Source organism: Gillisella taibaishanensis, assembly GCF_001938985.1.
In the GTDB taxonomy this organism is placed as follows: Bacteria; Pseudomonadota; Alphaproteobacteria; order Rhizobiales; family Rhizobiaceae; genus Allorhizobium; species Allorhizobium taibaishanense.
The window spans coordinates 229,657-344,999 of record NZ_MKIN01000021.1; the positions used below are offsets into that span (position 1 = coordinate 229,657).

At 60.6% G+C, this 115,343-nt stretch carries 94 protein-coding genes (1 of these 94 running past the window's edge); 45 read left to right on the plus strand and 49 right to left on the minus strand.

The features are described from left to right. Positions 1 to 10: 10 nt before the first annotated feature. Complete coding sequence (locus BJF91_RS08325; RefSeq protein WP_075614031.1) at positions 11 to 1,288, plus strand: L-fuconate dehydratase; 1,278 nt, start codon at positions 11 to 13, stop codon at positions 1,286 to 1,288. Between the two features lie 62 nt (positions 1,289 to 1,350). On the opposite strand, the gene BJF91_RS08330 is transcribed toward BJF91_RS08325, so the two are convergent. From BJF91_RS08330 to scpA, 5 genes are all read right to left on the minus strand, one after another. Beyond that, a complete protein-coding gene (locus tag BJF91_RS08330) occupies positions 1,351 to 2,232 on the minus strand; it encodes an efflux RND transporter periplasmic adaptor subunit (RefSeq protein ID WP_075614032.1) in 882 nt (293 codons plus the stop codon). Next, on the minus strand, positions 2,229 to 2,438 hold the full coding sequence (locus tag BJF91_RS08335) for a DUF1656 domain-containing protein (RefSeq protein WP_075614033.1): 210 nt from the start codon (positions 2,436 to 2,438) through the stop codon (positions 2,229 to 2,231). Before BJF91_RS08335 ends, BJF91_RS08330 begins: the two co-directional genes overlap by 4 nt. 5 nt (positions 2,439 to 2,443) lie before the next feature. Next, on the minus strand, positions 2,444 to 4,501 hold the full coding sequence (locus BJF91_RS08340) for an FUSC family protein (RefSeq protein WP_075614034.1): 2,058 nt from the start codon (positions 4,499 to 4,501) through the stop codon (positions 2,444 to 2,446). 5 nt (positions 4,502 to 4,506) lie between these two features. After that, complete coding sequence (locus BJF91_RS08345; protein WP_075614035.1) at positions 4,507 to 4,986, minus strand: MarR family winged helix-turn-helix transcriptional regulator; 480 nt, start codon at positions 4,984 to 4,986, stop codon at positions 4,507 to 4,509. A gap of 102 nt (positions 4,987 to 5,088) precedes the next feature. Then, a complete protein-coding gene (gene scpA, locus BJF91_RS08350; protein ID WP_075614036.1) occupies positions 5,089 to 7,227 on the minus strand; it encodes a methylmalonyl-CoA mutase in 2,139 nt (712 codons plus the stop codon). A gap of 91 nt (positions 7,228 to 7,318) precedes the next feature. Here scpA and BJF91_RS08355 point away from each other — a divergent pair, with 91 nt between their 5' ends. Both BJF91_RS08355 and BJF91_RS08360 read left to right on the plus strand, forming a co-directional pair. Further along, entirely contained in the window at positions 7,319 to 7,588 is a 270-nt protein-coding gene (locus BJF91_RS08355; RefSeq protein ID WP_075614037.1) for a type II toxin-antitoxin system ParD family antitoxin, read from the plus strand. Further along, positions 7,578 to 7,940: a type II toxin-antitoxin system RelE/ParE family toxin gene (locus tag BJF91_RS08360; protein ID WP_075614038.1), complete on the plus strand. Its 363-nt coding sequence runs from the start codon at positions 7,578 to 7,580 to the stop codon at positions 7,938 to 7,940. Before BJF91_RS08355 ends, BJF91_RS08360 begins: the two co-directional genes overlap by 11 nt. A 26-nt stretch (positions 7,941 to 7,966) precedes the next feature. Here the strand turns inward: BJF91_RS08360 and BJF91_RS08365 are convergent, their stop codons facing one another. From BJF91_RS08365 to BJF91_RS08390, 6 genes are all read right to left on the minus strand, one after another. Continuing rightward, positions 7,967 to 9,964: an acetyl-CoA carboxylase biotin carboxylase subunit gene (locus BJF91_RS08365; protein ID WP_075614039.1), complete on the minus strand. Its 1,998-nt coding sequence runs from the start codon at positions 9,962 to 9,964 to the stop codon at positions 7,967 to 7,969. A 2-nt stretch (positions 9,965 to 9,966) separates the two neighbouring features. Then, positions 9,967 to 10,341, minus strand: a complete 375-nt coding sequence (locus BJF91_RS08370; RefSeq protein WP_075614040.1) for a hypothetical protein — start codon at positions 10,339 to 10,341, stop codon at positions 9,967 to 9,969. Positions 10,342 to 10,450: 109 nt separating this feature from the next. Next, complete coding sequence (locus tag BJF91_RS08375; RefSeq protein ID WP_075614041.1) at positions 10,451 to 11,014, minus strand: RNA 2'-phosphotransferase; 564 nt, start codon at positions 11,012 to 11,014, stop codon at positions 10,451 to 10,453. 2 nt (positions 11,015 to 11,016) lie between these two features. Continuing rightward, positions 11,017 to 11,394 (minus strand): hypothetical protein, encoded by a 378-nt coding sequence (locus BJF91_RS08380; protein WP_075614042.1) that lies wholly within the window; start codon positions 11,392 to 11,394, stop codon positions 11,017 to 11,019. A 99-nt stretch (positions 11,395 to 11,493) separates the two neighbouring features. After that, positions 11,494 to 12,387, minus strand: coding sequence for a glutathione-dependent disulfide-bond oxidoreductase (gene yghU, locus BJF91_RS08385; RefSeq protein WP_075614043.1), 894 nt, complete (start codon positions 12,385 to 12,387; stop codon positions 11,494 to 11,496). A gap of 120 nt (positions 12,388 to 12,507) precedes the next feature. Then, entirely contained in the window at positions 12,508 to 14,040 is a 1,533-nt protein-coding gene (locus tag BJF91_RS08390; RefSeq protein WP_075614044.1) for an acyl-CoA carboxylase subunit beta, read from the minus strand. Positions 14,041 to 14,156: 116 nt separating this feature from the next. On the opposite strand from BJF91_RS08390, the gene BJF91_RS08395 reads away from it, so the two are divergent. The 4 genes from BJF91_RS08395 (at position 14,157) to BJF91_RS08410 (ending at position 18,746) form a co-directional block, all read left to right on the plus strand. Next, positions 14,157 to 15,566, plus strand: a complete 1,410-nt coding sequence (locus tag BJF91_RS08395; RefSeq protein WP_075614045.1) for a helix-turn-helix domain-containing protein — start codon at positions 14,157 to 14,159, stop codon at positions 15,564 to 15,566. Between the two features lie 185 nt (positions 15,567 to 15,751). After that, positions 15,752 to 16,873: an acetylornithine deacetylase gene (gene argE, locus BJF91_RS08400; protein WP_075614046.1), complete on the plus strand. Its 1,122-nt coding sequence runs from the start codon at positions 15,752 to 15,754 to the stop codon at positions 16,871 to 16,873. A 24-nt stretch (positions 16,874 to 16,897) separates the two neighbouring features. Further along, positions 16,898 to 17,254, plus strand: a complete 357-nt coding sequence (locus BJF91_RS08405) for a cupin domain-containing protein (RefSeq protein ID WP_075614047.1) — start codon at positions 16,898 to 16,900, stop codon at positions 17,252 to 17,254. A 28-nt stretch (positions 17,255 to 17,282) separates the two neighbouring features. After that, entirely contained in the window at positions 17,283 to 18,746 is a 1,464-nt protein-coding gene (locus BJF91_RS08410) for an aldehyde dehydrogenase family protein (RefSeq protein WP_075614048.1), read from the plus strand. Positions 18,747 to 19,015: 269 nt separating this feature from the next. On the opposite strand, the gene BJF91_RS08415 is transcribed toward BJF91_RS08410, so the two are convergent. The 3 genes from BJF91_RS08415 to BJF91_RS08425 all read right to left on the minus strand — a co-directional run bounded on the left by BJF91_RS08415 (position 19,016) and on the right by BJF91_RS08425 (position 21,299). After that, the gene (locus BJF91_RS08415; RefSeq protein ID WP_075614049.1) at positions 19,016 to 19,198 is read right to left on the minus strand and encodes a hypothetical protein; all 183 of its coding nucleotides are present in this window, start codon (positions 19,196 to 19,198) and stop codon (positions 19,016 to 19,018) included. Positions 19,199 to 19,351: 153 nt separating this feature from the next. Beyond that, positions 19,352 to 20,626 carry an NAD(P)/FAD-dependent oxidoreductase gene (locus BJF91_RS08420; RefSeq protein ID WP_075614531.1) on the minus strand — a complete coding sequence of 425 codons (1,275 nt, stop codon included), beginning with the start codon at positions 20,624 to 20,626 and terminating at the stop codon, positions 19,352 to 19,354. 4 nt (positions 20,627 to 20,630) lie between these two features. Then, on the minus strand, positions 20,631 to 21,299 hold the full coding sequence (locus tag BJF91_RS08425; protein ID WP_075614050.1) for a haloacid dehalogenase type II: 669 nt from the start codon (positions 21,297 to 21,299) through the stop codon (positions 20,631 to 20,633). Between the two features lie 313 nt (positions 21,300 to 21,612). On the opposite strand from BJF91_RS08425, the gene BJF91_RS08430 reads away from it, so the two are divergent. From BJF91_RS08430 to BJF91_RS08460, 7 genes are all read left to right on the plus strand, one after another. Then, entirely contained in the window at positions 21,613 to 22,458 is an 846-nt protein-coding gene (locus tag BJF91_RS08430) for a GNAT family N-acetyltransferase (RefSeq protein WP_075614051.1), read from the plus strand. An 18-nt stretch (positions 22,459 to 22,476) separates the two neighbouring features. Further along, on the plus strand, positions 22,477 to 23,850 hold the full coding sequence (locus tag BJF91_RS08435; protein ID WP_075614052.1) for an aspartate aminotransferase family protein: 1,374 nt from the start codon (positions 22,477 to 22,479) through the stop codon (positions 23,848 to 23,850). 254 nt (positions 23,851 to 24,104) lie between these two features. Beyond that, positions 24,105 to 24,821, plus strand: a complete 717-nt coding sequence (locus BJF91_RS08440) for an HAD-IA family hydrolase (protein ID WP_075614053.1) — start codon at positions 24,105 to 24,107, stop codon at positions 24,819 to 24,821. A gap of 66 nt (positions 24,822 to 24,887) precedes the next feature. Next, positions 24,888 to 26,501, plus strand: a complete 1,614-nt coding sequence (locus tag BJF91_RS08445; RefSeq protein ID WP_075614054.1) for an ABC transporter substrate-binding protein — start codon at positions 24,888 to 24,890, stop codon at positions 26,499 to 26,501. 281 nt (positions 26,502 to 26,782) lie between these two features. After that, on the plus strand, positions 26,783 to 27,733 hold the full coding sequence (locus tag BJF91_RS08450) for an ABC transporter permease (RefSeq protein ID WP_075614532.1): 951 nt from the start codon (positions 26,783 to 26,785) through the stop codon (positions 27,731 to 27,733). Beyond that, positions 27,730 to 28,620: an ABC transporter permease gene (locus tag BJF91_RS08455; protein ID WP_075614055.1), complete on the plus strand. Its 891-nt coding sequence runs from the start codon at positions 27,730 to 27,732 to the stop codon at positions 28,618 to 28,620. Before BJF91_RS08450 ends, BJF91_RS08455 begins: the two co-directional genes overlap by 4 nt. After that, positions 28,620 to 30,278: an ABC transporter ATP-binding protein gene (locus BJF91_RS08460; protein ID WP_075614056.1), complete on the plus strand. Its 1,659-nt coding sequence runs from the start codon at positions 28,620 to 28,622 to the stop codon at positions 30,276 to 30,278. The genes BJF91_RS08455 and BJF91_RS08460 overlap by 1 nt, the downstream gene beginning before the upstream one ends. Here BJF91_RS08460 and BJF91_RS08465 read toward each other — a convergent pair. Next, positions 30,253 to 30,963 (minus strand): GntR family transcriptional regulator, encoded by a 711-nt coding sequence (locus BJF91_RS08465; RefSeq protein WP_139310633.1) that lies wholly within the window; start codon positions 30,961 to 30,963, stop codon positions 30,253 to 30,255. The two genes, BJF91_RS08460 and BJF91_RS08465, sit on opposite strands and share 26 nt — an antisense overlap. A gap of 347 nt (positions 30,964 to 31,310) precedes the next feature. Between BJF91_RS08465 and BJF91_RS08470 the strand changes: the two genes are divergently transcribed. From BJF91_RS08470 to atzF, 10 genes are read left to right on the plus strand one after another with little or no spacing between them, the layout of a single operon-like run. Then, on the plus strand, positions 31,311 to 32,435 hold the full coding sequence (locus BJF91_RS08470; RefSeq protein WP_075614058.1) for a BMP family ABC transporter substrate-binding protein: 1,125 nt from the start codon (positions 31,311 to 31,313) through the stop codon (positions 32,433 to 32,435). 19 nt (positions 32,436 to 32,454) lie between these two features. Further along, a complete protein-coding gene (locus BJF91_RS08475; protein ID WP_075614059.1) occupies positions 32,455 to 33,630 on the plus strand; it encodes an ABC transporter permease in 1,176 nt (391 codons plus the stop codon). Next, entirely contained in the window at positions 33,630 to 34,556 is a 927-nt protein-coding gene (locus BJF91_RS08480; protein WP_075614060.1) for an ABC transporter permease, read from the plus strand. Before BJF91_RS08475 ends, BJF91_RS08480 begins: the two co-directional genes overlap by 1 nt. Positions 34,557 to 34,571: 15 nt before the next feature. Beyond that, entirely contained in the window at positions 34,572 to 35,588 is a 1,017-nt protein-coding gene (locus BJF91_RS08485) for a formamidase (RefSeq protein ID WP_075614061.1), read from the plus strand. Positions 35,589 to 35,597: 9 nt separating this feature from the next. Beyond that, positions 35,598 to 36,299, plus strand: coding sequence for a biuret amidohydrolase (gene biuH, locus BJF91_RS08490; RefSeq protein WP_075614062.1), 702 nt, complete (start codon positions 35,598 to 35,600; stop codon positions 36,297 to 36,299). After that, a complete protein-coding gene (gene atzD, locus BJF91_RS08495) occupies positions 36,296 to 37,372 on the plus strand; it encodes a cyanuric acid amidohydrolase (RefSeq protein WP_075614063.1) in 1,077 nt (358 codons plus the stop codon). Before biuH ends, atzD begins: the two co-directional genes overlap by 4 nt. Then, entirely contained in the window at positions 37,369 to 38,889 is a 1,521-nt protein-coding gene (locus tag BJF91_RS08500; protein WP_234801575.1) for an ABC transporter ATP-binding protein, read from the plus strand. Before atzD ends, BJF91_RS08500 begins: the two co-directional genes overlap by 4 nt. Beyond that, complete coding sequence (locus BJF91_RS08505; RefSeq protein ID WP_075614533.1) at positions 38,889 to 39,557, plus strand: cysteine hydrolase family protein; 669 nt, start codon at positions 38,889 to 38,891, stop codon at positions 39,555 to 39,557. The genes BJF91_RS08500 and BJF91_RS08505 overlap by 1 nt, the downstream gene beginning before the upstream one ends. Beyond that, entirely contained in the window at positions 39,550 to 39,897 is a 348-nt protein-coding gene (locus BJF91_RS08510; protein WP_075614065.1) for a cupin domain-containing protein, read from the plus strand. The genes BJF91_RS08505 and BJF91_RS08510 overlap by 8 nt, the downstream gene beginning before the upstream one ends. 24 nt (positions 39,898 to 39,921) lie before the next feature. Beyond that, the gene (atzF, locus tag BJF91_RS08515; RefSeq protein WP_075614066.1) at positions 39,922 to 41,715 is read left to right on the plus strand and encodes an allophanate hydrolase; all 1,794 of its coding nucleotides are present in this window, start codon (positions 39,922 to 39,924) and stop codon (positions 41,713 to 41,715) included. A gap of 46 nt (positions 41,716 to 41,761) precedes the next feature. Here atzF and BJF91_RS08520 read toward each other — a convergent pair whose 3' ends face one another. The 7 genes from BJF91_RS08520 to BJF91_RS08550 form a co-directional block, all read right to left on the minus strand. Continuing rightward, positions 41,762 to 43,156 carry an amidase gene (locus tag BJF91_RS08520; protein WP_075614067.1) on the minus strand — a complete coding sequence of 465 codons (1,395 nt, stop codon included), beginning with the start codon at positions 43,154 to 43,156 and terminating at the stop codon, positions 41,762 to 41,764. A gap of 40 nt (positions 43,157 to 43,196) precedes the next feature. Beyond that, positions 43,197 to 44,183 carry an ABC transporter ATP-binding protein gene (locus tag BJF91_RS08525; RefSeq protein ID WP_075614068.1) on the minus strand — a complete coding sequence of 329 codons (987 nt, stop codon included), beginning with the start codon at positions 44,181 to 44,183 and terminating at the stop codon, positions 43,197 to 43,199. Continuing rightward, entirely contained in the window at positions 44,180 to 45,166 is a 987-nt protein-coding gene (locus BJF91_RS08530; protein WP_075614069.1) for an ABC transporter ATP-binding protein, read from the minus strand. Before BJF91_RS08530 ends, BJF91_RS08525 begins: the two co-directional genes overlap by 4 nt. Next, entirely contained in the window at positions 45,163 to 46,035 is an 873-nt protein-coding gene (locus BJF91_RS08535) for an ABC transporter permease (RefSeq protein WP_075614070.1), read from the minus strand. Before BJF91_RS08535 ends, BJF91_RS08530 begins: the two co-directional genes overlap by 4 nt. Then, entirely contained in the window at positions 46,032 to 46,982 is a 951-nt protein-coding gene (locus BJF91_RS08540) for an ABC transporter permease (RefSeq protein ID WP_075614071.1), read from the minus strand. The genes BJF91_RS08535 and BJF91_RS08540 overlap by 4 nt, the downstream gene beginning before the upstream one ends. A 54-nt stretch (positions 46,983 to 47,036) precedes the next feature. Further along, on the minus strand, positions 47,037 to 48,575 hold the full coding sequence (locus BJF91_RS08545; RefSeq protein WP_075614534.1) for an ABC transporter substrate-binding protein: 1,539 nt from the start codon (positions 48,573 to 48,575) through the stop codon (positions 47,037 to 47,039). Positions 48,576 to 48,700: 125 nt separating this feature from the next. Then, on the minus strand, positions 48,701 to 49,609 hold the full coding sequence (locus BJF91_RS08550; RefSeq protein WP_075614072.1) for a LysR family transcriptional regulator: 909 nt from the start codon (positions 49,607 to 49,609) through the stop codon (positions 48,701 to 48,703). A gap of 389 nt (positions 49,610 to 49,998) precedes the next feature. Between BJF91_RS08550 and BJF91_RS08555 the strand changes: the two genes are divergently transcribed. The 9 genes from BJF91_RS08555 (at position 49,999) to BJF91_RS08595 (ending at position 59,813) form a co-directional block, all read left to right on the plus strand. Continuing rightward, entirely contained in the window at positions 49,999 to 51,207 is a 1,209-nt protein-coding gene (locus BJF91_RS08555) for a transporter substrate-binding protein (RefSeq protein WP_075614073.1), read from the plus strand. Further along, positions 51,204 to 51,809, plus strand: a complete 606-nt coding sequence (locus BJF91_RS08560) for an ANTAR domain-containing response regulator (RefSeq protein ID WP_075614074.1) — start codon at positions 51,204 to 51,206, stop codon at positions 51,807 to 51,809. Before BJF91_RS08555 ends, BJF91_RS08560 begins: the two co-directional genes overlap by 4 nt. Before the next feature lie 6 nt (positions 51,810 to 51,815). Then, entirely contained in the window at positions 51,816 to 52,733 is a 918-nt protein-coding gene (locus tag BJF91_RS08565) for a proline iminopeptidase-family hydrolase (protein WP_075614075.1), read from the plus strand. A gap of 76 nt (positions 52,734 to 52,809) precedes the next feature. Next, positions 52,810 to 54,507 (plus strand): ABC transporter substrate-binding protein, encoded by a 1,698-nt coding sequence (locus BJF91_RS08570; RefSeq protein WP_075614535.1) that lies wholly within the window; start codon positions 52,810 to 52,812, stop codon positions 54,505 to 54,507. A 265-nt stretch (positions 54,508 to 54,772) separates the two neighbouring features. Next, positions 54,773 to 55,825 carry an ABC transporter permease gene (locus BJF91_RS08575; RefSeq protein WP_139310635.1) on the plus strand — a complete coding sequence of 351 codons (1,053 nt, stop codon included), beginning with the start codon at positions 54,773 to 54,775 and terminating at the stop codon, positions 55,823 to 55,825. Between the two features lie 11 nt (positions 55,826 to 55,836). Then, entirely contained in the window at positions 55,837 to 56,808 is a 972-nt protein-coding gene (locus tag BJF91_RS08580) for an ABC transporter permease (protein ID WP_075614076.1), read from the plus strand. Between the two features lie 2 nt (positions 56,809 to 56,810). Continuing rightward, positions 56,811 to 57,836: an ABC transporter ATP-binding protein gene (locus BJF91_RS08585; protein ID WP_075614077.1), complete on the plus strand. Its 1,026-nt coding sequence runs from the start codon at positions 56,811 to 56,813 to the stop codon at positions 57,834 to 57,836. Next, positions 57,833 to 58,819, plus strand: coding sequence for an ABC transporter ATP-binding protein (locus tag BJF91_RS08590; protein WP_075614078.1), 987 nt, complete (start codon positions 57,833 to 57,835; stop codon positions 58,817 to 58,819). The genes BJF91_RS08585 and BJF91_RS08590 overlap by 4 nt, the downstream gene beginning before the upstream one ends. 49 nt (positions 58,820 to 58,868) lie before the next feature. Then, the gene (locus BJF91_RS08595; protein ID WP_075614079.1) at positions 58,869 to 59,813 is read left to right on the plus strand and encodes an acetamidase/formamidase family protein; all 945 of its coding nucleotides are present in this window, start codon (positions 58,869 to 58,871) and stop codon (positions 59,811 to 59,813) included. A 47-nt stretch (positions 59,814 to 59,860) separates the two neighbouring features. On the opposite strand, the gene BJF91_RS08600 is transcribed toward BJF91_RS08595, so the two are convergent. From BJF91_RS08600 to BJF91_RS08650, 11 genes are all read right to left on the minus strand, one after another. Then, entirely contained in the window at positions 59,861 to 60,628 is a 768-nt protein-coding gene (locus tag BJF91_RS08600) for a hypothetical protein (protein ID WP_139310636.1), read from the minus strand. Between the two features lie 12 nt (positions 60,629 to 60,640). Further along, a complete protein-coding gene (locus BJF91_RS08605; RefSeq protein WP_075614081.1) occupies positions 60,641 to 61,672 on the minus strand; it encodes an acyl-CoA dehydrogenase family protein in 1,032 nt (343 codons plus the stop codon). A 165-nt stretch (positions 61,673 to 61,837) separates the two neighbouring features. Further along, positions 61,838 to 63,526: an acyl-CoA dehydrogenase family protein gene (locus tag BJF91_RS08610; RefSeq protein ID WP_075614082.1), complete on the minus strand. Its 1,689-nt coding sequence runs from the start codon at positions 63,524 to 63,526 to the stop codon at positions 61,838 to 61,840. After that, on the minus strand, positions 63,523 to 65,103 hold the full coding sequence (locus tag BJF91_RS08615; RefSeq protein ID WP_075614083.1) for a PfaD family polyunsaturated fatty acid/polyketide biosynthesis protein: 1,581 nt from the start codon (positions 65,101 to 65,103) through the stop codon (positions 63,523 to 63,525). The genes BJF91_RS08610 and BJF91_RS08615 overlap by 4 nt, the downstream gene beginning before the upstream one ends. Before the next feature lie 11 nt (positions 65,104 to 65,114). Further along, positions 65,115 to 72,332: a beta-ketoacyl synthase N-terminal-like domain-containing protein gene (locus tag BJF91_RS08620; protein ID WP_075614084.1), complete on the minus strand. Its 7,218-nt coding sequence runs from the start codon at positions 72,330 to 72,332 to the stop codon at positions 65,115 to 65,117. After that, on the minus strand, positions 72,329 to 79,969 hold the full coding sequence (locus BJF91_RS08625) for a type I polyketide synthase (RefSeq protein ID WP_075614085.1): 7,641 nt from the start codon (positions 79,967 to 79,969) through the stop codon (positions 72,329 to 72,331). The genes BJF91_RS08620 and BJF91_RS08625 overlap by 4 nt, the downstream gene beginning before the upstream one ends. Positions 79,970 to 80,005: 36 nt before the next feature. After that, entirely contained in the window at positions 80,006 to 80,893 is an 888-nt protein-coding gene (locus BJF91_RS08630; RefSeq protein ID WP_075614086.1) for a thioesterase domain-containing protein, read from the minus strand. Between the two features lie 160 nt (positions 80,894 to 81,053). Beyond that, on the minus strand, positions 81,054 to 81,335 hold the full coding sequence (locus BJF91_RS08635; RefSeq protein WP_075614087.1) for an acyl carrier protein: 282 nt from the start codon (positions 81,333 to 81,335) through the stop codon (positions 81,054 to 81,056). A 62-nt stretch (positions 81,336 to 81,397) separates the two neighbouring features. Continuing rightward, positions 81,398 to 81,856, minus strand: coding sequence for a DUF2269 family protein (locus tag BJF91_RS08640; protein WP_075614088.1), 459 nt, complete (start codon positions 81,854 to 81,856; stop codon positions 81,398 to 81,400). Positions 81,857 to 82,359: 503 nt separating this feature from the next. Then, positions 82,360 to 83,658, minus strand: a complete 1,299-nt coding sequence (locus BJF91_RS08645; protein WP_162843845.1) for an NAD(P)/FAD-dependent oxidoreductase — start codon at positions 83,656 to 83,658, stop codon at positions 82,360 to 82,362. A gap of 729 nt (positions 83,659 to 84,387) precedes the next feature. Then, a complete protein-coding gene (locus tag BJF91_RS08650; protein ID WP_075614089.1) occupies positions 84,388 to 85,425 on the minus strand; it encodes an NAD(P)-dependent alcohol dehydrogenase in 1,038 nt (345 codons plus the stop codon). A 327-nt stretch (positions 85,426 to 85,752) separates the two neighbouring features. Between BJF91_RS08650 and BJF91_RS08655 the strand changes: the two genes are divergently transcribed. Next, positions 85,753 to 86,730 (plus strand): mannonate dehydratase, encoded by a 978-nt coding sequence (locus BJF91_RS08655; RefSeq protein WP_075614090.1) that lies wholly within the window; start codon positions 85,753 to 85,755, stop codon positions 86,728 to 86,730. Between the two features lie 2 nt (positions 86,731 to 86,732). On the opposite strand, the gene BJF91_RS08660 is transcribed toward BJF91_RS08655, so the two are convergent. Further along, positions 86,733 to 87,353 carry a nucleotidyltransferase family protein gene (locus BJF91_RS08660; RefSeq protein WP_075614091.1) on the minus strand — a complete coding sequence of 207 codons (621 nt, stop codon included), beginning with the start codon at positions 87,351 to 87,353 and terminating at the stop codon, positions 86,733 to 86,735. 183 nt (positions 87,354 to 87,536) lie between these two features. Between BJF91_RS08660 and BJF91_RS08665 the strand changes: the two genes are divergently transcribed. The 6 genes from BJF91_RS08665 to BJF91_RS08690 all read left to right on the plus strand — a co-directional run bounded on the left by BJF91_RS08665 (position 87,537) and on the right by BJF91_RS08690 (position 93,494). Continuing rightward, positions 87,537 to 88,568, plus strand: a complete 1,032-nt coding sequence (locus tag BJF91_RS08665; RefSeq protein WP_234801576.1) for an XdhC family protein — start codon at positions 87,537 to 87,539, stop codon at positions 88,566 to 88,568. Positions 88,569 to 88,673: 105 nt separating this feature from the next. Then, on the plus strand, positions 88,674 to 89,819 hold the full coding sequence (locus BJF91_RS08670; RefSeq protein WP_075614093.1) for an extracellular solute-binding protein: 1,146 nt from the start codon (positions 88,674 to 88,676) through the stop codon (positions 89,817 to 89,819). Continuing rightward, a complete protein-coding gene (locus BJF91_RS08675; RefSeq protein ID WP_075614094.1) occupies positions 89,819 to 90,712 on the plus strand; it encodes an ABC transporter permease in 894 nt (297 codons plus the stop codon). The genes BJF91_RS08670 and BJF91_RS08675 overlap by 1 nt, the downstream gene beginning before the upstream one ends. Further along, positions 90,709 to 91,533 (plus strand): ABC transporter permease, encoded by an 825-nt coding sequence (locus BJF91_RS08680; protein WP_075614095.1) that lies wholly within the window; start codon positions 90,709 to 90,711, stop codon positions 91,531 to 91,533. Before BJF91_RS08675 ends, BJF91_RS08680 begins: the two co-directional genes overlap by 4 nt. Positions 91,534 to 91,570: 37 nt before the next feature. After that, complete coding sequence (locus BJF91_RS08685; RefSeq protein ID WP_075614096.1) at positions 91,571 to 92,653, plus strand: ABC transporter ATP-binding protein; 1,083 nt, start codon at positions 91,571 to 91,573, stop codon at positions 92,651 to 92,653. After that, positions 92,646 to 93,494, plus strand: coding sequence for a glycerophosphodiester phosphodiesterase (locus tag BJF91_RS08690; protein ID WP_075614097.1), 849 nt, complete (start codon positions 92,646 to 92,648; stop codon positions 93,492 to 93,494). The genes BJF91_RS08685 and BJF91_RS08690 overlap by 8 nt, the downstream gene beginning before the upstream one ends. 30 nt (positions 93,495 to 93,524) lie before the next feature. Here BJF91_RS08690 and BJF91_RS08695 read toward each other — a convergent pair whose 3' ends face one another. The 8 genes from BJF91_RS08695 to BJF91_RS08730 form a co-directional block, all read right to left on the minus strand. Beyond that, positions 93,525 to 94,352, minus strand: coding sequence for an inositol monophosphatase family protein (locus tag BJF91_RS08695; protein WP_075614098.1), 828 nt, complete (start codon positions 94,350 to 94,352; stop codon positions 93,525 to 93,527). Between the two features lie 123 nt (positions 94,353 to 94,475). After that, complete coding sequence (locus BJF91_RS08700) at positions 94,476 to 94,940, minus strand: cyclic nucleotide-binding domain-containing protein (protein WP_075614099.1); 465 nt, start codon at positions 94,938 to 94,940, stop codon at positions 94,476 to 94,478. Positions 94,941 to 94,975: 35 nt separating this feature from the next. Continuing rightward, positions 94,976 to 97,690, minus strand: coding sequence for an ABC transporter transmembrane domain-containing protein (locus BJF91_RS08705; protein ID WP_075614100.1), 2,715 nt, complete (start codon positions 97,688 to 97,690; stop codon positions 94,976 to 94,978). Positions 97,691 to 97,764: 74 nt separating this feature from the next. Next, complete coding sequence (locus tag BJF91_RS08710) at positions 97,765 to 99,117, minus strand: adenylate/guanylate cyclase domain-containing protein (protein ID WP_075614101.1); 1,353 nt, start codon at positions 99,115 to 99,117, stop codon at positions 97,765 to 97,767. A 216-nt stretch (positions 99,118 to 99,333) separates the two neighbouring features. Beyond that, a complete protein-coding gene (locus BJF91_RS08715) occupies positions 99,334 to 101,058 on the minus strand; it encodes an adenylate/guanylate cyclase domain-containing protein (protein ID WP_075614102.1) in 1,725 nt (574 codons plus the stop codon). Positions 101,059 to 101,295: 237 nt separating this feature from the next. Beyond that, positions 101,296 to 102,126: an MBL fold metallo-hydrolase gene (locus BJF91_RS08720; RefSeq protein WP_139310656.1), complete on the minus strand. Its 831-nt coding sequence runs from the start codon at positions 102,124 to 102,126 to the stop codon at positions 101,296 to 101,298. 135 nt (positions 102,127 to 102,261) lie between these two features. Beyond that, a complete protein-coding gene (locus BJF91_RS08725) occupies positions 102,262 to 104,229 on the minus strand; it encodes a putative bifunctional diguanylate cyclase/phosphodiesterase (RefSeq protein ID WP_075614104.1) in 1,968 nt (655 codons plus the stop codon). A 9-nt stretch (positions 104,230 to 104,238) separates the two neighbouring features. After that, complete coding sequence (locus BJF91_RS08730; protein ID WP_075614105.1) at positions 104,239 to 104,745, minus strand: molybdopterin-dependent oxidoreductase; 507 nt, start codon at positions 104,743 to 104,745, stop codon at positions 104,239 to 104,241. A 561-nt stretch (positions 104,746 to 105,306) separates the two neighbouring features. Between BJF91_RS08730 and BJF91_RS08735 the strand changes: the two genes are divergently transcribed. The 5 genes from BJF91_RS08735 (at position 105,307) to BJF91_RS08755 (ending at position 109,278) form a co-directional block, all read left to right on the plus strand. Further along, on the plus strand, positions 105,307 to 106,032 hold the full coding sequence (locus BJF91_RS08735) for an AraC family transcriptional regulator (protein WP_162843846.1): 726 nt from the start codon (positions 105,307 to 105,309) through the stop codon (positions 106,030 to 106,032). A 140-nt stretch (positions 106,033 to 106,172) separates the two neighbouring features. Further along, positions 106,173 to 107,030 carry an AraC family transcriptional regulator gene (locus BJF91_RS08740; RefSeq protein WP_075614107.1) on the plus strand — a complete coding sequence of 286 codons (858 nt, stop codon included), beginning with the start codon at positions 106,173 to 106,175 and terminating at the stop codon, positions 107,028 to 107,030. 122 nt (positions 107,031 to 107,152) lie between these two features. Next, positions 107,153 to 108,061 (plus strand): helix-turn-helix domain-containing protein, encoded by a 909-nt coding sequence (locus BJF91_RS25550; protein WP_075614108.1) that lies wholly within the window; start codon positions 107,153 to 107,155, stop codon positions 108,059 to 108,061. A gap of 186 nt (positions 108,062 to 108,247) precedes the next feature. After that, a complete protein-coding gene (locus BJF91_RS08750) occupies positions 108,248 to 108,451 on the plus strand; it encodes a hypothetical protein (RefSeq protein WP_075614109.1) in 204 nt (67 codons plus the stop codon). Between the two features lie 314 nt (positions 108,452 to 108,765). After that, a complete protein-coding gene (locus BJF91_RS08755) occupies positions 108,766 to 109,278 on the plus strand; it encodes a sigma-70 family RNA polymerase sigma factor (RefSeq protein ID WP_075614110.1) in 513 nt (170 codons plus the stop codon). 157 nt (positions 109,279 to 109,435) lie between these two features. Here BJF91_RS08755 and BJF91_RS08760 read toward each other — a convergent pair whose 3' ends face one another. The 7 genes from BJF91_RS08760 to BJF91_RS08790 form a co-directional block, all read right to left on the minus strand. Further along, entirely contained in the window at positions 109,436 to 109,966 is a 531-nt protein-coding gene (locus tag BJF91_RS08760; protein WP_075614111.1) for a sigma-70 family RNA polymerase sigma factor, read from the minus strand. 166 nt (positions 109,967 to 110,132) lie between these two features. Beyond that, a complete protein-coding gene (locus tag BJF91_RS08765; protein ID WP_075614112.1) occupies positions 110,133 to 110,633 on the minus strand; it encodes a YciE/YciF ferroxidase family protein in 501 nt (166 codons plus the stop codon). 162 nt (positions 110,634 to 110,795) lie between these two features. Continuing rightward, positions 110,796 to 111,533 (minus strand): TIGR04290 family methyltransferase, encoded by a 738-nt coding sequence (locus BJF91_RS08770; RefSeq protein ID WP_162843847.1) that lies wholly within the window; start codon positions 111,531 to 111,533, stop codon positions 110,796 to 110,798. 56 nt (positions 111,534 to 111,589) lie between these two features. Then, positions 111,590 to 112,675: a CgeB family protein gene (locus tag BJF91_RS08775; protein WP_075614114.1), complete on the minus strand. Its 1,086-nt coding sequence runs from the start codon at positions 112,673 to 112,675 to the stop codon at positions 111,590 to 111,592. Further along, on the minus strand, positions 112,672 to 113,799 hold the full coding sequence (locus BJF91_RS08780; RefSeq protein ID WP_075614115.1) for a CgeB family protein: 1,128 nt from the start codon (positions 113,797 to 113,799) through the stop codon (positions 112,672 to 112,674). The genes BJF91_RS08775 and BJF91_RS08780 overlap by 4 nt, the downstream gene beginning before the upstream one ends. Next, complete coding sequence (locus BJF91_RS08785) at positions 113,796 to 114,926, minus strand: CgeB family protein (protein WP_075614116.1); 1,131 nt, start codon at positions 114,924 to 114,926, stop codon at positions 113,796 to 113,798. Before BJF91_RS08785 ends, BJF91_RS08780 begins: the two co-directional genes overlap by 4 nt. Positions 114,927 to 114,928: 2 nt before the next feature. Continuing rightward, positions 114,929 to 115,343, minus strand: the end of a protein-coding gene (locus BJF91_RS08790) for a glycosyltransferase family 4 protein (RefSeq protein ID WP_075614117.1). Its footprint extends 713 nt past the window's final position; only the last 415 of its 1,128 coding nucleotides appear in the window; the start codon falls outside the window, past its right edge; the stop codon is at positions 114,929 to 114,931.

Below are 115,343 nucleotides of genomic sequence, written 5' to 3' on the forward strand. Positions count from 1 at the left end.
AGGCCAATCCATGACCAAGATCACCAGCCTGCGCTCCATCGACCTGCGCTTTCCCACATCAGCCAGCCTCGATGGCTCGGACGCAATGAATCCAGACCCGGATTACTCAGCGGCCTATGTGATCCTGGGCACGGATGACACTCACCTGGAAGGTCATGGCCTCACCTTTACCATCGGTCGCGGCAATGAAATCTGCTGTGCCGCGATCGATGCCCTCACCCATCTCGTCACCGGTCTAGACCTCGACTGGGTGGAAGAAAATCCCGGCCGCTTCTGGCGCCATATCACCAGCGACAGCCAGCTGCGCTGGATCGGCCCCGACAAGGGCGCCATGCATCTGGCAACCGGCGCCGTCGTCAATGCCGTCTGGGACCTGCTGGCCAAGCGCGCCGGCAAGCCCGTCTGGCGGCTGGTGGCCGAGATGGACCCGGAAGAGATCGTCTCCATCGTCGATTTCCGCTACCTGACCGACGCCCTGACACCGCAGGAAGCGCTGGATATCCTGAAAAAGGCCCAGCCCGGCAAGGCAGAGCGCATCGCTCAGCTCGAGCGCGAGGGCTATCCCTGCTACACGACCTCGGCCGGCTGGCTGGGTTATGATGACGAAAAGCTGCGTCGTCTCTGCCATGAGGCCATCGACCAGGGCTTTACCCATATCAAGATGAAGGTTGGCCGCGACCTCGAAGACGACAAGCGCCGGCTGCGGATCGTCCGCGAAGTGATCGGCGACGAGCGGTACATGATGATCGACGCCAATCAGGTCTGGGAAGTCAACCAGGCCATCGACTGGGTCAAGGAATTGCAGCCCTATAAGCCGTTCTTTATCGAGGAGCCGACCAGCCCCGATGATATTTTCGGTCACAAGGCGATCCGGCAGGCGATTGCCCCGGTTAAGGTGGCAACCGGCGAAATGTGCCAGAATCGCATCGTCTTCAAGCAGATGATCGCCGGCGGCGCCATCGATATCGTGCAGATCGACAGCTGCCGCATGGGCGGGCTAAACGAGGTTTTAGCCGTGCTGCTGATGGCAGCGAAATACGGTCTGCCGGTGTGGCCGCATGCCGGCGGCGTCGGACTTTGCGAATATGTGCAGCATCTGTCGATGATCGATTTCGTTGCCGTGTCCGGCACCAAGGAAGGCCGCGTGATCGAATTTGTCGATCACCTGCACGAGCATTTCATCGATCCCTGCATCATCAAGGACGCCGCCTATATGCCGCCCTTCCAGCCCGGCTTCTCCATCGAGATGAAGCCGCAGTCGATAGCGGAATATACGTTCAAGGGATGAGCTTAAATAATGCCCCGTGCGTTGCCTGAACACACGGGGCATTACGATTCTGTTTCAATGCGTCAGTTTCCCGTACCTAACGCCGGTGGATTGATTTCCACGGTTGCTGTGAGACCGGAAATCAGCCGGGCGCCTTCCGGCACATTCTCGAGGTGAATGCGCACGGGTACACGCTGCGCCAACCGCACCCAATTGAAGGTCGGGGTAATGTTGACCAGCAGGCTTGAGCTGGTTTCACGCTCGCGGTCCTGGATGCCAGCCGCCATGCTTTCAACCCGACCGGTCAAAACACCATTTTGACCCATGATCCGTACCGTCGCGCGATCACCTTCGCGGATCCGCTGCAGCTTGCTTTCCTCGAAATAGGCTTCGACCCGCAGCGTATCGGTATTGACCACCGCCACCGTTGCCGTGCCACGGTTGACGTAATCGCCGACCTGCAGCGCGAAATTGCTGACTGTGCCGTTGACCGTCGACTTTACCTCGGTCCTTGCGAGATCGAGCTTGGCGATATCGCGACTGGCTAGCGCCTTGTTGTACGCAGCCTGATCCCGCTCTTCCGTCGAGATAGCCGATTCACGGGCCTGTTCGGACGCCGATTGACCGAGCCGCTCCTGGCGTTGACGTTCGCGGGTTGCTTCATCAAGTGAAGCCTTGGCCTGGGCAAGATCGGCCTCGGCCTGCGCCAGCGCCAGTTCGAAGCGCTTGGCATCGACCTTGAACAGCACGTCGCCTTTATGAACCGCCTGGTTGTCTCTCGCCATGATATCGCTGACCGGGCCTGAGACGTCAGGCGCAATCAACGCGACATCGGCGCGCACGCGACCGTCACGAGTCCAGGGCTCCTCCATGTAGTAGATCCAGAGGTGATAGGCCGCGAAGGCGGCAGCGATGACGACGACCAGGGTGACCAGCACCCGGCCCAATGATTTCAGGATATTCATGCGACATACCAGCGTGTTAGAAAGGAGAGACCTGCGATCAGCAGGATGAAAAGGGCGATGTCGAACATGCCGCGATGCCAGATGAAGGCATAGGCCCCAAGGGCCGCCAGGACTTTGCGGATCGCCATGCTGATCAACAGCGCGACCAGCATGATCACGAACAGGCGCGGCACATAGACACCGTAGATATCAAATTCAGTGGGCATGGGTATTACTCTGCGGCAAAGGAAACGGGTTGGGACTCGGCCAAGCCGAGACGTGGCGGCGTGGAACCGGTGAACAGCACGCGCCTGATGCCGACAAGTGCATCAGTCACGGCGCGTCCGGCTTCACCTTCATTGCGCATCACCGAGTCCAGCGCTTTATCTATGCTGGCGCGCAGATCCGCGTCTTCGGGCAGTTTGCCGAAACGCTTCAGCAGGCGTCGATAATGCCCAGCGATGCGGCCAAGGATATCAGAGACCAGAGCCGCACTCTCATGGCCAAGTGCTGGCCGCTGCTGCTGCAGTGTCACGACATTAAAACCAAGGCGAACATCGGCGAACCCATCGACATCGGCGAGTTCGCGCACGTTGAGCGCTGCAAGGCGTGGCACAAGCTGACCAAGCCGATCGAGGCTGCGGCTCGACAGCTGGTCGACATCGCTTGAACGCTCGCCGGACGCCGTATCGGCAAGATCGCGCCAGCCGGCCTTCATCAACCGCCGGGCCGCCAGTTCGGCGCCGAACGGTTGCGCCGCCGTTACCCAGAGCTGGGCAAAACCAATGCCAAGGATGGTGGCGAGGCCGCCATTGGCAAAACTGGTGAGATCTGCAGAATATTGATCCTGGATGGCAATCAAAGTTGCACTGTTGACCGCGAGCAGCATGAAGAACATGCCCATCTGCGGGTTGGTCATCGCAAGCCCGATGAACAGGAACAACGGCGCCAGCGTCAGGGCAAGCATTTCGAAGGAATTGACAACCGGCAGGATGGCGAACAGATAAATGAAAGCCACCGCAATCGACAATACTGTCCAGATCAGCATCCTGCGGATCATCAGAGCCGGCTGATCCTGTGCCGCGAAAAACGAGCAGGAAACGGCAACCATCGAGACAAAACCCGCTCCTTGCGCCCAGCCGCTGAAGATCCAGAAGGCGCATGATACGAGAATGCCCGCAATGACAACACCGACCTTCATCGCCATCAAGGCGTGATCGAAATGCCGCGAACCGCTCAGCACCTTGCGAGTGTGCAGAAGACGCAGCGTGTCCGAGGTGCGACCGCCGCTGGCGATATGATCACGCAAAGTCAGGCAGTCCTGCCAGAGCTCGACGACATCCTTCAGCCGGGTCAGCATGCTGGCAAAAACCAGGTCTTCCCAGCAGTTCAGCCGATCGCGGCTCTGTATGGCATCAATCCGCCTTAGGAGATCATTGCCAGCCAGTTCGGTCTCGACGCCGCCGCCGGCCTTGAACCAGTCGGCAGTGTCGTTGAGCAGGGTCACGACCTCGTCGTCCAGTCGCGACTGCTGCTTGACGGCGTGCAGACGATCGGCCAGCGAAGAGAATACCGGCAACAGCATCAGCAAACGGCCGCGCAATTCCTTTGCCTGACCGACCACGTCCTTGGTGCCGGGGTCATAGCTCAACTGGCTGATCATCAAGTCTAGACTGGCGACGTCTGAGGCCAATTGCTGGCGCTTCAGTGGCGTCGAGGGCGTGGCCCCCTCGCCGCGCAGAATGTCTTCGGCCCAGGTCCCGGCATCACGCAGCCAGACATTGATCCGGTCGCTAAACAGACTGCCGATGCTGGCGGGAAAGACGATCTGATTGACGAAGCTCGCGCAAAGAATGCCAAGCGTGATTTCTTCCGACCGCGCCAGGGCCACGTCGAAAATCGCTCCGGGATCGCTGACGCTCGGCAGCGCGATCAGCGGCAGCGTATAGCCGGCCAGCATGAACACATAGGACCGAGCAGAACGATCGAGCATCGAGATGAACAGCAGCGTGCCGGTCCAGAGCGCCACGACGAGCGACAGAAGCTCGGGCGCGTTGACGAACAGCGGCACGAAAATCACGGCTGCGGCAGCGCCAAGTAGCGTGCCGAGCACACGGTACAGCGCCTTGGATTTGGTGGCGCCGGCAAAGGGATTGGACACGATGTAGACCGCAGATACCGCCCAATAGGGCCGCGACAGGTCGAACATCAGCGCAATGTAAAGGGCCAGCATGGCGGCAGCGAAGGCCTTGCCGGAAAATACCCAATCTCTCCAAGTCGGTGCCAACATAGCCGTCAATCCTTCCTATCGAGGCTGGCACGAAGATCCGTGCAGCGGCTCTGGAATACCAGGAGAACGCGCAGCGCCGCTTCAAGATCCTTGCGAGACACACCCTCGAGCACGCCGGCCCTTCCCTCATCCAGCACGGCCTCGATCTTCGCGGCCATGCGCTCGCCTTCTGGTGTCAGCCATAGACCCTTGGCACGCCGATCGGTCGGATCATCCTTGCGGACCACCATGCCCGATGTTTCCAACTGATCGAGAAGTCGCACCAGCGATGGCCCTTCGATGCCGACCTGTTCGGCAAGGGCGATCTGCCTGATGCCGCCGCCCAGCCGCCCTATCCACACCAGCGGTGAGGCGCAGGCTTCGGAAATGCCATGTTTGGACAAAACCGCGTCGATCGACCGGCGCCAGACGCGGGCAGCGGTAAACAGTTGGCTGGTGAACTGCCGGTGCAGATCGTGATTTTGGCTGTCTTGCTCTTTTGTCATGAGCACTACATAGCACTTAAATAATTAGCTTTCAAACTATATTGATAAAAATAATGCCGAACCTACCCAGTTCGGCATATGGCATGGGATCGGCAACCAGAGCTATTGGTTGCGCAATCGGCCTTGCATGAGATCAATCACGGCGCGTGCGGCCTCCAAAACATTGGTGCCAGGCCCGAAGATGGCCGACACGCCATGATCGAGCAGGAACTGGTAATCCTGGCGCGGGATGACACCGCCGACCACGACGATGATATGAGCCGCGCCTGCCGCCCGCAACGCGTCGACAAGCTGCGGCGCCAAAGTCTTATGGCCGGCAGCTAGTGACGACAGGCCCACGACATGCACATTTTCGGAAATGGCGAGCTTGGCCGCCTCTTCCGGCGTCTGGAACAGCGGACCAGCGACCACCTCGAAACCAATATCGCCGAAAGCGGCGGAAATCACCTTCGCGCCGCGGTCATGACCGTCCTGGCCAAGCTTGGCGACCAGGATTTTCGGCTTGGTGCCAAGGCTTGCCGCAAAATCCGAAAGCCGCGTCACAACAGTTCGATATTCCGGATCTTCGGCGTAGCTGTCGCCATAGACCTGCTGCACCACCTTGGGCACAGCCGCGTGATCGCCAAACACTTGCCGCATCGCATCCGAGATTTCGCCGACCGTGGCACGCGCGCGGGCAGCCTCAACGGCAGCGGCCAGAAGGTTGCCTTCACCGGTTTCGGCAATCCGGGTCACTGCTGCCAGAGCCGACGCAACCGCCTTAGGATCGCGCCGACGCTTGGTCTCGTCCAGGCGCTTGATCTGGCCAAGGCGCACGGCGGCATTGTCGATGTCGAGAATGTCGATCTCGTCTTCACTCTCCAGCCGGTATTTGTTGACCCCGACGATAACCTCCTCACCGCGGTCCACGGCGGCTTGGCGGCGGGTGGCGGCCTCTTCGATCAGGCGCTTCGGCAGGCCATCGGCCACGGCCTTGGTCATGCCGCCTAAAGCCTCGACCTCCTCGATCAGCGCCCAGGCCTTATCGGCGAGGTCCTGCGTCAGGCTCTCGACATAGTATGAGCCGGCCAGCGGATCGACCACTTTGGTCACGCCCGTCTCATGCTGCAGGATCAGCTGGGTATTTCGAGCGATGCGGGCGGAAAATTCGGTCGGCAGCGCAATGGCTTCATCGAAGGAATTGGTGTGCAATGACTGCGTTCCACCCAGCACCGCCGACATCGCCTCGAAGGCGGTGCGGACGATGTTGTTATATGGGTCCTGCTCGGCCAGGGACACGCCTGAGGTCTGGCAATGGGTGCGCAGCATCAGCGAGGCCGGCTTTTTCGGCTGGAATTCCTGCATGATCCGCGTCCAAAGCAGACGGGCGGCGCGCAGCTTGGCCGCCTCCATGAAGAAATTCATACCGATGGCGAAGAAGAAAGACAGCCGACCGGCGAATTCGTCGACATCGAGCCCCTTGGCCAGCGCGGCGCGCACATATTCGCGGCCATCCGCCAGCGTGAAGGCCAGTTCCTGCACCAGCGTCGCGCCGGCTTCCTGCATATGATAGCCGGAAATCGAGATGGAATTGAACTTCGGCATCTCGCGGGCGGTATATTCGATAATATCGGCGACGATCCGCATGGAGGGTTCAGGCGGATAGATATAGGTGTTGCGAACCATGAACTCCTTCAGAATGTCATTCTGAATGGTTCCAGACAGCTTGTCGCGCGACACGCCCTGCTCCTCGCCGGCAACAATGAAATTGGCGAGGATCGGAATGACCGCGCCATTCATGGTCATCGACACCGACATGTCACCAAGCGGGATGCCATCGAAGAGGATCTTCATGTCTTCGACACTGTCGATCGCCACGCCCGCCTTGCCGACATCGCCCTCGACACGCGGATGATCGCTGTCGTAGCCGCGATGGGTGGCCAAGTCGAAGGCGACAGACAGCCCCTTCTGACCCGCAGCCAAATTGCGCTTGTAAAAGGCGTTCGAGGCTTCTGCGGTGGAAAAGCCGGCATATTGCCGGATCGTCCATGGCCGCCCGGCATACATGGTAGCGCGCGGACCGCGCGTGAATGGTGCAAAGCCCGGCAGCGAACCCAGGTGCTCCATGCCTTCAAGGTCTTCGGCCGTATAGAGCGGCTTGACGGCGATGCCTTCAGGCGTCTGCCATGTCAGGCTCTCGGGCGAAGCCTTCAGTTCCTTTTCGGCAAGAACCCGCCAATCTTCAATGGTCTTCTGCGTCATGGCCTATTCCCCCTCGCTTAACGTAATGACATCGGATTGACGGTAATGCTACTCAGTAGTATTTCTTACAGGATCATCAAGGAGCTTATCGATGACCGTAAAAGCGTCCGTCTCCCTCTCAGACCAGCAGGATGCATTCGCTCGCCGCTTGGTGGAACAGGGCCGGTTCTCAAGCGTAAGCGCCGTCGTGCAGCAAGGGCTGGAATTGCTTCGGGAGCAGACCGAGATGAAAGAGGCGGAAACGGCGGCGTTGCGGGCTCTGATCGAGGAGCGGCGCAAGGGGCCGTTTCTGGATGAGGACGAAAGCAGTCGAAAGATCGAGGCGATAATCGCTGCGAAGAAAGCTCAGTATGGGCTTTGATGTCGTCCGCTCCACTGCCTGCGACCAGGATCTCGATCTGATTTTCGACCATCTGGTGGAATCCTATTTGTCGCTGGGCGACGATCTGCGAGCCGCTTTCGAGCGCGCCGCCGCCCGCGTCAGAATGATCGACGCGGATATGAAGGCTCTTGGCCAGGCGCCGCATCAGGGCAGCTTGCGTCCGCTCATCGCGCCAGGCCTGCGCCAAGTCACCAAAAACCGCGCGATTTTCTATTTCGACGTCGATGAGACGCGCCGGGAGATTCGGATTCTCGCCGTGTTCTTCGGCGGGCAGGATCATCAGCGGCACATGCTGGCGCGGCTCGGCCAGAGCAAGCGGGACAGTGACTGATCCCTTGGCCAAGCTGCGCCACTGCATCACTCGAACTCCAGGATCAACTCATCCACGGCAAGGCTCTGGCCCGGCTTGGCGGCAAGCCGCTTGACGGTGCCGCGCCGTTCGGCCTTCAGGATATTTTCCATCTTCATCGCCTCGACCGTTGCCAGCGGCTGACCCGCCTCGACCACATCTCCTTCCGCAACGGCAATACCTGTGATCACGCCCGGCATCGGGCAGAGCAGCATTTTCGAGGTGTCCGGCGGCAGTTTCTTCGGCATCAGCCGAGCCAGTTCGGCCACACGCGGGTTGCGAACATGGGCGATAACATCGATGCCCCGCCAGCGCAGGCGAAGGCCCATGCCCTTGATATCGACTTTGATCGCGGCATTAGCACCATCAATGGTGATCTCGGCCAGCGTTTCGCCCGGCTTCCAGCCGGTCTCGAGCGACAAGCTCTCGCCCGTCTTGAATTGCACCCTGCCCTCATCCAGCGTCAGGGCATAGGTATCGTCGCCCAGCGTTACCACCCAATCGCGGCCAAGACGGCGGGGATGGTTGCCGAGAATGCCTGATATTTGAACGGCGCGGCTTTCCCTGATGTGGTGAGCGACGGCGGCAAAGCCGGCAAGAATGCGGGCGCTGGCTGCATCCGGCGTGACGCCGGCAAAGCCATCAGGAAATTCCTCGGCGATATAGGCCGTCGTGAGACGGCCAGCACGAAACCGCTCTTGCCCCATCACCGCAGAGAGGAAGGGTAGGTTGTGACCGATGCCTTCGACTTCGAAAGCGTCGAGGGCCTTGGCCATGGCATCGACCGCCTCACCGCGGGTCTTGGCCCAAGTGCAGAGCTTGGCGATCATCGGGTCGTAATACATCGAGATCTCGCCGCCCTCAAAGACGCCGGTATCGTTGCGCAGCACCGTACCATCGGCCTTTTCGCCCTCCTGCGGCGGGCGGTAGCGGGTCAGCCGGCCGATCGACGGCAGGAAATTACGGTAGGGATCTTCGGCATAAAGCCGGCTCTCGATCGCCCAGCCATTGAGCTTTACGTCCTCCTGGCGCAGCGCCAGCTTTTCGCCATTGGCAACACGGATCATCTGCTCGACCAGATCGAGCCCGGTCACAAGCTCGGTAACAGGATGCTCGACCTGCAACCGGGTGTTCATTTCGAGGAAGTAAAATGTGTTGGCCTTGCCATCGACGATGAATTCAACCGTGCCGGCAGAGTGATAGCCGACGGCCTTGGCCAGCGCCACGGCCTGCTCGCCCATCGCCTCGCGCGTCGCCTCATCCAGAAACGGCGACGGCGCTTCCTCGATGACTTTCTGATTGCGCCGCTGGATCGAGCACTCGCGCTCACCGAGATAAAGGCAATTGCCGTGCTTGTCGCCGAGCACCTGAATTTCGATATGGCGCGGTTCGGTCACGAATTTTTCGATGAAGATGCGGTCGTCGCCGAAAGCGTTCTTCGCCTCGTTTTTCGAGGACTGAAAGCCTTCACGAGCCTCCTCGGCATTCCAGGCGACCCGCATACCCTTGCCGCCGCCTCCGGCAGACGCCTTGATCATCACGGGATAGCCGATGCTGTAGGAAATCCGCACCGCTTCATCGGCATCGGCAATCAGCCCCATATGGCCGGGCACGGTCGACACACCGGCTTCGGCCGCAAGCTTCTTCGAGGTGATCTTGTCGCCCATCGCTTCGATGGCTTTCACGGGCGGACCGATGAAGATGATGCCGGCCTTGTCCAGAGCCTCGGCAAATCCAGGGTTTTCGGAGAGAAAGCCATAGCCGGGATGCACGGCATCCGCACCCGTTTTGCGGATAGCATCGAGAATCTTGTCGATAACGATGTAGGACTGGTTGGAGGGCGCCGGTCCAATATGCACGGCCTCATCGGCCAGTCTGACATGCAGTGCTTCGCGGTCAGCATCGGAATAGACAGCGACGGTCTTGATGCCGAGCTTGCGCGCCGTCCCGATGACGCGGCAGGCGATTTCGCCTCTGTTGGCAATGAGGATTTTCTGAATGGCCATGGTCAGATCTCAACCCCGTCATCAAAAGCCTGCGGAAAATTCTTCCGGGCGAGCTTCTCGTTGATCTTCAGCTTGGCTGTGTAGGACGCCGGGTCGAAACCACGCTCGGCAGCCAGCAATTCCCGGCCGAACAACCGGCAAAGCCGCTCGCCATCCAGATTGCCGCGCTCGAAGGGCTCAGCACCGAAATACTCCCAAAGCGCCTTCACAAAGCCGATATCCGCCAAGGCCACCGTCTGGTCCATGGTGCGGTGGCGCGGAATGGAGACCAGCTTGGTGACATCGGAATTGGCGCGGCGCAGGGTGAATTGCCATTGCGTGCCAAGAAGACCGGCCGGGAAGCCGCGATGCTTCGGCATTTCAGAGGTTTTTGCCATTATGCAGCTTTCATCGCATTACACCTCGAACACGTCGTCGAAGGATTCCGGGAAGCACTGGTGCTCCATCGTCTTGATCGGGATCGGCATGACAGCAAAGGAAAGGTATTCACTTGCTTCCTCCGAGATCCGACTTTTCATTGATCACAGAAAGATAAGCTGGCGGAACGCTATCCGTCAGCCATACGCCGTTCTCTGCCTGATAGAACTTGTACCCGTCAGTATCCATTTGCCCTGCCATCACAGACAGGACAATGGGCTTGCCATGGCGCTGCCCAACGCGATGTGCCGTCGCTTCATCGGCAGAGAGATGTACTTGCTGTCGGCTGAGGGCTTTCAATCCCTCGGCCAGAATAGCGTCAAGGAAGCGTGTTGCCGTACCATGAAACAGAAGGACTGGCGGCCTGATGGGCGCGTGACCGAGATCAACCTTGACGGAATGGCCTTGAGCAGCCCGGATTTTCTGACCATCCTCAGAAATCGTGAACCGCTTCTTGTCGCTCTCACTCACAACGGCTCTAAGGAGCGCTTCATCGAGTACATGACCGGCGCGATTGGCCTTTTCGATCAATTCATCAATGAGGGCCCAGCCCTGCTCGTCGAGATGCAGACCAATATCCTGAGGCGCATGGCGCAAGACATAACTGAGGAGTTTGCTGGTTTTCTCCGTCATTCTTACACCTCGAACACGTCGTCGAAGGATTCCGGGAAGCTCTGCCGCGCCACCTTCTCGTTGATAACAAGCATGGCTTCATAGGACAGAGGATCGAAATCCTTGTCGGCAGCGACGACCTCGCGGCCGAACAGCAGGTTGAGGCGGGCGGCGTCCAGATTGCCGCGCTCAAAGGGTTCCGAGCCGAAATAGTGCCAGAGCGCATGCAGGAAAGCGGCGTCGATCCGGTGTTCCTTGGTGCCGGGCCGGGCACGGCGCGGCAAGGCCTTGATCGGCGTCACGCCTCTCGGATTGGCGCGACGAATGATGAATTGCACTCCGGTGCCCGGCATTCCCGTGGGAAAGCCCCGGTGTTTGGTCATGTCGGGAAGGTTGGCCAAGGGTGTCTCCAGTCTCTGCTGTCGCTATGTTTGTTATTGGAGGGGAAGCCCCTCGACCGCCTGCCTCTTCTCGTTCGAAAAGAGGCAGGCGGCGTAGGATCAGATGGTCAGGCCATTGAAGTCTGAAGCGTCATGGCGTTCTGGCAGGAAAGTGCCAGGATCGCCCGAGGCCTTGTTGACGACAACGCCGCGCTTGACGCCAGGACGTGCTGCGACCTGCTTTGCCCAGCGCACCACATGCTCGTATTCATGGGTGGCCAGGAACGTGCCGGCGTCGGGATAGGATTGGTCGAGCGCGAGGCGTCCATACCAGGGCCAGATCGCCATATCGGCAATCGAATATTCAGCTCCGGCTACAAAGGCGTTATCCGCCAACTGGCGGTTCAGTACGTCGAGCTGCCGCTTGGCTTCCATCGCATAACGATCGATCGCATACTGAATCTTGACCGGCGCATAGGCATAGAAATGGCCGAAACCGCCGCCGACGAAGGGCGCGGAACCCATCTGCCAGAACAACCAGTTCATCACTTCTGCCCGGGCGCGGGCGTCGGTCGGAAGGAAGGCGCCAAACTTTTCGGCGAGATAGACGAGAATGGAACCGGATTCGAACAGACGCACAGGCGCGCCGCCGTCTTTCGGCTTGTGGTCCATGAGCGCCGGGATCTTCGAATTCGGATTGACGCCGACAAAGCCGGAGCCAAACTGATCGCCTTTGCCGATCATGATCAGCCAGGCATCGTAATCGGCGTCCTTATGGCCAGCCTCGAGCAGCTCCTCCAGAAGAATCGTTACCTTCTGGCCGTTGGGCGTTGCCAGCGAATAGAGCTGCAGCGGATGCTTGCCAACCGGCAGTTCCTTGTCATGGGTCGGACCGGCAACCGGGCGGTTGATGCTGGCGAACTGGCCGCCATTGCCGGTGTCTGCAGCCCAGACCTTCGGCGGTTGATAGCCGGCAGGCAAATTGTTTTCCGGCGGAAATTTCGTGTCACTCATGGCGTCCTCGCGTGAAGCGTTATGAAAGTTTGCCCGGGAAAAGTGGGGAGCGTTTCCCGAAATGACAAACGACAACAAGAAAATCTAGGACCTGCGAGGTTCAACTGAACCAGCCAGACCCTAAAGAGGGATCGTATCGTGCTTTTTCCAATGCGTCGTCAGCGACTTCCTGCTGAGCGACGCAAAGGCACGAGCGATACGTTTACGCGAAGAATGCGGCATGATCACCTCATCAATGAAGCCACGTTCGGCCGCAACGAAGGGATTGGCGAAGCGTTCCTCATATTCCCGGGTTCGCTCCGCGATCTTGTCCGGGTCGGAAAGCTCTGATCTGTAAAGGATTTCAGTCGCGCCCTTTGCCCCCATGACCGCGATTTCCGCTGTCGGCCAGGCATAGTTCACGTCTGCGCCAATATGTTTCGAGGCCATCACGTCATAGGCGCCGCCATAGGCCTTGCGGGTGATCAGCGTCACCATCGGCACGGTGGCCTCCGAATAGGCAAACAGCAGTTTGGCGCCGTGCTTGATCACGCCGCCATATTCCTGCGCCGTGCCGGGCAGGAACCCGGGAACATCGACCAGCGTCAGGATCGGAATGGAAAAGGCATCGCAGAAGCGCACGAAGCGGGCGGCCTTGCGCGACGAATCGATATCCAGGCAGCCGGCGAGAACCATCGGCTGATTGGCGACGACACCAACCGTCTGGCCCTCCATCCTGATAAAGCCGATGATGATATTGCGGGCGAAATCGGCCTGAAGCTCAAAGAAGTCTCCTTCATCGGCCAGCGCATGCACAAGCTCCTTCATGTCGTAGGGCTTGTTGGAGCTGTCGGGGATCAGCGTGTCCAGCCGCATTTCGATGCGGGCCGGATCGTCGAAAAAGGGACGGACTGGCGGCTTTTCGCGATTGTTGAGCGGCAGGAAATCGAACAGCAGCCGCACCTGCTCCAGCGCCTCAATGTCGTTTTCGAAGGCGCCATCGGCCACGGAGGATTTTTTCGTATGGGTACCGGCACCTCCCAACTCTTCAGCCGTGACGATTTCGTTGGTAACCGTCTTCACCACATCGGGGCCGGTGACGAACATGTAGGAGCTATCGCGCACCATGAAGATGAAATCGGTCATGGCAGGCGAGTAGACCGCGCCGCCGGCGCAAGGCCCCATGATGACAGAGATCTGCGGAATGACGCCGGAGACTTCGGCATTGCGGCGGAAAACTTCGGCGTAGCCCGCCAGCGATGCCACGCCTTCCTGAATACGCGCGCCGCCGGAATCGTTGAGACCGATGACAGGCGCTCCGACCCGGGCCGCCATATCCATGATCTTGCAGATCTTCTGGGCATGGGTTTCCGACAGAGAGCCGCCGAGCACGGTGAAATCCTGGGAGAAGACATAGACCTGGCGGCCGTTGATCGTGCCCCAGCCGGTCACCACGCCGTCGCCGGCAATCTTCTGGGCATCCATGCCGAAATCCACCGCCCGGTGGGTGACATACATATCGTATTCTTCGAAGGAGCCTTCATCCAGCAGCACGTCCAGCCGCTCGCGCGCTGTCAGCTTGCCCTTGGCGTGCTGGGCGGCAATGCGCTTTTCCCCGCCGCCAAGACGGGCCTCGGCACGGCGGCTTTCAAGCTGATCCAAAATCGTCGGCATGTGATCCTCATCCTCTGTCGCGGCGACCTTAATTGCATCCGGCTTGAGAGAAAACCATTGATAAGGTGTGCTAGTGAATTTATAAAATTGTTAAATAGAAAATGTGAATTTGTGAAATGGCCACAGGCAAACTGTTCATCGGCAAGAAAGTCCGGGAATTGCGGCAGGCCCGCAACGCCACGCAGGTGCAATTTGCCGAGCGAATCGGCATTTCCACCAGCTATCTCAACCAGATCGAAAGCAACCAGCGCCCAGTCTCGGCGACGGTGCTGCTGGCATTGGCAGAAAAATTCCAACTCGATATTGCGGAATTGTCGACCGGCGAGACCGACCGGCTGCTATCGGCCCTGTCGGAAGCCCTGTCCGATCCGCTGTTTGAAAACTACCGACCGACGCCGCAGGAATTGAAACTGATCACCCAGAATGCGCCGGGTATTGCCCATGCGCTGATCACCTGTCACCAGGCCTATCGCCGCAAGAGCGAGCAACTGGCCGGAATGGACATCAACCCGGATCGATCAGGACTGACGGAAACCACGCCCTATGAAGAGGTGCGCGACTTCTTCCATTTCGTCGACAATTATATCCACGACCTCGACATTGCCGCCGAGCGGCTGGCAGCCCGCCTCAACATTCCCGACATCAATAGCCAGACGGCACTGGCTGACCATCTCCTGCGCGATTTTGGCGTGCAGACCATTCACAACGACGGCGGGGACGAGGCGCTGCGCAGCTACGATCCCGAGCGCCGCGTCCTGAAACTCAATCCCTATGCGCCAGTGCAGACCCGGATCTTCCAGATGGCGGTGCTGCTTGCGCAGCTTGGCGCCGCCGACAATATCGATGCTGTCGTGCGCAAGGCCGGCTTTCGTAGCCAGGAAGCCGCCGAAGTCTGTCGGGTCGGGCTGCAGAATTATTTCGCCGGCGCCTTGCTGATGCCCTATGGCCGGTTTCTCGAAACCGCCCATGACCTGCGCCACGATATCGAACTGCTGGCAGCGCGCTTCGACACGTCTCTCGAACAGGTCTGCCATCGCCTGTCGACCCTGCAGCGGCCGGGGCACAAGGGCGTGCCAATCTTCTTTGCCCGCATCGACCGGGCCGGCAACATCACCAAGCGCCACAGCGCCACCAAGCTGCAATTTGCCCGTTTCGGCGCCGCCTGCCCGCTCTGGAATGCCCATCAAGCCTTCGAGGCGCCGGGACGGATCATCAGGCAATTGGCCGAAACGCCCGACGGCATGCGCTATCTCTGCCTCGCCACCGAAGTCACCAAGCGGCTCGGCGGCTTTCGCGCCGTCCAGACCCGCTATGCGCTCAGTCTCGGCTGCGAGATCTCTTACGCCGATGTCTTCGTTTACGCCGACGACCTCGACCTGCGCGAAAAGACCAGTTTCGAGCCGATCGGCATCTCCTGCCGGATCTGCGAGCGCAAGCGCTGCCCAAGCCGGGCGACGCCATCGCTGACCAGCCGTATTGCCATCGACCACGACAAGCGGTTGACCCTGCCCTACGAACTACTTTGAGCCGTACCTCGGCGATAGCTCCAGTACATTCCGCTTCCGGTCGGCGCGCGAACCGTAGATTCCACCAAAAATCACTAGCCTTCGGCAGAAAGATCAGCGGCAAAATCTCTAGTTTCACCTCATGAACCAGCCCGCGCAGACATTGCGCGGCGTCTGGCAGAATGCGGTGCGATGAGGGAAAGCCGATGCAGTCCTTGGACATCCTGGAACAGCTTATTGCCTTCCCCTCGGTGGTCGGCCAGGACAATGGCGCGATTGTCGATTTTATCAGCGATTACCTGCAAAGCCATGGCGCCAAGGTCAGCATCCTGCCGGGGCCGGAGGGCGACCGCGCCAATCTGTTTGCCACGCTCGGCCCGGCCGACGTGCCCGGCTATATTCTCTCGGGCCATATGGATGTCGTGCCGGCCGGCGAAAGCGACTGGACCAGCTCACCGTTTCAGCTACGGCGCGATGGCGAACTGCTGTATGGGCGCGGCACCAGCGACATGAAGGGCTTTCTGGCTGCTGTCCTCGCAGCCGTGCCCACCATTGCCGCCATGCGGCTGACACGCCCGATCCACATTGCCTTTTCCTATGACGAAGAAGCCGGATGCCGCGGCGTGCCGCATATGATCGCCCGGCTGCCGGAGCTTTGCGCCGCACCGCTCGGCGCCATTATCGGCGAGCCTAGCGAAATGCGCGCCATCCGCGCCCACAAGGGCAAGGCCGCAGCCCGCCTGACCATCACGGGCAGAACCGGCCATTCCTCGCGCCCCGATCTCGGCCTCAACGCCATCCATGCCATGGCCGGCATGCTGAGTGCTGCCGTCGATGCAGCAGCAGGTCTGCAAGCCGGGCCGCTGGAAGAGGTGTTCGAGCCGCCCTATTCCTCGCTGCAAGCCGGAACGCTGCGCGGCGGCCAAGCGGTCAACATCGTCCCTGATTTTTGCGAGGCCGAATTCGAGGCCCGGGCCATTTCGGGCGTCGATCCGGCAAGCCTGCTGGAGCCGGTGAGACTTGCAGCCGAGGCGCTTGCTGCAAAGGGCTTTGGCGTCGACTGGGCACCGATGAGTGCTTACCCGGCGCTCTCACTGCCCGAGCAGGCTCCTCTCAGTGCATTGCTCGCCGATCTCACCGGTATCGAGCCGCTCGCCGCCGTCAGCTACGGCACGGAAGCAGGTCTTTATCAGCGCGCCGGCATCGACGCCATAATCTGCGGTCCCGGCCATATCGGCTGCGCCCACAAGGCCAACGAATATATTCTGACCAGCGAACTCGCCGCCTGCCAGGGCATGATCGAAGCCCTCGCCCATCATTGCCTCTGAACGCCTTCAAACAGGAAAACCATCATGTCGCTTTTAAAGACCATCGACTCCGACCCGAGCTTCACCCCACGCGAATCCAAGGCCCTGCCTGAGCGACTGATTGCGGGCGATCCGGCCTTCAAAACCTGGCCGCAGGATGTCTGCCGTGGCGAGATGATCCATACCGGCGTCTGGGAAGCGACCCCAGGCGAGACGAAATCGATCAAGGGCGAGAGCTTCGAATATTGCCATATCCTGTCGGGCGTCGTGGAAATCACCCCCGATGGCGGCGAGCCTGTGATCTATAGGGCAGGCGATCATTTCATCATGAAGCCCGGCTTTGTCGGCGTTTGGAAGACCATCGAGACGGTGAAGAAGATCTACGTCACCGTGATGGCATAATTCGACCAATAAGCGCGGAGATCCTGTCATGACCCTCAGCTTCGACCCTGATGCAATCGCCCTGCCGAATGGCCATTTCGTCGGCAACGGCCTGGTTGCAGCCGAGGGCGTGATCGACATGCATCGCCCCTCCGATGGCAAGGCCTATGCAGGCTGCCCGCTCGCCGATGCCGACATGGTGGACCGCGCTGTCGAGACGGCAAAACAAGCGCTGAAGACCAGCAAATGGGGACAAGTGCGTCCCCGTGAGCGCACGGTGGCGCTGCAGCGCTGGGCGGATCTGATCGAGGCCAAAGCGGAAACGCTGGCCAAACTGGAGGCGCTGTCCTCGACACGACCTGTTGGCCAGCTGATAGCCGGCGACATTGCTGTCACGGCAGAACAAATCCGTTTCTTTGCTGAACTGGCTGACAAGGAAGGCGATGCGCTGGTGCCAACAGACGGCGACAGCATGGGCATGATCATGAGCGAACCATACGGCGTGGTGGGCGCGATCACGCCATGGAATTTCCCGGTCTCCATGGCCGGCTGGAAGCTCGGCCCGGCGCTTGCCGCCGGCAATGCCGTCGTGCTGAAGCCTTCGGAAATGACGCCGTTTTCCTCGGTTTATCTAGCGCAGCTCGCCATCGAAGCCGGCATCCCGGCGGGGCTGATCAATGTGGTGCTGGGGGATGGACCGACCACCGGCAATGCCATCACGGGCCACCCCGATATCGCCAAGGTCAGCTTCACCGGCTCGACCGGCGCCGGCCAGGCGATCATGGGCAATATCGCCCGCACCGGCGTCAAACCGATGACGCTGGAGCTGGGCGGCAAGAGCCCGCAGCTCGTCTTTGCCGATGCCGATCTCGACAAGGCGGCGGCCGCAATCGCCCAGAGCATTGTTTCCAATGCCGGCCAAGCCTGCGTTGCCGGCTCGCGGCTGATCGTCGAGCGCAGTGTGATGGAGCCATTGGCCGAGGCAATCATTGCCCGAATGAAGTCCGTCAAACCCGGCCCGACCTGGGATGCGGCCAGCAGCTATTCGCCCATCATTTCCGCGCGCCAGCGCGACCGGATCGACAGCATCGTCAAGGCAAGCATCGCAGCAGGCGCGGCCTGCCTGACCGGCGGCGATGTGATGGAGGGCGATGGCTATTTCTACACCCCGACCCTGCTTGCCAATGTCGATCAGATGTCGCCTGCCGTCAGCCATGAGATCTTCGGCCCCGTCCTAACCATGCAGGCATTCGACACCGAAGAAGAGGCCCTGGCGCTGGCGGACCATCCGACCTACGGGCTCTGCGCCGGCCTGTTCACCCGCGATCTGTCGCGGGCATTGCGGCTGACCAAGGCGCTGCAGGCCGGCACCGTCTGGGTCAATCGCTACGGCCGTTCCCGCGATCACATCCTGCCAACTGGTGGCTACAAACAATCGGGCATTGGCAAGGATTTGGGCCGCGAGGCCTATCATGCCAATCGCAAGAGCAAGAGTGTGCTGATCAGCCTTTAGGCGGATCGACCACGTAACGCGACACGACCGTTTTTCGATGTGGCGTTACCCTCTGGCCTACCGGCCATCTCCCCCTTAAGGGGTGAGATCGACAAGGATCAGGTCTTTCGCTTCCCATTTTCTCTCACAGGTCTCGACAATCGCTAACCTTTGGAGAGAAATGGGCGGCTCGCCCCACCCAATCTCCCTCCTTGAGGGGGAGATGCCTGGCAAGGCAGAGGGGGTGAACAGCACGGAAAAACCTTTGCGTCGTCTACTGTGCAGGTCGATTAATTTGCGGCGTCAACGGCGTCTTCGGCTGATGTTTCTGCTTCGCTGTCTTCGGCCTTCTGCTTTGCGGCCTTGTCTTGGTCGTGATGCCATTTGATGGCGAAAAACATGGCCGTTCCCAAAACGATGATTTTTGCCGGAAAGAAGACGATGGGGAATAAGTCCACCCAGTCGCTCGTCATTGGCCAGTCCTTTCAGAAGTTCAATCGGTGTGGCCTGACATAGAGGAATATTATCACTCGCAACATGTGCGTTTTGTCGCAAGGGAAATGCCTGAAGATCGCGTATCTGACCGAGCTAGGCTGGCACGCAAAAGCGACCGCCTGCTGTCACTCTTACTGAAATTTGTCCAGCATCTTGTAATACATGCCGACCAGCGGCAAAAACCATGGCTTGCCGAAATGGCCGGGCACGGCGGGCCAGTCCAGACCCTTCAGCGGATTGGCATCCGGCTTGCCCATGATCGTATCGGCCATGATCATGCCGAGATGAGTGGAGAGTTGGGCACCGTGACCGGAATAGCCCATCGCGTACCACATGCCGTCCTGATAGCCGGCGCGCGGATAGCGGTCCTTGGTCATGTCGACCAAGCCGCCCCAGCAATAATCGATCTCGACCTTGGCCAGTTGCGGAAAGATCGCCGCCAGAGATTGACGCAGGATCTCGCCGCTCTTGGCGTCGGATTGCTGGTTGGAAGTCGCGGAAAAACGGGCGCGACCGCCAAAGATCAGCCGATTGTCCGGCGACAGGCGCCAATAATTGCCGATATTCATCGTGTTGACGCAGGTGCGGTTGCCCGGCATCACGCTTGCCACTTCGGCCTCGGACAGAGGCCGTGTTGCAATCAGGAAACTACCAACGGCGATAATCCGCCGACGGAAATAGCTGAAATTGCCTGTCGTGTAGGCGCCGGTCGCCACCAGCACGTCCTTGGCGGTGACGCGGCCGCGCGCCGTGGTCAGCCGATGCCGCTCGCCCTGTTTGTCTATTGCCGTCACCATGGTCTGCTCGGCAATGACGGCGCCCTGACGATGGGCGGCTTCAGCAAGACCAGCGACATAGCGGCCCATATGCATCATCGCGCTCTTCTTAGACAGCATGGCGCCATGGAAGGGCGAGCCGATCTCGCTTTTAAGATCGGCGGGCGACAGCAGCGCCGTGTCGGGATCGACGTCGGCATGCAAGGCTTCGAAATTGCGGGCAAGCCCTTCGAAATGCTGCGGCTTGGAGGCCAGTTTCAGCTTGCCGGCCCGACGGAAATTGCAGTCGATCCCCTCTTGCGCAATCAGCGCCTCGATAGTGTCGATCGAACTGTCGAGCGCCCGATAAAGCGCTATCGCCCGTTCCTTGCCCAGTTCCGCCTTGGCCGAGAGATAGCTATGGGCGAGACCGTTGTTGAGGTGGCCGCCGTTGCGCCCGGAGGCACCCCAGCCGATGCGCTGTCCTTCAAGCACGATTACCTTTGCACCAGATTTCGCCAATTGGCGCGCGGCAGCAAGGCCGGTAAAGCCGCCGCCGATCACGGCGACATCGTAGTCACCTTCGATAGCGCCCGTAATGGCGCCTGAAAACTGCGGTGCGGTGTCGTGCCAGTAGGACAGATATTTCATGGCTTTACAGACCAAAGACGCCGGGCAGATCGAAAATGCCGGCGATTTCCTGGTAGCCGTAATAGGGATTGGCGGGTTCGTGGCCTCGATTGACCCAAACCTTGTTCTTGATGCCGAGATCATGGGCGGTCATCAAGTCGTAGCGGAATGAGGAGGAGACATGCGTGATGTCTTCAGGGCCGCAGCCGAGCATGTCGAACATATATTCGAAGCCCTTCATGCGCGGCTTGTAGGATTGCGCCTGCTCAGCGGTGTAGACGGCATGGAAGGGCGCGCCGAGCTTTTCGACATTCGACATGATCTGTGAGTTCATGGCGTTGGAGAGGATGACCAGGGGGATTTCCTTGGCGACCTTGGCAAGCCCCTCAGGCACATCGGCATGCGGACCCCATGTCGGCACCCGCTCATACACCGTCTTTGCATCTTCATCGCGGAAGGTGACGCCGTTTCTTTTGCAGGTGCGCTCGATGGCATTGTGTACGACGTCTGCATAAGGCTTCCAGTCGCCCAGCACTTCATCCAGCCGGTAGGCGGAGAAATCCTTGATGAATTCAGCCATTTTGGGCGCGGCGAGCTGGCTGCCATAGATATCGCGGGCTGCTTCCGCCATCTGGAAATTGATCAGTGTGCCGTAGCAATCGAAGGTGATGTATTTCGGGCGGAAAGGGGCCATGGCACTGCATCCTCAAAAATGTGTCGATCGGTTGACATCATCATAGGCAGAGCCGCCGCAGCCTGCGCACCGCAATGACCGGTTTTGAAAGCAGATTGTTGCGTATCGGCAGCGCGGTTTGGCAGAGAGTTTCGCGAACCGAGCACGCTAACCCGCCTGATTTCCGTCAAAGCCAGGGGGTCACGGCATAAGATGCGGCGCGGGCCGGGCGGAACGGCGCAAGATATCAACGAGACGCCATCGTCGGGACGATCTACTTCGCTGCGCGCGCTATCACCGAGATCAAGGTAAAACCAGATTGTGGGATAGTGGCATGCAGGCAAGCCAGATAGACCTTCTACCCTTCTGTGCCGATCATCTCGACGGCGCTCTTGCCCTTTCGCAGCAGGCCGGCTGGCCGCACCGCCGCGAGGACTGGGCTTTCGTGCTGTCGGTCAGCAAAGGCTTCGTTGCCGTGGAAAACGGCAAGGTCGTTGCGACCGCCATGGCAACGCTCTATGGCGAGACCTGCGCAACGATCAACATGGTGATCGTCGACGCCGCGATACGCGGACGCGGACTTGGCCGCAAGATCATGGATCTGGCACTCGACGCCGCCAAGGGCCGCGAATGCCGGCTGGTCGCAACCCAGGACGGCTTGCCGCTCTATGAAAAGCTCGGCTTCGTCGCCAAGGGCGAGATCGTTCAGCATCAGGGTGTCGTTGCATCGAGCGTCACAGCCCCTGCATCGGTCGCCTGGGCCGGGCCTGACGTCACAGACGCCGTCATTGCGCTCGACAGCCAACCCTTCGGCGCTGATCGTTCGGCCCTGTTTGCTCAGTTGTTTGCGCGCGGCCGGTTCGCGGTTCTGCGCGACGGCGGCCAGGTCAGCGGCTTTATCTGCCTGCGCGGCTTCGGCCGAGGCGAAGTAGCCGGTCCGCTCGTTGCAGGCTCACTTGCCGACGCAAAAGCGCTTCTTTCCTTCGTCTTCGCCGAATGTTCCGGCCGATTCCTGAGAGTAGACACCCTGGCAGCAACTGGTCTGGCGCCATGGCTGACCGAGCACGGTCTCGCCCATGTCGGCGGCGGCCTTCCCATGCGCAGGGCGCTCCCAGGCATGGCCGAGGCACAACCTGCACCCGTTTCGACTTTTGCACTCACGAGCCAGGCGCTCGGCTGATTTCTGGAGGTACTGATAATGTTGAGCAATTCCCTGATCGAACTCGACCGCGCCCATCTGGTGCATCCGGTCGCCTCCTATCGTGGCCATGAAAAGGCCGGCGTGCGCGTTCTGAAATCGGCCAAGGGCGCCACCGTCACCGATGCCAGCGGCAAACAGTTGCTGGACGGCTTTGCCGGTCTCTGGTGCGTCAATGCCGGCTATGGCCAGGAAAGCATCGTCGAGGCGGCAACGCAGCAGATGCGCGAGCTGCCGTATGCAACCGGCTATTTCAGCCTCGGCTCCGAACCGGCCATCCGCCTTGCGGCCGAACTGGCCGACCGTACGCCCGGCGATCTCAACCATGTTTATTTCACCCTCGGCGGGTCCGACGCGGTCGATAGTACGATCCGCTTCATCCGCTATTACTATCATTGCAAGGGCACGCCACAGAAGGATCAGTTCATCTCGGTGGAACAGGGCTATCACGGCTCCTCCACCGTCGGTGCCGGCTTGACCGCGCTGCCGCTGTTCCATGCCGGCTTTGGCCTGCCTTTCGACTGGCAGCATAAAATTCCGTCGCATTACGCTTATCGCAATCCCGTCGGCAATGATCCAGCCACCATCATCGCCGCCTCGGTTGCCGCGCTGCGCGCCAAGGTCGAAGAGCTGGGTGCAGATCGTGTGGCTGCCTTTTATGTCGAGCCGATCCAGGGCTCGGGCGGCGTCATCGTGCCGCCGGATGGCTGGTTGAAGGCGATGCGCGATACCTGCGCCGAGCTCGACATCCTTTTCATTGCCGATGAAGTCATTACCGGCTTTGGCCGCACCGGGCCGCTTTTTGCCTGCGCGGACGATGGTGTCGTGCCAGACATGATGACGACGGCCAAGGGCCTGACCTCGGGTTATGTCCCGATGGGCGCAGTGTTCATGTCCGACAAGATCTATAACACCATTGCCGATGGCGCTGGCGCTGCGGCGATCGGCCATGGCTATACCTATTCGGCGCATCCGGTCAGTGCTGCCGTCGGCCTCGCCGTACTGAAGCTCTATGAAGGCGGCCTCCTGGAAAACGGCCGCAAGATGGGGGCGCGGCTGATGGCGGGCCTCGAAAGCCTGCGGGATCATCCGCTGGTCGGCGACGTGCGCGGCCGTGGCATGCTGGCTGCGATCGAAATGGTAGTCGACAAAGACAAGAAGACCCCGCTTCCAGCCGCTGCCGAGCCGGCCAAGCGCGTCTTCGACCGCGCCTGGGACAACGGCCTCGTCATCCGCGCCTTCGCTAACGGCATTCTCGGCTATGCGCCGCCGCTCTGCTGCACCGAAAGCGAGATCGACGCCATCGTCGAGCGCACCGCCAAGACGCTGGACCAGACGATGGCCGATCCGGACGTGCGGGCCGCAATGGCCTGATTACCGCCCCGAAGCCCAGGGCTTCGCAAAATACCGCCGGCGGCAGAGATTCGGAATTTTCTGCCGTCTGGTGATCCGCATTCGGGAAAAACAACCCGCAGCTCCTGCAATACTTGGGATGTTGTCTGGCAGAAAATTCCAGACCCCGCCAAAGCAAAAACAAAAGTGAAGTGAGGACGCCACAGGCAGCATGAAGGATTGGGACGGAGCTTGCCGGACCAATGTTAGAACAAGCGCAAGCAGGGGAAGCAGAAATGGCAAAAGCCTTCGCGGATTTCAAATATCTCACCTTCGACGTGGTCGGCACGCTCATCGATTTCGAAGGCGGTCTTGTCGATTGTCTCACGGCAATTGGTGCTGATGCCGGCGTAACTGTGGATGGAGAAGCGGCCCTCTCGCTCTACCGCACCGCCCGTTACGATGCTGCTGCTCTGCGCTTTCCAGACGATCTTGCCCGCGTTTACATGAAGATCGCGCCTCAGCTTGGCCTGTCAGCGGATGCCGCACTCGGCGAGCGTCTGCGCCAGTCGGTTTCCAGCTGGAAGCCTTTTGCCGATAGCGTCGAAGCGCTGGCCCGGCTGAAGCGCCGCTACCGGCTGATTGCCATGACCAATGCGCAGCGCTGGGCGTTTGCCCATTTCGATGCCGCGCTTGAGAAGCCTTTCCATGCAGCCTTCACCACCGACGATACCGGCACGGAAAAGCCGGACCCGGAATTCTTTGCCAAGGTCTTCGCCTTCGTGGAGCAGGAAGGCAATAGCGCTTCAGACATCCTGCATGTGGCGCAGAGCCAGTATCACGACATCGGCATTTCGCGGCAGCTTGGCATGACCAATTGCTGGATCGAGCGGCGTCATGCCCAGAAGGGCTATGGCGGCACGATTGAGCCAGCGACCTTCGTGAAGCCGGACTTTCATTTTACGTCCATGGCGGCCCTTGCCGATGCGGTCGAGCTCGACCGCGCCGCCTGAGACCAGAAAAACAACCAAGCCAAAAACAATGGCTGGCGACAACCAAACAACAATAAGGGGAACGTCATGACAGATAAACAGATGACAAACTGGACCGGCGCCGATGACGCCATGGTCGAAAACGCCATTCGCCGTGGCGCGACCCGCCGCGAACTGCTGCAGATGATGCTGGCAGGCGGCGTAGCAATTGGCGCGGCCGGAACCGTGCTGACCCGTGCCAACAAGGCAATGGCCGCCACCCCAACCAAGGGCGGCGCGCTGAAGGCCGCCGGCTATTCGGCTTCCAATGCCGATACGATCGACCCGGCCAAGGCCTCGCTCTCGACCGACTATGTGCGCTGCTGCGCGCTGTACAACCGCCTGACCATTCTTGACAAAACCGGCGCCCCGCAGATGGAACTGGCGGAATCGCTTGATAGTAAGGACGCCCAGGTCTGGACGATCAAGCTGAAGAGCGGCGTCACCTTCCATGACGGCAAGACGCTTACCGCCGACGACGTCGTCTATTCGCTGAAGCGCCATCTCGATCCGGCGATCGGCTCCAAGGTCGCCAAAATCGCTGCCCAGATGACCGGCATCAAGGCCGTGGACAAGCAGACGGTGGAAATCACCCTGTCGCACGCCAATGCCGACCTGCCCTCGATCCTCGCCATCCACCAGTTCATGATCGTCGCCGACGGCACCACTGACTTTTCCAAGGGCAACGGCACGGGCGCCTTCGTTCTGGAAAAATTCGAGCCGGGCGTCCGCTCGATCATGAAGCGCAACGGCAATTACTGGAAGGCCGGCGGCGCCAATGTCGACAGCTTCGAATTCTTCGCCATCAGCGAGGACAATGCCCGCGTCAACGCGCTACTCTCCGGCGACATCCATCTCGCCGCTTCGATCAATCCGCGCTCGATGCGGTTGGTCGAGACTCAGGATGGTTTCGTGCTGTCGAAGACCACGTCCGGCAACTATACCAATCTCAACATGCGCATGGACATGGCGCCTGGTAACAAGAAGGACTTCATTGACGGTATGAAATATATCGTCAACCGCGAACAGATCGTCAAATCGGCGCTGCGCGGCCTTGGTGAAATCGGCAATGACCAGCCACTGTCTTCGGCCAGCTTCTATCACAACAACGATCTGAAGCCGAAGGCCTTCGACCCCGACAAGGCGAAGTTCCACTTCCAGAAGTCGGGCCTTCTCGGCCAGTCCATCCCGGTCATCGCGTCGGAAGCCGCCAGCTCGTCGATCGACATGGCGATGATCATCCAGGCTTCGGCTGCCGAAATCGGCATGAAGCTCGACGTGCAGCGCGTGCCCTCCGATGGCTACTGGGACAATTACTGGCTGAAGGCACCGGTCCATTTCGGCAATATCAACCCGCGTCCGACGCCAGATATCCTGTTCTCGCTGCTCTACACCTCGGATGCACCGTGGAACGAGAGCCAGTACAAGTCGCCGAAATTCGACAAGATGATGCTCGAAGCCCGTGGCTCGCTGGACCAGGCAAAGCGCAAGGAAATCTATGGCGAAATGCAGGTGATGATCTCCGAGGAAGCCGGCACGGTCATCCCGGCTTATCTGTCCAACGTCGACGCGATCACCGCCAAGCTGAAGGGACTTGATCCAAATCCGCTTGGTGGCATGATGGGCTACGCGTTTGCAGAATATGTTTGGCTGGATGCCTGATGAAATCCCGGCGGATGGCCTGACCAAGGCGGGGCTTTGGCCCCTCCAACACATGACCGTTCGCCGGCAGCATTGACGGGCGACTAGAGTTTGTCAGGGAAAAGTGGAATCCGGTTTTCCCGAAAAGACAAACGAAAACAAAGAACTTTAGAGTCTGTCAGATTCAATCTGAAAGACTCTAAAGCTGGGCAGGCATGATGCGACTGTCGATGGCATCAGCATCGCCCCTTATCAGCGTCCGCCCGATCTGTCCGGAAACCGAACCAATCTGGAGCATGCGTTTGAACGCCCGAGCCTTTTCCCTTGTCGTTAACCGGCTGCTGATCGCCCTGGTCACGCTGACCATCGTGTTGGTGGCCGTGTTCCTGGCAACGACGCTGCTGCCCGGCGATACCGCGACCATGCTGCTCGGCCAGGCTGCGACGCCGGAAGCAGTGGCCGGCCTGCGCCAGGCCATGCATCTCGATGATCCAGCAGCGCTGCGGTTCCTGCGCTGGGTTTTCGGCCTGCTGCATGGCGATCTCGGCACGTCCTACGCCAACAATCTGCCGATCGCCCAGCTGATTTCAGGCCGCTTCGTCAACTCGATGAAGCTAGCGGGCCTGACCTCGCTGTTGGCCGTTCCGATCGCGCTGACGCTCGGCATCACTTCGGCCATGCTGCGCGGCTCCGTCTATGATCGCTGCGTCACCGTCATCACCATCGGCGTCATCTCGGTGCCCGAATTTATGATCGCTACGTCGGCGGTGCTGCTGTTTGCCGTCTATCTCAAATGGCTGCCGGCCCTGTCCTTTGCCAATGAAGTGCACAGCTTTTCCGGCATGCTCAGGGTCTATGCCATGCCGGTGATTACCCTGACCTTCGGGGTCTCGGCCCAGATGATACGCATGACGCGGGCCGCCGTGATCGAAACTCTCGATACGCCCTATGTGGAAATGGCGCTGCTGAAAGGCGCCTCGCGTCGGCGCATCGTGCTGCGCCATGCGCTGCCCAATGCGCTTGGTCCGATCGTCAATGCCATGGCGCTGTCGCTCTCCTATTTGCTCGGCGGGGTGATCATCGTCGAGACGATCTTCAACTATCCCGGTATCGCCAAACTGATGGTCGATGCCGTTGCCACCCGCGACCTGCCGCTGATCCAGAGCTGCGCGATGATCTTCTGCGTCGGCTATCTCGTGCTGATCACCATGGCTGACATCGTTTCCATTCTTTCCAATCCGAGGCTGAGATGACCATGACGCCATCGCCGGCACCGATTGCCACCGAAACCAACCCCGCCAAAGCCCTTGCGACCAGCCGCAAGCCCTTCGGCTATCGCATCAATGCGGTCGGCATTATCGGCCTCGCCGTCATCCTCGCCTGGGCATTGGTGGCGCTGTTTGCGCCACTCCTCATTCCCCACCCGGTCGGCGAGATCGTCGATTTCGACTATTTCGGCCCGATGAGCGACAAGCTCTGGCTTGGGTCTGACTATCTTGGCCGGGACATGCTGTCGCGTATCCTGATGGGCGCGCGCTACACGGTCGGCATTTCGCTCGCCGCCGTCACCATCGCCTGCTTTTCCGGCGTCGTGCTCGGCATGATCGCCGCCGTCGCAGGTGGCTGGATCGACACGGTGCTGAGCCGCTTTCTCGACGCGATGAACTCGATCCCGAGCAAGCTGTTCGGCCTCGTCGTCGTTGCCGCCGTCGGCTCCTCTATCCCTGTCCTTGTCATCACGCTGTCGGTAATCTACACCCCCGGCGCCTATCGCTTCGCCCGGGCGCTTGCCGTCAATATCAATGCGATGGACTTCATCACGGTCGCGCGCATCCGTGGCGAAAACATCTTCTACATCATCCGCGCCGAGATCCTGCCGAATATAACCGGCCCGGTTCTTGCCGATCTTGGCCTTCGCTTCGTGTTCATTGTGCTGCTGTTGTCAGGCCTTTCCTTCCTCGGGCTTGGCGTACAGCCGCCGAATGCCGATTGGGGAGCACTGGTGCGCGAAAATATCGGCGGCCTTCCCTTTGCCGCACCGGCGGTGATCTTTCCGTCGCTGGCGATTGCGAGCCTGACGATCAGCGTCAACATGCTGATCGACAACCTCCCCAAAAAGATCCGTGACAGGAGCGCATGATGGCAAACCTCGTCGAAATCCGTGATCTGAAAGTGCAGGCGACAACCGATTCCGGTCGCAAGATCGAGATCATCAAGGACGTCAGCCTCGATATCGCCGATGGCGAGATCGTCGCGCTGATCGGCGAAAGCGGCTCGGGCAAGACCACCATTGCCTTGACCCTGATGGGCCATACCCGCCCCGGCTGTCGCATCACCGGCGGCACGGTCCGTGTTGGTGGCAAGGACATGGCGGCATTGAGCGAAAAAGAGCGCGCCCGCATTCGCGGCACGGAAGTCGCCTATGTGCCGCAATCGGCTGCCGCTGCTTTCAACCCGGCCATCAAGATCATGGACCAAGTGGTCGAGATCACCCAGATCCATGGGCTGATGTCCAAGGACGCGGCGCAGGTCCGCGCGGTGGAATTGTTCAAGGCGCTGTCACTGCCTAATCCTGAAACTATCGGCTCGCGCTATCCGCATCAGGTTTCCGGCGGCCAATTGCAGCGGCTTTCTGCGGCCATGGCGCTGATCGGTGGACCCAAACTGGTGATTTTCGACGAGCCTACGACGGCGCTCGACGTCACCACCCAGATCGAAGTGCTTCGCGCCTTCAAATCCGTGATGCGCAAGGACGGGATATCCGGCGTCTATGTCTCGCATGACCTCGCCGTCGTTGCCCAGATCGCCGACCGGATCGTCGTGCTGAAGGGCGGCGAAGTGCAGGAGACCGGCACGACCGAAGCCCTGCTTGCCGATGCCCAGCATCCCTATACCCGCGAGCTTCTCTCCGCGTTCGAGCCCAAGCAGCGCGCCGCCCGCACGCAGGATCGCGAGGGGGTGAAGCCCCTGCTCGAAATCGAGGACCTGGTCGCCGGCTATGGCGAGCGCCAGGCCGATGGGTTGCCGCTGGTCAAGGCGGTGCAATCCGTCAGCCTGATGGTGCATAACGGGCGCAATCTCGGCATTATCGGGGAATCCGGCTGCGGCAAGTCGACCCTTGCCCGCAGCATCGCCGGCATCCTGCCATCGGCGGCTGGCCATATCATCTTCAACGGTCGCGAACTCGGCCGTCATGCCAGGGAGCGCAGCCGAGATCAGCTGCGCGAAATGCAGATCGTCTTCCAGTCCGCCGATACAGCGCTTAATCCGGCCAAGTCGATCGAGGACATTCTGGGCCGGCCGCTGACCTTCTATCACGGCATGAAGGGCAAGGCCCGCGATGCCCGCATCGACCAACTGCTTGATATGGTGCATTTGCCGAAGGGCCTACGCCACCGCCGCCCCTCGGAGCTCTCAGGCGGACAAAAGCAGCGGATCAACTTTGCCCGCGCCTTGGCGGCAGAGCCCAAGCTGATCCTTTGCGACGAGATCACCTCGGCGCTCGATACCGTGGTTGCCGCTGCGATCATCGATCTTCTCAAGGAATTGCAGCGCGAGCTTGGACTGTCCTATATCTTCATCAGCCACGATCTCTCGGTGGTGGAAGCGATCTGCGATGAAGTGGTCGTGATGTATCGCGGCGAGAAGGTAGAGCAGATCGCGCCGCAGTCGCTCAGCAGGCCGCAGCATCCCTATTCAAAACTGCTGTTTTCCTCGGTTCCGAAACTCGACCCAACCTGGCTCGACGGGCTGGTGCAGGACCCTGAACTCGTCAAAGCCTATCAGGTCGCTCCCTGATAGGAATTGCCGCAGACTCCTCATGGGTAAAAGCGCTGCTGGCATCACCGACGATCGCCACATGGCGATAGGCGGCATCGGCTGCAGCTGCCCTGTCGCCGCGCAGGATCGCGGTGACGATCGCATCATGCTCCCCAAAGGATAGCGACAAGCGGCCGGTCAGCCTGAACTGCGCCCGCCGAAACGGCGCTAGCCGCGAGCGGGTCTGGGTGACCAGTTCGAGAACATGCTGATTGTGGGCGCCCTCATAGATGCGGTTGTGAAACTCGACATTATACGCAGAGTAATCTTCCGCGTGCCCCGACTGCACGATGCGGATCGATGCGCGGTGCATGCGCTCCAGCGAGCGGCGCTCCTCCAGGGTCATCCGCTCCGCCGCCAGTTTGGCGCAAACCGATTCCAGCTCCGCCATCGCTTCGAACATCGAGGTCAGGAAGCCGCCGGTCACATTGGTCACCACGGCGCTCTTGTTTGGCTGGCGCTCGACCAGGCCCATGGCGCAAAGCTGGCGAAGCGCCTCGCGCACCGGCGTGCGCGACACCTCAAACCGTGCGGCAAGCGTCCCCTCGTCCAGCTTTTCATCGGGTTTCAATTCGCCGACAACAATAAGGTCGGCAATGGCCCGCACCATTTGTTCGACGGTATTGCCAGCGCGAACCAGTCCGCGGGCTTTCAGCTGGGTCATTGCAACGTCCCCGACATCCAAGTGCATGCAATTTAACGCATCACGTATCCGTCCGTTATATCTCACTTACCCACTGATTTCAAAGCGGCATTTTTGTCTCAATCACAACTTTTAGGATGCAATACCGAATTTCTCCTCAAGGTGTGGGCGATATTTACATCATCGCCTATTTTTTATTCAACATGCTTCGCAAAGTGCATACACATTTTATTGCCAACTCCAGCTCTACCAGACCCGCTGATTTTATAGGGTGATTCCGATTTGGCACGGCCATTGCATACACTTTGTCAATCAGTCGACACCGGACCTGATCACCACAGCCAGGCCGGACACAAAGGGGAACCGCCATGACCAAATTGCCGTCCTTCACCCGCCGTCATTTTCTTCAGACCTCGGCGCTTGGCGCCGCAGCCACCATTGCCGCTCCCGGTGCATTGCGGTCCGCTCAGGCCGCAGATCTCACCGTCGGCTTCATCTATGTCGGCCCGAAGGACGACTATGGCTATAACCAGGCCCATGCCGAGGGCGCCGCCGTGGTCAAGGCGCTGTCGGGCGTGACCGTCGTTGAAGAGGAAAACGTGCCCGAGACCGTCGATGTCCAGAAGACGATGGAATCGATGATCAACCTTGATGGGGCCAGCCTGCTGTTTCCGACCTCCTTCGGCTATTTCGACCCCCATATGCTGGCCGTCGCCGCGAAATATCCCAAGGTGCAGTTCCGTCATTGCGGCGGCCTCTGGCAGAAGGACAAGAACCCCGACAACACCGGCAGCTATTTCGGCTACATCTTCCAGGGCCAGTATCTGAACGGCATCACCGCCGCCTATGCCACCAAGACCAATAAGATCGGCTTTGTCGCCGCAAAGCCGATCCCGCAGGTGGTACAGAACATCAATGCCTTCCTGCTTGGCGCCCGCTCGGTTGATCCGGCCATCACCTGCCAGGTGATCTTCACCGGCGAGTGGTCACTGGCCGTCAAGGAAGCAGAAGCCACCAATGCGCTGGTCGACCAGGGCGTCGACGTCATCACCTGCCATGTCGATAGCCCGAAGGTCGTGGTGCAGACCGCCGCGGGCCGCGGCGCCTTCGTCTGCGGCTATCACGCCAACCAGAGCCCGCTGGCGCCCGAGAAATACCTGACCGGCGCCGAATGGGCCTGGGGCAATGTCTACACGGACTTCGTCAAGAAGGCGCAGGCCGGCGAAAAGCTTGGCAATTTCGTCCGCGGCGGCCTGAAGGACGGCTTCGTCAAGATGAGCCCACTCGGCCCCGGTGTCTCCGCTGAGGCCCGCACCCACTTCGAAAGCACGCTTGCGACGATGAAGGCCGGCGGCTTCACCGTGTTCAAGGGCGGCCAGAAGGACAACAAGGGCAATGTCGTCATCCCCGCCGGCAAGGACTATGCGGAAGACGCCATCGAGCTCGAAAGCATGAACTATCTTGTCGATGGTGTCGCAGGCTCGATGGGCTGATAGGGTGGAGCAGCAGGCCATGACGCAGTCCGAGGCCACATCCCAGAAAGGCCAGAGCGCGCCTCTTCTCGGCGCCGAGAGCGCCGCCGGCGAGCGTCGGGGGCTTCGGCCCCTGGCGGAATGGCTGGCGCGGCGCGCCGAGCCGCTGGCGATCACGCTTCTGGCGATCCTGATTGGGCTTGGCCTGTTCAGCCTGTTCATACTTGCCATCGGCAAATCGCCGCTGCAATTGTTCCAGCTGATGTATGCCGGGGGCTTTGGCTCCTGGTTTTCCCTGCAAAACGCCTTGAGCCGGGCAGCACCCCTGCTGCTGACCGCGCTCTGCGTGGCGCTGCCGGCACGGCTTGGGCTGACCATCATCGGCGCCGAAGGGGCGCTGGTGCTGGGTGGACTTGCCGCCGCAGCCCTTGCTGTGCCGCTCGCCCCTGGCCTCAGCCCCCCTGTCCTCTGGTTGGTCATGGGGCTCATCTCCATGCTGGCCGGCGGGATCTGGATCGGCTTTGCCGGTGCGCTCAAGCATTATCGCGGTGTCAACGAAACGATCTCCTCGCTGCTGCTTGCCTATATCGCCATCGCGCTGATGAACCATTTGATCGAAGGGCCGCTGCGCGATCCCGCCAGCCTCAACAAGCCCTCGACCACGCCGCTCCCGGCCATCGACATGATCGGTAAAATACCGGGCATGGACGTGCATTGGGGTCTCGCTGTCGGCGTTATCGCCTGCGTCATCTCCTATGTCGTCATCGAATGGACGAGCATCGGCTTTGCCGCCCGCATTGCCGGCGGAAATATGCGCGCTGCCCAGATCCAGGGACTGCCCGTTGGCCGGCTGATCGTCGGCTTCACGGTGCTGGCTGGCGGCTTCGCCGGTCTGGCCGGCATGATCGAGGTTGCTGCCGTGCAGGGCAGCGCCAATGGCGCACTCGTCGCCGGCTATGGCTATACCGGCATCCTCGTTGCCTTTCTCGCCCGGCAAAACCCGCTGGCGATCATTCCTGTCGCGATCTTCCTTGGCGGCATCACCGCCTCGGGCGGCCTGATCCAACGGCGCATGGGCCTGCCGGATGCCACGGTGCTGGTGCTGCAAGGCACACTGTTCGTGGTCATCCTGTTTTGTGAAACGCTCTATGGCCGGTTCCGCGCATTTAATCCCGAACTGTGGAAACAGCCTGACCTGTCGAAGGGAGACCGCTGATGGACGATAGCGCGCTTGGCCTCTGGGGCGTGCCGCTGGCAATCTTGGCCGGCGCCATCCGGGTCTCCACCCCCTTCATTTTCGTCAGCCTCGGCGAGACCCTGACGGAACGCTCGGGCCGCATCAATCTCGGCCTCGAAGGCACCCTCGTCTTCGGTGCCATGGCGGCTTACGCCGTGGCCGTCATGACAGGATCGCCCTGGGCAGGCGTTGGCGCCGCCATGGTCGCCGGCAGCCTGTTCGGCTTCGTGCATGGGTTCATCTGCAAGTTTCCGAAGGTCAACGATATCGCCATCGGCATTGCGATGATGCAGTTCGGCCTCGGCCTCGCCTTCTTCTTCGGCAAGCCCTTCATCCAGCCGGTTGCGCCGAAACTGCCGGTTATCCCGCTCGGGTTCTGGTCGCATATCGCCCAGGTTCAGGCGGCGCTGACCATCAATATCCTCTTCGTGATCGGCCTCATACTGGCCGTCGTGCTCTGGTGGGGGCTGAAGAACACCCGCATCGGTCTCATCCTGCGCGTTGTCGGCGACAGTTCGGACGCCGCGCGGGCCATGGGCATCAACCCGGATCGGGTGCGGCTTATCGCTACCATGGCCGGCGGCGCGCTGGCGGCCGTTGGCGGCGCCTATCTCTCGTTGTTCTACCCCGGCGCATGGAACGAGCGGATTTCCTCGGGCCAGGGCCTGATGGCTGTGGCGCTAGTGATTTTTGCTCGCTGGAACCCGCTTGGCTGCGTCGCCGCATCGCTGCTGTTCGGCGGCGCAGGCGCGCTTGGTCCGGCGCTGCAATCAGTCGGTGTCAGCGAGGGCTACTATCTCTTCTACGCCGCACCCTATGTGCTGACGCTGATCATCCTGATCATCACATCCTCGCCGACCCGGGCACTATCAGGCGCGCCGGCGGCACTCTCTTTGACGAAATAGCCACAGGAGGTTCCCATGAACGGATTGGGCGGATTGAACAAATCGGAACACGGCGTCGGCATCGGCCTCGTGCAGCTGCAATTGCCGGTGACAGTGACGCCTGAAGACCTGGCGCGCCAGACGCAGGTGATCGTCGATCTCGTCGGCAAGGCGCGGCGCAACCAGCCGGGCATGGATCTGGTTGTCTTCCCGGAATATGCCCTGCATGGCCTGTCGATGGACATCAACCCCGACATCATGTGCCGGCTGGACGGACCGGAGGTCGCAGCCTTCAAACAGGCCTGCAAAACCAACCGGATCTGGGGCTGCTTTTCCATCATGGAATACAATCCCGGCGGCATGCCGTACAATTCCGGCATCGTCATCGACGACCAGGGCGAGCTGAAACTCTATTATCGCAAGATGCATCCCTGGGTGCCCGTCGAGCCGTGGGAGCCCGGCGATCTCGGAATTCCCGTCATCGACGGCCCGAAGGGCGCCAAGCTGGCGCTGATCATCTGCCACGATGGCATGTTCCCGGAAATGGCCCGTGAATGCGCCTATAAGGGTGCCGAAATCATGATCCGCACGGCAGGCTATACCGCGCCGATTCGCGAATCCTGGCGCTTCACCAACCAATCGAATGCCTTCTGCAATCTGATGGTCACGGCCAATGTCTGCATGTGCGGCTCCGATGGCACTTTCGACAGCATGGGCGAAGGGATGATCTGCAATTTCGACGGCACGATCATCGCCCACGGCACATCCAGCCGGGTCAACGAAATCATCACCGCCGAAGTGCGCCCCGATCTGGTGCGCGAGGCCCGGCTGGGCTGGGGCGTCGAAAACAACATCTACCAGTTCGGCCATCGCGGCTATGTCGCGGTTGCCGGCGGCGCGCAGGATGCGCCTTACACCTATATGCACGACCTGATCGCGGGCCGGTATCGGCTGCCCTGGGAGGATAAGGTCAAGATCACCGACGGCACGGTCTGCGGCTTCGACAAGCCCACCCGCCGTTACGGCGACACGGCCAAATCCGCAGCCGAATAGGAGATGTTCATGGACACGCTGACCGACACCAAGCTCCGCACCCTCGACGCCGATCCTTATCCATGGCCCTATAACGGACAATGGCGGCCGGACAATACCGCCCTCATCATCATCGACATGCAGACCGATTTCTGCGGACCGGGCGGCTATGTCGACCACATGGGCTATGACCTGTCGCTGGTGCGCGCACCGATCGAGCCGATCAAGGCGGTGCTGGCGGCTATGCGCGCCAAGGGCTATCACATCATCCACACCCGCGAGGGTCACCGTCCCGATCTCGCCGACCTTCCCGCCAATAAGCGCTGGCGCTCGCAGCGGATCAATGCCGGTATCGGCGATGCAGGCCCTTGTGGACGCATATTGGTGCGTGGCGAGCCGGGCTGGGATATCATCGAGGAGCTGGCGCCGATGGAAGGCGAGACGATCATCGACAAGCCTGGCAAGGGCTCGTTCTGCGCCACGGATCTGGAGCTGATCCTCAATCAGAAGCGCATCCAGAATATCATCCTGACCGGTATCACCACAGATGTCTGCGTCCACACCACCATGCGCGAGGCCAATGACCGCGGTTTCGAATGCCTGCTGCTGGAGGATTGCTGCGGCGCGACCGACTATGGCAATCACCTCGCCGCCATCAAGATGGTGAAGATGCAGGGCGGCGTGTTCGGAGCCGTCTCCAATTCCAAGGCACTGATTGAGGCCCTGCCGTGACAACACGTTTTCGCGCCTCGGTCTATCGCGTCGCCGCCTCGGCTCCGGATGATATATCCGGCGTCGAAGCGCTGATTGCCGACGGCCTCGATCCGCATAGCATCGTCGCGGTGCTGGGCAAGACCGAAGGCAATGGCTGCGTAAACGATTTCACCCGGGGCTTTGCCACCGCCACTTTCGAGGGGCTGTTTGCGCGTCTGGGTGTGGAAGGCGTCTCCATCGTCATGTCCGGCGGCACCGAAGGGGCGCTTTCGCCTCATTGGACGATATTCGCTCGGGAACAGGTCGACGCGCCAGCCATTTTTGCACCGTCTCGTCGGTCGCTCGCGATCGGGGTCAGCAGAACCGCCGACCTTCTGCCTGAACATCTCGGCCGGAAAGAACAGGTGGACCTGGTCGCTCAGGGCGTGCGCGCCGCCATGGCCAGTGCTGGTATCGATGATCCCGCCGACGTACACTTCGTTCAAATCAAATGCCCGCTTCTAACCTCGGCCAAGGTGGCGCAGGCACAGGCGCGGGGCAAACGCACCGTCATTGCCGATACGCTGAAATCCATGGGTTATTCGCGCGGCGCCTCGGCGCTGGGTGTCGCGGTCGCACTTGGCGAGCTCGGCATGGATGATGTCGAGGACACGGACATCTGCCGCACGCTCGACCTCTATTCCGCCCGCGCTTCCACGTCTGCTGGTGTTGAACTCGCAGACCATGAAATCATCGTGCTCGGCATGAGCGAGCAGTGGACCGGGCCGTTTGCCATGACCCACACTGTGATGTGGGATGCCATGGACGCGCCGAGCGTGCGTGCCGCATGGTCGGCCCTGCCGCTCGGTAGGCTGGCAGCCGTGCTGGCCAAGGCCGAGCCCGACCCGCGCGGCACGGTGCGCGGCCGGCGCCATATCATGCTTGATGACAGCGACATTTCCGGCACCCGCCACGCCCGCGCTTTCGTAGGCGGCGTGCTGGCCGGCGTGTTTGGCGAGACCGAGCTTTACGTATCCGGCGGTGCTGAACATCAGGGTCCTCCTGGCGGCGGCCCGGTCGCCATCATCGTCGAACGGGAGGAATGGGCATGAAAGCCAAGGCCATCGGCATCGAAACCGCCGGCATGACCATGCGGTTCGGCAGCTTCACCGCACTCGATACTGTCTCGATCAAGGTCCAAGCGGGTTCTTTCCATGCGCTGCTCGGAGAAAACGGCGCCGGCAAATCGACGCTGGTCAAATGCATCATGGGCTTTTACCGACAGACCTCAGGCCAATTGCTGGTCGAGGACCGGGAAGTGGAGATCGCCTCGCCGCGCGATGCGGCGGCGCTCGGGCTCGGCATGGTCTACCAGCATTTCACCCTGGTGCCCTCGCTGACCGGCGCCGAAAACCTCGTCATCAGCCGCAACAGCGTGCCTGCGATGATCGATTGGCGGCAGGAGCGCCGGGCGCTCGAGGCCTTCATGGCAACGATGCCGTTCCAAATTCCGCTGGAGCGGCCAGTGCGCGATCTCTCGGCCGGCGAAAAGCAGAAGCTTGAGATCATCAAGCAGCTTTATCTTGGCCGCCGGTTCCTGATCCTCGACGAGCCGACCTCGGTACTGACGCCGGCGGAAGCCGATGACATGCTGGGCCTGGTGCGGGGCCTGACCGAGAGCGGCGCGCTAACCGTGCTGATGATCTCCCACAAGTTTCACGAGGTGCGCAAATTTGCCGATGCCGTCTCGGTTCTCAGGCGCGGCAAGCTTGTCGGCTCCGGCAAAACCGCTGAGCTTACCACTGAAGAGATGGCCGCGATGATGATCGGCGACGTCAAGCTCGCCGCCCTCGACAGCCGCCTGCCGGTTGCCGAAGCGAGCCCATCGATCCTGACGATCAAGGGCCTGAAAACTCGCGACCGCAGTGGCCTGAAGACCATCGAAATAGAGAACCTGAAAGTGCAGGCCGGCGAGATCCTCGGCATCGCCGGCATATCGGGCAATGGCCAGAAGGAACTGGCCGAGGTTCTGGCCGGGCAACGTCCTGCCGAGGCCGGTGAGATCGCAGTTAAGGACAAGCCCTACACCGCCACCCGCCAGGAGACCCGGGCGGCCAATGTCCGCTTTATCCCGGAAGAGCCACTGCTCAATGCCTGCGCACCGAAAATGTCTGTTGCAGAGAACCTCAGTTTTCGCGATTTCGACCTGACGGAGCAAGGAAAGACGAGGGTGTGGCTGAATGCCGGCGCCATGCGCCGCAACGCCAACCGGCTGATTGCGGATTTCAAGGTCAAGACCGCCTCCTCCGCCTCCCCGATCGCCTCGCTGTCGGGCGGTAATGTCCAGCGCGCCGTGCTTGCTCGCGAGCTGACCGGTGCGGTCGATTTGCTCATCGTCTCCAATCCCTGCTTCGGCCTCGATTTCTCTGCCGTCGCCGAAATCCGCGCCCGGATCATGAAGGCCCGCAACAGCGGCAGCGCCGTTCTGCTATTTTCGGAGGATCTGGACGAGTTGATGGAAATGTCCGACCGTATCGCCGTGATGTCGGATGGCAGGCTGGTTTATGAAACACCGGCGCGCGGCGCCGACAGCGCCGTGATCGGCGCCCATATGGCGGGGCACGCATGATGGTTGATATCAAGGCCCAACCCTTCGCCTTCCCTTTGAATGTGGAAAAGGCAGCGCTCATCGTCATCGACATGCAGCGCGACTTTACCGAACCTGGCGGCTTTGGCGAAACGCTCGGCAACGATGTCAGCCTGGTCAGCGCCATTGTGCCGGATGTGAAGCGGCTGCTGGAGGCCGCCCGCGCCACGGGGCTTACTGTGATCCACACCATGGAATGCCACCGGCCCGATCTCTCCGACCTGCCGGAGGCCAAGCGCAATCGCGGCAATCCGAGCCTCCGCATCGGCGACCAGGGACCGATGGGGCGTATTCTGATCTCTGGCGAGTATGGCACGGACATCCTGCCGGCCCTGGCACCGACCCCCGGCGAACTGGTAATCGAAAAGCCCGGCAAAGGCGCCTTTTATGCCACGCCTCTTGGCGACGAGCTGAAATCCCGTGGTATTACTCAGCTGATTTTTGCCGGCGTCACCACCGAGGTCTGCGTGCAGACGACGATGCGGGAGGCCAATGATCGCGGCTATGACTGCTTGCTGGTCGAAGAAGCCACCGCCAGCTACTTCCCGGCTTTCAAACAGGCGGCACTCGACATGATCCGCGCCCAGGGCGGCATTGTCGGCTGGACCGCCCATATCGACGATGTCCTGGAGGCACTGGACCATGGCTGAAACCACCCGAACCAACATGCTATCAGGCGGCTGGAAGGATCTCCCCTACGAGGCTTTCCGTGATGGCGTGACCATTCACTGGATCAACCGCTTTGCTAGCGACCAGCCGGGCGTTGCGCTCCTAAAGTATCAGCCGGGAGCTTCCGTTCCCCGCCACCGCCACGAGGGGCTGGAAACCATTCTCGTGCTCGAAGGCAGCCAGTCAGACGAGACCGGCACCTATGGCACCGGCTCCTTCATCGTCAATGCTGTTGGCACCGAACATTCGGTCTGGAGCATCGATGGCTGCACCGTTCTGATCCAGTGGGATCGCCCCGTAACATTGTTAGAAACCCAATAACATTCCTGAAAGACCGAGAGAGCCATGACCTTTTCAAAAGCATTTGATATCGCATCCCTTCACGCTGCCTACGCCTCGGGCTGGACGGCGCAGGAGATGATCGAAGAGGTATTTTCCCGCATTGCCGCCATTGACGATCCCGGCATTTTCCTGAGCCTTGCCGCCAAGGAAGACCTCCTGGCCGAAGCCAAGGCGCTCGGCACCTTCACGCCTGATAGCAAACCGCTCTGGGGCATTCCCTTTGCCGCCAAGGACAACATCGATGTCGCGGGCTTGCCAACCACAGCCGCCTGCCCTGATTACGCCTATGTCCCGACCGCTGACGCGACCGTGGTGCGGCTGCTGAAGGAAGCTGGCGCGCTTGTCATCGGCAAGACCAATCTCGACCAGTTCGCCACCGGCCTCGTCGGCGTGCGCACGCCGCATTCGATCCCGCGCAATGCCGTGGATCCGACACTGGTGCCCGGTGGCTCCAGCTCCGGTTCGGCGGTTGCCACGGCGCAAGGGATCGTCAGTTTCGCGCTCGGCACCGATACGGCTGGCTCCGGTCGCGTTCCTGCGGGGCTCAACAATATCGTCGGCCTGAAACCGTCGGTTGGCGCGCTCTCGGCTACCGGCGTCGTGCCCGCCTGCCGCACACTCGATTGCGTTTCGATCTTTGCTTTGACCGTCGAGGATGCGCACCGTGTCTTCACCGTTGCTGCTCAGCCTGACGCCAGCGATGCGTATTCCCGCAGCATGCCGGCAGGCCATGCCATGGCGGCAGCCCCGGTACTGCGCATTGGCGTTCCCGCCCGCGCGGATCGCGAATTCTTCGGCGACAAGGCCATGGAAGCCGCCTTCGACACGGCGCTGGTAACGCTCGCCGCCATGGGCCATAAGCTGGTCGAGCTCCCATTTGCCCGATTTTACGAGACCGCAAACCTTCTCTATGAGGGCGCCTGGGTTGCGGAACGCTATGCGGCGGTGAAGGAGTTCTTCGATACGAAGCCCGAAAGCTTCCACCCGGTCACTCACAAGATTTATACTGGCGCCAAGGCGCTGACCGCCGCCGATGCCTTTGCCGGCATGTACCGCCTGCAAGCATTGAAGAAGGAACTTGCGCCGCTGATCGCTTCCGTCGACGTGATCTGCGTACCGACGGCACCAACCCATTATACGCTGGCCGATCTGGAGGCAGAACCGATCAAGGCCAATTCGCGGCTCGGCACCTATACCAATTTCGTCAACCTGTTGGATATGTGCGGCATTGCCGTTCCGACCGGTGCGCGCAGCGATGGCCTGCCGTCGAGCGTCACCATGCTTGCCCCCTTCGGCAAGGATGGGCTGACGGCAGCGCTCGGCGCCGACCTGCACCAGCGCCTTGCCAAGGATCTCGGCGCCACCGGCTGGCCACTGCCGCAGGCAGCTGAAAAGCCTGCCGAAAAGGCCGAGGGACTTATCCCTGTCATCGTCGTCGGCGCGCATCTCTCGGGCATGCCGCTGAACCGGCAGCTCACCGATCTCGATGCCAAGTTCCTGCGCGCCGGCACGACCGCGGCGAGCTATAAGCTGTTTGCCCTGCCGAACCAGACCCCGCCGAAGCCCGGCCTTGTGAGGGTCGACAACGGCGCGGCGATTGCCGTGGAAATCTGGCAGCTGACGCCTGATGGTTTCGGCAAATTCGTCAACATGATCCCGTCACCGATGTGCATCGGCACGGTTTTTCTGGACGACGGATCGAGCGCGAAGGGCTTCCTGGTCGAGCCTTCCGCCCTCGAAGGCGCCGAAGACATTACGCATCTCGGCGGCTGGAGAGCCTATATCGCCAGCCTGTAAAAAATCGCCGCTGGCCAGCAGCAATTGTTTTAAAGACGATAGCCTATCAAAGCCGTGGCGGCGTCGGCCAATTGCCGATCCGCCCGGTCCAGCTTTCAAACAACCGGGACAGTTTCAGGACCGTCAGGTCGGCAAAGCGCGGGCCGACGATCTGCAAGCCGATTGGCATGCCGCTCTCAGAAAATCCGCAATTGATCGAGGCCGCCGGCTGTTCCGACATGTTCCACGGCACGGTAAAGGCGATGTGCTCGAAGGGCTTGTGCGGATCATTCGTCGGCGAAGCCCAATCGGCCGGATAGGACACGGTGGGATTGACCGGCGAGAGCACAGCATCCACCCGGGTGAACAACGCGCCGCAGGTCTTGCGCATCTCGATGGTCTGGCCAAAGCCCTTGACCGCATCGACGCCGCTGACATGGGCGCCACCCTCTGCCCACTCATAAATGTAAGGCAAAATCCGGCGGCGCTTTTCCTCGCTGAGCGGCGCGATATCGCCCCAGAATTTCGAGCGCCAGAAGACGTCGAGTCCGTCAAGCATGGCACGGGTCATGACCGGTCCGACCTCGATGATCTCAGCACCCGCAGCCTCAAATCGCTTGGCGGCGGCGATGACAGCATCGCGCACTTCGGGCTCAGGAGCAAAACCGCAGCCCGCATCCAGCATCAGGCCGATCCGCATACCCTTGAGGTCGATGGCCTCGTCCAGCCAGTCGATCTCCTGCGGCGGCAGGCTGGTGCCATCGCGCCAGTCGGGCCGCGACAGCGTCTGCATGGCATAGGCGGCATCGTCGACGCAGCGGGTCATCGGCCCGGCGCAACGCCCGACATAATACGGATCAACGGGGATGCGGCCATGGCTGGGCTTGAAACCGAACAGCCCGCACCAGCCGGCCGGCAGGCGGACGGAACCACCGATATCAGTGCCGATATGCAGCGGCCCGAAGCCGGCCGCTCCAGCCGCTGCCGCGCCGGCGCTCGACCCACCCGGATTCTGGCTCAGATCCCAGGGATTGCGGCTCAAGGGGTGGAAGCTCGACAGACCCGACGACAGCATGCCGTAATCCGGGCAGGTGGTCTTGGCAAAGATCACCGCGCCGTCCTCGCGCATGCGCGCCGCAATCGGTGCATCGGCAGCGGCTGGCACGAGATCGACGGCGGCGGTCCCGAGCGGCACCGGCTGGCCTTCGGTCGCGATCAACTCTTTCAGCGTCACGGGAATGCCATCGAGGGGGCCGAGTGGCGCGCCGCGCTGCCAGCGTTCTGTGGAAGCAAGCGCCTGGGCACGCGCGCTCTCGGGATCGTAGAGATAGAGCGCCTGGACGGCGGGTTCAAAAGCCTCGACCCGCGCTTCAACGGCCTGCCAATATTCCTCCGGTGAAAGGGTCTTGGCGCTATAGGCAGCGACGAGTTCACGGATGGTGAGGGTGAGAAGGTCGGTCATGGCAGGCTTTCTGTCTGTCTCAAATAGATTGGATCAATTTTCAGTCGGCAGCGCCGGCTATGACGTCTGCCCGGTGGCAAGCCACTTGCCGGCCCGGCGCCAGCGTGCGCAGCAATGGCGCCTCCTGCCCGCAACGGGCCTCGGCCAGCGGGCAGCGGCTACGGAAGGCGCAGCCGGTCCCAGGGTCGCCATTTGCGGCGGGCGGTGGTACGGCCGATTTGGGCGGGCGGCCGAAGCGTTCGATGCTCGGTTCGGCATCTCCAAGGATTTTCGTATAGGGGTGCAGGGGCTGGCGCAGCACGGCCTCGGCCGGTCCCTCTTCCACCAGTCGACCGCGATACATCACCCCGACCCTATCGGCGATACAATCGACGACGGCAAGATTATGGGTGATGAACAGGAAGCTGACGCCCCGGCTGCGGCGCAGGTCCATCAGCAGATTGAGCACCTGGCCCTGAACCGAGAGATCGAGCGCCGAGACTGCTTCATCGGCCACGACAAGTTTCGGCTCGGTGATTAGCGCACGGGCAATGGCGATGCGCTGGCGCTGGCCGCCGGAAAACTCATGCGGATAGCGCTCGGCATGAACGGCCTGCAGGCCGACGCTTTCAAGCATGGCTGCGACCTTGTCGCGGATGGTACCTTTGGCCGGCTTGGGTTGCAGGACATGCAGCGGCTCGGCAATGATCCGGCCGATGGTATGGCGCGGGTCGAGCGAGCCGAACGGGTCCTGGAACACCATCTGGAAGGCCTGCCGCTTTGCCTTCAAAGCTTTGGCCGACAGGGAAAACAGATCGTCGCCGTCAAACAGCACATGGCCTGATGTCGGCCGGTCCAGCGCCATCACCAGCCGCGCCAAGGTCGACTTGCCACAGCCGCTTTCGCCAACGATGCCGTAGATTTCACCGGAGCCGACCGTCAGCGATACGCCGTCCAGCGCCCGGCTAGCATGGGAAGCACCGAATAGCGGCCGGGTAACGTAGTCGCGGGTAAGCCCCTGGATATCGAGCAATCTATCGCCGCTCATCGGCCGATCTCCCTGCGTTCGACCCGCAGACAGCGCAAGGCGCGATCTTCGCTTGCCAGAAACCAGCCGGGCGCCACGGCACGACAGTCGTCGGTGGCCTCGGTGCAGCGGTCGGAAAAACAGCAGCCGGGCGGCAGCCGTGCAAAGCCCGGTACCGTGCCGGCAATGCTGGCGAGCCTGCCATCGCCGGATACCCGTCTCGGCACGGCCGCTACCAGCCCGCGCGTGTAAGGATTGAGCGGCGTGGCGAGAACGGCGCGTGTTGGCCCCTCCTCCATCCGCCGCCCGGCATAGAGCACCAGCGTGCGGTCGCACATCCGGGCGATCACGCCGAGGTCATGGCTGACGAGGATCAGCGCCATCCGGTATTCGCGCACGAGATCGTCGAGAATGTCCAGAATTTCCGCCTGCACCGTCACATCGAGCGCGGTGGTCGGTTCATCGGCAATCATCAGTGCCGGCTTCAGCGCCAGCGCAATGGCAATGCCGACCCGCTGGCGCTGGCCGCCGGACATTTCGTGCGGATAGGTTCCCGCCCGGCGCTTGGCGTCTGCAATGCGCACCTGGTCGAGCAGTTCGACCGCCTCGCGCCGCGCTGCCCGCCAGGACAGGCCTCGATGCCAGACAAGGCCTTCGGCGATTTGGTCGCCAACCGTCATCGCCGGATTGAGCGCGGTCAGCGGCTCCTGAAAGATCATGCCGATCCGGTTGCCTCTGATCTGACAGAGCCGGTCTTCACTCGCTTGAAGCAGGTTTTCGCCGTCGAGCAGGATCTGCCCGGTTGGCCGCGCAACGTCAGGAAGCAGGCCGATGACCGCGAGCGAGGCCAGCGACTTGCCGGAACCGCTTTCACCGACAATGCCGAGCGTTTCGCCGGCCATGAGGTCGACGCTCAGATCCTCGACGATAGGCATGGTTCGCCCATCCGGCAGATCAACGGAAATCGCGAGATCGCGGATCGACAGCAGCGGTTGCTCAGTCATGACCGGCCCCTTTCGCGTGGATCGAACAGGTCGCGCAATCCGTCGCCCAGCATGTTGAAGCCAAGCACGGTCAGCGCAATCGCAAGGCCCGGCATGATCGCAAGCCAAGGAGCAGCGGCCAGATAAGTCTGGGCATCGGCCAGCATTCGCCCCCAGGTGGGTGCCGGCGGCGGCATGCCGAGGCCGAGAAAGCTCAGGCCCGCCTCGGTCAGGATCGCCAGACCGAGCTGGATGGTAACCTGCACGATGATCTGTCCGGCAATATTCGGAAGGATATGATCGAGTGTGATCAGCACCTGCCCCTTGCCGGCGGCACGGGCGGCCAGAACATAGTCGCGCGACCAGATCTGTAGCGCGGCACTGACCGTCACCCGCGCAAAGACCGGCACCATGAAGGTGGCGATCGCGACAATGGCGGTAAACCGGCCGGTGCCGAGCAGCGCACCCAGCAACATCGCCGACAGGATCGGCGGAATGGCAAAGATCACGTCGTTGATGCGCATGGTCAGCGCCTCGACCCAGCCGCGCCGGGCCGCCACCGTCACCCCGAGCAAGGTGCCCACGAAGGCCCCAAGCGCCACAGCCGCCACAGCCGTCGACAGCGAATTCCAGGCACCGACCATCAACATCGAGGTCAGGTCGCGGCCAAGTTGGTCTGTGCCAAGCAGGCCATGCACCAGCGGCGGCTTCAGCTTGTAGATGATCTGCATCTTGGTTGGCGGCAGCGGCGTCCAGATGAGCGATAGCAGCGCGACGGCGACGAGCAGGACGATGATCGTGCCGCCGATCAGCAGCGTCGGGCGCGGCAACAGACGGTTGGGGCGAGCGGGCTTCGCGGCCAAGACGGGTTTTACTGTCGTATCAGTCATTTGCCCCTCCCCCGCAACCGTGGATCGAGTACGAGATAGGAGAGATCGACCAGGAAATTCATCAGGATCACCAGGCCGGCGAAAAACAGCACGACATCCTGCATGACGATAATGTCGCGCTGGTTGAGCGCCTGATAGGCGAGCCTGCCGAGACCCGGCAGGTTGAAGACATTTTCGATGAGGATGGCACCGGCAATCAAGAAGGTGAACTGCAGGCCGAGAATAGTCATGACTGGCACCAGCGCATTGGGAACAGCATGGCGCCAAAGGGCGGCGCGCCGTGTCAGTCCCTTGGCGCGGGCCGTGCGCACGAAATCCTCGTTCATCACCTCAAGCACGGCAGAGCGGGTGACGCGGGTGAGCACGCCTGCCTGCGGCAGCGCGAGGGCAATGGCCGGCAGCAGCAGAGCCTTCAGCGCCGGACCAATCCCGGCCTGCCAGCCGGGAAAGCCGCCCGCCGGCATCCAGCCGAGACCGATGGAAAAGGCGAGCACCAGCAGAAGCCCGACCCAGAAGCCGGGCACGGCGATGAACAGTTGCGACAGCACGCCCGCAGCATAATCGAAGCCTCGATTGCGCCTTGCGGCGGAGGCAACGCCAAGCGGAATGGCGATCAACATCGACAGGATGATCGCCAGGATCGCCAGCGGTATGGTCACCAGTAGACGCTCGCCAATCAGGCCGGCCACCGGCACGCCGTAGGTATAGGAGCGGCCGAGATCGCCCGTCAGCGCGCCGGCCAGCCATTGCAGGTAGCGCAGCACCAGCGGCTGATCGAGGCCCAATTCATGGCGCAAGGCCGCCAGAGTATCGGGGCTCGCCGAGGTGCCAAGCATGATTGCGGCGGGATCACCGGGCAGCACGTCCATCAGCAAAAAGATCAGGATCGAGACGCAAGCAAGCGTCAGGATCAGGCCGCCGAGCCGCCTGAGAATGAGGGCAGACATAAGTATTTCCTTCCTGCGCGGCGCCAGCGGCAAGCTAATGCTGCCGGCCGCCGGTCAGTCCTCCCAATGCACCTCGGTCAGGACATTGGCGGGGATCGGCTCGTTTTCCCACAAGCCCTTGATCTTCTTGTTCCAGACCCCGAGCTTCGGCATGACGAACAGGTAAAGCGCCGGCACGTCTTCCGCCAGAATCTGCTGTGCCTGACCATAAAGCTTTGCCTGGGCCGCCGGATCTGACGTGACCTGAATCTTCTTGATCGTCTCGTTGAAGACAGGGTTCTTGTAGTTGAAGTAATAGGGGTCGCGGCTGTAGATATCGATATCCATTGGCTCGGCATGGGCAACGATGGTCATGTCGTAATCCGTACCCTTGAAGACGTCGGAAACCCATTTGCCCGGAAATTCCGTCGGCTGGATCGTCATGGTCACGCCGATTTCCGCCAACATGGCCTGCATCACCTCAGCGCTGCGCGGCGCGTAAGACATCTGCGGCGTCTTGATGGTGAAGCTGAAACCGTTGGGATAACCGGCCTCTGCCAGCAGTGCCTTGGCCTTCTCAGGATTGTAAGGCAGGACCTTGGTCGTATCGATATATCCGGGGTCGTTCGGCGTGTAATGGCTGCCAATCACGGTGCCATAGCCGGACCAGGCACCTTCAACGAGCGTCGCCCGGTCGACGGCCATCATCAGTGCCTGGCGCACGCGCTTGTCGTTGAAAGGCTTGCGGGCATTGTTCATGCCAGCCACCACTTTAAGCTCGGTATTGCCGATCACCGTCGCCAGCTTCGCCTCGTCCTTGAAACTGTCCATCAGTTCAGGCGCGGTAAATTCCGGGAAGGCATCGATATCGCCCGATTTCAGCGCTGCGGCCTGGGCCTGCGGATCAGGGATGAAGCGGAAGGTGACCTTGTCGAGGCCAAGCTTGACTTGCTTGTCCCAATAATCAGGATTGGCGGCGAGTTCGACCCGGTCGCCTTTCGCCCAACTGACGAATTTGAACGGGCCAGTACCGATTGGATTGGTTTTGTCATCGGCAGCGCTCTTCGGCGCCACCATGACCGAAGCCGGCCAGCCGAGCCAGTAGAGCAGCGATCCAGTCGGCTCCTTCAGTTTCAGCACGAGGGTCGCCTTGTCGGGCGTCTCAATGCTCTCAATCTTGCTGTAAAAGCGCTTCTGGGGATTGGTGCTGTCGGTGCCGCGCGCGCGGTCAAGGGCGAACTTCGCGACGGACGAATCGAATTCCTCGCCATCGTGGAATTTGACGCCTTCCTGCAGCTTGAACGTATAGGTCAGTCCGTCGGGCGAAATCTCCCAGGATTTTGCCAGTTGCGGCACGACCTTGCCGTCCTTGTCGATGGCAACCAGTCCCTCGAACACATTCTGCCAGGTGACCTGGCCAATGGCCACGGGTGCAGCAACCGTTGGATCAAGGCCCGTCGGCTCGATATTCATGCCGAGTTTGAGCGTAGTCTGCGCCGACCAGGCGAGATCAGGCGATATGAGCGACAGCGCCGTTGCACCAACCATCGCCGCAACCGTAGCAGCCATCGAACGGCGCAAAGCCATCGGCGTGAAAACCCGTGATTGAACCATCGTCATTCCCCTTGGTAAACGCTCGTTAGCCCGTGTGACCACGGATGGCGCATTGGTAAAAATACTGTCATCTCGCAGGCGCCCACACAATGCGGTTTTTTGTGTGAGCCGTGCAGCGAAAAACGTTACACTGCATGGATCATCTGCTCCCGCATGAAACGATCTATGGCATCCACCAGTTTCGAAGCCGCGAAAGACAGCTGCCGGTCTCCCGCCACGCAAAGATCAATTGGCGTGCGGATACCGGCGCCGCCGGCGACCGGAATCACGACCAGATCGCCAGCGCGGCGCTCACGCGCCACCGTCTGGGCCGGCAGCAGCGTCAGCGCCGCACCGCGCAGCACCAGTTCGCGCTGCATTTCCAGCGATCCCGTGACAAAGACCGGATCGAGAACCTGCCCGGCCTTGCGAAACCAGGCATCGAAAGCGCGGCGCGCGCCATAGGAGGCATCCGGCACCGCCAGAGGATAGGTGGCAAGCTGCGCAATAGTGATCTCTTTCAGCTGTGCTGCCGGATGATGGCTGGCGGCAATCACGTCATAGACGATCTGCGCCCGCGACCGGACCTTTGTCGCCGCATCCGGCTGCGAAAACAGCGTCACCGCAATGTCCGCCCTGGCGCTCGAAAGCGCCTCGATCGCCTCGCTGGCGCTGGCGATTGTCACCGAAAACCGGATATTGGGATAGACGAGGCTGAAATCCGCGAGCGCCGGGGCCAGTAGATTGGCAACCGTCGCGCCGCTCGCCTGGATATGCACATGGCCCCGCTTCAGCCCCTGCAAGTCGTCGATCAGTTGGTTGACGTGGTCCAGCTCACGCAGCGTTTTGCCGGCCCGCGCTGCAAGCAACTCCCCCGCCGCCGTCAGCTGAATGCCACGGCTGGAGCGCTCGACCAGCGTGGTGCCGAAAAAGTGTTCGAGCTGATCGATCTGCCGGGCAAGCGCCGTTGGCTGCACATTCAGCCGCTCGGCGGCGGCCCGCATTGACCGAGTCCGCACCAGTTCATCGAAATAGATCAGCGCTCTTATCTGCATATAGGCGTCCCCGGCTGCTCAGAACTGCCATAGTTTTCCAAGGGTTCCAAGTCCGACCTGTCATCTGCCACAGGCTTTCGCACCGTCGTGGTCGATTTCCTGTTCCATTGAGCGCACGCGTTGTACCAGGAAATTGACGCAACTTTCAGCCCAATAAATAGGCGATTTTTTTGTTGACTATATTTTAACCTGGCCCTAGCCTGCTGGATATGAACCCACCGCGCTTGGAAAATCGGCTGCGGCGGAAACGACAGAAGGCCAATGACGGCCGTCTTGTCATCACACATGGCTTTGGTGCCGCAGGCAAATACGCCCCGCCGCCCGTCTTTCAGACGGGCCGGGGCTTTTTTTATGCGCGCTTCAACCGCGCGGATAAGACTGGAGAGTGAATGAGCCGCATATCCGTCCCCGTATCGATTTTGTTTTCCACAACCGGAGCCTACGCGGCACTCGGCCGGGAAGCGGTTGACGGGGCGATGGCGGCGATTGCCGAGATCAATGGCGATCAGGAGTCTTCCGTCCGGCTGGAGCCGAAGCTATCAGATCCCGGCGGCAGTGCCGAACGCTACGGCCTGATGGCCGAGGCTGCGGTGCGCGACGAAGGTTGCCGTCACATCATCGGCGCCATCACCTCCTGGAGCCGCAAGGAAATCCTGCCGGTTGTCGAGCGTGCCGGCGCCCTGCTTTGGTATGCCTTTCCTTATGAGGGCTATGAAGCAAGCGACAGCGTCATCTATCTTGGCGCCTGTCCCAACCAGCATCTTCTGCCGCTGTTCGAGCATGTCATGCCGAAGGTTGGGCCCCGGCCGCTCATCGTCGGCTCCAACTACATCTGGGGCTGGGAAGTCAGCCGCATCGCCCGCGAGCTGACCGAGGCTGCCGGCGGCCAGGTCGTGGCTGATCGCTACATGCCGCTCGGCTCCACGCAGGTGGATCACCTCATCACCGAGATCCGCCAGAAGCGGCCGGATTTCATCCTCAGTAATCTCGTCGGCCAATCGGCCGCTGCTTTCCTTGCCGCCTATGATGCGCTGCGCCGGGACGATCCGGATTTCGGGCCGGAGCATTGCCCGGTCGTTGCCTGCAATCTGTGCGAGACGGATCTTGCCGTGATCGAGCCAGCCGCCCGCACCGGCCATATCACCACCTCGGTCTATTTTCACGGAGTGGACAGTGCCGACAATGCTGATTTCAAGGCGAAGATGGCGCAGCGCCATGGTCCTGACCGACGGCTGAACGCGACATTCGTGTCGGCCTATGCAGCGGTCACCACGCTGGCGCAGACGATTGCCGATGTCGGCAGCGATCTGCCTGACGCCGTGCGCCATGCAGCAACAGCCCGGCTGTTCCGCACGCCGCTCGGCCCGCTCAAGATCGACCCGCGTACCCAGCACGCCGCTCTGCGTCCGCATCTCGCGGTGTCGGATGAGGCAGGCGCCTTCAATCCATTTCAGAGCACTGAGCGCCCCGTCGTTGCCGATCCCTTTCTCGTGCAGACCCATATGCGGCGCCATGATGACAGCCCGCCAAATCCGCCGCCACAGGGCTCGTCCAAGACCCATTTGACCGGCAGACCGCCTTTGAAGGTGATCAAATGAAACAGGCTGACCGACCCCTGCTTGCCGATTGGCATGCCATCATCCTGCATCGCCCGCATCCTTCCGTCGACGCGCTGAAGCGCCAGTTGGAACTGCTTCATATCCGCGTCACCACCGTCTGGCCGCAGCTGGACGAGACCCACGCCGGCGCCGACATCGTGTTCTTTGACGCCGACATGGGCCATGATGGGCAGTTTCCCTGGCCGAGCGGCTTTGCACCGATGCCGATGGTCGCACTGATCGGATCGGAAACCCCGGGACGGATCGAATGGGCGCTTGCGCAGGGCTCGAATGCGCATCTGCTCAAGCCCATCGGCTCGACCGGCGCCTATAGCGCGCTGTTGATCGCCACCCATGCCTATCGTGCAGCACTCAGCCAGGCGGACGATATCCGCACGCTGGAAAACCGGGTGCGCCAGCGGCCTGTCGTCGTCCACGCCGTGCTCGATCTGCTGCGCCAGGGCGCGGGCAGCGAGGAAGAGGCCTGGGCGAGGCTGCGGCGGGTCGCCATGGACTGGGGCATGACCATTGAGGATGCCGCCGAAGCGATCTGCCGCAAGGACCGTCATATCGGCAGCTTTCCAACCCGAAAATCCAACTGAATCAGAATGACCATTAAAGGAGTGCATTGCGTGTCTATCGTGGAAGGTTTCGCGCCCTATGGCGACTATCAGACCTGGTACCGGATCACCGGCGACCTCACCTCCGGCAAGCCGCCACTGATCGTTGCCCATGGCGGCCCTGGCTGCACCCATGACTATGTCGATAGCTTCAAGGACATCGCCGCCACAGGCCGCGCCGTCATTCATTATGATCAGGTCGGCAATGGCAAATCCACGCATCTGCCTGACAAGGGCGGGGATTTCTGGACCGTCGACTTCTTCAAGGCGGAACTGCACAACCTGATCGACCATCTCGGCATCCGCGCCGGCTACTGCTTGCTCGGCCAGTCCTGGGGCGGCATGCTGGGCGCCGAATTTTCAGTCGATCAGCCGGCGGGCCTGAAGGCACTCGTCATCGCCAATTCACCGGCATCGCTGCCGACCTGGGTGGCGGAAGCCAACCGGCTGCGTAAGGAATTGCCTGATGACGTACAAGCCACACTGTTGGCCCACGAACAGGCCGGCACCACCGACAGCGACGAGTATATGAAGGCAACCGACGTCTTCAACCAGCGCCATGTCTGCCGCATCGTGCCGATGCCGCCCGAGGTGCAGCGCACCTTCGACGCCATTGCCGCCGATCCGACCGTCTACCACACCATGAACGGTCCGAACGAGTTTCATGTCATCGGCACGATGAAGGACTGGAGCATCGAGGGCCGGCTGTCGACCATCAATGTGCCGGTGCTGCTGATCTCGGGCCACTTCGACGAGGCAACCGTGGCTTGCGTCCAGCCTTATGCCGACGAGATCCCTGACGTGCGCTGGAGGATTTTCGAGCACTCCAGCCATATGCCGCATGTCGAGGAGCGCGAGGCCTGCATGGCCGTCGTCGCCGGTTTCCTCGATGAAAAGGCTGCTTAATTCCAGACCATCAAAGCGGCCGCGACAAGAGCCGCAGACCTGCCCCAAAACCCAATAACCAGAGGGAATGAACGCAATGACCAGATCCCCAAAAGCCTTAGCATCAAGAGCGGGCGCCTTTATCGCAACCTGCCTTTTGGCCCAGACCGCGCTGACAGCCCCGTCGCATGCGGAAGATCGAGCCGCGTTGATGGCCCAGCATCGCGGCGGCACCATGGTGCTGGCAGCGGTTTCGGCCGCCGGCACCATTGACCCCGCGATCAACTATACCGGGCAGTATTGGCAGATCCTGCAGATGACCAATGACGGTCTCGTCAAGTTCAAGCAGGCGGCCGGCACCGAAGGCTTCAAGATCGTGCCTGACGTGGCCGAAGCCATTCCCGAGCCGCAGGATGGCGGCAAGACCTATGTCTTCAAGATCCGCAAAGGCATCATGTTCTCGACCGGCAAGGAGCTTAAGCCCTCTGATGTCGCGGCCTCCTTCCAGCGCATCTTCAAGGTCAATGGGCCGACGACCGGCAGCTTCTACAATGGCATTGTCGGCGCCGACAAATGCATCGCGGATGCCGCAAACTGCACGCTCGAAGGCGGCGTGATCGCCGACGACGCGGCCGGCACCGTCACCATTCACCTGACCCAGCCGGATTCGGAATTCTTCGACAAGATGGCCGTGCCGCATGCCAGCATCCTGCCAGCCGATACGGCCGCCAAGGACGCAGGCACGACGCCGGTTGCCGCCACCGGCCCCTATATGATCGACAGCTACAACCCGAATGAAAAAATGGTGCTGAAGCGCAACCCGCATTTCAAGGAGTGGAGCGTGGATGCCCAGCCGGACGGCTATGCGGACGAGATCGTCTACCAGTTCGGCATGACCGAGGAAGCCACGATCAATGCGGTCCAGAACGGCCAGGTCGACTGGATGTTCGACACGCCGCCGGCCGACCGCCTGCCGGAACTGGGCTCGAAATATGCCAAGCAGATGCATATCGATCCGCTGGCTGCCTTCTGGTACCTGCCGATGAACACAAATTTGGCACCGTTTAACAACATCAAGGTGCGCCAGGCCCTGAACTACGCGCTGGACCGCGATGCGCTGGTTGGCCTGTTCGGTGGCGAAGCGCTTGCCTCTCCGACCTGCCAGATCCTGCCGCCAGACTTCCCCGGCTACGCACCACAGTGCCTTTATACGAAAAACCCCGGCGAAAGCTGGAGCGAGCCCGATATGGACAAGGCCAAGGCCCTGATCAAGGAAAGCGGCACCGCCGGCCAGAAGGTGACGATCATTGCCGAAGACAATGCTGTCGGACGCGGCATCGGAACCTATGTGCAGAGCCTGCTGAACGAACTTGGTTATGACGCCTCGCTGAAGGCGATCTCGCCGAATATCGAGTTCACCTATATCCAGAACACCAATAACAACGTCCAGCTCAGCGTCACGCAGTGGTACATGGACTATCCGGCCCCGTCGGACTTCATCAATGTGCTGCTGTCGTGCGACAGCATCCATCCGGGCAGCGATGCCTCGATCAACATTGCTGGCTACTGCAACAAGGACCTGGACAAGCAGATGCAGGATACGATGGCGCTCGCCATCAAGGACCCTGACGCAGCCAATGCCAACTGGGCGAAGATCGATAAGGCCTTCATGGAACAGGCACCGCTTGCCCCGCTGTTCACGCCGAAAAGCGTCAACTTTACCTCGGCCCGCCTCGGCAACTACCTGTTCAACAAGCAGAACCGCTGGGTGGTCTCGCAGTCCTGGGTGAAGTGACAGCGCATATAATCCTAAGCGCGTGAAACCCCTCCCCAACCCTCCCCACAAGGGGGAGGGAGTTAACCCGCCGCAACGTCCTCGTCTTGCTTTTTAGTTCGACGGCGTCAAGACTCTTCTCCCCCTTGTGGGGGAGATGGCCGGCAGGCCAGAGGGGGTTTTCCGAAGTTACCAATGGCCCTCCCCCTTGTGGGGAGGGTCGGGGAGGGGTCATTCCCAACGCCCCTCCCCATCCCCCGATTGATCGAGCGTGAAGAGAATGCCGATGAGTGATGTGCCTGATGGCATTGCCAGCCATGCCCAACCCTATCAAGAGCCCGAACCACAGGCGGCCCGGAAAGCGGGCGGCAACAGTCCGTGGCGGCGCGCATGGCGGCTGCTTGTCCGGGACAAATCAGCGATTGCTGCCGTCTTGGTGCTGCTTGTCATCATCGCGTCGAGCCTGGCGGCTCCGCTTTATGCCTCGTTTATCTCGGGTACCGATCCCTTCCGCTCCAACCTCAGCGGCAAGATGACCATCGATGGCCAGCGGGTGAAGATCATGCAGGCTTCTACCGAAGGCCTAGGTCTCGGCGTCACGCCTGTTGGCCCGACCTTTCGTGGCCCCTATTTTCTGGGCGCTGATAGCCAGGGCCGGGACGTGGCGGCACGGCTGCTCTATGGCGGTCGCAATTCGCTGCTGATTTCCGCCTCAGCTACCCTAATCTGTCTGGTGGTGGCCGCAATCGTCGGGATTTCGGCCGGCTTTTTCGGCGGCGCGACCGATATGGTGCTCTCGCGCATTCTCGATATTCTCTGGGCCTTTCCGGTCTATCTCCTGGCGATATCGCTATCGATCGTGCTGATTTCGCAGGGCATCACCATCGGCCCTATCACCATTAATTCCAGCAGCTTGCTGCTGCCGATCGGCATTATCGGCATCATCTACGTGCCCTATGTCGCGCGGCCTGTGCGCGGCCGGGTGCTGGCGCTGAAGAACAGCGAATTCGTGCTGGCCGCTATCGGCCTCGGCATTCCCAAATGGCGCATCCTTTTCAAGGACATCCTGCCGAATGTCTCGACAACGCTGATCGTCTTCATCCCGCTGATGATGGCGCTCAATATCATCACCGAATCCGCGCTGTCCTTTCTGTCCATCGGCGTGCAGGCGCCGGATGCCAGCTGGGGTACGATCATTCAGGATGGCCAGGGCCTGCTCTATACCCGCCCGCTGGTGGCGCTGGCGCCCGGCATCGCCATCGTGCTCAGCGTTCTCGCGCTCAATGTTCTCGGCGACAGCGTGCGTGACGCGCTCGACCCGCGCACCAAAGTGATTTGAGGAGCCATCAGATGGTCTACGCCCTCATTCAACGGTTCGCCCAGATGATCTTCGTGCTGTTCGGCATCTCGGCGCTGGTCTTTTTGATTTTCTTCGCCACACCGGGTGCCGATCCCGCAGCCCGCATCGCCGGACGCAACGCCTCGCCAGAGACCGTGCAGGCGATCCGCAAGGAGTTCGGCTTCGACCGGCCCTTGCCGGTACAATACGGGATCATGATGAAGCGGCTGTTCATCACCCAGGATCTAGCCTCCTTCGTCAACAGAGGCATGAAGGTCGTGCCGGAAGTGACGGCCGCAGCACCTGTCACCCTTTCGCTTGTCCTAGGGGCCTCCGTGCTCTGGGTGATCGGCGGCATCGCGGTCGGCGTCGTCGCCGCCCTTGCCCGCGACACAGCCCTCGACAGAGGCCTGATGGTGCTGGCGCTGATCGGTGTCTCCATGCCGGTCTACTGGCTGGGCGAAGTGATGAACCTGCTCTCCCAGAACAGGTTTCACGACACGATCTTCTTCTCCTGGGTGCCGGCACTGGGCTACAAGCCGTTCTTCACTGACCCGGTCGGCTGGTTCAAGACGCTGATCATCCCATGGATGACGCTCGCTGCTCTCTATATCGGCATCTATGGCCGGGTGCTGCGCTCAAACCTGGTGGAAGCCTATCAGGAGGATTTCATCCGCACCGCCCGTGCCAAGGGGCTGAGCCCCTCGCGTGTCATGCTGCATCACGCGCTGCGCAACTCGCTCATTCCCTTCGTCACCATGTTCGGCCTTGATTTCGGGGCGCTGGTCGGCGGTTCGGCCCTGCTGACGGAAGTGGTGTTCGGACTGAACGGCGTCGGGCGGCTGACCTATCAGGCGCTGCTCAATCTCGATCTGCCGATGATCATGGGCACTGTCATCTACGCCTCCTTCTTCGTCGTCATCGCCAACGCCCTGGTCGATGTCGTATACGTGCTGATCGATCCACGCGTGAGGGGGAGCTGATCATGACCCAGATAGACCAACCCCTGCTGCTCGACGTCAACGGCCTCAGCGTTTCCTTCGCCACCGACCGTGGCTATGTACGGGCCGTGCGCGACGTGTCGTTTTCGGTGCGTGAAGGCGAAATCCTGTCGATCGTCGGCGAATCCGGCTCCGGCAAGTCGGTGACGCTGCAGTCCTTGCTCGGCCTGCACGATCCGAAAACCACCCGCGTCGACGGTACGGTTGCCTTTCGTGGCCAGCGCATCCTCGAAATGTCGGCCCGGCAGATGCGCCGGCTGCGCGGCAAGGAAATCGGCCTGATTTCTCAAGACCCGATGACGGCGCTGAACCCGGTAAAAACGATCGGCTGGCAGATTGCCGAACAGATCCGCGCACACGAGCCTGTTTCAGCGCGCGCCGCGCGGCTGCGGGCCATAGAGCTCCTGGGCGAAGTCGGCCTCTCCAATCCCGGCGAGGCAGTGGACCGCTATCCGCATCAATTGTCCGGCGGCATGCGCCAGCGCGTCGTCATCGCCATGGCGCTGTCCTGCAGCCCGGCGCTATTGGTTGCGGACGAGCCGACCACGGCGCTTGATGTTACGGTGCAGGCGCAGGTGCTGGATTTGCTGATCCGGTTGCGCAAGGATTTTGGCTCGGCCATCATCCTCATCACCCATGACATGGGCGTGGTCGCCGAAGTCGCGGATCGGGTGGCGGTGATGTATGCGGGCCGCATCGTCGAGCGCGGCACCACAGACCAGATCTTTTCCGCGCCCATGCATCCCTATAGCTGGGGCCTGATGGCGTCGATCCCGCCGCTGTCAGGGCCACGCCTCGACCGGCTGAAATCTATTCCCGGCATGCCACCGACACCCGACAGCTTGACGGAAGGCTGCGGCTTTGCCGCCCGCTGCGCCTTTGCGCGTGCGGCATGTGCCGAGCACCCGCCCCTGCGCCGCCAGGACGGCCAAGCTGCCCTTTGCGTGCTTGAGGACGGCGAGCGCGAAACGCTCCGCCAGGAAATTTTGCCGCTGGAGACCATGGCATGAGCGATAGATCCACCACCGCCCCCCTGCTCTCCACCAAGGCGCTGACCAAGACCTTTACCGTCGGCAAGACCATGCGTCCCGGCTCCGGAAAGCTGCTGCGCGCCGTCGAGGAAATCAGTCTTGACGTCTATCCCCGCGAAACGCTTGGCCTGGTCGGCGAATCCGGTTCCGGCAAATCGACACTCGGCCGATGCCTGACGAGGCTTTATGACGTCAGCGGCGGCGAATTGCATTTCGACGGCGAGGACATCACCAAAGCCAAGGGGCAGAGCCTAACCTCCGTGCGCCGGCGCATGCAGATGATCTTCCAGGACCCATCCGCCTCGCTCAATCCGCGTCGCCGGGTGCGCGACATGCTGGGCGAAGTCCTGCGCGTTCACAAGATCCGCGAAGGCAAGGCCGTCGAGGATCGGCTGGCCGAACTGATGGATCTCGTCGGTCTGCGCCGCGACTACCTCGATCGCTATCCGCATGAGTTTTCCGGCGGTCAACGCCAGCGGATCGGCATTGCCCGGGCGCTGGCCGTCGAGCCGAAAATGATCGTCGCCGACGAACCGGTCTCGGCGCTCGATGTATCCGTGCAGGCGCAGATCGTCAATCTGTTCAGCGACCTGCGCGACCGCCTCGACCTCACCTACGTCTTCATCGCCCATGATCTTGCCGTTGTGCGGCAGGTGTCGACGCGGGTGGCGGTGATGTATCTCGGTTCCATCGTGGAGATCGGCGAGACCGACGCGCTCTATGCCAAGCCAAGCCACCCCTATAGTCAGGCGCTATTGTCCGCCATTCCGCAGCCGCACAAGCGGGATCGGCGCGAGCGCATCCTGCTGTCGGGCGAAATCCCGAGCCCACTCAATCCGCCGCAAGGCTGCAAATTCTCCACCCGCTGTCCTTATGCCAAGGACGTCTGCCGTTCCCTTCGACCGCCACTGATCCCGGTGTCGGGCGAGCGGAAAGTCGCCTGCCATTTCCCGCTGGATTGAGCCGAAAACCGGCTCCCATTTTTCGGTCCGATGCTTGAGGAGGACGCCCATGTGCATTGCCTGCAACCATACCATCCACCGTGCCCAGCACCATCTGGGCTGGAATCGCGATTTCGAACCGGCGCTGGTCGCAAAGCCCGGCGAGACGATCCTGTTTGAATGCATGGATTCCTCAGGCGGCCAGATCGGCGCCGATGCAACGCTGGAGACGCTGGCCGCGCTGGACTTCGCCCGGATCAATCCTGTCTCCGGCCCTGTCTACATAGAGGGCGCCATGCCGGGCGATGTCGTCAAGGTGACGCTGCGTAAGTTCCATCCGTCAGGCTTCGGCTGGACCGCGAATATTCCGGGTTTCGGCCTGCTGGCTGATCAGTTCAAGGACCCGGCACTGCATCTGTGGCATTACGACGCCCAGTCGCTGACCCCGGCGCTCTACGGCCCAGGCGGCAAGGTACCGCTGAAACCCTTTGCCGGAACGATTGGGCTGGCACCGGCCGAGCCCGGCCTGCATTCCATCGTGCCGCCGCGCCGGGTCGGCGGCAATCTCGATATCCGCGATCTGTCGGCCGGCGTGACGCTCTATCTTCCCGTCGAAGTCGAGGGTGGCCTGTTTTCCGTTGGCGATACCCATGCCGCCCAAGGCGATGGCGAGGTCTGCGGCACGGCCATCGAAAGCCGGATGGATGTGGAATTGACGCTGGATCTCGTCAAGGGCATGGCTCTGCAGAGCCCGCGCTTTACCGTCACCGAACCGGTGACCCGCCATCTCGACGGCGCCGGCTACGAGGTCACGACCGGTATCGGCCCAGATCTTATGACCGGTGCCCGTGAAGCGGTGATGCGCATGGTGGACCTTCTCGCCGCCGACCACGGGCTATCGCCAGTCGATGCCTACCTGCTATGCTCGGTCTGCGGCGATCTGCGCATCAGCGAAATCGTTGACATGCCGAACTGGGTCGTCAGCTTTTATTTCCCGCGCATCGTGTTTGCCTGATGCTTCCACGGCGGGGCAAGAACAAGCGTTCTCGCCCCAGGACCTTATCACAGCGAGGTCAATAGCTTACCGCCTTGTTCTAAGCTGTCGCAGCTGCCGGCATATTCGTAAGGGAAGACCGAGAAGGCACGGTTTTCCTTATAGAGCATGTCGACCACTTCGATGAGGCGGGAGACATCCTCGGCTTCCGGCAGGAAGTCGGTCGGATAGATCCAGTGGAAAATTCGCTTCAGGCAATAGCCGAGCCAGCCCGAGCCATCCGGCAGGGAGGCGGGCATGCCACCGGCATTGGCAACGGCAAACTGGATGCAGCATGCGGCGGCATTCAGGTTGCAATAGCGATCGGTGAGCGCGTAGAAATTGGCGCTATTGGCGAAGGCGCGGCCCAACCGACCATTTTCCTCACGCCTCACAGCATCCAGCTTGACGATTTCGTCCATGACGCGCTCGGCAAGCGCAAACTCCTGATCGCTGACCAGCGGTTTCAGCTTGGTCAGCGCGTCCGCAAGACCGGACAGCCCGATATCGTCGCCGTTGGCGGACAGGCCGAGCTTGCCCCAGAGCGGCGGGCCGACCGGGCGGCGGATGTCGTAGATCTCGTCCAGCATCTCGCGCCGCGCCGCATCGAAAGGCTCGTTACGTGCCTTCAGCGCCTTGGCCAATGCCAATTCCATCTGGTTGCCAACCACCCGCATGTTGACGAAGCTGTTGCCGTCAATCAGGCCGTTCATGCCGAAATCCCGCAGCAATTTCTGGAACATGCCCTGGCCAAAGCCGGACCGCAGATAATAACGGGCGCCGATCAATGCCGCCAAGCTCTGAAGCGATTACTCCAGCCGCTTCGGCACAAGATATTTTACAATCGATGAGTAGAGGAAGAGCTGCCTTGGCAGGACCTGCAACAGCCGGGTCGAGGACGCTACAAGGATTTCCGAAATCATCAGGTCGGCATAGACATCGGCGATCTGACGGCGGCTGACGGGCAGTTCGATCAGCTTCTGCCCACCGGCAAGCTGGCGATTGGCGGCAAAACCATAGGCCAGGCGCAGGCCGGTATCGACAGGACCGAGGCTCATGGCGGCAACGCCGAGGCGCAAGGTCTGCTGGGTCTTCAGCGCCACTTCCAGCCCGGCCCCTTCCCGGCCGAGCGCTTGGCTAACGGGCACCATCGCATCCTCGTAGCGCACGCCGCCCAGCGGCAGGCCGCGCACGCCGTAGAGCGGCTCATTCGGAGTGATCCGGTAATTCTTACGGTCGAGTTGGCTGCGGTCAACAATCAGCATCGTGTGGGAGGCAGGCGAGATGGTCTCGTCGGTGCGGGCATGAACCAGCATGGCCCCGGCGCGGTCAGCAAAGCCAATTGGCCATTTCTCACCATTGACCCGGTAAAAATCACCCTCGCGCTCGGCGCTGACCTGATTGGTCAAAAGAAAGCTGCCGTGGCGGCCCTCACTCAAGCCCCAGGACATCGAGCCGCCTGATACAACGAACTTGCCGTAATGACGGATCTGTTCCTCGTTGCCGCAAGCGATAATCGCGAGGTAGCCGATAAAGGGCAGCACTGAGACAGCCGACAGCGTCAGGTCGCGGCGCGCCAGCGCCCGGTACATCTGGGCAGATTCCGGAAAGGAAAACATCATGCCGCCGATACCCTCGGGCACCAGCCAGCGGCTTACGCCCTCGCCGGCCAAGGCATCGTAGGGACCGACCGGAAAGCGCTCGGCCTCGTCATCGACCATGATCTCGGTCACGGAGACCGGCGAACTCGGGTCCCAGGGATCGCCCAAAGCGAGGTCGAGCTGCCGCAAGGTCTGCATGACCTCGGCCGAGCCTTTTTTCTTGACGTCCGGAAACAGCATAAGAACTCCTAATCAAAATTATCGCATAAAACCTTGGCATGGCCCGAAAGGGCCATCTGAAAAGCATCTCATGAAAGAGTGCCTGGCGGTGACGGACAGAGGAACCAACCCATCACCGCCAGGCGGACACGAGGCAGACAGATGCAAACGCATCGGGCCTTCGTATCAAACCGCAAGCCGCTGTTCTCCCTCGCCTAACGCGGCGTCGCCTGTGCAGAAGCGTTCGAGCGCGGTCCAGCCTTGTTCAAAATACCGATCTTCGCCCGAGAACTGATAGCGGTCTTCGGCCAGGAGGCGTTGCAGCATATAAGGCAGCAGCGCGTCGCCGCCTTCGGCCAGCGCCGTCAGCGTGCAACAGGAAACGCCGTAGAGCCTCGCAAATTGGGCACCGGCATTGACCGCTTCCGGCCGCTCACCTTGTCTAAGCGCCAAGAGCGCCATCATCCCCTCTTCCAGTGCGGTCAGGCGGGTTTCCGCCTGCTGCAGGGCTGAGACCACATCGTCGGCGCCCGGGAAGACGGAGGCAAAGCGGCTATGCAAACCGGGCAGCAGATCCGTCAGCGGCTCGCCGGCTCGGTTGACCATCGGCACTTTCGACAGCGCCATTGGCGGGCAAGGCGTTGCCGGCGAAAGCTCGCTGCGCAACTGGGAAAACAGCGCATCGGCCAGGGTCGGCTCCAGCTTGGTGCGGCGCTTGGCAAGGCTCGGCAATTGATTGGCGAGAATGCCGAGATTGACCTGCGGATTGATGTCCATGTACTGCGCCACCTCAGCGTCGCGCCGCCATTTTTGCAGGATTGCCGTCACAGGCTCGTCCGCCAGAACGGAGCGAGCACCAAGAGCCGCCATCAGGCTCTCAAAGATCCTGGTGCTGAATTCCTGGGCGATCTGCTTGGCAACGGCCGCAGCCACTGGAAAATGCTGCGGCCGGAAAGAAGCAAAGCGTGCCGCCGAGCGGGCGACGGCATCCATTACCCGGTAATCGGCATAGGCCCCCGCGAGCAGCATTTTCTGGTGCGGATGGCCGCCATTGTCCTGCCCGACGATTTCGGCCTGCACGAGCTTCAGCGCATTCTCGCAGGGTCCGAGCATGGCGCCTATCGACAGCAGCTTGATGACGGATTCCGCCCGGAATACCAGCTCGATCCCCTCGCCCTCGCCGCCGATGCGGTTGGCGGCGTTGACGCAGACCAGATCGAGATCGACATCGGCAACATCGATGCCACGCATGCCTGTCAGTTCGGCTCTCGGATGCGGCTGGGTGGATTCGAACTGCGGCTGGCGGTCGACCATGAACAGCGAGAAGGCCGCCGGGCCATCGGCGCCGGTCCTGGCCAGCAGCACCAGCGCCCGTCCCCGCTCCGCCTGGCCCACAAGCCATTTGCGGCCGTTGACGATGTACCAATCCGTTTCGCCCTGGCGCTCGGCCGTCGTTGCATTGCGCATCAGGTCGCTGCGGATGCCGGGCTCGTTGACGGCAAGACCAACGGTCTGGCCGGCGAGCAGCCAGTTCGACAGCATCTGGCGCTGGGCCTCGCTGCCGGCGATGTCGAGCACGGAAATCGAGCCGATCGAATACATCATCCGTGGCATGAGCGAGGGATTGCGCCCGGCCAGAAGCCGGGCGAGGCTGAGAATGGCTTCCAGATCGACCAGTTCCCCGCCGGTGTGCCAGGCGGCGGGGATGAGTTGGCGCACAAAGCCGGTGGCGTCCAGCGCCGCCGCCTGCTGGTCGAGACGGTCGCCGACAAGGTCAGCCTTGACGGCGGTTGCGTAGGAAAACGGCTGCTCGTCCTGCAGGGGATCGCCGAGCACGGCCTGCAACTTGTCGAAATAGCTATCGGTTCTGGTCATAGCGGCGCGATCTCGTAGGATAGAGGGGTCGGGAACCGAATGCCGGCCATGGCGAGCCAGTGCAGCCGGGTTTCAAACGCCGCGCCCTGCAGCAGGTGAAGGGCGACATCCACCACATGCCGGCCTTCCGGCTGCTCCAGATAAGAGCCGGCGGTCCAGTCGTTGAAGTCACCGATCGCCGGTCCGCTCCAGATCTGGTAATCCATCTGCCGGCTCTCGTCGCCGGCATTGGCCCAATGGGAGGCCTTGCCAAGATAGGCACGGAATACCAGCGCCATCTTGCGCTTCGGATCGGCCTCGGCTTCGGTGACCTGTTTCGGGTCGCGGCCGATGAAATAATCGGCGGTCATCTGCCAGACTTCGGCGAGGCTCTGCTTGAACAGCTTCTGCTCCAGCTCCTGCACGACAGATGCGGGCAGTGCCTCAAGACTGTCATAGCGGCGATAGAGATCGTAGAGCATTTTGGCACGGCTGGCGAACAACGTGCCGCGCTTCAAAACCTGCAATTCCACCCCGAGCTCGAACATGTCGGCAGCCGGCGCCATGGTCGTGTCGGCAAAGCTGCATTTGGCAAGCAGTGCGCGTACCGCCGGCGATGAGCCGGATTCCTGGCAGGCCTGGTTGACCGAGCCGGTCACGATATAGGCAGCACCCGCCGCAAAGGCGGCGGCAACTGCCTTGGGCGAGCCGAGACCCCCGCCGACGCCAATACGGATCGGCCTGGCATAACCGTTCTTCGCTGCCACCCGTTCGGCCTGCCGCAGCAGGATCGGCAGCAGCACGACCAGCGGTCTGCGGTCGGTATGGCCGCCGGAATCGGCCTCGGCGGTAATGTCGTCGGCCATCGGCACCAGCCGCGCAAGCTCGGCCTGTTCGGCCGTGATCGCGCCTTGGGCCAGTAGCTTGGCAAGCACGGCTTCGGACGCCGGCTCCATGAACACGGAGGCGACTTCCGGGCGCGAAACCTTGGCAATCAGCCGGTGGGCGACCACAATCGCGCCGTCTGCCGTGCGCGATAGTCCGAGTGCCCGGTAGCGCACCAGTGCTGGCGTCATGCCCATGAAGGCCGAGGCTTCGACAATGGTGACGCCGTAGCGCAGGAGAATATCGATCAACCCGTTTTCCATGGCCGGTTCGCTCGGGCTATGGATCAGGTTGACGGCAAACGGTGCGCCATTGACGGCAGAGGTGATCTTGGCAAGCGCCTTGTCCACCTGTTCCAGCCGCACGCCACCGGCGCCGTAGCTTGCCAAGAGCCCTTGGTTTGCCAGTGCGATCACCAGATCGGCAGAGGCGATGCCATTGGCCATGGCGCCGGCCATATAGGGATAGCGCACGCCGTAATCTCTGAGAAAGGCGGGATTGCCGAGCCCACTCGCCGGCAGCGCCGGATAGTGGCAGAGCGTGGCGACCCCTGCCGGTACCGGATCGATGGCCCCGGTCACGCCCAGCTTTGCGCCATCGCTGACGATGGAGCCGGGCCGGTCGAGCTGCTGCAAGTGTCGGCGGATGGAGACGGCATCCCAGACGATGGCGGGAATGGCGTCCTTGTCGTGAATTCGTGCATTGATCGTCATCACATATCCTCCTAGGCAGCCTTGATGGAAATGCTCATCGACAAGGCTTCGTAGATACGCAGCCGGTCGTTGAACAAATCGGTATCGGCGATCACCACCAAGCCCTGGTCCTCGCGGCGGATTTCCTTGATATGCACTTCGAGATTCATGTGCTTGTCGGTGCGCTGCAACTGGCCGCGGTAGCGCCAGACAACAGGCACGCCGACGGCGATGCCAAAGCGCGGGTTTTCGATGCCCGCATCAAGGCCGGCGCGGATTGCGAACAACTGCATGGATTGCAGGATTGCCTCCAGGCCGAGCGAACCGGGCATGACCGGATCGCGGTGGAAGTGGTTGGTGAAATACCACTCGCCGGCATGGATCGCCCGCTCGCCCTTGACATAGCCCAGCCCGAACTTGCCGCCTTCGCGGGCAATCGTCGCCTTGTGGAGCAGGCGGAAGCGATGGCCGGGCGGCAGGCGCCAATAAGGCTTGTCCTGACTGCCCTCGAACAGACCGGCGGAGGTCGGGTTTAGGAGATCGATCTCTTCGGTCTTGGCGCCGTTGTCCTCCAGCCAGAAGCGGCTGAGCTTGCCCTGGTCGAGGCCAAGCTGGTTTTCCAGTGCTTTCGCCGTGAAGTAACCGAAGGAGGACTGGCCCTGGTAGAAAGGCTGACCATCGACCTTCAGATTGAAGTCGAAACTCTGCAGGATCGAATCCGGCACCAAGGCATTGCTGAGCAGTTTCTGGCTGTGGCGGATCGTCGTGCCGCGCACATCGGGATCGGAGAGATAGACCGCCGTGCCATCGAGATTGCGGATCGAATATTCCCGGTCAGGATATTTCAGTGTCGGTCCCAGCGCATAGCCATTGAGGATTGCCGCCTGCAGCGCCGATTCCAGCACCACGAAATTCGGAATGTGCGGGTGGCTGTTCTCCTTGAAATACCAGCTGTCGGCGGCGGCATCGTATTCCGTATCCATGACGGCGCCGACCTTGATGTCGTTGCGCTTGCCCGTCGTTTCCAGGCAGCGGTCGACGAACTGGAAGCAGCCGTTCGGGATATGCGGTCCCCGCAGCTTTTCGCCATAGATGGCAAATTCCGGCCCGAGACCTATGCGCAGCTCGCCCTTGGCGGCGTGATGCATGCTGAGTTCGTTCAACACCACCTTTTCGCCGTCCTTAGTCTTGCGGCCGCTGAACCAGTTGGGGTCGCCGAAGCTGGGCTCGATAGATGCGCCGGGCTTTTCCACGACCTGCAGGCCGAGATTGTGCAGCCGCACCAGTGCCTTGCCCTCGTCGTCATAGACGATCACGTCTGCAACCACGTAAGGCCGGGGCAGCAGGCCGCTTTCCTGGATATAGAGCTTGTAATGCACTTTCTTGATCGCGCCCGGGATGTCGCGCGGCACGGTGATATGGCTGCGGGCCGTGATCTGCATGGACCGGTCGGTGACGGGCTCGAAGACGCCATCGGCAAAGCAATGGTGCATGCCATTGGCGATCAGATAGACCTTGAGCAGCTGGGTGGCACCTTCTGCGACCAGCGAACCCGGCACGACCGGATCGTCGACAAAATGGGCGTTGTAATACCAGCCAGTGGCATCAAAGCTCTTCTCGGCCTCGACCACATAATGCTCGCCCTGCCAGGAGCCCAGATTGGTGACCCGGTCGACCATTAGCAGCATTTCCGGCGGCAGGGCGATCGAGGTGCCGCTTTCGGGATGTTGGAACCGGAGGCCGAACACATCGGCGATCCTGCCCTCGGACAGCGCGACGAGATCGGCTTTCTCCAGCGTCTCACGGCTGCGCGGCAGGAGCGGCTTGACCAGTTCCAAGGGGGCTGCCGGAGCCTGCTTGATCAGCACACCACCATTGGCCTTAAGCTCGTCCGGGGAGAAAAAGCCGGCACAACCGTTCTTCAGTTCGAACAGCTTTTCGCTGCCGACATAGGCGTCATAGCTGAAGAAGAAGACAAGACCATCGCCCTGCCAGACGAAGCGCTCGATGACGATGTCGAAGCGCAGCGTATCACCGGCACGTGGCAGCCGGCCCATGAACTTCAACTGGCCATCGAGAAGCCGGTATTTGCGCACGCCCTTGTTCTTGAAATCGATGCCGAGCAGTGCCACCAGCAGCAGCACCGCCTGTCCGGATTCCGAGGCAACGCCGGGAGACATCTGGCCGTCAGTGAGATACCAGGCATCAGCAGGAATATCGTATTCCGTCACCATCGAGCAGCGTTCGTATTTACCGAATTCCGCCGTGGTGCTGATAACGCGGGAGACGAAGAAATAGGGTGGCGCCGGCAGCCGGACCCGCACCGGATTGGCATCGATCGAGGCAAATTGCGGGCCGAGGACATCGGCAACCTTGCCGGTCGCGTAGGTCAGCAGGTCTTGTTCGTCGAACAGCCAGCCTTTGTCCTGCTTTTCGCTCCGCGCTACGGCCGCTGCCTGAGCAACCGGTACAGGCGCGACCGGAGCCGGAGGCACTACCACCGGGCTTGCCGCAACGGGTGCCGGACGCGGCCGCTCGATTTCCACCACGGGTGCTGCGTCGATGGTCGGGCCCTTGGCCGTGCTGCGGCGTTCGCCGATAGCGACGGTGGAGGCGGTTGCGTGCTGGCGCCAGAGGCTGACCAGATCGGACTGAGTTTGCAGGAAAGTCTGGTGGCCGAGCCGCTGGCGCTGCAGGAAGGCTTCCACGGCCTGTGCAATGCGCTCGGACTGATCCTGGCTGACGGTGGTGTTCTTGGCCATGACGGGGTGTTCCGCTTCGACAGAGTTCAGGGAAAGGGGGACGAGAGCCGGCGCAGCCGTGGCCGGCTCAAGGGCTAGATCAGCGTCAACCGCGTAAGCATCGAGCGGTGCTTCGATCTCGGCAGCAGCCTCGACGTGCGCTGGCATCTGGATGTCCGGCAAAGCCACGGTTTCCACAGGCAGATCGGCACCGGCATGATCAGGGGCGCCAACCGGTGCAGTCGTCGACAGACCAGCGGCCAGGAAGGCCGGTGTTGGGCCCCAGACCACCGAAGGGATCGTCGGGGCGTTAGGCTGGCTTGCCGTCGCAACTGTAATGGGCCTCACTGTCAGAGGCCTTGCGGTTTCGCTGGCCGTGGCATGCAGCGGCTTGCCGCCCGGTTGCAGGCTGATGACGGTCTTTGAGCGAGGAGCCGGCTCCGCCGGGACAAGGCTTGTGAGATCGACGACAACGCCGTGCGACACCAGCCGCGCCAAGGCCGCCAGCAGGCTGCGGCCATCTTCGGCCCCGCGCTGGTTGAGATTGATCGACAGATGATCGCGTCCGGCAAGGCAAGCGCCAACCCAGCGGGCGCAGGTGGCGGACGGGCCGCATTCGATGAAGATGCGGTAGCCGTCATCATAGGCCTTGTCGACCAACCGGGCAAAATCCACCTGCTGGCACATGACATCGGTAATGGTGCGCGACAGGCCCTCGCGGCTGAAATCGCTCATCAGTCCATAGGTCGATGTCGTGTAGAGCTGCAGCCCCTCAGGCGGCGCGAAGGTCGGATGATCGTGCAGGGCCGAGATATGATCCGCCACCCGCCGCAGCAACGGCACATGCAGCACATGCGAGACCGGACTGCGATAGGCGGCATAACCGGCAAGCTGCTTGACCACGGCACTGACGCCATCAGGCAGGCCGGCAATCATCACTTCCTTCAGTCCGTTGACATGCGTCACGAACACATCCGTGCGCGCATCGACCGCAGCCCGGACCTCTTCGACCGGCGCCAGCAACACATGCGCCGCCCAGACCTTGGTGTCACGCACATCCGCCGGCAGGTCGAAACTGTCGCGCACCACCTGGCGTGGGCCGCCGATGAAGGTTTCAAACAGTGGCAGATCGTTGCGCATCCCATGCTGATCGATCGGCCAAATGCCGTTGGCGAAGAGCATGCTGACTTCGCCCATGGAATAACCGAGCGCGCCTTCAGCCCGCACGCCGAAGCGCTCCCGCAGCAGCGCCGTGTAGATCAGCGCGAAGCCGACGCCGGTCTTCATCATTGCAGCGATATCCTGCTGCATGCCCTCTTCGGCCTGCATCAGCCGCGTCGTCGTGTCCTGACCCGGCTTGTGGCGAGGATAAAGCTGGTCGTGGCAGAGCACACCCGCCGGATCTTCGACGGTCGTCTCAAAAGCCCTCAAACTGTCGGGGTAATGACGCAGCAACGTGCGGCCGAGATGCGGGAAGCTGTTGAAACCGCCGGGATACATGAAGGCGATTTTGCCAGCATTGCCGAGCGGTTTGTCGGTGAAATAGCTGCCGGCCGGGGTCTGGAATTCGGCGCCAGAGCTGTCGCGCAGGAATTTCTGCGCCTGGCGTGCCTCGGTGAGCAGATGCACGCCGTCGCGGCCAGAAAGTACCAGCACTCGCCCCTGCGGACCAACGCCGCCTTGCGCGCCTTGACGCCGAAGCGCGTCCACCTGCAAGGCTTGCCAGGCCGCGCCCTGTTCAAGCGCGGCGATCACCGTATCGAGCACCGCAGACAGCGCCGCACGGCTTTCGGCCATAACAGGCAGGAAGGGCGGCAAATCGGTTTCCGGCTGGCGCACCACCTCGGCGCTTGCCTCCGTCAACCGGAAGGCGGCGTAACTGCCGAACGGGCCGACCGCGCCAACGCCGGCGCTTAAAGGTCGGCTTCGTTCCGCGCGCAACCACGGCACACTCTCCGCCAGAAGCCCGAGACCGGCCTGATCGACCGCCGTGACCAATTCGCTGTTGGCCAGCGCCTCCAGCCAAGTGGGCGGTGTCGCAGGCAGATAGCGACCGGAGAGGCAAAGTGCTGCGCGGATCAGCGCCGCCATCGGCTGGGCAACCTTACAGTGGCCGCTGACATGCTCGACACCGCTGACGACAGCACCGGGCGCATGTGACGCAACCGCCACCAGTTCCGCGCCAAGGCCGCCGACCCTGCCGGCCATGTCGATGAGATCGAGCCGGTAGCCATCGGCAATGGCGCCGAGCGCTACCCCTGCCGCATCGCCGGCACTGGAGTGGCTGATGGCGATCCGGTCGAGCACGGCGTAAGGGGCCGCCGTGGCTTCGACATTTGCCGGTGCCAAAACGATCGCACCAGCGCCGTCGCCAAGCGAGATCGAGGCATCAGGCGTTCCGGCCTGTTCCAGAGCATAGGCCTCTAGCCCGGCATTGAGATCGACAGCCACCACAAGGGCGGCTTCCGCCTTGCCGTCGGCCATCATCAGGCCGGCCTGTTCCACTGCATAGGCAACGCCAAGCATACCTGCCGACAGAGTGAAGACCGGGCCGGTGAAATTCCACTGCGAGGCGATGCGGCTGGCACAGATATTGCCGATATAGCTGGTGATTTCAGTCGAACGCAGCGGCCCGAGCACGGCGCTCTTGCAGGCCTCGATCAGTGCCTGACGCTCGCCGGCATCGAGTTCGACACCCTGGCGAGCCAGCGCCTTGTCGATCCAGTCAGGCACCAGGGTGCGGCCACGACGCAGATGGGCGCTGAGGTCGAGTTCCAATACCACGAGCACGGCAACGGGCCGGGCCGCGCGCTTTTCGCCAACCTGGCCGAAGCCGGCATCGATCAGCGCCTCATTAGCCACCTTCAGCACGAGACCTTGCTGGGCATTGAAAGCCTCGGTCTCGGCGGGCGGAATGCGGTTGCGCAGGAAATCGATGTCATAGCTGTCGATGCAGGCCTGCGGCGGGGCGCTATCGGCTGAGGGCGCACCGCGCCAGCGGCGGCTGGACGGTGCAGACCAGGCAGGGTTCCCGCCAAAAGAGGCTGCCTCGAAGGCTTTGAGGCTGGCAGCACCTCCATAATGAGCGGCCATGCCTCGGATTTCGAGCGGCGGCGGCTGCAGCGCACCGTCTGCGGGCGCAGCATGGCTGGTCCGGTCGTCGGAGACGACCATATGCGCATTGGTGCCGCCGAAACCGAAGGCGGAAATCGCAGCGCGGCGCTGACCGACCGGCGTCGGCCAAGCCTGGTTTTCGACCACCAGTTGGCGTTCCATGCCCGGCGCTTCGATGCTCTGTTGCACCTGGCCAACGCCCGGCGTGGCCGGGATCGTGCCTTCCTGCATGGCCAGGATGACCTTGGCGAGACTGCTCATGCCTGCCACGGTCAGCAGGTGACCGACATTGGCCTTGACGGAGCCGATCAGCGGAAAATGCTGCGCATCGGCGCCGAAGAAGCGTTGCAGCGAGGTCAGTTCCGTGCGGTCGCCGAGTGGCGTGCCGGTTGCGTGGCATTCGACATAGTCGATTTCGCTAGGCTGCACCGTGGTGCGGGCATAGGCGCGCTGATAGGCAAGACGCTGACCATCGGCGTTGGGCACCAGCATATGCTGGCCCGTGCCGTCATTGGAGAGGCCGACGCTCTCAATGATCGCCAGGATGCGGTCGCCATCGCGCAGCGCATCGTCCAGCCGGCGCAGCACCACGACGCTTGCCCCTTGGCCGGTGACAATGCCGTCCGACCTGTTGTCGAAAGGCTGGCTGACGCCGTTGTTGGGGAAGGCCCCAAGGTCGCCGAAGGAGACATGGATCAGCCAGGGGTCTGGCAAGCAGATGCCGCCGGCCAGCATCGCATCCGCCTGGCCGCTGCGCAGATAGGCGGAGGCGAGTTCGATGGCATAAAGCGAGGAAGAGCAGGCCGCATCGAGGCTGAAGCTCGGGCCGCCGAGCGACAGACCGCGCGTGACGGAATGGATGCCGTCCGCGCTCAGTACGCCATGCTCGGCTTTCGGCGGATGCAAGGCATTGTCCGTCAGTGCGCCCTGCGCAAGGCCAAAGCCTTCTTCGAGACCGGCAGCCAACTCCCGTTCCCATACCGGCACGACCGCATTGTTGGAGGCGAAGGTCGGGAAGGTGTAATTGCCGAGCACCAGACCGACGCGGCCAAGATCGACCCGCTCGCCGAGCTGGCTTTCCTGGAGTGCCTCCTGCGCCACCCGGCGGGCGAGCTGCCAGGGCAGGTCCAGCTGCCAGGAGCGGCCATCGGTTTCGCCGGTCGCTGCGGCCACGTCGCCGATCAAGGTGTCGAGATCAATGAAGCCGCCGCGGCGCCAGCGCACCTGATCGACATCGGCAAGATTGTCTTCAAGAAAGAACGGATCGATCCTGAAGTCCTGGACCCCGCCCGTGGAGCGGGAGTCCTGTTTTGCGAGAAGATTGCGCCAATAGCTATCGAGGTCGTTGGCACCCGGAAAGCAGAGCGACAGGGCAGTGATGGCGATCCGGCTCATTTGACGGCCTCGATGGTCTTGGTCGTTTCGGACGCCGGGGCCTCGTTATGCTTCACAGTGGTGGCCACCAACTGCAGCTGGGTGCGGCCGGCAAGGTCGAAGCCAGTCAGATCCCAATCCAGTTCCTGGCTGCGGTTGGCCTTGAGGCGGGCGGCGATCAGCCAATCCGCACCGGGCTCTGGCTTGGTAACGAGGCCTGCCGTGGACAGTCGCATTGGCAGGCTGGCGCTGCCTGCCTCGAGCCTGGTGGCGGCCAACGCCACCTGCAGCACAGCATCACCGGCAACCGCATCGAAGAGACCGCTGTCGGCAAAGCCGTTGCGGGAGGCGCTCAGGCCCACCGGCGGCTGGCTGACGCGGAACAGATAGTTGCCGTCGTCAAGCTTGCGATAGGTGTGTAGCAGTTGCAGGCTCTCGCCGTGGAACAGCGTACCGTCGCTGTAGAAGCCAGCGGCTGAGACCGCGTTATCGAGCGAAGGCAGGGGCTGGCCCGGCAGCGGCGGTGTGAAGGCGGCCTTTCGCATCAGGACATTCTCGGCCTTGTAGCGCGGCCGGCCCGAGGCATCGGTGAGCATCACGTCGAGCCGCGCAGCCTCTGTCGTTTCAGGCCGCAGGGCACTGAGCGACAGTTCGAATTCCCCGCGCCAATCCTTATTGATCACAAGGCCGCTGAGGACGCTGAACCGATCGAAGCCGCTGAAGCTCCAGCCGGGCAGGAGGTTTTCCAGCCCTTCGGCCACGAGCCCCAGCACGAAGGCGGCAGGCACGACCGGATTGCCCTTGATCTGGTGGGCGTCGAGCAGAACCGAGTCCTTCCAGAGGGTACCGCTCAGCGACAGCTTTCGCGGCTCCTGCGGCAGATCGGCCAGCGGCACGAAGCGGGCATTGATCGGCTTCAGGCCGCCCACCAGAACCGCGCCGGTCGAAGGCAGCGGCATGGCGGTCTCCTTGGCGAAGAACTGACCACCGACATCACGGGGAATGATCGGTACGCCGCGCTTCATGAAGATCTCGCGGATTTCAGGTGTAACCATGCCGCCGAGCCACGGACCCCAGTTGATCGCCCGCACATCTGTTCCCTTGGTCGACTGGCTGGCCGCGAAGCGGTTCAGCATGTCATTGGCCATGGCATAGTCGGCCTGTCCCGGATTGCCGAACAGGCCGGCGACCGAGGAGAATAGCACCACCCGGTGGAAAGGCTTGTCCGCCAGCGCCTTGATGAGGCCGGCAAGGCCGAAGATCTTCGGGGTGAAGACCCGGTCCATGTCGGCGATCTTCTTCTGGGCAATCGCCGCATCGGCAAGCGCGCCGGCGCCATGCACGAGGCTGATCTTCTTGGCGTTGACGATCTCAGGATGCGCGCCGAGGCTGGCAATGGCGGGCGAGGAAATGTCGAGCGACAGATAGCTTGCCTGGCTGCCGAGCTTTTCGAGCGCTGCGAGCAGTTCGCGGATTTCCCGGCCGGCAAGCACGCCGCGCACCGTCTGATCGATCAGCTTCGGCGTGACCGGAGCCGATCCTTCCCGCAGCGCAACGAGGGCAGCCCCCTTCAGCTGGGCATCGGTGGCAAGGCCGGCGGCCCAGGCCGGCTCAGCCTCAAGGGCAGAACGGCCAAGCAGCAGGAAGCGGCGGGGACCGCTGGCGGCCAGCGCCATGACGCAATCGGCCGTGACACCCCGGGCACCGCCGGTGACGATGAACAATTCATCGGGATCAGCAACAATCTGGGCATCGCTGGACGAGATGACGTCGATGGTCGGTTTCCAGCGGCTATGACCATCCAGGCCAATTTCGGTCGTTCCATGGCGGGCATCGAACAGTTCCTGGACCAGCAGATCGGCGGCAGCGGCATCGTCGATACTGGGGGCGATATCCACGGCACGGGCAAAGACCGGCGGCGCTTCGGCGGCGAAGGTTTTAACAAGACCGGAGAGTGCACCGGCGGCAACAGTTGCAAGGCTGCCATTGTGGTAACCGAGACCGCCATCCATCCGCGACAGGGTCACGAACAGCGTGCGCCCTTCGATGGCACGGGCCGTCAGCGACGTGATCGACAGCTTTGCCAGCGTCAGCAGCCGCTTCAGCCATTGCACGGAGGCGTCGCTTTCGGCAGCCGGAAGCGCATTGTCAATGGTCTTCGGATGGACATATATCACGCCATCGAAGGGGCCTTGCTCTTCGAATTGCTGCTTGAGTTCGGCCTCGTCCTTGCCGGCAACCAGCTGCTGGGCATTCTTGGCGGCCTTGCCTTCAAAGCGCAGCCAGACGGCATCGACACCCTTGTTTTTCAGGGTCTTTTGCAGAGACTGGATCAGCACGTCGTCCCGACCCGTGATCAGCAGCTTGGCGCCCTTGCGGAAAGGCTCCGGCAGCAGCAGATCGAGCGGCGCCGGGACCAGCGTGACGACGCCACGGCCGATCAGGTCGTCTTCTTCCTCAGCGGCAGCGGCCGGCTGTGTGGCAAGCGGTGCGGCGGAGGTTTCTGCTCCAGTACCCGCTTCGGCAAGCGCCAGGATCTGGGCCAGCGTGCGCAGTTCGCCCATGCGGTCAGGAGAGAGTTCCGCCATCTGCGGCAGGCGCTCCTTCAGCGAGCCTAGGATTTCCACCCGTTTGATCGAGTCGATGCCGAGATCCGCTTCAAGATCCATGTTGAGATCGATCACATCGGTCGGATAACCGGTCTTCTCGCTGACAACAGCGAGAAGCGCTTCACGCACGGCCCCGGCGGGTAGACCGGCAGGAGCGTTAACGGCGGAAACCGGAGCCGATGCAACAGGCGCGGCGACAACTGCCGGGGCTGCTGCAGGAGCAGAACCGTCACTGGCAAGGGCTAGGATTTGGCCCAATGTGCGCAACTCGGCCATACGATCGGGAGACAGCTCCGCCATCTGCGGCAGGCGTTCCTTCAACGAGCCGAGGATTTCCACGCGCTTGATCGAGTCAATCCCGAGATCGGCTTCCAGATCCATGTCGAGGTCGATCACGTCGGCCGGGTAACCGGTCTTTTCGCTGACGACGGCAAGCAGGGCTTCCCGCACTGCCCCAACGGGAGCGCTGGCAGCGGCGGCCGGAGCCGGAGCGCTGGCAGCGGCGGCCGGAGCCGGAGCGCTGTAAGCAGCGACTGGGGCAGCCGGCGCCGATGAACCGACGAGGTCAAGGATCTGGGCCAGTGTGCGCAGCTCGCCCATGCGATCGGGAGACAGCTCCGCCATCTGCGGCAGACGCTCCTTCAGCGCGCCGAGAATTTCCACACGCTTGATCGAGTCGATGCCGAGATCGGCTTCAAGATCCATGTCGAGATCGATGACATCGGAGGGATAGCCGGTCTTTTCGCTGACCACGGCAAGCAGGGCTTCGCGGACCGCACCGGCGGAAGCGCCGGTCGCAGCAGCAGCAACCGGGGCGCTGGCGGCCGGAGCAGAGGAGCCGACGAGATCGAGGATCTGAGCCAGTGTGCGCAGCTCGCCCATGCGGTCAGGAGACAGCTCGGCCATTTGCGGCAGGCGCTCCTTCAACGAGCCGAGGATTTCCACACGCTTGATCGAGTCGATCCCGAGATCGGCTTCCAGGTCCATGTCGAGATCGATGACATCGGTCGGGTAACCGGTCTTCTCGCTGACGACGGCGAGAAGCGCCTCACGGGTGGCTCCGGCCGCAACAGCTGGGGCGGTCGCCGCCGGCGGTGGGGCTTTGGATGCAGCGACGGGCTGCGCGGCCGGATGGGAGGGAACCGAAATCGGGGCTGCAGCAGGTGCTGCGACCGATCCGGCCAGTTCGAGGATCTGGGCCAGCGTTCGCAGCTCGCCCATGCGGTCAGGAGACAGCTCGGCCATCTGCGGCAGGCGTTCCTTCAACGAGCCGAGGATTTCGACACGCTTGATCGAGTCGATGCCAAGATCGGCTTCCAGGTCCATATCGAGATCAATGACTTCGGCAGGGTAGCCGGTCTTTTCACTGACGACAGCGAGAAGCGCATCGCGAACCGACGCTTGGCTCGCAGCAGATGGGGCGGTGGCGACCACAGGAGCCGTCACCACCGGTTTCGGCGCAGCGACAACGGGCGCTGCGACAGGGGCGGCAGCGACCGGCTTTAGTGGCACAGGAACAGGTCCGGGAACCGGGGCTGCCGGCGCCTTGGCCTGCACCGGCGTTGCCAGCGGAGCGGCTTGAGCCGCCGGAGCCGCATGGGCAACGGCGGATTCGATCAGCCGCTTGACCGGCTCCCGCACCGGCTCGTGCTCCACGGTGCGCACGTGGGCAGCCGGTAGATCACCACCCAGAAACAGGCTCGGCAGACTGCGCATGAATTCGCGGTGCGTGAGATTGGTCTCGGCGTGGATTTCACCGAGCACATCGACATGGGCGGCGGTCAGGTCGCCGGCATTGTGCATCAGCGCCTGCAAGGTGTTTTGCTCGAATTTCAGATACTCGCGGTGCAACTCGCCATTCGAGCGGGCAAGTTCGGCCACGAGATCGCCACCGCCGAAGGCCAGGGAAGGCGGGTGCGACGCTTCGGTTTTCGAGAAAGTCATGGTTTTCTCCGCGAGTGAGGACCCGGCGGCTGGCGCCACCATGGAAACGGTAACCGGCACGGTGGAGGAAGGAGCCGAGACGGCAGCGGCAGGCTTGAGCGCGGCAGGTGCTGCAACCTTTTCCACGACCTTGTCGACAGCAACCTTTGCAGCCGCGGCGGCTGGACGTGGCGCTGGCGGCGCTACCGGGCTGGCGGGGACGGCGACCGGGGCAGCAGCGGCCGCGGCGACCGGTTTCGCCGCCGGCTGTGCGACGACGACAGGATTGGCGAGCGCCTTGGCAAAGGCGTCTTTCCGGGTCGGCGAGACATAGTTGACACCGATCAGATTGATCTCACCCTTTTTGGCCGGGCCGTCGATGGCAACCGGCACGGTCACCGGATTGGCAAGTGCCACACCGGCAACCGCGAGATCGACGACGGCTTCAATAAGCGCGGCATCGCTGCGCTCCGGCTGTCCCTGGTCGAGCGCCACGGTCAGATACGGACGGTCGCCGAGGATATCCGAGGCCATTTTGGAAAGCGTTGAGCGCGGGCCAAATTCCACGAAGATCCTGACGCCATCGGCGTACATCTGTTCGATGATGTCGATGAATTCCACCGGCTCGCGCAGCTGGCCCTTGAGTTGGGCCGCGACCTCTGCCGGCTCTGCGGCGTAAGGCTTGCCGTTGCGGTTGGCATAGACAGGGATCTGCGGTGCGGCAAAGCCGATCTGGTCGATGGCGGCGGCAAAGGTGGCAACGGCCCCTTCCACCTGCGGCGTGTGGAAGGCACCGGCAACATTCAGCCTGACGAAGCCGATGGAAGCAGCCTTCAGCGCTGCCTCGAACTGCTCGATGGCCTCGACCGTACCGCCGACCACGGTCTGCTTGGGCGTGTTGAGATTGCAGAAATGGACACTGCCCTTGGTGGCGGCGATCAAGTCTTGCAGCGCTGCGCGGCTGGCCTTGACCGCCGTCATCGTGCTGGCGCCATCGCCGGTTACAGCCGCCATGGCATCGCCACGCGCCTTGGCAAGTGCCGTGAAATCCGCATCGCTCAGCGCGCCGGAGGCCCAAAGCGCCGTCAACTCGCCAAAGCTATGGCCGGCGGCGGCATCGAGCTTCAGACCAAGGTCCTGCAACCAGCGATAATGGCCAGCCGAAAGCGCGCCGATAGCGGTCTGGGCATATTGCGTGCGCCGCAGCGCCTGCTCCTGCTGCTTGCGCTCGGCATCGTCATAGGCCGGGATCGGGTACATCACCCGGCTGAGCGGCGCGGCTCCATCCTTGGCAAACAGCGCATCAGCTGCGCCAACGAAATCCCGCAGTGCGGAAATGCCAACCGAAGCCATGCGGCCCATATTCGGATGCTGCGAGCCCTGGCCGGCAAACAAACCGCCAAGCTTGACACCGGCAAGCGCTGCCGGGCGGAAGGAAATGCCCTTCGGGTGACGCCAGGCGTCGGTTGCCGGGCGGCTCTTCAACAGCTGGATTGCCTCGCGCAGCTGAGCCACGCGAACAGTCTCATCGCCGGCGACGAAACCGAGGCGCGGCTGATTGGCCGGAGCCTGACTTTCGAACGGCCAGGCGGCCTCGCCCGTTGCAGTCAAAAGTGCCTCGCAGCGGGTGATCAGCCCGGCGACATCGGCAGCGGTCAGCAGTACCGGACGGGGCAGAACGGTGCGCAGTTTCGGCTGTTTGACGGTCTGTGGCGCCTCTTCAAGCACGAGATGGAAATTGGTGCCGCCGAAGCCAAAGGCGCTGACGCCAACCCGGCGCTTGCCGGTCTTCGGATCGCGAAACCAGGGCCGGGACATGGAATTCAGATAGAGCGCGGTATCCTGCAGGCCGAGCTTCGGGTCCGGCTTGTTGATGTTGATGGTCGGAGGCAATACGCCATGCTGCAGGGCCAGCGCAGCCTTGATGGCAGACGCGGCACCGGCAGCAGCCTTGGTATGACCGATCTGCGACTTGACCGATCCGAGCGCGATCGGCGAGGAGGTGCCATCGGTCTGCCAACCATTGAGGAAGGCCTTGATGCCCTCGACTTCGGTGGCGTCGCCGACCGCCGTGCCGGTACCATGCGCTTCCCACAGATCGACGTCATGGGGCGAAATGCCGGCCTGCTGGTAGGCGCGTTGCAACGCCTTGACCTGACCTGCGGCGCGCGGAGCGTAAATGCTCTTGAAGCGGCCGTCGCTGCCCGAGCCAAGGCCTTTGATAACCGCATAGACCTGATCGCCATCGCGCTCGGCATCTTCCAGCCGCTTCAGCAGCATCATGCCCATGCCTTCGCCGATCAGCGTGCCATCTGCGTTCTCGTCGAAAGGCGAAATCACCCCCTTCTTGCTGAAGGCGGGCGTCTTGGAAAAGCACATATACATCAGGATGGTGTTTTCGGCGTCGCAGCCGCCGGTCAGCATCATGTCGGCGCGGCCGCTATGCAGCTCGTCGATCGCCATGCGCATCGCCGCCAGCGAACTGGCGCAGGCCGCATCGACCGTGCAATTGATGCCGCCAAGGTCGAAGCGGTTGGCAACGCGCCCGGCAACGACATTGCCGAGCATGCCCGGGAAGGAGTTTTCCTCCCAGGGCGCATAGGCCAGCTTCAGCGTCTCAACGATATCGTCGATCTGGGCCTGGGAGAGACCTCGGCTTTCCAGCACTTTCTGCCAAAGCGGATATTGCAGGCGCGAGGTGAGCGGCGTCACCAGGGAATTGGCACCGGTGATGCCGAGCACGACGCCGGTTTTGTCGCGGTTCAGTTTGGTGTGATCGTAGCCGGCGTCGAGAAAGGTCTGCTTGGCTACGCTGAGGCTAAGGATCTGCAGGATGTCGGTGACGTCAAGCTGGGTCGGCGGCAGGCCGAATTCGACGGGACTAAACGCCGTCTCCGGAATGAAGCCGCCCCGGCGGGCATAGGTCTTATCCGGGGTGGACGGATCGGGGTCGTAATAATCGGAAATCTTCCAATGGGTCTCCGGAACATCCTTCAGGCAATCCCGGCCCCTGACAATATTGTTCCAGTATTCATCGGCATTCTTGGCTTCGGGAAAAAGTGCTCCGACACCAACAATCGCGATGGGAGAAAAAGCCTCGTGTGTGCGCTGGGAAAACCCGTCCATTATTAAGCCCCTTCCAAAAGGATTTCGTCAAAAAATTCAGATCAAACGGCGCGATATATCTTCAATATGCGTTGAAATATGCTCGAGAGCCTGCGGGTTCAGCAACATGTCGTAATGGCCGAACGGCAGGCTGGTGACCGTGCGCTGGGGCGCCAGGTGGCCCCAGCCGAGGTCGTGATGCAGATGAAAAATCTCGTATAAAGGATAGTCCGAGCGGACCAGATGCAGTGGAAAGCGGTAGGCTTCCGGCCTGTAGGCCAGGATGACCGCAATATTGCGGTTCATGCCGCGGGAGAATTCGCGGTAGACCTTGGAGAAACCCACGAAACTGGTGGTCTCTGGAAAGCCGCCGGCCGCGATCAGCTGAACACGCATCAGCTCGATCAATTCGTCTTCGCTGAGGCGATGTGCGTCGCTGCCCGCCACATCCCAATCGACCTGCTTCAAGGCGCAGATATAATCCGCAAACCAGCGAACGCGAACCACCTGCGAACGGCCGAGTTCGGTCAGCCGTTCGGTCTGCTCTTGGGTCATTACGCCGTTGAACAGCGAGGGCGCAATACTATCGAGCAGCACCACGCCGCACCCCTCCTCGGCACGCCGGCTCGCCAGTTCGCAGGCGAGAACGCCACCAAACGACCAGCCCAGAAGACAGATCCGCTTGGCATTCCAGATTTCGCCGAGACCCTCGATGACTTCGTCGGCGATCAGCCGCAGCGCTTCTTCCGGCAGGTCGGTCTTGCCCAGCATTGAGGCGTAGCGCTTGTTGAGCGACAGTTCCACCAGATGCCAGGAATATCCCGCCAGCCGCTCGGCTAAATGCGTGTAGCTGCGCACCGGCATGCCGCCGGGATGGATACAGATCACGGTCACCTCGGCGTCGTCGCGGCGGACGATCTCACTTACAGACTTCGGCATCTCCATCAGGCATACCTCGCTGGATTGCGGCGCGCACGTCCCCGTGCCTTGGACGCCGGGAACATTCCCGGCATCTCAAGGGCAAATCACGCCTAGTTTTCAGAAATTTACGGTGCCAGAACCGCAACAGGTCTGGCGCGTCAACGACAACGCGCCACCTGTTGGCTCAGAGTTCGCCTCTTTCGAAGAGGTCTTTGGCGATGACAAGGTAATGGGACAGCTTTTCGATCGTCGGATGATACCACATGGCCGTCGGCGGCAGTTCAAAGCCCAGCCATTGTTCCATCTCGCCGGCCAGAACCAGCGTTTCGGTGGAGTCGAGGCCGAAATCGGTGAAGATCTTGTTCTCGTCGATTTCCGAAGCCGGGACGCCGAGCTTATGGGCGAATTTCTCGACCAGCCACTCCTTGGCTTCAACGGCGCTGAACTTGGTTTGAACGTCAGACATTGATTTACCCCTTTGGTAAGTTGAAATTGATTATTAAAATCAGCCCGGCCACCGCGCGCAGATTAACGCGTGACCATAAAAAACAGGGCGGCTATGGCAAAGACATTGGCCATTGTACCCCAGACATACCAGCGCCTGGCCAGAGCGCGGAAAGGTTTGGCGATGGCGGCGAAATCGGAAGCCTCGTTTAAAAGCCGCCGTTGCCGAAATTGATTTGGGACCAGACCTACTACCCAGGATAGTCCGGATAGTGCAAATCCGCCGACTCCACAATACAACCATGGCGAGTTTTCCGCTGTAAACCCGTAATTCACAATCATGACACTCCCGGTTATCGCCAACAGAATAGCACCACCAAATGTAAATATAAAATCGGTCACGAAAACGATTTTTATTGAATATCTCAATAAATTCAGATCATCACTGCGATCTGCAATGCATTTCCAGACGGCGGTGACGACAATATTGCCGAGAAACATTGTCGCGGCGAAGACATGAACAAACAGGAGCGCTTCAGACATGATCCAAATCCCGCAGTTTCGCGCCCGGCCACCAAGGGGTCCGAACTCTTAAAGGGCGCCAAGTTCGCGACCACGAACTCATGCGACGCATCAAATGGCTGGGACCTGACGGCCCACCGCCGCAGCAACCGGACGCAAACAAGCCGGCAGATGGTTGAATTCTTGCTAGCGCGCCAAGTCCAGGAGACCGGCGCGCACCGGACCATGAGCAAGATCAGCGTGGGCGGACGCGGAGCCAACAGCGCGGAAACATTTCAATCCTACCCTGCCCTTCACGGGCAGGGAGCAAGGAGAGAAAGATGACAGCTCAAGCGCAGGATGATGACAAGTCCACCAAAGGACAATCCTCGTTGCCGCCTGACATCAAGCAGTCGCTACCGCCTCTACGCAAAGAGCCGGATATGACAGGTCTCTGACATAATTGGCATATCCGACCGTTAGAAGCAGCATCAGCCTTTTTGCCATCGCCCAATTGCGCGTGGTCCTTCAGGCCGCGCCGGCGCTTACGCCGAAGCCCGATCCGGCTCTGCCGCGCGACGCCGCAACATGCGCGCTGCCTGTGTGCCCGAATAAATGCCACTTTCGTGGAAGGCGACAAAATCAGGACCAAGATCCATGACGGCAAAATAGGAGCCCGCGAAATAGACCGGTCCATCTTCATTCAGCGAAGACAGGCGTGCCTGCATATTGCTGCTTTCGACAGTGATGATCGGATGCTCGTATTCGAACGTCTTGATCACCTTGGCAGGATCGATCGGCAGCGGACTATCAAGCGAGACGAAATAGTCCTGTTCAGCCTTCAGTCCCTGGATCGAATTCATGTGATAGACCAGATAGGGACGCCTTTTGCCATCAACGGTCAGACAGCCATAATTCCAGCTTTTCCAACGTTCTGGCGGAACGGGCAGAACGCTCGCATCAGTATGCAGCACCGTGGTGCATCCGTTATAGCGGAAGGCGCCCAGAATTTCCTGCTGCTCTTCGCTCGGTTTATCGAGCAATTTCAATGCCTGGTCGGCATGGGTTGCGAGGATCGCATAGTCAAAGCGTTCCCAAACACCGTTCGTCTCAACCTCAACGCCATCGGCAAGCGTGCGAACCTGGGTAACAGCCGAATTCAGCCTCGGCTTGCGTTTCAGGCTCGCGATCAGCAGATCGAGATAACCCTTGGCGCCACCGTTGACCGTCAGCCACTTCACGCCTTTGCCACCAAGCCCATCACGGCCATGGTTGATGAACATGCCGATCACCATGATAGCCGGTGATTTCAGCGCCAATTCGACCGGCACCGACCAGTAAGAGCATGAAATCTGGATCATGTAGCCATTGATGAATTCATCGGTATAGCCATGAACATGTAGATATTCATCCAATGGAATCTGGCACTTGCCTTCCATGATATGGCGCGGCGCCTCGCGCAGCAGCCGATCTGCCTGCTCCCAGACCGAAACGAATTCCGGGCTATAATTCGCGCGGATATAGGCTTCGTCCTTCTCGAATTCCTCGGTGCCGTAATAGGTACCGTCATCGACATCGAAGAAGTTGAAACCGCCGGAATGCTCGTTGAGGGGAACGTTCAGTTCCTTGAAAAACCGGGTAAGCTTCGGATAATTTTGCGGATTGAACACCATAAAACCCGTGTCCACCCCGACCGGCCCGACCGGGTCGGCCACGACCACGGTGCTGGCATGGCCGCCGGGTCGATCGTCCTGCTCGAACACATGAACATCAAAGTCCTTGTCGAGCAAATAAGCTGCACTCAATCCGGAAATGCCGGAGCCAATAATAGCGACGGATGCCACACATACCTCCAATAAATAAATTATATTCGAATTAAGCAATGTTGAAATCGACGATCAAATTTATCCGCCGATATATTTCATGGAATATTTCGCTACACTAAATTTTCTGTGTAATTCTGTAATTTCTGTTCCTTTACTGGAAAGAAAGATATCGATAAATGGCAAGCTGTCAACGAAGAACACAATCAGAAGTAATAAGTTTTTTTGACAAAAGGCACCTTTCCAGCGTGCACGTACACCATTCCCCTACAATTTAGTAGGTTTAATGACAAACTCCACGAAAGCAGCGAGAACGACCGCGTTCGCCGGGTGAGCGTGCAGCCTCTGCCCGCGCCACGAAACGCCTTGGCGGCGGCATGCCGCCTGCCATAGAGATGGCAAATGCGTGAATCGGTCAGATCATCAACGCATACAAATGGCGACACAACGAACAGCGCATTTGCCGTATAGGCATCAATACCAGCCTCCTAGGACGACGCGATGACGAGTGAACGAATGAGGCGGCGGACAGGAAGTCGATGCCTGAGGATCGGCCTTATAGCGGGGAAAGATACAGAGGGGAGCGCACCCCTTGTCTCTGCATCCCACGCCTCCCGCCACTATCATACCAAGGCGCTGACATGCTGACGCATCCTCGCCTTGACAGCATGCCTGACATCTCAAATGCATCAGAGGCGCGATGTCAGAAAATGAAATACGAAGAGACGTTTCAACGGCTCTTCGTTTAACTCATTCCGAGACGCGGATCTGCAGCTTGACATCCTCGGGCAACCCCTTCGCCGCCCGCTCGAATGCGGCGATACTGTCGTTGAAGGCAAAGGTCTCGGTGATCAGCGGCTTAAGATCGACCTTGCCTGACGCGATAAGGTTGACGGCACGATCGTAATTGTTGGCATAACGGAAAACGGTCTCGATCCGCGCTTCCTTGAAAATCGACGCCGGCACGTCAAAAGCCACCGGTTCGACCGGCAGTCCGACCAGAACTAGCGCCCCGCCGGGCCGCAGCAGATCGAATATGCCCTGATGGGCTCTCGGGCTACCGCTCGCCTCGAAGACGATGTCTGCGCCCCAGCCATCGGTGACACTGGAAATCGCGTCCAGAAGCGACGTTTCCTTGATATTGACGGGCGTGATGCCGCTGTACTGTCCGGCGATGTTGAGCTTGGGTGCGCTGAGGTCGGAGACCAGTACTTTCGAGCAGCCGCCAGCCAGCGCAGCCAGCGCCGTCATGATGCCGATCGGGCCGCAGCCGATCACTACGGCCACATCGCCGGGGGTGATTTTCGCGCGCGTTGCGGCCTGCAGTCCAACCGCAAAGGGCTCGACCATGGCGCCCTCGGCGAAACTGACATTGTCGGGCAGTTTGTAGGTAAACGCCGCCGGGTGGACGACGCTCGGCGTCAGCACGCCATGCACGGGCGGCGTGGCCCAGAAACGAACATCCGGATCGACATTGTAGATCCCGAGCTTGGAGGCCCGCGACGACATGTTGGGCACGCCAGGCTCCATGCAGACGCGATCACCGACCCGCAGATGCTTCACCCCCGCCCCAACCTCGGTTACCGTACCCGCCGCCTCATGACCGAGCACCATCGGTTCGCGCACCACGAAAGAGCCGATGGCGCCGTGGGTATAGTAGTGCACATCACTGCCGCAGACGCCGACCGTATCAATGGCGATCTTTACGTCATCGACACCGACATCCAACGGAAGATCGATATCGCGCAGCTTGAGTTCGCCTTTGCGTTCAAGAACCAGTGCCTTCATGAGAATTATCCTGTTTTGACGTGGAGTGTAGAGCGCGACGTCTGCGGCGTCTGAAAGATAGATATAGGCAGGCCAGCCTGGCGATCAAAGCCATTACCGGTACCGATCCAGACAAAAATATGCCATATTATCTTTTCGATTTTTCATAGTATGACTTCTGTTTAAATAGCAAAACATGGCAGTTGAACCACGGCGACAAGTCTTACAATTAAGCTATTCCGGCCGGTTCAGGGCTGAATCAACACCGTAAAGGCCATAAGGAAATCTCGACACATCAGAAAATTCATATTATGGGATGACATCACGAAAGGCAGGAGGAAAAGCAGGATGTATCTGGGAACGCAGGTTGGCGCACGCGACGATGACGATTACAGAGTGTTTGCGCAGCTCGGTTTGAAGCATATTTGCGCCGACCCGCCGGGCGATCCCCGCAGCTGGACGCTTGAGGATATTGAGCGCCACCGTGACAAGGTAGAGAGCTTCGGCCTCGTTCTCGACATGCTGCAACTGCCGTTGCCATCAAGCCCTATCGAACGCGCCTCCTATCCGGACATTCTGCTGGCCGGCCCCGAGCGCGACCGCCAGATCGATGCCGTCTGCACCATGATTGAGAATCTCGCCAAGGCTGGCATCCCCGCTGCCAAATACAATCTCAACCTGATCGGCATTCCGCGCACGCCAATGGAAAAGGGCCGTGGCGGCTCGATGAACGAGAGCTTTCGCTGGGACAAGGCCGACCAGAATGCGGCCCCGGGTCTGGCCGGCGTCTTGTCGGAAGACGAGAATTGGGAGCGGATCGACTACTTCCTGGAGCGGGTTGTCCCGGTTGCCGAAAGCAACAAGGTACGTCTCGCCTGCCATCCGCATGACCCCTATACGCCGCCGGGCTACAAAGGCGTCACACGGGTGCTCGGCACCGTCGAAGGCCTGAAGAAATTCGTGCAGATGCGCGAAAGCCCCTATCACGGCCTGAACTTCTGCCAGGGCTCGATTGGAGAAATGCTCGACAATCCGCGCGAGGAAATCGACGATATCATCCGTTGGTTCGGCACCCGCGGCAAGATCTTCAACGTGCATTTCCGTAATATCCGCGGCGGCAAGCTGTCCTTCATGGAAACCTTCCCTGAGGAGGGCGATATGGACATGGTGCGCTCAGTCAAAGTCTATCAGGAGGTCGGCTACCAATATATGCTGATGCCCGACCATGTGCCCACCATCAGCGGTCGCGATCCTACCGGCGTCGCCTTCGCCTTCTGCTACGGCTATATCGCAGCGCTGCTGGAAAGCCTGAAGGCAGGCCAGTAAGCCTAACGCTTCAATATTCCGCCTGCCGCCACAACGGCGTCGGGCGTATCGACATCGACAAGTGCGGCGGGGCCGATCTCAACATCGATGATGGGCAGACTGCTGTCCATGATCACGGATTTTGCGCCGCGATCCCCTTTCAACTGCAAGAGCTCCGGATAGAGCTGGCGCGGCAGAATGACGGGGTTTCCGGGTTGGCCGTTTGATGCCGCGCGGATAACAGCGTCACCGCCGGCTTCTTCAAAGGCAGCCATCAGCCTGTCGAAATGGGCTGAGGTCAGATCGGGCATGTCGGCAAGCACGACCATGATGCCGTCGATCTCCATCCTGCCGGTGGTTTGCAGCCCCGCAACGAGCGAGGTCGCCATACCCTCGGCATAGGCGCTGTTGAAACAGACGTCGACCGGCAGGTCGGACAGGCAGGCTTCAATCTCGGCTCGGCGATGCCCGGTGACGACAGTGACGGCGGCGGCGCGGCTGGCCACGGCACTTCCTGCGACACGCCGGACCAGCGGCACACCTTGGAATTCGGCAAGAAGCTTATGAGTACCCTCGCCCATCCGGCTGGCACGCCCCGCCGCAAGGATGAGGATTGCCGTGTGGAGTGTTTTCGGGTCTGGCATGCCGGCTCCTGAGCTTTGGGATCACTTGGTCCTCGAGATGGGCTGAAAGCCGCGTGGTTGCAAGCCAGATCGGCTCTCTTATATGACTCCATCATTGAGAGCGGGCGAAGACCTTGCGCATCAGTCTCGACATTTGCCCCTACAGGTGGGCCGATGAATCAAACATTCCACCAGGAGCGTATCGTGACCAAGATCGATTTTGACCGAGACCCACTGATGGTGGCGCAGCAGTGGATGGCAAAGGGCAGAAAAGTCGCCTTGGCCACAGTGCTGGAAACCTGGGGCTCCGCCCCCTGCCCAGTCGGCAGCCATCTGGTCATCGACCAGGACGGTGGGTTTGAGGGCTCCGTCTCCGGCGGCTGCGTCGAAGGCGCCGTAATTGCCGAGGCACTGGAACTGGTGGAAACGGGCGGTCGCCGGGTGCTTGAATTCGGCGTCGCGGACGAGACCGCCTGGCGCGTCGGCCTGTCCTGCGGCGGGCGGATCAAGGTGCATGTCGAAAAATTGGACGGCGGTCTTGCATCCCTCAATGCTGCCCGTCAGGCCCGCAAGCCGGCGATCCATATCATCGGGCTTGATGACGACAAGGATTGGGAGCTGACCGAAGCGGAGGATAGTGTCGGCGGCGCAACGGGTCTTCCACCGGCCCTGGTTGCACAAGCCTGGGCCACTTCCAAGCCTGGGATTATCGAGACAGAAGGACGGCGCTATTTCGTCAATCCACACCACCCGGCGCCGGAAATCGTGCTGATAGGCGCCACCCATACCAGCCAGGTTTTGGCGCCGATGGCTGCGATGGCCGGCTTCGCGGTCAGGATCATCGATCCGCGCCAAGCCTTTGCCACGCCGGAGCGGTTTCAAGGCATCGACCTCTCAGCCGATTGGCCACAGGATGCGCTGGCAAACCGGCCGCTGGACGCCTACTGCGCCCTCGTCGCCCTCACTCATGATCCAAAGATCGATGACGAGCCGCTGGCATTGGCCCTGAATGCGGGCTGCTTCTATATCGGGGCGCTTGGCAGCCGCAAAACCCATGCCGCGCGGCTGGAGCGGCTGCGCCTGCAGGGCTTTAGAGACCAAGACCTCGCCCATATTCACGGGCCTGTTGGCCTTTCGATTGGCGCCGAGGGACCGGCGGAGATAGCGGTATCCATCCTCGCGGAGATCATCCAGTGCCGACGCAGGCCGGAGGCTTCGCCGTCTCGCCCTTCATGACATAAAACTGTCACGCATCTATCACGTCGCTGTCACGCGTCAGGACTATGCCTGCCCCTAATTTTCTAGGGGCGAAACGGCCCTGAGACATCTCGGAGACAGACGATGAACAGACGTAATTTTCTGCTGGCTTCCAGCGCAGCCGCCGGCCTCGCCGCCATGCCACGCTTTGCATCTGCTGCGACCAAGGAGATCAACGTCTATATCGGCGCGGACTCCAACGTCATTGATTTCTGGAACAACACGGTTCGCCCGGCTTTCGAAAAGGCCAATAGCGGCCTTGCCGTCAAGGTTACCTCTGCGGGCAACAATACCGGCCTGCGCGCCATTGCCGATCGCGCCATGGCCGCGATGAAGACGAATACCGACCCGCAGGCTGATATGTTCGAAGCCTTCAATCCGCGCCTACCGACCGGCGCCATCGACGCTGGCCTTTGGGTGACTTTCTCGGAAAAGAATGTGCCGAGTTTCGGCCGCGTCAATCCGATGGCAATCGATCTCGCACAGTCGCTGCCCTATCGCGGGTCCCAGGTTCTGCTTGCCTATGACAGCACCAAGCTCGACCCGAAGAATGCGCCGAAGACCTGGGAGCAGCTCACCGCGTGGATCAAGGCAAACCCTGGGCAGTTCATCTACAACCGGCCCGACAAGGGCGGCTCCGGCGGCAATTTCGTGCGCCGCGCGATCCATGAGGCCAATGGCCGGGATCCGAACCGCTTCACCGTGAGCAATTATACCGCCGAGATGGCAGAGAAGACTCTGCCTCCGAGCTGGAAAATTCTCAGCGATCTCGCGCCGTCGCTGTACCAGAAGGGCGCCTATACCTCGGGCAATACCCAGTCGATCCAGCTACTGGCGCAGGGCGTGGTGACGATGGTTCCTGTCTGGTCAGACCAGGCTCTGCAGGCCATCGCCCAGGGCGTGCTGCCCGATACGATCAAACTGGTGCAGCTGACCGATCTGGCGCTCTGCGGCGATTTCGCGCGCCTGACAATCCTCTCCAACGGCGCCAACAAGGACGCAGCCCTGAAGCTTGCCGACGTACTGCTGTCCGACGAGATCCAGTCCAAGGTCATCACCGAAATGGGTGGTTTCCCCGGCGTGTCCTGGGATCATATCCCGGCTGATCTTCGCCAGAAATACGCAGATGTGATTCCGGCATCGATCCCGACCTTCCCGGCTGGCGATTGGGAAACCGCCGTCAATGACGGCTGGTTCCGCAACGTCGCTCCAAACCTGGCGCGGGGCTAATGGCTGCCGTCACAAGCGCCGAACAGCAAAGCAGGACTGGTAACCGAGCAACGGGAACCGGATTGATCGGCCTGTCACTCGTTGCCCTGCCCATCCTGCTGCTGGCATGGCTGATTATCTATCCGATTTTCTCGGCGATATCAGGTACGCTGATTGCGACCGGACCGGATGGCGGCTGGCATCTTTCCACCGCCTCCTACCGGTTCTTTTTCAGCGATGCCTATAGCCTTGCCAATCTCGGCATCACCCTTTGGACGACCGCCGTCTGCGCCGTGCTGCTGCTTCTGATCGGCGTGCCGATCGCGCTCTATTTGCGGTTTTCGTCCGGAAGGCTAGCCTCCTATGTGCAGGCGCTGGCGATTTTTCCGATGTTCGTGCCCTCGATCATCCTCTCTTACGCGCTGATCCGCACCATCGGGCCAAATGGCACGGTGGATCTACTGCTCAACGCCGTTGGTCTGCCAAAACTGCCAACACCGTATCTGACCCCTTGGGGTCCTGTGATCGGTCTCGTCTGGGACAATCTGCCCCTGACGGTGCTGATGCTGACGGCTGGCCTCGGCGCCATCTCCAACAATGCCGTTGAGGCCGCACGCGATGTCGGGGCACGGCCGATGCAGGTCTTCCTGCACATCATCCTGCCGCGCATGGGCAATTCGTTTCTGGTCGCCAGTTCCTTTGCAATCCTGGGGATTTTCTCAGCCTTTACCCTGCCCTATCTGCTCGGCCCTGCCTCACCGGAAATGATGGGGCCCTTCATGCAACGCACCTTCGGCGATCTCAACGATCCCCTGAACGCTACGACGCAAGCAGTGATCAGCTTCGGCTTCTGCCTGTTTTTCGGGGCCTTCTACGTCTACTCCATCGCCCGCAATCAGGAGAAAGGCCGATGACACTCAAACCTGCGGTCATCCGCCGTTTCGACTGGATGGGCCTGGCCTTTGCCAGCCTTCTGACGCTTTTCATCGCTCTGCCGCTCGTCGTTGTCGGCACCTGGGCCTTTACTGAGGTCTGGCGTTACCCATCCGTCATCCCGCAGCAATTCGGTCTGCGCTTCTGGCATCTGACGCTGGCGCGCAATGACGTCTGGGAAGCGTTGTTCATGAGCCTCAGGCTGACGGCAACAGTCACCCTGGTCTCAGCTTTGATCTGCCTGCCGGCCGCCTATGCCTTTGCCAGGCTGCGCTTTCCCGGCCGCAACCTGCTGTTTCTGTCGTTTCTCGCTTCGCATGCTTTTCCAAAATTCGGGCTGCTGGTGGCGATTGCGGCGATTTTCCTCAAGCTGCACCTGATCAGCACCTTCTGGGGCATAGCACTCATCCAGTTGGTCGGCACGCTGATGCTGATGATCTGGATACCGGTCGCAGCCTTCCAGAATGTCGACAGGCGTATGGAAGAAGCTGCCCGCGATGCCGGAGCCGGCCCGCTGCGCGTCTTTTGGTCGATCACCCTGCCACAGGCGGCCCCGACCGTTTTCGCGGCCGTGCTGCTGACCTTCGTCAGCACATTCTACGAGACCGAAGGCGCCTGGCTGATCGGGGCGCCGCAAGTCGTCACCATGCCAATCCTGATGATCTCCCTCATCAACAACCAGATGGTGGTGCAGTATGGCGCCGTGCTCTCGGTGATGCTGTGGGTGCCGTCTTTCCTCGCCCTGTTCCTGGCCCGCCGCACCTTTGGGAATGGCGCCTTTGCCAAGGGCTTCGGCGCCTGAGCCGTCCATATTTGAACCAGACAAGAAGCATAAAGCCATGGCCCAACTGACCCTCGACCACGTCACCAAGCAGTTTTCCAGCTCCACGGCTGTCGATGCCTTTTCGCTGCATGTCGAAGATGGCGAACTCGTTTGCCTGCTTGGCCCCTCTGGCTCCGGCAAGTCGACATTGCTGCGAATGATCGGCGGCTTCGAACAGCCAACAGGCGGCACGATCCGGATCGATGGCCAGGACGTGACGCATCTGCCGCCGGAACGGCGCCCGACCGGCATGGTGTTCCAGAGCCATGCGCTCTGGACGCATATGAACGTGTTCAACAACATCGCCTTCGGACTGAAACTGCGCGGCATCGCCAAAAGCGAAATTGCTGATCGCGTCCAGTCCGCGCTCGATCTTGTGGGTCTGAAGGATTACGGCAAGCGCCAGACTTATCAACTGTCGGGAGGTCAGCAGCAGCGCGTCGCGCTGGCCCGTTCACTGGTGCTGGAGCCGAAAATCCTTCTGCTCGACGAGCCCTTTGCCAGCCTTGACCAGCACTTGCGCGAAAGGCTGCGCGAGGAAGTGCGCGATATCCAGCAACGGCTCGGCATCACCACGCTGTTCGTCACCCATGGCCAGGACGAGGCCTTGGCGCTCGCCGATCGCATCGTCGTTCTGCGCGCCGGCCGCGCCGAACAGATCGCCCCGCCGGACCGGGTCTACCGTGAGCCGGAGACTGAATTCGTTGCTGGCTTCATCGGTCAGATGAATTTCATCAAAAGCTCGGTGCAGGACGGCAGGTTTGTCCACGCGGACGTCGCACTGCCCGCCGAGGCGAGCGATGGCGACGCCGTGCTGGCGGTGCGCCCGGAAGCATTGACGATTTCGCACTCGGATAAGGCCGATGCACCTTTCGTCTGCCGCGCTATCGATTTTGGCACGCATGTGATGGTCGATCTGCAATTGAGTTGCGGCACCCGCGTCAAGGCGATGACCGAACCGGGCAGCGGCTGGCAAAAGGGTAGCCGCTGCGATCTACGCGTCAAGGCATTCCACCTGTTTCGCGACAACAAGGTTCTATACGTTTCAGCTGCGGTCACCTCGGAGCCGTGTCGTATTAGGAACGCCGCCCATGCCTGATGGCATTTTCATCGATACCGATGGCTTTCACACTATGCTGAAATGGCATCGCGGCCATAAGCAGGCTGGTGATATCTCGTTTACGCCGGAGCGGATTGCTGAAGGCATGGCGCGTGGCGCGAGTGTCGAAATCGATCTCGTCTGCCATGCCGGTGGTGGCATGGCGGTGCTACATGACGCGTTGCTGGACAAGGCGACGACAGGCGTGGGACCCGTGCGTGGCGCCACCGCCGATCAGTTGCGCCAGTTCTTCCTGCGCGACACAAACGGCGCGCCGAGCCCGCACCGGATCATGCTGATCGAGGATCTCGCGCGGTTATTGGCCGACAGTGCGTGCGGCAAGGGTGCCGTCCTGCAACTTGATCTCAAGGAGATGGTTGACGGTCTGATGGAAGCAGACGTTGCCGCATTCGCCGCCGCCATAGCTCCGGTCCGCGACAAGGTGATCCTGTCTGCCGGCGATGCAAGAGCGGTTGCCCGGCTTGCCGAAGCGGTACCGGGCCTTCCAGTGGGTTACGATCCCTGCCACGACGGTGCCATTGAACGGGTGCTGGCAAGCGGCGACTTTGCCGGCTTTGTCGACACTGCCCTGCAAGCAATACCGGAGGCGCAGACGATCTATCTGCATCACCAACTGGTGCTGACCGCAGAGGAACACGGTTTCGACCTGATCGCCGCCTTCCATGCGGCGGGCAAGCGCATCGACGCCTATACGATCCAAGAGGCAAACCCGGCTAGCCTCGCCAAGGTTCTGCGGTTGCTCGCGCTGCGCTGCGACCAGATCACAACAGATGATCCCGTTGGCCTGGAACAACTCGTTCTCAATTCGCGCGGCGAGTAGTGCGGCGCCCGAAAGCGCCGCATATGCTCGTTACGCCTTGAAGCCAGCCAGCAACCACGGCTGCAGGGCCGGCGTCGCCGCCAGGATAGCGCTTTCTCCAGCAACCGCTTCGCCATGGAAACCGGTTACCCGGCCACCTGCTTCCGTCAGCACCAGGGCTGCCGAACCGTAATCGTGCACCTGTAGCCCGTCCTCGAAAAACCCATCCAACCGGCCACAGGCGACATAGGCGATCGACAGGGCCGCCGAGCCCAGACGGCGCACGCCAGCGGTGTTGTCCATCAGCCTGCGCAGGGCGCGGTGGTAAAGCTCTTCATCGACGCTGACGACCTGGCCAGGTACCGGAAGGCCCGCACCGACAAGCACATTCTCGATATCGGCCACGTCGGAGCATTGCAGCCGCTCGCCATTGAGATAGGCGCCCTTGTCAAGCTCGGCGCTGAACAACTCATCCAGCATGCTGTCATAGACGACACCACAGACAGTCTCGCCGGCTTCGGCGATGGCGATGGTGATGCCGAAATGCGGCAGGCCCCACGCGAAATTTGTGGTGCCATCGATAGGGTCGATGAAGATCACCGGCTTGTCGGGAGCGGCGGTGCGATTGCCGATCTCTTCCTCGCCCTGAATGGCATAATCAGGAAAGGCGGCGGAAAGACCGTCCACGATCTGGCGCTCAACGGCAACGTCGATTTCCGTCTGGTAATCGCGCGGCCCTTTCGACACCATCTGGTCGGTGCCACGGCGACGCAGCGAGCGGCGGGCAAACGCGCCGGCCTCAAGCGCAAGTTCGGCAAGAATGACGAGGCGTGGAGAACAATCTGGCCCGAGACGATTGCGGGCGGAAACTTCAGTCATGGCGCATTCCAGAAAGTTGGGCCGGGATCGAGGATAGCAAGCCCGGGCGGATGGAAGGCGCAGTTTTTCCAAAATGGCAGTAAAGGCAAGTGAAGGATATATGACGGTGTTGTCGCGCCTTCTTCAGCTCTGCATCTGCTGCTCGCGGCTGCGGGCAACCGACAGTTCCAGCGTTGTGTGATTGAGGCGATCTGCAAGGACCCGCATGATTTCCGAGGAAATTTCCGGGAAATCGCTCATCAGCTTGAGGAAGTTTTCCTTGCTGATCTTCAACACCTCAAGCCGGGTGGCGGCCCTCACGGTCGCGGTTCTCGAGACATCGCAGAGAATTGCGATTTCGCCGACGATCGAATTGCTGCCGACATCGGCAACCTTGATGTCGCCGGCATCCGAGTGAACAAGAACGTCGGCCGTGCCGGAGAGTATGACATAGGCGGCGTCGCCGATATCGCCCTGGCGGAACAGGTCCTGCCCTTCGCGACAGGTGATCCGGTCGGATGCAAAGGCAAGAAGCTTCAGCTTCGCTGGAGCGATCTGGGAAAACAGCGGCACACGCCGCAACATTTCGACTTCGTCCTTCAAAAGCATTGGCGTACACCCCCCTGTCACGCGTCTTGACGATATTACGACAAAAGCTGTTTGAACATACCGCCACTGGCGGAAAGCTCCTCAAAGCTCCCAGATTCGAGAAGATTTCCGTTGTTAAAGACTAAAATCCTGTCGAAAAGCTTACTGACACCAGCATCTGGAAGAACCCAGACGATGGAAGGCCTTTTACCGTCCTCATGCAAATCCTGCATGACATGGGTAACGATCCGGTCCTGCGCCCGCTGATCGAGCGCGGACAACGGCCGATTGAAGATGAAATAGTCCGACCGCTTCAGCAGCGCGCGCGCCAGATTGAGCTTCTGACGCTGCACAGTCGTCAACCGCCGCCCTTGTGAGCCGACGTCGAAGTCGAGTCCAATCGACAAGACGCTTTCGGCAAGGCCAAGTTCGCTAAAAATATCGCGGGCAATCACACGGATGCGGTCATTGGCATCGGCCTCTCGCACCGCAAGGCGACCGAATAGAACGTTGTCGATCAACGATGCGGACATGGTAAACCGCTCGGCGTCATGCAGTTCGATCCCCTCGGCTAGATCGCGGGGAAGATCTGTATGGAAGGCCTTGCGCGCGGTTACGATCTGCTCCATCAGCACGTCAGTCAAAAGACCGAAACGGTGGCGCGGCTCGATATAGGCAAAGCTCAGGCGGATGATGCTGCTGCGTTCCCCGGCGGAGGCCTGCGTAATGGTCGTATCCTGCAACTTCTGCAGCAGCGCCTCGTAAAACGGAATGTCCTCCGCGCTCATGAAGGTCAGCTGCTGGAAGAACGGATGATCCGGCGGCAGGTCACGGAACAGCTCGACCGCATTCGCGGCAATCTCCAGACCCATCTCGTAGAGATGGCTGCCGATACCAGTGTCGCGCATCACTTTTAGAAAATGCGGATGGGCCGCCAGCCGCTGACCGGTCATTTTCGATGTTCTCATCGTGCCGAACAGCAGATTTTCGCCGACCGTCGCTTGACTGTTATAGGCATCCGCCTCGAAGGGCACGACGATATCGTCGAGACCTTCCTCATGCAGCCGCCGGCGAAGCGCTTGGCGCACCTCGATGATCCTGTCGGTCAGGAGCTGATGGCTTGTCGTATTGACCTGAGACCGCAAGGCAAGATCGAAAATGTCCTGAGAGATGGTCACTGCGTCGAGGACAGGCCGGATGACCTTCAACAGCCCTTCCGGCCCATCGGCGCCTGCCGCGTGATAATCCACCCAATCGCTGTTGAGATCGAGCAGCGGATTGCCTGACCGCTCTGCCTCAAGACAATCGCGGCGGTACTTGCGCGCCGCCAACCCCTCGTAGCTCACATCCGTCAGCGGCGCGTGCTTGAGGCCATAGAGAAGATTGTCACGCAGGCTGCCCTGGAAGAAATAAGCATCGGCCGAGACATAGGAAATCCGCCGGCCGGTCAGGGATTCAGGCAGATCGAGAATATCCTTGCCGCCGATGCTGATATAGCCAGCTTCCGGCCACAGGATACGGCCGAAAGCCTCCGCCAGGGCCTCCCCACCTCCACCATTCGGCCCGACGATCGCAATGGTTTCATTAGGCGCAATCGACAGCGACACACTGTTGAGCAGGCGAGCCCCGCTATCATCGCTCAGGATCAGATTGGACGCGACCAGCGCTTCAGCCAGCGGCCCCACAGGCGTGGCGACAACGTCGTGCACCCGAGCATCAACGAGATGGTCGACATCGAATTGCTCGACCACCTGCGCATATTTGACCTGCACATCCTGACGCGCCTGATCCCAATCGATCAGTTCCTTCAGGGGCCCGGGCAAGTCTTTGTAAGCACCAATCACGGCAATCAACTGGCCGATGTCGAGCCGGCCTTCCAGCGCCATGAAGCCGCCGATCATGTAAAACAGGAACGGCGTCAGCTGGGCCAAGAAGTTGTTGATGAACTTCACCATGAACTTCCACTGGTAGAGATCGTAGCGGATCGAGAAGATCAGCCCCAGCCGGGCGGCAATATCAGCCCGCTCGAAATTCGTCGTGTCATGGGCATGGATGGTGTGGATACCGTCGACGATTTCGCCAACTCGGCCCGACAATTCCCGCGCCGTCAGCTGGCGCTGGCGGCCAAGCTCCAGCAAGCGGCGGCGCATGCGGGGAATGATGACGCCTTGGATGCAGACCATGCCAGCGGCAATCATACCCAGCCAGAAATTCTGCAAGAGAATAAAGATAAGCGCCGTCAGCGCCTGACCACCCAGAAGCGCCGGCTGCACAAAAGCATCGCCGGTAAAGCCGCCGAGTGGCTCCACTTCGTCCTTGATCATCGTGGCAATTTCGGCGGATTTGACCCGTTTGAAATGCACCGGCGGAAACCGCAGAACCCGATCGATCAGCTCGAAGCGGATACGGCGCAGCATGCGCTCTCCAAGTCGACCCTTGTAGGTATTGATGTAATATTTGAACAACCCGTTGAGGATGACGAGGGCAAGAAAGACCATGCTGAGCGCCGTCAGCGCTTGCAGACGATTGAGCTCCAGCCCCTTGAAGACCTCGAAATGGCCGAGCCAGGGAAGATCGAATCGGATGGCCATGAAAGGCCTGGTCGCGCCGACCTGGTCATAGCCCTGCCCCTGGATCGGCCCGTTGACGATCTGCTTGGGAAGATCGAAGGACAGGAAATACGGGATCATCGACAATCCGACGATGCAGAGGATCCAAATCTGCTGCAGATAGGTGTTCGACCAGATGTAACGCGCCAGGCTTTTTTCCATCGTCCCCCGTCAAGATCCTTTGGCGCTAAAGCATTTTTAAAAAGTGCTTGAGCAGTTATCCGTCGCTCGTCATGTCACTGCAGCAACCGCTCTTTCCAGCGCGGCGCTTTCTTCAAGTGGCCGATCTGGGCTGCGTCCTGGTGCAGGAGAATCAACTGTTCGGCCTCGGACAACCCGCTGCGGAAGCCATCGTTGACAGGCTCTTCCATCCGCAGTCCGGCGATATCGGGACCCGGCTCCAGCAACGTTACCTTCTGGCGCACACCACGGAGCTTTTCTTCCCCGAGCCGCACCCAGTCACCCTCGCAATAGCCGGCAAAGGCATTGCTTGCGACGATGTCGCTGCCGTATTTCTTGGTCAGTGCCTGCAGCCGAACCACTTCGTTAACAGCCGAACCAAAGGCCGAGAACGTCAACCGGTCGCGCAGGCCGACATTTCCAAACATGACATTGCCCACATGCAGGCCTATGCCATAACCGATCGGAACCTGGCCATTCAACCGGCGCCGCTCATTGAGGTCAGCCACCCGTGCCTGCGCAAGACGCACGGCCGAAAGTGCCGCCTGACAGGCCCTCTGTGATGGGTCCTTATGCCGGTCGCAAGGATAAACAGCCAGGAAGCCGTCGCCGAGAAAACTGAGAATCTGCCCGCCGTTGCGGTTGAAAGGTGCGGCTATCGCGTCGAAAAAATCGTTTAGCGTGTCGATATAGGCTTGGCGGCCTTCTTTTTCCGCCAGCATTGTCGACTGGCGCATATCACCAACCACGAGTGCTGCCCGGATCGTTTCGCCGTCGCCGCGGCGGATCTGGCCGTTCAGAACTCGTTTGCCCGCGTCACCGCCGAGATAGGTGGTCAGCATATTGGTCGCCAGTTTGCCGAGAACCGCCATCTTGGCCGCAACGGCGAGATGGTTCTGCACCCGCAGCAGCGCTGCGATCATCTCCTCGCTGAAGCCCTCCTTGGCATTGGTAGACCAGGAGCCAAGCATGCCCTGCAGCGATTCATCGCCAAAGGATTGCCTAAAGGCGAGGTAATCGGTAACGCCTTCCTTGCGCAGGTCGTCGAAAATCGCAAATTCCACTGGCCCTTCGGCAGGAATGCGGCGGCGCAAATGTTCGAGATCTGCGTTCAGCAACTGGTAATAAGGGCTTCGCAGAAAGAGTTCAGTGTTGTCGACGTCGTGCCGGTACCCTTCGATCATCAAGCCGCTTTGGGGCCGCCAGGTAAAGCCAACCGCTTCATAAAGCGGATGCAGCATGGCGAAGGACAGATGCACGCGCGCGATCGGCAGACCGGCAGCAGCAATCCGATCACAGAAGCCTCGAACGATATCTTCGAGGTCACTGCCGGAAAGGGCGGCATTGGTCAGCCAATCTGCAACCTTGTCCATAAAGATCGTCGAAACCGGCGCAGAAGGGGTGGCCATCGGAAATCCTGTCAGTGATGCGTCGCTAAACCATTCCCAAGCCAAACCTTTGGCCGATATGCCTGTGGCAGTCGAAGCGGCTATCCTGGTGCCATGAATCTTCGGTCGCATAAGAGAGATAGGATCCAGGCGGCCACATGGCAATGGCCAGTTGTCTCGCGCCTCTCAAAAAGCATGCACTTCGCCAGCCAGGCATTTTGAACGCTTAGGTCTTTCTTACGATCCTGGCGCTGGAGCCGGTTCGGAAAGGCCAAGTGTCTGGCGCAGCTTTTCATCCAGCAGGAAGACTTTCAACAGGCTCGATCTCCCGCGGATCGCAACATTGCGGCCGGCGGCATCTGGCACGTCCAGTCCTGCGAGCACGGCCACCGGCTCGGACACAACCAGTTGCGTTTCAAATTCCTTGGCAACCGATTCCAGCCTGCTGGCGACATTGACGGTGTCGCCGATCGCAGTCAGGCTGCGCACGCCACCGTAGCCGAGCGTGCCGACCACGGCGGGGCCGGTATGGATGCCGATGGCAATCCGCAGCGGCGAGGTCAGTTCATTGGATAGTTGCCGGTTCAATTCCTGCATGCCGGCGATGATGCTGCTGGCGGCCTTCAGCGCCTGTCGGCACGCCTCTTCCGGAGTTCCACCGATGCCAAACAAGGCCATGGCGCCATCGCCGATGAATTTGTCCAACCGTCCGCCAGCCTCCTCCACGGCATGGCCGACCACTGCAAAATAGCGGTTCAGCAGAAAGACGATGTCGAACGGCAGGCGGTTTTCCGTGAGCATGGTGAAATGACGCAGATCGCAGAACAGCACGGCGATGTCCCGCTCGCGACCAGGCACCACCTCGAGGCTACTATCCACCGTCGCGCTCTGCGGCATGGCCACCATGAGCGGCATCACCGTCAGATTGGCTGTCGGCCGTAACTGGCATGCCAGCCGGACACCGGGCGCCGCCTTGATCCGGTCGAGCGTGCCCTGCTCCAGGCTATCTGCTGGCGGCAATTGCATCCAGCCATCCATGACTTGGACACGACAGGTCGAACACTGTCCTTTGCCACCGCAGACCGCATAGTGCGAAAGGCCGGCAAGGCGGCTCGCTTCCAGAAGGGTAAAGCCTTTGGGAATACGGACCGTCTGCCCATTCGCGTAGCGCACGCTGATCAGATGGGCACGCTCTTTCAATCGGCGTATGATGCGCAATATCAATACAGCCCCGAGCGACAGGAAAAACGCCCCGTAAAGGCTCCAGCGGATCGATTTTATGACCGCCGCTTCTTCGTCCGTCAAACCGGTCGGGTCGTTGTATTCACCAGGCAGGGCATTGAGCCAGAAATCCACACCGGATAAGGCCCGGCCCATGACGACGAAGCCCAGCAGCGACAGGACCGGCAAGACGATGGCGATTGCCAGGAAGCCTGCTCGTGAGGCTTCGTACCAAGGCCGATAGCGCAGCCAGAAATGAATGCCGATACAGCCGTGGATCCACAGGATGACAATGGCAATAGACTGGCGCCAACCATCAAATGGCGAGGTGATCCACATCGCGCTGACCACGGACTCGTAATTGTCGCGAAGATGAAAGAGCGACGACGCGACCCTTGTTGAAACGATATGATCGATGATCAGTAAAGGCACAACAAGGCCGAGAATGATCTGCATCGCTTCAGACTTCGGCATCGTGAAACTGCGACGAATGTAGACAGACCGGAGGGACAATCCCATGTGGGCGAGCAACGAGCCGTAGAGCACCACTGTACCCGGCAGCGTGCGCCAGAACATCAGAAGCCAGCGGCGCACGTGATCTGCTGCCGCGACGGACAATAGCCCGGCAGCATGATTGGCCATGTGCATGCTGAGAAATACGAAGACGACAAGGCCGGTCGCGAGCCTGGTCTTGCGTATCCGGCTCTCAGACCAGAAGTGTTTCTTGACGTCTGAAGTCATGAGGTTTCTACACTGCCTCTTCCCGACCGTTCAGCTTTGGCAGTTTTGGTCCCGACTGTAAATCGGCGTTGAAGCGACCGGACATTTTTCAGATCCATTTGGAGCGCCGCTAGACCGCCACAGTGTTTCACAGAAGCACCGAACCGTTCTAACATTTTGTTTTTACTAATTTTCGGATGGACACCCAGCGACCGCTACCTCTGGAAAATGCCTGAAGCTGCCGGAATTTTCGATTGCTTAAATATCGAGCACCATACCGTCACGAGCTGCAAGCGCACTTGGAAGCGCCTCCTGCGCCAATCGCTCCAACAGCGCCAACTCGCTGTCGTTGCGCCACGGTGCGTGATGGAAGAGGACCAGACGGCCGACCGATGCGGCGTTGGACAAAATCACCCCCTGCTCCCAGCTGGAGTGGCCGAAGCCGCGATATCGTTCCATCTCGGCCTCGGTAAATGCGGCGTCGTAAACCGCGACGTCGGCATCGGCCATCAGTGCCAAAGCCGTGGGATCGAGTTCGCCGGGTTGATGCTCAATATCGAAAACCAGCGCTAGCACCTTACCCTGCCATTCCACCCGATAACCCACGCAGCCGCCGGGATGGTTGAGCGAGAACGTGTCGATGACAATCCCCGGTCTTGGCGTCAACCGGTCGCCGGCCTTGAAATCGTGGAAGCGCAGCGACGCCTTACAGATATCCATCCGGACTGGAAAATACGGTGGGCTTACAAATTGACGGATCATCTGATGCGTCGTCATCGACCCGGCGAGGTGACCCGACCAGATATTGACGGTGATATCGGGATTGTAGATCGGCTTGAAGAATGGAAAACCGATGATGTGATCATAGTGACAGTGGGTGAAAAACAGATCGACTTCGCGGGCGCTATCGCCGATCATATCCAAGCCAGCCTGGCGGATACCGGAGCCTGCATCGAAGATCAGCCTATGTTCGCCGCACCGCACCTCGATGCATGGCGTATTGCCACCATAGACATCGAAATCAGCGCCACAGACCGGGATGCTGCCGCGTGAACCCCAGAATTTCACCTGAAACACGTCAATCTTCACTTTGCCATAGAGTTTCCGTCCCGGCATCGAGCTTAAAACCGGTTTGCGAGCATCATTTCCGAAATTGAGACAGATGCAACGGGAAAAACCGACGGCGCCGAATTACATCTGGTAGCAGCCGAAGCTCAACACACCTTACCAGGCTACGCCGGGAAGTGCCTCACGCTCTCGTTCGGCGTGAAGATGCTTGAGCGAACTGACGGGCGCCGGCCGGCCTATCAGATATCCCTGGACCTGATTGCAGCCTAAATTTTTCACGCATTCGAGCTGCTCCTCGGTCTCGACCCCTTCCGCTGTCGTCGTCATGCCGAGGCTGGCGCCGATGCCCGTAACCAGTTCTGCAATTGCCAACGCATCGGCTCTGGTGGTGATGTCCCGAATAAACGATCGGTCGATTTTCAGCTTGTCGAACGGAAAACCCCGCAGGCTGCCCAGTGAGGAATAGCCAGTACCGAAATCGTCCATGGCAATTTGAATACCGAGCGTTTTTAATTCGCGCAGGGTCTTCAAGGTCAGGTCGTTCTTGTCCAAAAGCACCGATTCGGTGATTTCAAGCTCAAGCCGTTCAGCCGGCAGGCCGGTCAACTCAAGCGTAGCGGCCACTTTCTGGGCAAGAACTTTGTTGCGGAACTGAATGGCCGAAAGATTGACGGCGATCTTGAGGGGAGTAGTCCAGAGCGCAGCTTCCACGCAGGCAGTCCGCAAGACCCAATCGCCAAGTGCATCGATCACCCCAATCTTTTCAGCGACCGGAATAAAATCTGCGGGAGACACCGAACCGCGCTTAGGATGGGTCCAGCGCAGCAGAGCCTCGTAACCGCAGACCTCCCGCGTAGCCGCAATGGCCAGAGGCTGGAAATATACCTCCATCTCACCATTCGCCAAGGCATCCTGCAGGTCGGCCTCAAACGACTTTCTCTCGCTCAGCCGCGTCTGCATTTCTGTCTGGAAAACGCATGCGTGGCTCGGTCCAAGAGCTTTCGCCTCGTAAAGCGCGAGGTCAGCGCGCTTGAAGAATTCGTCCGTGTCCGGCTCACCATTGAAGATCGTAACGCCGACACAGGTGCCGACCTTGATCTCCTGCTCACCGATTCTATAGACCACACCAAGCTCGTCCATAAGCCGTCGGGCAAACTCGAGAGCCTGCTGTTCGCCGAGACCTGCAGACAGGATCGCGAATTCGTCTCCCCCCAAGCGGCAGACGAGATCGCCCGGAGCTTTGATATCGACCAGACGTCCGGCAACCATCTGCAGCAAGGCATCACCGATATCGTGGCCGAGCGTATCGTTGACATCCTTGAAACCATCAAGATCCAGCAGCAGGATGACCGCAACCGGACCGCCCTGTTTGGCCGCGATCAACCGTGCCTCCAGATCCTGGCGGAATAACATGCGGTTGGGCAAGCCCGTAAGCGAGTCGTGATGTGCGACATATTCCAGCCGATTGTTCTGGGACTTCAGTTCCCATGACGCAGCCCGCAGGTCGTCGGTCAATTTCTGCATGCGGCGATGAGCACGATCGAGCAAATTGTTGTGGCGCAGCAGCATCCCCACGAGAATGATGCCACAGAGGATGAGCCCTCCGGCAAGTGCCGTGTATATGAAATGCAGTTTGCGCAATTCGGCTTGGGCAGTGATGATCTTGCTCACGTCCACTTCAAGCGAACTGGACGCCAGCCGTGTCATCGGAGAGTCCAGCGCCTCCATTCTTTGCAGCAGCGATTTAATGAGCGGCGGATCGAGGGTCTCGATGCGGGCATTCAGGGTATCGAGCACATCCCGGAGCTTGCCGATCAGTTCGCGGCGCTGCGGATCGGATTCTACGAATGTTTTCAGATTGCCTTCCTCGAACAATTCGAGACGGCTTTGCATGATTTCCAACCGCAGACGCAGATTGTCATCATCCAGGTCACTCATGCCCAGCGCATAGGTCGCTAGCTGATGCTCGAGACGCATATATTCTGACAGCGTCTGACTAACGGCCCAGGAGTCGTTATAGCGTGAAAATTTCTCAAGCGTGGTTTGCCGTTCGGCGATCACATAGGCGATGTAGCCGGTGGCCAGCACAAAACAGCATATGATCGTACCAAGAACACGCCTCACGCTGCGCCTCTATTCCACTATAAGTTTTGACACCTGCCATGCCGAACGCATGTAATAGACCTGACTTTGAAGCTGCGGGTCACTGTCATAAGGGTAAACAACAAACAGCGGTCCCTTGTCTCGCACCGGCATATAATTGCCGTCCCGTTTGAAAGCGAGCAAAACATCGAACCGTTTGAAATCTTCGATAGGTATTGTCGTCACATAATCGTTTAGTGCGATGGCGGTCACTTTTTTGCCCTTGGCACCAACATAGGCCATCAGCTTACCAAGCAGCACCCCCTGGAAAACCGTCCGCCCCTCGTACCAGGGATTGGCAGTTTCGATAGTCTTCACCCCGACAGCCTCCAACATGGGAAGATCAAAAGCTGCACCATCGGGCATATTGGTATTCTCAATATTCCCCGAAATCAATAGGATAGGCTTGGTCTTAGGGGCATCGATCGTACCGGCAAACGCAGGGAAAACCGGAATGCAGCACAGGATGAAGAAGGCCCAGAGGCGTAAGAGTGTCATAACTAATCTCCTGACGATCGATCGGTAGAGGCTGCAACGCTTTGTCGTTTGAGCGCTAATATCGCTTCATCACGACCGTGAGCGCCCGGCGCGGGCTGTCAATGCAACTTTCAAGATATCTCATACAAACAAATGCCGATCCAATAAAGCATCCGAAGGTGTTTAACGGCTCCCGGCCGCAACGCTGCGTATGCCACGGCTTAAAAAAGCGTCCTACAAAGCCGCTCCTCACAAAAATCGATGCATTTCGTCAAAAAAAGATAAAAAACAACAAGACCGGCGGCTACGGATAGTGCCAAGGGAAAATACGGACTTTCTAGCGCCACGGCAATCAGGCACCCGTCTGGCACCTGCAGGAATTCCGTAGCATTGGAGTGGAAAATGCGCGAGGCTTTGGACGGACATCGGCGGATCGGTTCCTGCTTCGGGCTATCCCACCCTCCCTTCCTTGCGGTTCGGCCAATTGGGGACGCAGCCTTTTCAGCAACCCATCTTCACCGACCGACCTCGAGGTCGGCACGCAAGACCGTTCGCCTTCCCCCTCAGAACGCCTATTTCCTAATGCTCTATCTGCGCGATGCCGACCACTGCGACCTTGCGGCGGACGGCGCATCCGGGCCGGTCAATCACTATCGCGAGGGAACGATCTGCCTCGTCGATCTCGCCGAAGGCGCATCAATCCAGCTGCATTCGGAGCTTTCCGCTATAGCGTTTCTTTTGCCTTACGGACTCATCGATGAGATTTCAACGTTTTCACAATTTTCAGGCGCAAAGCGGCTCCGCTGTCGACGCGGCGAGCAAGATGATACGGTCAGCAGCATCGGACTAGCCATATTGCCGCTTTTCGAGCAGGAAAAGGCACGGCGCAGGCCTGTTTTGCAACATATAGCCATCGCGCTGTGCGCGCATGTCCTGCATCACTACGGCGAGCAGGCAACAGGCACACGCTCCACCAGCGCCCTGACCGTCTGGCAAGAGAAGGCCGCGAAAGACTTCATGGCAAATCATTTTGCGGAACGCATCGACACTGCCGCAATCGCCCATGCTTTGGGCTTGCCAACAGAGGTCGTGGAGAAGGAATTTTTGGCGGCGACCGGCAAGACCTGTGAGGCATGGCTGACGCAGTTTCGACTGACACAGGCACGCCGTCACTTTTTCCAGTATGGTCTCGAGCCGGAAGAGATCGCGTCGCGATGCGGGTTTCGAGATGCCGCGCATTTGAAGGAAGAGTTTATTCGCTCCGTGGGATCGAATCCTGCGGAAAGCAGCAATCTCTGGATGCACTGATTGACCAAGGACCGAGTTTTCCTTAGCGTGGCCGAACCGCATACCGGCGAGAGATACGTTGGCCCGAAACCGCAGTGTGACACGTCATCGTCGGCTCCGTGCCATTTTCCAGCAAGCAGATTGGCCGAAAGAACGGATCGATGGATGTAGCGCCGGTATTGGTTGGACAGACAGAACAATCCTATGATGCTGCGGGGATCGTCGTATCGCGTCGTCGCGGCGCCCGGCACGAGAGCGATGGCTCGCAGACATTCGCTCGTGAAGATGCCTTCGATGTCACCGTTCAATTGTGCGACACGCAGGCGCATCGGCTTTGGCGCGGCGAAGAACTGATCGCACAAGGTCCGCGATCGAGGGGCAGTCTATCGATCACGGATCTGCGTATGCCTTGGCATCGCCAGTATCTATCAGCCTTCGACGAGTTTCGCCTGCATGTCTCAGACGCCCGGATGCGCCGGTTTGCGGAGGATGTCGGACGCACGCCGATCGGCACGCTCAAATGCCCGGAAGATCATCCAGATCCTGTGCTCTTGAGCCTTGCACAGGCACTCATCCCATCTCTGGAGGACCCGACGAACGCCAATCCACTGTTCGTGGAGCAGATCGGCCTTGCCGCTTTGGCCCATCTGGCACAGACCTATGGCGGCCTTTATCTGCCTGTCGATAAGAAGGGTACCCTCGCCCCCTGGCAAGAACGGCGCCTTACGGAGTTTCTGGAAACGCATTACAGTGAGGCTTTCTCGATTGCTGACCTCGCCTCGCTCTGCGACCTCTCGCGCAGTTATTTCATCAAGGCATTCAAGGAGAGCTTCGGGCGGGCACCGCATAAATGGCTGACTGAATATCGGGTAGAGCGTGTCAAGGATCTGCTTATGCAGGACCAGCCGATCGCGGATATAGCCCTTCTCTGTGGCTTTTCCGACCAAAGCCACATGACGCGGATCTTTACCGGGCTGACCGGTCATTCGCCCGGTCGCTTTCGTCGCTTGCATCGGTAGGCTCTGGAATAGGCGTGAAGACACCGTGCATTTAAATCAGGCGACTTTCATGCAAGACAGTGACATTTAGACTAGGTTAAGTGGGGCGGCTGTTACATCCGCCGATTGATGTGGGAACAGAGATGCGCAACGAACAATCGTCAGTGGCAAAGTCAGTCCCGATGGATGCGTTTGGCTGCTCGCGGAGCCAACTGTTGAGCGACGAAACGATCATCGGCGCGAACATGACCTTTCACCGCAAGCTGGGCGCCGTAGCGCCAGCCGAGCCGGTCAGAACGCCAGCCACCAATCGCGGATTTCTCCTCGGTCTTTCCAGTTCGGACGGTCATCGCCGGCGGATTTTTTCTGAATATACGTCCGAGACCTTCGACTTCGGTGCAAACTCCGTCTATCTGCGCCGTTTCTCCGACGACTACCGTGCCGAACTCAGTGGCTCCTTCAATTTCACGCTGGTTGAGATCGATAATGCCGCCCTGGAGCGGATTGCCGATGCCTCCGACTTTCAGCAGGTCAGTGACCTGAAATGCGTGGCCGGTCATGGAGACCCCGTCCTCGGGGGGCTGCTTGGCGCTCTGTTTGCGCGTGTAGGCGCAATCGGTGAGCGTAGCGCGCTATTTGTCGACCAGATCTCGACGGCAATAGGCATTCATCTCGTTCAAACCTATGGCAATGGCAGAAACGCATCCAGCGACAGAAGACGCAATCTTTCCAGCCGGGACCAGACAAGGGTGCGCGATCAGATCCGCGACCGCCTGAGCGGCGAAATCTCTGTCGAAGGGCTGGCACGCGACTGCAACTTGTCCCAGGCCGTTTTTCTGCGCGCCCTGAAAGACAGCACCGGCAAGACACCTCAACAATTGTTAACCCAGGAACGGCTGGATAAGGCTCAGGACATGATGCTGCACTCGGACATGCTTCTAAAAGAGGTGGCCACCGCATGCGGATTTGCCGATCAAAGCCATTTTACCAGGGTTTTCTCACGGTCCGTCGGCGCGACCCCGGCTGCATGGCGGCGCATCCGCAAGATCTGATCAGCGTCAAAGTGCCGGCTGATACCAAAAGATTTGTCAACGCCATGGCCCATCTCCGGGCGCGCATCGTGCACAAAGCTTGCAGCGTTGTTGCAGCACACCAAAAAAGATAAATTTAAAAGACGGCGCGGAACTTTCGCTATGAACGCCGGTTTGGGATTGATGCGACGAAATGGGAGAAGCGTCATGCAACCGAAAACCGGTTCATCCAGCAAGACCAATGGACATGAAGGTCGAGAGGTAGAGAAGGATGCAAAGGGTCAGTTCGCCAAGACGCAGAGCGGCGGAGACAATGACGGTGTTGTCAGCGCCAAACCGCAGGTGATTACCGGTTCACAGGACGCAACGATCCACAATATTCCGCCGCAACACAAGCCGACCAAACCGTAACCGAGATGCTGCTTCAATGAATGTCACCGGCGCTTGGAGCATCGCCATGGATTTTTTGACATTTAATCGGGATCGCGCTTTCGGCCAGCCGAAAAGACCTTGTCGGCCTTTCCGCTCCTTATTGCGGAAGCGGGCCGACCCCAAGCTCCGTGCCGAGGATTCTTCCGTTGGTTGATATTATTGATTTGAACCATTTCGAGCACGTGTCATCGGGTGATTTATCTCGGCCCCGGCCGATTTCGCCGGGCCACGCGAAAACCAGGCGCTCGTCTCCGCCCACGCTTCGGCAGCCCCAAGACGACAAGAGAGGCGCCGTGCCGGCAGCAAATAACAACAATACCTCGGTTGAAATCGTTTCCCTCATTCCGGCACTGCGCGCGTTTGCCCATAGTTTTTGCAAAACGCCTGAGGATGTCGATGATCTCGTCCAGGAAACCCTGACGAGAGCGCTGGCGAATGTCGATAAATTCGATCCCGGCACCAAGCTCAAATCCTGGCTGTTTACGATCATGCGCAATACGTTTTGCACCCGTTTTCGCAAACGGCAACGAGAGGTCGTGGGCATAGAGCCTGGTTTTCTCGACACGCTCTCCGTAGGCCCCACGCAGGAGTGGACGACACGAGCGGTCGAAGTCCGCGAAGCCCTATCGCGCCTGCCGACCCATCAGCGGGAAATCATCATTCTTGTTGTCATGTTGGGTGAGAGTTACGAAACTGCGGCAGAAGTCAGCGGGTGTGCCGTAGGTACCGTCAAGAGCCGATTGAACCGGGCTCGCCAGCGTTTGTTTCAGGAGCTTGGCGAAGAAACCGCCCAAGAGATTCTCTAAACTCGCAAATGCCTCAACCATTTGTCTGCAAAATGCTCAAAACCGCCTGGATGACTCCGAGGCGGTTTAGCAGTTTAGATCTGTAGAAGTCTGTATTTGTTAATCAATAAATTCAAGTTTTTGCCTGCTGGTACGTTAGGCAGGCTGCATGTTTTCTTCACGTTAGCAAAGCAGCTCCGAATTGATCCGACAGCACTTTTCGGGCCCGATTGACTCGGCTCTTGACAGTGCCGACTTCACAACCGCAAGCCCGTGCGGTTTCATCATAGCTGACGCCGCTGGCAACCATGACCAGGGACCGGCGCGATGCCTCCGGGAGTTTGTTGATGGCCACGCCAAGATCGGCGTATAGGACCACCCAGTCCTGTGGAGCATCCATCACCAGCTTGTGGTTCCATTCATCGCCCATGCCGACATGCTCGCGCTTGCGCCGGTTGTAAGCCGTGTAGAAAGCATTGCGCATGATGGTGAAAAGCCAGGACTTCAGAGCTGTACCAGTTTGAAACTGGTTTGATGCGTTAAGAGCCCGCAAAATCGTTTCCTGGACAAGGTCGTCAACCTCGCCGCCTGGACCGGTCAAACGTTTTGCAAAGCGCTGGAGGGCTGGGATTTGTGCTTCAATGCCGGCGTGGACGGCGGTGGGAAGTGCGTGTCTAGTGCCCTGAGGCGGGGTAGTCGAAGTTGCCATATAACCTGTCTCCTTCTCTGACAGTCAACGGCTACAGGGCTAGGTTGTTTCGGTACGTTACCGCACCATTTCCCAAGGCATTACAACAGAGCATCAATGCGTGTCATTTCGATACAAAAAAGGCCACCAGAGGGTGGCCTTTGATGTGAAAAGATCGGCCGGCAGCTTACGCTGCCTTACGCGAGCTTTTCTTATTTGCGGAGCTTTCACCCAGCGCCGTCAGCTTCTCGTCGGTCGCAACTTCTTCCTTAAGCGTCGCGTCGAAGAGAGCAACGGCTTCCTTCATGCCGAGCTCCTGAGCCCAAGCCTTCAGGGTGCCGTAACGGGCGATCTCGTAGTGCTCGACCGCCTGGGCGGAGGAGATAAGACCGGCGTCGAGTGCTGGCGAACCCTTGAACTCTTCAATGATTTCCTCGCCTTCGGCGAGAATGCCCTGAATAGCTTCGCAGGTCTTGCCGCGTGCCGGCTTGCCGATCAGCTCAAACACCTGCTCAAGGCGCTCGATCTGACCCTGGGTTTCTTCACGATGCTGCAGGAATGCGGCCTTGCCTTCTTCAGACTGGGCGGCGCGGGCCATTTTCGGCAGGGCCTTCAGGATCTGCTTTTCAGCAAAATAGATGTCCTTGAGCGTGTCGAGGAACAGATCATTCAAAGTTTTCTCAGCCATTTTTTCCTCCGGGAATGGCGCAATTCCACACCGCTTCAATCCGCGTGGTCTGGCGTGGGCAATTGCGTGAAAAAGGTTGGAAGCGATCTGTGCTTCCGTTCGAACCACACTCTCCAAACAGGGAGTGCCCCTGAAAGTTCCTGTCGAATTTCGGCTAATCCGTCAGGCGATGGCAGGTGGCGGTTCGACGGCGTAATGACGCGCGCCGCGCCGGCAGAGATAGACTTCGCGTTCGGGATTTTCCTCGATGATGAAGCCCGCGCTGCGCAGCATAGCCTCCATCGCGGCTTTATTCGGGATCCACCAGTTGGTGGGATCGCTAGCGTAGCGCTCCTCTACAAAGAAGAGTTTTGGGTATTCCATTTGGTCAAATATTGCCCATTCGGAAAAATCGTAGTTTTCGGCAAGATCCGGCTTTCGCTCGTCTCCGCGCTGCAGGCACTGGAACAACATCTGCCCGCCAACGACGTGCTCATGCAGCAGATCGAGCGCCAGCAGCGGATGGCGCAAATGATAGAGCACGCCCATGAAGATCACGAGGTCGAAGCGCTGCCGCAGCTTGCCGACTTCGTAGACGGACATTTGGCGGAACTCGATATCAAGACCCGCTTGTGCGGCGGCGAAACGCGCCTGCTGAAGATAATGGGGATCGGAGTCGATGCCGAGCACATAGTCCGCGCCACGTCGCTTCATTTCCTGGGAATAGAAGCCCGCGTTACAGCCGATGTCGAGAACGCTTTGACCGCTGAGATCCTCGGGCACGACGTGCCGAAATCCTTGCCATTTGAAGGCCGGATAATCGCCCAGGAAATGATCGGGAGCCGTTTTTATGCCGCCGATCTCGATATTCTGAAACCAGGGGCCAAGCTCTTCGATCTTGCTGCGGAGATCCTTTTTCATTCTATCATTCATACCTATTCCTTATGCTTCGTTCAGCACGTGCATCGGCTGCTGCTTCAGGCGCGCCGCAAGATAGCTTCATCCTGAAGCGCCTCGACAAGCTCGCGGGCTCGGGCAAGGCCGGTATGGGCGCCTAGCACCCGCTGGCGGGCAGAAGCCGCCACAGCCAGTCGCTCGGTCTCCCCGGTCTCCGTCAGTACCCGCACCACATCCTGCGCCGCACGTGCCAGAAAGATCGCCTCGCCGTCGGGCAGCAGGTCATCAAGCCCGCGCCAGACATCGCTGATGATAGGCACGTCGCAGGCGGCGGCCTCAAACAACCGCACGCTTGGCGACCAGCCGGCCGCGATCATGTCGGCGCGTGTCACGTTCAGGGTGAAGCGCTGTCGGCTGTAAAAGCTTGCGTGTTCATCCGGCGGCAGATGATCGATACGCTCGACATTGGCGGGCCAGTCGATGGTTTCAGGATATTGAGGCCCAGCGACGACAAACCGCATGTGCGGCAGACGGCGCGCCGGCTCGATCAGCAGGGTTTCAAGCACCGGCTGCCGATCGGGACTATAGGTGCCGAGATAACCGAGATCCCAGGTGAGCGCCTCCCCGGTCGGGCCGTAACGATCGGCATCAACGGAACAATAGAGCGCAACCGCACGAGACGCACCGTACTCCCGCTCCAGCCGATCGAGCACTTCACCGCCGGAAAAGGAAAAATAGGCGTCGAATAGCGGGATCTGCCGACGCGCCAGAAACTCCTCATCGCCAGCATCGAGCTTTGCGAGCGTCACGGGTGTGTCGATATCGTAAAAGCACAGGCGCTTTGGGCCAAGCGCCGACAGCCGATCGATCAGCTCGATGCCGTCAGGCACGTAGGAGCCGACAATCACCGCATCTGCCTTGAGGATTTCGGCACCATAGCGATCCAGCACCGTCTCCTGATCCGTATAATAGGCAAGGCGGCAGAAGTCCGGATCGGGCAAATCGCGATGCCCTGCATACCAGGGCACGTCCCGCTCAAGGAACAAAACCTGGTGCCCGTCGGCATTCAATCCGCGAATAAGCGCGCGGAAAGTCGTGGCATGGCCATTTCCCCAGGATGAAGACAGAGAGAGGCCGAAGATAACGACGGTCTTGGATTCGCTCATTCGGCAGCCTCGCTGTTTGCCATAATCGAGCCGGCCGTGCTGGCGCCGGCACTGCCACCGCTCATCCGGCGGAACAGACTGTCGACCGCGCCGGCCCGGTGGCCATAGGTATGCTCCATCAGAACCCGGATCAGCGCCCGCTGCCCGATCTGCCGTGCAGCACCGATCGTGAGGCCGGCCAGAAGATCGGCAACATCGCGGCCATCACGAGCAACGAGAACCTCCTCACCCGGCTTCAGGAAAAGCTCGATACCCTCCCAGGCATCGGTGATAAGGCATCCGCCAGCACCTGCGGCTTCGAACACGCGCGTTGCCGGCGAAAAGCCGTTTTCCGCCATGCTGGCGCGGGAAATATTGAGCACGGCTTTCGGCGAGACATTGAACGCATTGTGATCGCGGGTGGAGACATGGCCGAGATACGTGATGTTCTCCGACATGGGCTTGTCCTGCCATCCCGAACCGCCAAGCAGGAAGGCCTGGTCGGGCAGGCGCGCAGCGGGCTCCAGGAAGAATTCCTCAACCCGGGCTTCCCGGTCAGGCAAGCGGTTGCCAAGGAAGGCCAGATCAGCGGAAAACCTTTGATCGGCCGGAACCGGATAGTGGGTCTCCGGATCGAGCGCATTATAGACTGGAATGCAATCTCGGGCGCCAAGCGCACGGTAAGCTTCAACGACAGGATCACCACCGCCATAGGTCAGGACCATGTCGAGATCCGGCAGCGCCTTGCGCAGCGGATGGTCGGGGGCAGCTTTCAGTTCCGCAAGGGTTGCAGGCGCGTCGACATCCCAGAAGATCGTCAGGGCGCCCGGTCTTGCCGCAGCCATTACTTCGGCCAAAAGAAGGTCGTCTTCGAAGCCAACGCCTGACGCCTTGATGACGATATCGGCTAGTGCCGCCTCAGCCGCAACAGCCTTCAAGGCGTCGACCGTTCCCTCGTATACCACGACCTTGCACCAAGGAGGCGGATCCATGTCACGGTTTTTCTGCCTATCGTAGACGTCGGGCTCGAAGAAGGTGATGTCGTAGCCGCGACGGGCAAGCGCGCGCAAAATGCCGCGGTAATAAGTGGCGGCACCATTCCAATAGGCGGAAACCAGGCTCGAGCCATAAAAGGCGATTTTCATTCGGCAGCCTCCAAATTGATCAATTGCTGTTTGACGCGGTCGGTGCCGCAACTGGCAAGAATGGTGAAAAGCTCGCTGACGCGGTGGCGGCAGGTATGGCGGGCGGCAATTTTTTCCTGGCCTGAGCGGATGAGATCGCGGCGGAGATCGGCATCGTCGAGCACGATCTGCAACTGCCGTTGCATTTCGCCGCCATCGCGGGCGATCAAGTAATCCGTGCCCGGTCGGAACAGATGTTCAGCATCATCCCAAGGAGCCGAGATCAGCGGAATGCCCGAAGACAGCGCCTCGAAAACCCTGATCGTCGGAATGCCCGGCAAGGTTTCCACGTAAGGCCGGCGCGGGATATGGACGGTGACGCGGTGGCGGGCAAAGGCAAGCGGCGCTTTTGCATTGGCAATCCAGCCGCCATAGGCAATACCGGCATCGTCAAGCGCTGCCAGCGCAGTATCGGGATAACGCACGCCGCGCACCGTTGCAGATAGTCCGAGCGCCTTGACCGGCCGGACGAGGAATTCCAGGATTTCGGCCGAGCGCTCGTCATCACCCCAATTGCCGATCCAGATCAGGTCACCGGTCTTCTCGACCTCTGGCATCGGGTGAAACAGCGCATCGTCAGCAGCCTCATGCCAGGTGAAGACCGATTTCCCCCAGCCCGCTTTCAAGTAACGCTGCCGCAGCGTTTCGCCGAAGGCCAGCACGCCGTCGTAATCAGCAAGGGTCATGGCGGCGATATCGGCAGAGGCCGAGACGGCGCGGTGATGGGTATCGTGGAACAGAAGCGTGAAACGCCCGCCGTTGCGCCTGATGCGGCCGAGCCTGGCAATCAGCTCCGGGTCCGTCCATTCATGCACGACAACCACATCGGCATCGGCGACCGCAGCCTCATGGTCGAAATCGGGATCGTAGATCCGGCTGACGAGGCCGGGAAAGCTGTCATGGAAATCGGCAAGCGCCGCATCACCTTGCTCGGCAACCAGATTGTCCCGGCTCCAGCTCACTTGCGGCTCCAGCGCAAGCGCCCGATGTCCGCGACGGATCAAATCGCGCATCACGCCCCGCAGGAAATGCGCATTGCCATGGTTCCAGTCGGAAATCAGGGAATGGGTATAGAATAGAAATCGCATGATCACTCCGCTGCGGTCATCGTATCGGAAGGAGTCGCTGCCCTCTGGAGCAGGCTCTGATAGAGCTCGGCCATAGCCTTCGCCTGGATCTGTGGGGTGAAATCCAGCGCTCGGCGCAGCGCTTCGGCAGAGAGCTTTGCCCGAAGCGCATCATCGTCAGCAAACCGATTTGCCGCATCGGCAAAAGCCTCGGCATCATGAGGATCGACGAACAATGCCGCTTCGTGCCAGAGCTCGCGATAGGTTGGGATATCGGCAAGCACCAGCGCGCTACGCGAGCGTGCCGCCTCAAGCACCGAAAGGCCGAAGGGTTCGTAAAGCGAAGGGGAAAGCACCACCTCCGCCCGCGCCATCAGCGCCGCCGTCTCCGCATGGTTGAGCTCGCCGCGATGGACGGCATGGACGATCGGCAGAAAC

What these genes read in the sequence shown, in the direction of transcription:
- BJF91_RS08325 (WP_075614031.1), top strand. Translation starts at nt 11, where the DNA reads ATGACCAAGATCACCAGCCTGCGCTCCATCGACCTGCGCTTTCCCACA.
- BJF91_RS08330 (WP_075614032.1), bottom strand. Translation starts at nt 2,232, where the DNA reads ATGAATATCCTGAAATCATTGGGCCGGGTGCTGGTCACCCTGGTCGTC.
- BJF91_RS08335 (WP_075614033.1), bottom strand. Translation starts at nt 2,438, where the DNA reads ATGCCCACTGAATTTGATATCTACGGTGTCTATGTGCCGCGCCTGTTC.
- BJF91_RS08340 (WP_075614034.1), bottom strand. Translation starts at nt 4,501, where the DNA reads ATGTTGGCACCGACTTGGAGAGATTGGGTATTTTCCGGCAAGGCCTTC.
- BJF91_RS08345 (WP_075614035.1), bottom strand. Translation starts at nt 4,986, where the DNA reads ATGACAAAAGAGCAAGACAGCCAAAATCACGATCTGCACCGGCAGTTC.
- scpA (WP_075614036.1), bottom strand. Translation starts at nt 7,227, where the DNA reads ATGACGCAGAAGACCATTGAAGATTGGCGGGTTCTTGCCGAAAAGGAA.
- BJF91_RS08355 (WP_075614037.1), top strand. Translation starts at nt 7,319, where the DNA reads ATGACCGTAAAAGCGTCCGTCTCCCTCTCAGACCAGCAGGATGCATTC.
- BJF91_RS08360 (WP_075614038.1), top strand. Translation starts at nt 7,578, where the DNA reads ATGGGCTTTGATGTCGTCCGCTCCACTGCCTGCGACCAGGATCTCGAT.
- BJF91_RS08365 (WP_075614039.1), bottom strand. Translation starts at nt 9,964, where the DNA reads ATGGCCATTCAGAAAATCCTCATTGCCAACAGAGGCGAAATCGCCTGC.
- BJF91_RS08370 (WP_075614040.1), bottom strand. Translation starts at nt 10,341, where the DNA reads ATGGCAAAAACCTCTGAAATGCCGAAGCATCGCGGCTTCCCGGCCGGT.
- BJF91_RS08375 (WP_075614041.1), bottom strand. Translation starts at nt 11,014, where the DNA reads ATGACGGAGAAAACCAGCAAACTCCTCAGTTATGTCTTGCGCCATGCG.
- yghU (WP_075614043.1), bottom strand. Translation starts at nt 12,387, where the DNA reads ATGAGTGACACGAAATTTCCGCCGGAAAACAATTTGCCTGCCGGCTAT.
- BJF91_RS08390 (WP_075614044.1), bottom strand. Translation starts at nt 14,040, where the DNA reads ATGCCGACGATTTTGGATCAGCTTGAAAGCCGCCGTGCCGAGGCCCGT.
- BJF91_RS08395 (WP_075614045.1), top strand. Translation starts at nt 14,157, where the DNA reads ATGGCCACAGGCAAACTGTTCATCGGCAAGAAAGTCCGGGAATTGCGG.
- argE (WP_075614046.1), top strand. Translation starts at nt 15,752, where the DNA reads ATGCAGTCCTTGGACATCCTGGAACAGCTTATTGCCTTCCCCTCGGTG.
- BJF91_RS08405 (WP_075614047.1), top strand. Translation starts at nt 16,898, where the DNA reads ATGTCGCTTTTAAAGACCATCGACTCCGACCCGAGCTTCACCCCACGC.
- BJF91_RS08410 (WP_075614048.1), top strand. Translation starts at nt 17,283, where the DNA reads ATGACCCTCAGCTTCGACCCTGATGCAATCGCCCTGCCGAATGGCCAT.
- BJF91_RS08415 (WP_075614049.1), bottom strand. Translation starts at nt 19,198, where the DNA reads ATGACGAGCGACTGGGTGGACTTATTCCCCATCGTCTTCTTTCCGGCA.
- BJF91_RS08420 (WP_075614531.1), bottom strand. Translation starts at nt 20,626, where the DNA reads ATGAAATATCTGTCCTACTGGCACGACACCGCACCGCAGTTTTCAGGC.
- BJF91_RS08425 (WP_075614050.1), bottom strand. Translation starts at nt 21,299, where the DNA reads ATGGCCCCTTTCCGCCCGAAATACATCACCTTCGATTGCTACGGCACA.
- BJF91_RS08430 (WP_075614051.1), top strand. Translation starts at nt 21,613, where the DNA reads ATGCAGGCAAGCCAGATAGACCTTCTACCCTTCTGTGCCGATCATCTC.
- BJF91_RS08435 (WP_075614052.1), top strand. Translation starts at nt 22,477, where the DNA reads ATGTTGAGCAATTCCCTGATCGAACTCGACCGCGCCCATCTGGTGCAT.
- BJF91_RS08440 (WP_075614053.1), top strand. Translation starts at nt 24,105, where the DNA reads ATGGCAAAAGCCTTCGCGGATTTCAAATATCTCACCTTCGACGTGGTC.
- BJF91_RS08445 (WP_075614054.1), top strand. Translation starts at nt 24,888, where the DNA reads ATGACAGATAAACAGATGACAAACTGGACCGGCGCCGATGACGCCATG.
- BJF91_RS08455 (WP_075614055.1), top strand. Translation starts at nt 27,730, where the DNA reads ATGACCATGACGCCATCGCCGGCACCGATTGCCACCGAAACCAACCCC.
- BJF91_RS08460 (WP_075614056.1), top strand. Translation starts at nt 28,620, where the DNA reads ATGGCAAACCTCGTCGAAATCCGTGATCTGAAAGTGCAGGCGACAACC.
- BJF91_RS08465 (WP_139310633.1), bottom strand. Translation starts at nt 30,963, where the DNA reads ATGACCCAGCTGAAAGCCCGCGGACTGGTTCGCGCTGGCAATACCGTC.
- BJF91_RS08470 (WP_075614058.1), top strand. Translation starts at nt 31,311, where the DNA reads ATGACCAAATTGCCGTCCTTCACCCGCCGTCATTTTCTTCAGACCTCG.
- BJF91_RS08475 (WP_075614059.1), top strand. Translation starts at nt 32,455, where the DNA reads ATGACGCAGTCCGAGGCCACATCCCAGAAAGGCCAGAGCGCGCCTCTT.
- BJF91_RS08480 (WP_075614060.1), top strand. Translation starts at nt 33,630, where the DNA reads ATGGACGATAGCGCGCTTGGCCTCTGGGGCGTGCCGCTGGCAATCTTG.
- BJF91_RS08485 (WP_075614061.1), top strand. Translation starts at nt 34,572, where the DNA reads ATGAACGGATTGGGCGGATTGAACAAATCGGAACACGGCGTCGGCATC.
- biuH (WP_075614062.1), top strand. Translation starts at nt 35,598, where the DNA reads ATGGACACGCTGACCGACACCAAGCTCCGCACCCTCGACGCCGATCCT.
- BJF91_RS08500 (WP_234801575.1), top strand. Translation starts at nt 37,369, where the DNA reads ATGAAAGCCAAGGCCATCGGCATCGAAACCGCCGGCATGACCATGCGG.
- BJF91_RS08505 (WP_075614533.1), top strand. Translation starts at nt 38,889, where the DNA reads ATGGTTGATATCAAGGCCCAACCCTTCGCCTTCCCTTTGAATGTGGAA.
- BJF91_RS08510 (WP_075614065.1), top strand. Translation starts at nt 39,550, where the DNA reads ATGGCTGAAACCACCCGAACCAACATGCTATCAGGCGGCTGGAAGGAT.
- atzF (WP_075614066.1), top strand. Translation starts at nt 39,922, where the DNA reads ATGACCTTTTCAAAAGCATTTGATATCGCATCCCTTCACGCTGCCTAC.
- BJF91_RS08520 (WP_075614067.1), bottom strand. Translation starts at nt 43,156, where the DNA reads ATGACCGACCTTCTCACCCTCACCATCCGTGAACTCGTCGCTGCCTAT.
- BJF91_RS08525 (WP_075614068.1), bottom strand. Translation starts at nt 44,183, where the DNA reads ATGAGCGGCGATAGATTGCTCGATATCCAGGGGCTTACCCGCGACTAC.
- BJF91_RS08530 (WP_075614069.1), bottom strand. Translation starts at nt 45,166, where the DNA reads ATGACTGAGCAACCGCTGCTGTCGATCCGCGATCTCGCGATTTCCGTT.
- BJF91_RS08535 (WP_075614070.1), bottom strand. Translation starts at nt 46,035, where the DNA reads ATGACTGATACGACAGTAAAACCCGTCTTGGCCGCGAAGCCCGCTCGC.
- BJF91_RS08540 (WP_075614071.1), bottom strand. Translation starts at nt 46,982, where the DNA reads ATGTCTGCCCTCATTCTCAGGCGGCTCGGCGGCCTGATCCTGACGCTT.
- BJF91_RS08545 (WP_075614534.1), bottom strand. Translation starts at nt 48,575, where the DNA reads ATGGTTCAATCACGGGTTTTCACGCCGATGGCTTTGCGCCGTTCGATG.
- BJF91_RS08550 (WP_075614072.1), bottom strand. Translation starts at nt 49,609, where the DNA reads ATGCAGATAAGAGCGCTGATCTATTTCGATGAACTGGTGCGGACTCGG.
- BJF91_RS08555 (WP_075614073.1), top strand. Translation starts at nt 49,999, where the DNA reads ATGAGCCGCATATCCGTCCCCGTATCGATTTTGTTTTCCACAACCGGA.
- BJF91_RS08560 (WP_075614074.1), top strand. Translation starts at nt 51,204, where the DNA reads ATGAAACAGGCTGACCGACCCCTGCTTGCCGATTGGCATGCCATCATC.
- BJF91_RS08565 (WP_075614075.1), top strand. Translation starts at nt 51,816, where the DNA reads ATGACCATTAAAGGAGTGCATTGCGTGTCTATCGTGGAAGGTTTCGCG.
- BJF91_RS08570 (WP_075614535.1), top strand. Translation starts at nt 52,810, where the DNA reads ATGACCAGATCCCCAAAAGCCTTAGCATCAAGAGCGGGCGCCTTTATC.
- BJF91_RS08575 (WP_139310635.1), top strand. Translation starts at nt 54,773, where the DNA reads ATGAGTGATGTGCCTGATGGCATTGCCAGCCATGCCCAACCCTATCAA.
- BJF91_RS08580 (WP_075614076.1), top strand. Translation starts at nt 55,837, where the DNA reads ATGGTCTACGCCCTCATTCAACGGTTCGCCCAGATGATCTTCGTGCTG.
- BJF91_RS08585 (WP_075614077.1), top strand. Translation starts at nt 56,811, where the DNA reads ATGACCCAGATAGACCAACCCCTGCTGCTCGACGTCAACGGCCTCAGC.
- BJF91_RS08590 (WP_075614078.1), top strand. Translation starts at nt 57,833, where the DNA reads ATGAGCGATAGATCCACCACCGCCCCCCTGCTCTCCACCAAGGCGCTG.
- BJF91_RS08595 (WP_075614079.1), top strand. Translation starts at nt 58,869, where the DNA reads ATGTGCATTGCCTGCAACCATACCATCCACCGTGCCCAGCACCATCTG.
- BJF91_RS08605 (WP_075614081.1), bottom strand. Translation starts at nt 61,672, where the DNA reads ATGCTGTTTCCGGACGTCAAGAAAAAAGGCTCGGCCGAGGTCATGCAG.
- BJF91_RS08610 (WP_075614082.1), bottom strand. Translation starts at nt 63,526, where the DNA reads ATGACCAGAACCGATAGCTATTTCGACAAGTTGCAGGCCGTGCTCGGC.
- BJF91_RS08615 (WP_075614083.1), bottom strand. Translation starts at nt 65,103, where the DNA reads ATGACGATCAATGCACGAATTCACGACAAGGACGCCATTCCCGCCATC.
- BJF91_RS08620 (WP_075614084.1), bottom strand. Translation starts at nt 72,332, where the DNA reads ATGAGCCGGATCGCCATCACTGCCCTGTCGCTCTGCTTTCCGGGTGCC.
- BJF91_RS08625 (WP_075614085.1), bottom strand. Translation starts at nt 79,969, where the DNA reads ATGGACGGGTTTTCCCAGCGCACACACGAGGCTTTTTCTCCCATCGCG.
- BJF91_RS08630 (WP_075614086.1), bottom strand. Translation starts at nt 80,893, where the DNA reads ATGGAGATGCCGAAGTCTGTAAGTGAGATCGTCCGCCGCGACGACGCC.
- BJF91_RS08635 (WP_075614087.1), bottom strand. Translation starts at nt 81,335, where the DNA reads ATGTCTGACGTTCAAACCAAGTTCAGCGCCGTTGAAGCCAAGGAGTGG.
- BJF91_RS08640 (WP_075614088.1), bottom strand. Translation starts at nt 81,856, where the DNA reads ATGTCTGAAGCGCTCCTGTTTGTTCATGTCTTCGCCGCGACAATGTTT.
- BJF91_RS08650 (WP_075614089.1), bottom strand. Translation starts at nt 85,425, where the DNA reads ATGAAGGCACTGGTTCTTGAACGCAAAGGCGAACTCAAGCTGCGCGAT.
- BJF91_RS08655 (WP_075614090.1), top strand. Translation starts at nt 85,753, where the DNA reads ATGTATCTGGGAACGCAGGTTGGCGCACGCGACGATGACGATTACAGA.
- BJF91_RS08660 (WP_075614091.1), bottom strand. Translation starts at nt 87,353, where the DNA reads ATGCCAGACCCGAAAACACTCCACACGGCAATCCTCATCCTTGCGGCG.
- BJF91_RS08670 (WP_075614093.1), top strand. Translation starts at nt 88,674, where the DNA reads ATGAACAGACGTAATTTTCTGCTGGCTTCCAGCGCAGCCGCCGGCCTC.
- BJF91_RS08675 (WP_075614094.1), top strand. Translation starts at nt 89,819, where the DNA reads ATGGCTGCCGTCACAAGCGCCGAACAGCAAAGCAGGACTGGTAACCGA.
- BJF91_RS08680 (WP_075614095.1), top strand. Translation starts at nt 90,709, where the DNA reads ATGACACTCAAACCTGCGGTCATCCGCCGTTTCGACTGGATGGGCCTG.
- BJF91_RS08685 (WP_075614096.1), top strand. Translation starts at nt 91,571, where the DNA reads ATGGCCCAACTGACCCTCGACCACGTCACCAAGCAGTTTTCCAGCTCC.
- BJF91_RS08690 (WP_075614097.1), top strand. Translation starts at nt 92,646, where the DNA reads ATGCCTGATGGCATTTTCATCGATACCGATGGCTTTCACACTATGCTG.
- BJF91_RS08695 (WP_075614098.1), bottom strand. Translation starts at nt 94,352, where the DNA reads ATGACTGAAGTTTCCGCCCGCAATCGTCTCGGGCCAGATTGTTCTCCA.
- BJF91_RS08700 (WP_075614099.1), bottom strand. Translation starts at nt 94,940, where the DNA reads ATGCTTTTGAAGGACGAAGTCGAAATGTTGCGGCGTGTGCCGCTGTTT.
- BJF91_RS08705 (WP_075614100.1), bottom strand. Translation starts at nt 97,690, where the DNA reads ATGGAAAAAAGCCTGGCGCGTTACATCTGGTCGAACACCTATCTGCAG.
- BJF91_RS08710 (WP_075614101.1), bottom strand. Translation starts at nt 99,117, where the DNA reads ATGGCCACCCCTTCTGCGCCGGTTTCGACGATCTTTATGGACAAGGTT.
- BJF91_RS08715 (WP_075614102.1), bottom strand. Translation starts at nt 101,058, where the DNA reads ATGACTTCAGACGTCAAGAAACACTTCTGGTCTGAGAGCCGGATACGC.
- BJF91_RS08730 (WP_075614105.1), bottom strand. Translation starts at nt 104,745, where the DNA reads ATGACACTCTTACGCCTCTGGGCCTTCTTCATCCTGTGCTGCATTCCG.
- BJF91_RS08735 (WP_162843846.1), top strand. Translation starts at nt 105,307, where the DNA reads ATGCTCTATCTGCGCGATGCCGACCACTGCGACCTTGCGGCGGACGGC.
- BJF91_RS08740 (WP_075614107.1), top strand. Translation starts at nt 106,173, where the DNA reads ATGGATGTAGCGCCGGTATTGGTTGGACAGACAGAACAATCCTATGAT.
- BJF91_RS25550 (WP_075614108.1), top strand. Translation starts at nt 107,153, where the DNA reads ATGCGCAACGAACAATCGTCAGTGGCAAAGTCAGTCCCGATGGATGCG.
- BJF91_RS08750 (WP_075614109.1), top strand. Translation starts at nt 108,248, where the DNA reads ATGCAACCGAAAACCGGTTCATCCAGCAAGACCAATGGACATGAAGGT.
- BJF91_RS08760 (WP_075614111.1), bottom strand. Translation starts at nt 109,966, where the DNA reads ATGGCAACTTCGACTACCCCGCCTCAGGGCACTAGACACGCACTTCCC.
- BJF91_RS08765 (WP_075614112.1), bottom strand. Translation starts at nt 110,633, where the DNA reads ATGGCTGAGAAAACTTTGAATGATCTGTTCCTCGACACGCTCAAGGAC.
- BJF91_RS08770 (WP_162843847.1), bottom strand. Translation starts at nt 111,533, where the DNA reads ATGAAAAAGGATCTCCGCAGCAAGATCGAAGAGCTTGGCCCCTGGTTT.
- BJF91_RS08775 (WP_075614114.1), bottom strand. Translation starts at nt 112,675, where the DNA reads ATGAGCGAATCCAAGACCGTCGTTATCTTCGGCCTCTCTCTGTCTTCA.
- BJF91_RS08780 (WP_075614115.1), bottom strand. Translation starts at nt 113,799, where the DNA reads ATGAAAATCGCCTTTTATGGCTCGAGCCTGGTTTCCGCCTATTGGAAT.
- BJF91_RS08785 (WP_075614116.1), bottom strand. Translation starts at nt 114,926, where the DNA reads ATGCGATTTCTATTCTATACCCATTCCCTGATTTCCGACTGGAACCAT.